This window comes from Halobacillus sp. 12SKB, assembly GCF_052941655.1.
The window spans coordinates 1,574,460-1,687,524 of sequence record NZ_JBRFWR010000001.1; the positions used below are offsets into that span (position 1 = coordinate 1,574,460).

Below are 113,065 nucleotides of genomic sequence, written 5' to 3' on the forward strand. Positions count from 1 at the left end.
AGATAACCCTGAAGACGATGATGGATTAAAATCTTATGAACACAAAGACGCTGTACATGAAGAAGTGGAAGAACTGAGCAGGAAAGCAGAAAAAACACCTGTTTCTATTCGATCATTTTTGCTGAATGAACGGACATTACTGATAGAACGGAATGGAATATTGGTAGCTATTGAGAAGGAAATGATCCAAGCAGGATACGAACAGCCTTTAAAAATTTCCAAACGGAGGCTGGAAAAACGTCTTTTGAATCATGCCTCTTTTGAAACGATTCTTGGCGCAAGCGTAGAAGATGCCTTTGTAGACTGGGATTTCAATAAGGACCGTAGTTATATGGTTCTAATATTGAAACCATAGAGAGGGGGATATAGAATGGTCGGCGAAAAGAACAGCAAGCTGCTGGAGAAAACGTTATTGCTTGAAGAATGCATGAATGCCTATAAGTACGCGGTAGAAACTGTACAGAAAAACAGCCCGCTTATGGATGAAATGGCTGCTTCATGTGCGGAAGTTTGCAAAATGGCGGCAGAAGAATGCTTGACGCTTGGGGTGATGGAAAACGATAAAATATACCTCATGTGTTTAGAGTATGTCCATTTGTGTGAGGAGCTTGAAGGGAATCAAAGGATTAGACAAGAAGACATGAAGAAATCCGTTTGATCCCGGCTGTTTTCATATCGTCTATTCTGTACTATAATAGAGATTGGGATGAAACGAAAACGTTTGATCCTTACTTGTGCTTAACCATTGAACGAAGATAACATTTTTATATATTATTCGGTAACATTGATCTGGACAATAGAGCTAGACAAAAGCCGAAAAGTATCTTTCTTTCTACAAGTGGATACTTTTCGGCTTTTTTGTGTTTTTGAGCTGATTATGCTCAACGAAAGGAGTATGCGCTCTGTATCGTATAGTTGGATTAGATAGCCACCGTATCGTTATTGAGTTTAGGAAAGATAACAAGGATTTGGTATTTGAAAATTATTCAGATGCTGAAAAGTACCTGAAAAAAATCAAAGAAGAAAACATTATTCCTAAAAAATATCAGTTACTCATCCAAGAGTAAGTCATCAAACCAAGCGGCCCCTCCCGCTTGGTTTTTTTACGCTTCATTCACTAATGTTCCCTTTACTTAAAGACTTATTGTCGAGACTTTTGTGAGAGTTTAGGGGCTCCGGGAAAAGGTTCGTCTTGCTCCATCGTCCAGACACTTGCGTCATAAGCTGATCGTGAAAGCTCGATATAGAGATCTTTTCAACTAGAGAGCAGGGGTTGTGGAAGACGAGCTTCCTCGGGCTAAGGCCGTGCGGGATCGCGCCTATCTCCTTCTCCCGCCCGCGGGAGTATCGCAGCTTCCCAACCACCATCGCATTAATATATATGATAAACGCACTCATTCACCAAAAAGGAATCCCTATGTTGTACGCAAGAATTGCTCTAAGGTTAGGAATCCAAATACCTGACTCGGGTGCATAATTAGACCACTTCCATCAAGTTGAGAATGAACTGTTTCTAGAAGTGGTTTCGAGCCACCAATATGGCAAAGGGGCGGAGGGGAATGGCGAGACTCCTGCGGGAAGAGAGTGCTTGGTGAGACCCCACAGGACGAAGTCCGAGGAGGCTCACCGCGCTTCCGCGGAAAGCGAGTTATTCCCTGCAGCCCCAACCCCCTCAACAAAAGCCTCGAAATCAAGTCCTCCACAGTCCTGCCATTATGTTAAATAACTAATGGGGCATAAGTGGAGTGGTTTCGGAGACAATAACGGTAAAAAGAGAAGAGGTGCTAGAGATGAAACGATTTTTACTTATGGCTGGAATGGCTGTTGTTTTGTTAAGTGCGTGCGGGTTGCAGGGAGACAAATATCAAGGCATGACAAGCCGTGATGATATAGAGAACATGGGCTACAATAATGAAGTGACTCGCGGACAGGAGAGTCCACGTTCCATGAACAAAGTCGGACATACGTGGGGACTGAAGCAGGATAGGGAGAATATGAAAGAAGCAGCCCAGCAACTTTCCGGGGTCGAAGTGAAAAGGATTGCGCTTGAAGCTAACCAAGCGTGGGTGACGGTACACATCAAAGGAGATGAGGATCTTTCCAAAGAGGAAAGAGCCGAATGGGAAGCTCAAATCCAGGAAGCTGTTTACCAGGCTGTCCCCCGTTATGACATTCATGTAAAGATTAAATAACTTACTTTATACGGGGAAATGACTAGAGGTCTGCGGGAGATCCGTGGGAGAAAGTTGTTTCCCTTTTTCAACTTAAAGAATAGCCTGTGGAGTGGAAGCGGATTTCGTGAGGTCATCTTCTTGAGGAATGGGTTGAGCGGTTGTATCCATGACCTCTCTATAATATAATTAGAATGTTATGGAGAAAGAGGTGCATACCATTGATCGAACGTTTACAAACATTAGAAGATCGTTATGAAAAGTTAAACGAATTACTTAGTGATCCTGAAATTATTTCTGATACGAATAAACTGCGTGAGTATTCCAAAGAACAATCCGGGCTGCAGGAAACAGTGATGGCTTATCGTGAGTATAAAGAAGTGGCAGAGCAACTGGATGATGCGAAGGCGATGCTTGACGACAAAATGGATGCGGATATGGTGGAAATGGTCAAAGAAGAAATTCATGAACTGTCCACCCGCAAACAAGATCTTGAAGAACGCTTGAAAGTTCTCATGCTGCCGAAAGACCCGAACGATGATAAGAACGTCATCATGGAAGTGCGTGGCGCAGCAGGTGGAGATGAAGCCGCTCTATTTGCAGGTGATCTTTACCGTATGTACGCACGTTATGCAGAGGCCCAAGGATGGAAAACGGAAGTCATTGAAGCGAATGCAAGTGACGTTGGTGGTTACAAGGAAATCATCTTTATGGTGTCTGGAAACATGGCTTATTCCAAGCTGAAGTTCGAAAACGGCGCTCACCGCGTCCAGCGTGTACCTGAAACGGAATCAGGTGGGCGTATTCATACTTCTACCGCGACTGTCGTTGTCATGCCTGAAGCGGAAGAAGTCGAAGTAGAGCTGCATGATAAGGATATTCGAGTTGATACCTTCGCTTCAAGTGGACCGGGAGGACAGAGTGTTAATACCACCATGTCTGCTGTACGTCTGACTCACGAACCTACGGGAACCGTTGTCTCTTGTCAGGATGAAAAATCTCAGATCAAAAACAAAGAGAAGGCGATGAAAGTTCTTCGTGCTCGTGTTTATGATAAGTTTCAACAGGAAGCCCAGGCAGAATACGATGAAAACCGTAAGTCAGCTGTAGGTACAGGAGACCGTTCTGAGCGAATCCGTACGTACAACTTCCCACAGACACGTGTGACGGATCACCGGATCGGTCTAACGTTACAGAAGCTTGATCAGATTCTCCAGGGGAACATGGACGAAATTATTGATGCTCTCTTAATTGAAGAGCAGACGAAAAAAATGGAGCAGATTGGTGAATAGTATGCAGCCTACTTTTACGTCGATTCGGGAAGCCCGCCGCTGGGCTTCTCTTTTTTTACAACAACATCAAAGGGAACCGAGGGTGGCTGATTTATTACTGGAACATTTTTTGAATTGGACACCATCCCAGCTTCTTGCCTTTGACGATGAATCGTTACCTGAGGAATTGGAAATCCGGTTCGTTCAAGCAGTCAGGCAGCATGCGGATACAGGGGTGCCTCTTCAGCACCTTACAGGCGTCGGTCATTTTTATGGACGGGAATTTCAAGTCAGTGAAAACGTTCTGATTCCAAGGCCTGAAACCGAAGAGCTGGTTCTTGGCGTTATGGATTATGTCCGTCAGAACAACATGAAAGCTCCAAGGATTGTTGACCTTGGTACAGGAAGCGGGGTCATTGCAATCACGCTTGCGACCGAACTTCCGGGCAGTGATGTAAGCGGTGTGGATCTATCAGGAGAAGCTCTTGAAATAGCCGAGAAGAATGCAGTACGTCACGGCGCTGATGTTCAATTTTACCAAGGGAACTTTCTGGAATCGCTGCTTGATCAGCCATTCGACATTATTGTGTCCAATCCTCCGTATATTGCTTTTTCTGAAAAAGAAAAAATGGAGGATACGGTGGTGGATTTCGATCCGGAGATGGCTTTATTTGCTGAAGAAGAAGGGCTGGCTGCTTATAAAACCATCCTTATCCAAACTTCTAATATGAAACAAAGGCCGAAATGCATCGCTTTTGAAATTGGTCATGAGCAAGGGGCATCGGTCTCAGCGCTTATCCACGAGATGATGCCGGAATTCCATACAGAGGTACGGCGGGATATAAATGGGAAGGATCGCATGGTCTTTGCCTTTACCAATAAAATAGAAGATTAATAGATTTATCGTTTAAAGTCTATGCTTCCTGTCCATACTAGCGACTAGTAGAGGGACAGGGAGGAAAAGAAAATGAAAAACAGTTTGCTCTTATTATTATCTTTATCTATTATTATTGCGGTCCTCCCGTGGGGACAACAAACGAAAGCACAGCCTGAATTTCAGATAATTCCGGATGAAGCCATTCGTCTTCGCATATTAGCGGATAGTAATGACCAGGCGGATCAAAAAGTCAAACGTATGGTTAGAGACGAGGTCAATGCTGAAATTACGGAATGGGTAGCTGAATTGACTTCGATCGAAGCAGCGCGGGAATTGATTCAAAGTCGTCTGCCTGAGCTTCAGGAAATTGTAGGGCAAACCCTTGATAAGGAAGGGATCCAACAGAATTATACGGTCGATTACGATTCTAGTGTTCAATTTCCGACGAAGCTATATGGTTCCTTTGTCTATCCGGCTGGAGAATATGAAGCGATTCTCATTACATTGGGAGAAGGAAAAGGGGATAACTGGTGGTGTGTCTTGTTCCCGCCTTTATGTTTCCTTGATTTCTCTAATGGTACGAGTGTAGCAGAAGCAGAAGAAGTGACGGAAGAAGAAGTAGAAAAAGAAGAGGAAGAAGAAGTGCAGTTCTTTGTCGTGAAAATATGGGAAAGCATCTTTTCCTAGCATAGAATCCACACCCCTTTTCATAGAGTAGAACAAAGGGGTGTGGATTCTATTATGTATATCGAACAAGTAGAGGATGAGCTGTATCAATTGAAGAAAGCCGACCAGCCGATCGGATCGTTCCGGCTGATCCAACTATCCAAGGGAGCCGGCAAGCTTGAACAGCTTCAAGTAAAAGATCATATTTCTCCCGGTAGGATCTTAGAGGTGTTTGAAGTGATCCAAACCTATGTGGGAAAAGTAGGGTTAAAAGAGCTGCATGTGGAAAGCCATTCCGATACACTCGACTTTCTTTTGCAACACCAACAGTTCAAGAAAAAGGATGTCGAAAAAAGATTGTGGATTTATGAAGTTAATCACAGTTAATTGTGCATAAGTCGCTTAGTTATTCACAAAAGGGGTATTGTTTGTTAATAACTTGTGAATAAAAAAATTCCATACTCAAATTTACTAACGGATTCTTTGGATATGTGGGTAAAATTGTGGATAACTTGAGGACATCTTGTGAATAATGTCTAAATTTGCGATATTTTGTAGAATTAATCATAATAGACAGTGACAGCAGATACGGAATAAAGGGGTACGTACGATGAGTATGGAAACAAAATGGTGGAAACAAAGGAAGAACTCAAAAGATATGGATGCTCATGTCCAAGAAGCTTCGGCTCTACTTAGGGAAAAACAGGTGGTCGCTTTTCCGACGGAAACAGTCTACGGTTTAGGTGCGGATGCAACGGAAAAAGAGGCGGTCCAACGGATTTTTGAGGCCAAAGGCCGACCAGCAGATAATCCTTTAATTGTTCATGTGGCAGATGAGGATCAAGTGAGTCAGTTAGTATCTGAGATTTCCCCTGTGGCACGGAAACTGATGGATGAATTCTGGCCTGGCCCGTTGACTCTTGTTCTCAAGAGTAATGGGACAGCCGCTGAAAATGTGACGGCGGGATTATCCACAATTGGAATTCGAATGCCGGATCACCCCCTTGCTCTTTCCTTACTCCGTAAAACGGAAAAACCATTAGCCGCGCCAAGCGCAAATCGATCTGGAAGACCAAGTCCTACCACGGCCGATCACGTCTATCAGGATTTGGATGGAAAAATTGCCGGCATTTTGGACGGGGGTCCGACAGGTGTCGGAGTGGAATCAACCGTTGTGGACTGCACGACTGAAATCCCTATCATTTTAAGGCCGGGCGGGGTAACAAAGGAAGATTTAGAAAAAATTCTGCCGCAAGTAATGATGGATCCCGCTCTGGCGGATGAAGAACAGAAACCTAAATCTCCGGGAATGAAATATACGCACTACGCACCGGAAGCACCGCTGTGGCTGGTGGATGGCAATGATGCTTTCTTTTCCGATCAACTTCATCAATTGAAGAAAGATGGAAACCGCGTCGGAGTGATTGCAAGTGATGAACTAGCTGAAAAACTCAGCCACAATTCTCTTATACGTTGTGGTTCAAGATCCCAGCTTAATCAAGTAGCAGAAAAACTTTATGGAGCCTTAAGAGAATTCAAAAAGTCTGATGTAGACCTGATTCTATGTGAAACTTTTCCTGAAGAAGGTGTAGGAGCGGCTATTATGAACCGATTGAATAAAGCCGCTGTCAAAAGAATACAAACCTACTGACATACGCCCCTTCTCTCATGCATACGATGATATAGCATGTCCGGGGAGGGGAAGTTTCAGTTGGAGCATATGACATCACTCATCTTGTTATCGATCGCTTTAGGTCTGGACGCATTCTCTGTTTCATTAGGAATGGGGTTGCAAGCGGTAAGGTTAAGGCACGCTTTTTTTACTGGGATTGTCATCGGAGTTTTTCATATGGTCATGCCTGGATTAGGAATCTTACTTGGAAAGTGGCTGTCAGATAGTGCAGCGGAATGGGCTGAATTAGCAGGGGGAGTTATGTTGTTTGGCTTAGGCGCTTATGCGGTCTTTGCTTCGTTCACTGAAAAACACTCCGTTTCATACCGAATGACTGGTATCGGGGTGTGGTTATTCGCATTAAGCGTAAGCATTGACAGCTTCCCGGTTGGATTTAGTTTAGGCTTAAGGGAAGCGGAAGTGTTTATCTCTGTCCTTTCCTTCGGTGTATTCAGTATGGTGCTGACATGGACAGGCTTCATTATCGGCCGTCGAGCCGGAGGTTTACTTGGAACATACAGTGAACTTCTTGGAGGAAGTATATTGTGTGCATTAGGGTTGAATGCCATTTTTTGACATATTTTTCGTCTGATCTGTACCTATGGTACTATAGAGAAAATGGACTATCGATGAGGGGAAGATTGGCTATGAATATATTATTTGTCTGTACTGGAAATACATGCCGAAGCCCAATGGCTGAAGCATTGCTTAAATCGAAGTTTGAAGAAGGAAATGTTCAATCCGCAGGAATTTTCGCGGGCAAAGGAGAACCTCTGGCAAAGAATTCGGAACTCGTTCTTCGGGAAATCGATTTAGAACTGAGCCACAAAACAAGACCTATCGATCGGGATCTTTTGGAATGGGCAGACCTTGTACTCACCATGACCGACCGTCATAAACAAACCCTCGCACTCCAATATCCAGACTATCAAGAAAAATACTATACGCTAAAAGAGTATGTCCTCATTGATGAAAATCAATGGCAGCACTTAAAGAACCTTTACGCAGCCTTTGAAGAGAAGCGTCTGTCTATTATAAATGAATACAAAGGCAAGATGGATGATCAGGAACTGGAACAAAAATTGTTCGCTGAACTTGAGAAAGAAATAAAAGAAATCGACCAGCGGGAGAAAGAGCTTCCAGATTTGAATATCATAGACCCTTTCGGGGGTAATATCACCATTTACCGGAATACCCGTGATGAATTAAATCACTACATTGAACGTCTCGTAGAGAAGCTTCACGACGAGGAATAAGACGGTTCTTTCACACATGCCATCCTCGTCCTCTCATTGTTTTATGACATCATCTATACATATCCCCAAAATCCCAGAGACTCCTCTGGGATTTTTTATATCCTCCTTTTCCAGAAAATCTCCCTATTTTTGAAGACTCAGTTTCGATACTTTTGTAGAGTGGATGGGGGCTGCGGGGAATAGCTCGCTTTCCGCGGGAGCGCGGTGAGCCTCCTCGGACTTCGTCCTGTGAGGTCTCACCCTGCACTTTTTTCCCGCAGGAGTCTCGCCATTCCCCTCCGCCCACTTTTCGTAAGACATTCCGGTGAGACTCCTGTGGGAAGTGCGTGGTAGATGAGACCCCGCAGAGCGTTAGCTCGAGGAGGCTCATCACTCGCCCACGGAAAGCGAACCTTTTCCCGGAGCCCCTAAACTCCAACGAAAGTCTCGAAATCAAGTCTTACACAATCCTGCCAAATACTTTAATAAAATAGAAGGGGTGGTAGATGGAAAGAGTGGGATGGAGAGCATTGACAGGGGAGAGGGAAACTGTCACGATAAGATTGATATTAGAAGACGGGAGTGTCTATAGATGAAAGTGATCCTTGCCTCCGACCATGGCGGAGTGAACTTACGAAAAGAAGTAGCAGACGTTTTGAATGAACTTGAAGTAGAATTCGAAGACATCGGGTGTGATTGTGAAGATTCCGTCGACTATCCAGACTACGCAATCCCAGCAGCAGAACGTGTAGCAAACGGAGAATTTGATAAAGCGATCCTCATCTGTGGAACCGGGATCGGTATGTCGATCTCCGCTAATAAAGTGAAAGGAATTCGTGCCGCGTTGGTACATGATCTTTTCACTGCTAAAGTCACTCGTGAACATAACGACTCGAACGTATTATGCATGGGCGAACGTGTCATCGGACCAGGTTTAGCTCGCGAAATTGCGAGAACATGGGTGTCAACAGACTTCGAAGCAGGTCGTCACAAAAGACGTGTTAGTAAGATTGCCGAATATGAAAATAAGTAATACAATGGGATATAGAAAAGCTGAAGCTTTTTTAATAGCTGATGCTGACAATTGAAGGAGGAGCCTGACGCTTCTCCTTTTTTTGTAAAATAAGCCGCTTATAGGGTGTTTACCCTATATGTGCTCACACATAGAGGGGGTAGAATAGTGACGGATGTCAAGAAGATTCAAACGGATGTTCGTTCTGTTGTTGATCAGCTTATGGAAACGGGCAGCCTTCAACCGGGTGTTTTTGTTATTGGTTGTTCAACAAGTGAGATTGCAGGGGAAAAAATCGGTACTTCAGGAAGTGAAGCCATTGCTGAAGTGGTTTTCAGTGAGCTGCAACATCTTTCAGAGCGCGCCGGCGTTCATCTCGCTTTTCAGTGCTGTGAACATTTGAATCGTTCGTTAGTTGTCGACCGTTCAGTGATGGAAAAGGAGCGTTTGACAGAAGTTTCTGCTGTTCCTGTTCCCACGGCGGGTGGATCAATGGCCTCCTTTGCTTATAAGCATATGAAAGATCCAGTACTTGTGGAGAGGATAGAAGCCAAGGGTGGACTGGATATCGGTGACACACTCATCGGGATGCACTTGAAGCGTATAGCCGTTCCACTTCGTGTGGCTCAAAAAAATATCGGCCACGCACACATTACGGCAGCGAAAACTCGACCTCCTCTCATAGGTGGGGCACGTGCGGTTTATGTAAGTCAAGAAGAAGCAGGTTCTTGTGATCATTAGGAATGGAAAGGGGAAGCTAGACCATGAATCATGTAAAATCAGCAGATGCAGAAATTTTTGCAGCCGTTCAAGATGAAAGACAACGCCAACAGGATAATATTGAATTGATTGCTTCAGAAAACTTCGTTTCAGAAGCAGTGATGGAAACGATGGGTTCTGTGCTTACGAATAAATATGCGGAAGGCTATCCGGGCCGTCGTTACTACGGGGGTTGTGAACACGTAGACGTTGTTGAAAACTTAGCCCGTGACCGCGCGAAAGAACTGTTTGGTGCCGATCATGCAAACGTTCAGCCGCACTCTGGTGCGCAAGCGAATATGGCTGTTTATTTCACCGTGCTTGAACATGGTGATACGGTGCTCGGTATGAATTTGAATCACGGCGGTCACTTGACCCATGGTAGCCCCGTTAACTTCAGTGGTAAGTTGTACAATTTTGAAGAGTACGGTGTGGACGAGAAAGATGAAACGATTGATTATAATGCTGTGCTTCAAAAAGCCAAAGAAGTACAACCTAAATTAATCGTTGCAGGGGCCAGCGCTTACCCGAGAGAAATTGATTTTGCTAGATTCCGTGAAATCGCTGATGAGGTCGGAGCTTATCTTATGGTCGACATGGCACATATCGCAGGGCTGGTGGCTACAGGGCTACACCCGAATCCTGTACCTCACGCTCATTTCGTCACGACAACGACCCATAAAACATTGCGTGGTCCTCGTGGTGGAATGATTCTTTGTGAAGAGTCTTTCGCTAAGAAGATCGACAAGACTGTTTTCCCAGGAATGCAAGGTGGTCCTTTAATGCACATCATTGCAGCTAAAGCTGTGTCCTTTAAGGAAGCCTTGCAACCAGAATTCAAAACATATTCCCGACAAATCATCGCCAATGCGAAGCAATTGGGCGAATCCCTTGTTGAAAAAGGGGTAGATCTTGTTTCTGGTGGCACAGACAACCACTTACTCTTACTTGACTTACGCAGCAAAGGCTTGACCGGCAAAGTAGTAGAAAAAGCTTTAGACGATATTGGTATTACGACAAATAAAAACGCCATCCCGTTCGACCCTGAAAGCCCGTTCGTAACAAGCGGTATCCGTATTGGTACAGCGGCTGTTACGAGCCGTGGCTTCAAGGAAGCGGAAATGGAGGAAATTGCAGATCTGATCGCCTTCACTCTAGATCATCATGAAGATGAAGCGAAAATGAAAGAAGCGGAAAAACGTGTACGCGAATTAACGTCCCGCTTCCCGTTATATCAGACACTCAACTTTTCTTCCATTTAATAAATGGAATTCACCAAGAGCCACTAGATTGATCTAGTGGCTCTTATTAAAGAATCTGGCAGGATTATTGAAGAATTGAATTCAAGACTTTTGTTGAGTGGATGGGGCCTGCGGGGAATGACTCGCTTTCCGCGGGAACGCGGTGAGCCTCCTCGGACTGCGTCCTGTGGGGTCTCACCAAGCACATTTTTCCCGCAGGAGTCTCGCCATTCCCAGCCACCCCTGACGCTCACCATAGGCAACGAACCCCGAAACATCTCGAAATTGAGTTTTCAACTAAAGGGAGCATTTTTGTAATAATTCGTAATACGATCATAGGTTGCGGAGAGGTTTCTTTTTCTGTACAATTTAAAGGATGTAAATTTTCAGAAGGAGTGAATGGCAATGGCAAACGTTTATGTACTGGATCACCCATTGATTCAACATAAGTTGACGTACATACGTAAAAAAGAGACAGGGACAAAAGACTTCCGTGAATTAGTAGATGAAGTAGCAGCACTTATGGCCTTTGAGATCACCCGAGATCTTCCACTAGAAGAAGTGTCTATCGATACACCAGTTGTACAGGATGCGAAGGCAAAAGTACTGACAGGTAAGAAGATTGGACTTGTTCCTATTCTAAGAGCCGGGCTTGGTATGGTGGATGGAATTATCCAATTGATTCCAGCTGCGAAAATCGGACATGTCGGACTTTACCGCGATCCAGAAACATTGCAGCCCGTCGAATATTATGTGAAGCTTCCAAGTGATATTGAAGAACGTGAACTGATTGTCATCGATCCGATGCTTGCGACAGGCGGATCAGCCAATGAAGCAATCCACTCCTTGAAGAAACGTGGAGCAAAACAAATTCGTTTAATGTGTCTAGTAGCTGCGCCTGAAGGTGTAGAAGCTGTGCAGGAAGAGCATCCGGACGTGGACATTTACCTTGCAGCTCTTGATGAAAAATTGAACGAAAAAGGATACATTGTACCAGGATTAGGAGATGCGGGAGACCGTTTGTACGGAACTAAATAAAACCACTTCCTCATTAAAGGAGGAGCACTCATGACAGAACGCATTAAAGTAATGACGATATTCGGGACAAGACCGGAAGCTATAAAAATGGCGCCGCTCGTCCTTGAGTTGAAAAAACGTTCGGAACAGTTTGAACCAATCGTTGCAGTAACCGCTCAGCATAGAGAGATGCTGGACCAGGTGTTGAGTATTTTTGATATTGAACCAGATTTTGATCTTGATATCATGAAAGCCCGCCAGTCACTTGCTCAAGTAACCACTCGTGCTTTGGAAGGTTTGGATGAAGTGATGAAAGAAACAAAACCGGATGTGGTCCTTGTCCATGGTGACACGACGACAACATTCGCTGCTTCTCTGGCTGCCTACTACAACCAAATTCCTGTGGGCCATGTGGAAGCAGGATTGCGTACATGGAACAAGTACTCCCCGTTCCCTGAAGAAATGAATCGTCAGCTGACAGGTGTCATGGCAGACCTTCATTTTGCACCGACCAATAAATCAAGAGACAATCTTCTTGCTGAAAATAAGTCGGAAGACAATATCTTTGTTACCGGGAATACAGCTATTGATGCTTTACAGACCACGGTAGCGGAAGACTATGCGTCTGAAGTGCTTGATGAAGTAGGGGATAAACGCCTTGTTCTGATGACAGCACACCGTCGTGAAAACCTCGGAAACAACATGAAGCAAATGTTCCGTGCGATTAAGCGTCTTGTTCAGGAGCATGACGATATTCAAGTTGTCTATCCGGTTCACTTAAATCCGGTGGTCAAAGAGACAGCTGATGAAATTTTAGGAAATGACGATCGAATCAAGCTGATTGATCCTCTTGATGTCATTGATTTCCACAATTTCGCATCAAGAGCGCATCTCATCTTGACCGATTCAGGCGGCGTCCAGGAAGAAGCTCCTTCTTTAGGGGTGCCTGTCCTTGTCCTTCGTGACACGACAGAACGTCCGGAGGGAATTGAGGCAGGAACTTTGAAGCTTGCAGGAACGGAAGAGGATCACATTTTCCATCTTGCACATGAATTGTTATCGGATGACAAAAATCATGAAGCGATGGCCAAAGCCTCCAACCCGTATGGAGACGGTCAAGCTTCTGCCCGCATTGCAGAGGCGATTCGTTACTTCTTCAAACATCGTGAAGACAAACCTGCACCATTTGAAATCGAATAAGAATTAATTAAAAGGACGAGGTCACCAAGACCTCGTCCTTTTCCTTTATCATCCAACGAACTTTCTTTTATAATAGCTCCCGTTTCTTGAAGACTCAGTTTCTAGACGATTGTGTGGTTCTGGGGGCTGCGGGGAATAGCTCGCTTTCCGCGGGAGCGCGGTGAGCCTCCTCGGACTGCGTCCTGTGGGGTCTCACCCTGCACTTTTTTCCTCTACGATATCCGGTTCCGGCGCCTAGCGGCTAGTGAGACTTCCCTCGCTTCTGTACGATAAGTCAACATCGAATCACTCCGTTCTTCGTGTTTCCTTTATCTCCGCCAGCTCCGTCCAGTCCATACGCCGCTGATCAAGGCGCCTGCACACTTAAGTTAGGAGTCTCGCCATTCCCCTCCGCCCACTTGCTGGAATAAATTCTCGAAACTACCTTCCAGCAATAGGAGCTTTTATGGTTGAGAATCCTATATCAACGCGGTTTACAGGATTTATAGCAGTTTTAGGCAAGGTAATATAAGAGGGATTTCGAGAACCTCATATGGCAAAGGGGCGGAGGGAAACGGTGAGACTCCTGTGGGAAGTGCGTGGTAGATGAGACCCCGCAGAGCGTTAGCTCGAGGAGGCTCATCACTCGCCCACGGAAAGCGAACCTTTTCCCGTAGCCCCTAAATCTACACAAACATCTCGAAATCGAGTCTTCCACAATCCTGCCATTTTGTTTAAAATCCTTAAACGCTTTCGCATAAACGTTCAGCTATAACAAATGCTATGGAAAAAAGGAGCACATGCTTATGCGATATGGGATTATCTTTTTCACCTGCCTATTTATATTGACCGGATTCAGTGCTCCTGACCCGAACGATGAAGTAACCATCATTGTCGAATTAGACGAATCACCCGACAAATTCTTAAAAGAACTTGAAAGAAGACTTCCAAGGCTTGAAGTGGTGACGAGTTACGATACGATTTTTTATGGAGTAGCGATTAAAGGGACGGCAGGAGAACTGGAAAAAGTGGCCAGGATGAAATCGGTAAAAAACCAACATCCCGTTCACACCTATGAGGCATTAGATACGGAGGAAGAGCTGTCTTTTTCTACTGAATTCATTAGAAATCAAATGCGCCATCCGCAAACAGGCAAGGGTGTTAAGGTCGGAATTATAGATACAGGGATTGACTACAACCACCCAGATCTAAAAGAGAATTTCAAAGGTGGCTATGACACCGTTGATTTTGACGATGATCCTATGGAAACAGAGGGCGAGGGCGCGACAATTCATGGCACACACGTTGCGGGAGTTGTAGGGGCTAATGGGGAAATGAAAGGAATGGCTCCAGATGCTGATCTTTATGCATACCGGGCTTTAGGACCTGGAGGGGTAGGTTCGTCTGTACAAGTGATAGCAGCAATAGAAGAAGCTGTCAAAGACGGAATGGATGTCATCAATCTATCTTTGGGGAATGACGTGAATGGTCCAGACTGGCCAACAACCCATGCGGTCAATAAAGCTGTAGAATTAGGCACGGTTGTTGTTGTAGCAGCAGGCAATTCAGGGCCAAATGGCTGGACGATTGGATCACCGGCTACTTCTTCAGACGCCATCACGGTTGGTGCTTCGGCATTATCTATGAAGGCTCCTGTTCTGAAGGTCCCGGGGGAAAGGGAAATGATAGCCATTCAAACAATGTCTGGATCCGTTCCCTGGAAATTAGCGAAAAAGTATCCCCTCACTTATTCAGGGACGGGGGAAGCAGAGTTTGGGGATGTACGTGGGAAAATCGTCCTTTTTGAAAGAGGTGGGATTCCTTTTAGTCATAAAGCTTTAAAGGCCTACCAAAAAGGTGCGGTTGCTGTACTCATCTTCAATAACGAAGAAGGGAATTTCCAAGGAGGGTTGGATGGTGTGAAGCTGCCAATTCCTGTAGCTTCTTTATCAAATGAAGCAGGAAACTGGTTGAAAGAAAATGTCATACAACAAAATCAATGGGTCGAAACAATGAATGTTTCTTTAGGTGACCAGGTTGCTCCCTTTAGCTCGAGAGGGCCAGTCACAACAAATTGGGAGATCAAACCGGATATTCTGGCACCTGGGGTGGATATCTACAGTACAGTGCCAGGAGGGTATCAATCGCTGCAAGGCACGAGTATGGCCGCCCCTCATGTGGCTGGTATGGCAGCATTGATTAAAGAGGCGCATCCAAATTGGACTCCTGAGGAAGTGAAGCAAGCGCTGACAAGTACAGCGGACTTAATGCGTGCAGGTAAGCAGCCTTTTCCACCTACTGAGCAAGGCGCTGGAAATGTAGATCTTAACGAAGCACTGGACCCCGAACTGCTCATTGAACAAAGCTCAATGTCTTTCGGTAAAATTGAAGACCGGATTTATCGCAAACAATTGCCTCTGACCGTAAAGAACTTAAAAGACGAACCTGTTAGCATTTCGATTGAAAAGCCAAAAATGGAACCCGGAGTTTCGTGGACGATGCCGATGTCTGTAAAAATAGATTCCGGCCAAACGGAGAAACTGTCTGTTGAACTTCGTGTATCTGCAGCTTTTTTAGAGGATGGGGTTCATGAAGGTTTTTTTAAAGTCAAAGAAGGCGAAAAAGTTTATACCATTCCTTATGTGTATGTGAAAGAAACATCTAGTTATGAGATTGTATCTGGGTTTGAACTGGAGGCGTCCTGGCAAAACGATCGGGTGGCCGGCTATCGCTTTCACTTAGCTGAAGATGTGAACGAATTAAGAGTGGATCTATACCGGGCAGGTACGATGTTAACCGCGGGTACTCTATTAGATGTGAAAGATTTGCAATCAGGATTGATTGAAGGTGAAGTGGATATAGATGACCTGAACTTAGAGGGAAGTTATCTTGCCATCATAACCGCTGTTACAGATGAAAAAGAGTCGATCTACCCATTCCCTATTTATATAGAAGGAAACCGGTAAAAAAACGCTGCGCTTATTTGCGCAGCGTTTTATATTGAGGGGGAGAAGTCATATAAAAAGGATGGTCCCATTATATAATTTTTGGATTGTGTTCCAGATATTTGAATGGTGTGTAAATTCGACGTAAATGTGACGAAAATGTGATCGAATTTTGTCTGTCATTTGTACTTTTACTCACAAACTCATTGACATCAAACCACCCCTATTGTATTCTTACATAGTGTGGAATGATAAGGTTTTCATAGGTGACATACAAGGTTTTCAGCCACTAGAAAATTGTGGAGGAAGAGCGGATGAAACAAACCGAACCACCCTTCAAAGCAATGGCTTTAACCAGCATGATCACATCCCAACTCGCAGGCGGCCCTTTAGCCGGCGTTTTCCTCGGGAAATGGATCGATGGTCACTATTCCACGGAACCCATTTTCTTAATCATAGGTTTACTCCTCGGGTTAGGTACAGGTACATATGGGACCATTCATTTAGTACGGAAGTACACGGGAGACGATTGACATGCAAGGATATCAACAGATGATGACCCGTCAGCGAAAATGGATGTTCTATCTTCTGGCATTATTTGTACTTGGTTGGGGCATCACCCCTTGGCAACCGATTTTCCTCGGACTTCTGTTAGGAAGTGCATTGAGCTTCTACAACCTCTGGCTCATGCAAAGAAAGATCCGCAAGCTTGGCGAAGCTTCCGCAGATAACCGCTCCGTAAGAGGAATTGGTACGTTTACGCGATTGGCTTCCGGCGCATTAGCCGTAGTCATTGCCCTTCAGTTTGAAGAATATTTCCATTTGATTGCAGTAGTATTGGGCTTAATGGCAGCCTATATTGTCATTTTAATAGATTATCTGTTCAATAAATCAACAGTTTAGCATGATGGAAGGTAGGTGAACAGTTTGAATCACGAAGCACCGATGTGGGAGGATGCGTTTGGACTCTCTTGGTTGGATTTCAACTTGTCAAACGTATTGATGATGTTTGTCGCGTCATTGATCGTATTCATCCTCGGCGTAGCGGCGACAAGAAACATGCAGCGATATCCGACAGGTTTTCAAAATTTCATGGAATGGCTGATCGATTTCATTAAAGGAATTATCGGTTCCAACATGGATTGGAGAACAGGTAGGCTCTTTTTACCGCTGGGACTGACATTATTCGCCTACATTTTCGTAGCGAACATGCTCGGGGTTGTCACCAACGGTGTGGTTGGACACACACTATGGTGGAAATCACCGACAGCTGATCCGGGAATCACTTTGACACTCGCGACACTTGTCGTCGTCTTGTCTCATTATTATGGAGTGAAACTGCGGGGCGGTAGAGAATATGCAAAAGGATTTGTACGTCCATTGCCATTCTTGCTACCATTCAAGATTATTGAAGAGTTCTCAAATACGTTGACTCTTGGTCTGCGTCTTTACGGGAACATTTATGCTGGTGAAATCCTATTAAGCTTGCTCGTTGGACTTGCAGCGACTGGCGTAGGAGGATTTATCGGAGCGACCGTTCCGATGATTGCATGGATGGGCTTTAGTACTTTCATTGGTTTCATCCAGGCGTTTATTTTCGTTATGTTAACGATGGTTTACTTGTCTCACAAGGTGAGCGAAGACCATTAATATAAAGCATTATATTAACTTTTTTAAAAATATTGAGGAGGATTTTCATTATGGGTCTTTTAGCAGCTGCAATTGCAGTAGGTTTAGCGGCACTAGGTGCTGGTATTGGTAACGGTTTGATTGTTAGTCGTACAGTAGAAGGGATTGCGCGTCAACCAGAATTGCGCAGTGCACTTCAAACAACAATGTTCATCGGTGTTGCCCTAGTAGAGGCGATTCCTATCATCGGCGTTGTTATTGCATTCATCGTAATGGGTCAATAATAAGGACGAGCATATACGCTTATGGCGAAGTTCAACTCCATCGATCTTCGCCTTTCCTTTATACCTTACGAAAACTTTATACCCGAAAGTCACGGTAAGAAAACTTCGACGGAAGCTGTGTTTACAGCGGAAGCCGGGTTTTTCGCTTGTCTAGCCCTAGCACCAATGAAAGGGCTGCGGAATTTATTAAAGTGTAAACCTGTTACGAGATGGTGTGGAGAGGAGTGAAAACTGTGCAAGGATTCACAGAGAGTCTGGTCCTCGGAGCTGGAGGGCTTAACATAGGTGACATGATCATTCAGCTTGTTTTCTTCCTTGGTCTACTTGCTCTTTTAGGTAAGTTCGCATGGGGACCATTGATGAACATGATGAAAGAACGTGAAGATTATGTAGCAAATGAAATCAACACGGCCGAAAAGAGTCGTGAAGAAGCACAGCGCATGCAGCGTGAAGCTTCAGAAGAGTTGAAAGCGACACGCCAGGATGCACAGAATATTATTGAGGATGCTCGTAAAACAGCAGGCCAGCAAGAAAGAGATATTCTTGAGTCAGCACGTGCTGAGGCTGAACGCATCAAGGAATCTGCTCGTCAAGAAATCGAGCAGGAGAAAGAAAAAGCTGTCCAGGCCCTTAAAGATCAAGTGGCAACCATGTCTGTCATGATTGCATCGAAAGTCATTGAGAAAGAACTTTCACAAAAAGATCAAGAGGCGCTGATCAACCAATATATCGATGAGGCAGGCGAAGAGCGATGAGTCAATCTATCATTGCCAAACGCTATGCAGACGCACTTTTTCAATTTGGAAAAGAACAGTCGAAACTAGAACAATTTGAATCCGAATTGGTAACTATACGTGATGTTTTTCGCGGCAATAAGGAAATCATCTCATTCCTGAACCACCCACGGTTCTCCATGGAACAGAAGAAAAAGTTTGTTGGCAGTTCTTTTCAGTCTTTTTCTACTGAAATTGTCAACACTTTAAAGCTGTTGGTGGAAAGGCATCGTGAGGAAATCATTGTTGATATGATTGGATTTTATATCGAAATGATGAACGATTCAAAAGGCATTGCAGATGCGGATGTTTACTCTGTAAGGGAACTTTCTGAAGCTGAAAAACAGCGCATTTCAGAAACATTTGCACCGAAAGTAGGTAAACAATCCTTGAACCTTACGAATATCGTTGACCCTTCCATCCTCGGCGGCATTCGCCTGAGAGTCGGTAATCGCATATTTGATGGTTCTGTCAGTGGAAAACTTCGCCGCATAGAGCGCAAGTTAGTTTCTGCGAACAATAGATGATAGGGGTGAAATGGCATGAGCATCAAAGCTGAAGAAATCAGTGCGCTGATTAAGCAGCAAATTGAAAACTATGAATCAGATATAGAAGTCAATGATGTGGGAACCGTAATCGAAGTTGGTGACGGTATTGCCCGTGCTCATGGTCTTGATAATGTCATGGCTGGTGAGCTCGTTGAATTCTCTAATGGTGTCATGGGATTGGCACAAAACTTGGAAGAAAGTAACGTTGGTCTTGTCATTCTAGGACCATATACAGATATTAAAGAAGGCGACGAAGTACGTCGTACAGGACGAATCATGCAAGTACCCGTCGGGGAAGAAATGCTTGGTCGTGTCGTAAACCCTCTCGGACAACCGGTCGATGGACGCGGACCGATTGAAACGACGAAAACACGCCCGATCGAATCTCCGGCACCAGGGGTTATGGATCGTAAATCCGTTGATGAGCCACTTCAAACGGGTATCAAAGCCATCGATGCTTTAGTACCAATCGGACGTGGACAACGTGAATTGATCATCGGTGACCGTCAGACAGGTAAAACATCGGTTGCCATTGATGCGATTATTAACCAGCACGATCAGGATATGGTTTGTATTTATGTAGCGATCGGTCAAAAAGAATCAACCGTCCGTGGAACAGTAGAAACTTTACGTCGCCATGGTGCGCTGGATTACACGATCGTAGTAACGGCAAGTGCTTCTCAGCCTGCTCCATTATTATACCTTGCACCATATGCAGGTGTATCTATGGGTGAAGACTTCATGTACAACGGCAAGCACGTTTTGGTCGTTTATGATGACCTTTCCAAACAGGCGGCTGCCTACCGTGAACTTTCTCTACTACTACGTCGTCCTCCAGGCCGTGAAGCCTTCCCGGGAGACGTATTCTACCTACACTCTCGTTTGCTAGAGCGTGCAGCGAAGCTTAGTGATGCTAAAGGCGGCGGTTCTTTGACTGCTCTTCCTTTCGTAGAAACTCAAGCAGGAGATATCTCTGCATATATTCCGACAAACGTAATTTCCATTACCGATGGTCAGATATTCCTGCAGTCTGATTTATTCTTCTCTGGTGTACGTCCCGCGATCAACGCAGGTCTTTCTGTATCTCGTGTTGGTGGTTCCGCACAAATCAAAGCGATGAAGAAGGTTGCCGGTACGCTGAGACTTGACTTGGCTTCTTATCGTGAATTGGAAGCATTCGCTCAGTTCGGTTCTGATCTGGATAAATCCACTCAGGCCAAATTGAACCGCGGTGCTCGTACGGTTGAAGTCTTGAAACAAGGTCTTCACCAACCACTAGCCGTCGAAAAGCAAGTCATGATCATTTACGCACTGACAAAAGGATTCTTAGATGAAATTCCAGTCGAAGATATCACTCGCTTCGAATCTGAGTTCCATAACTGGTTGGATAACAACCGTAAAGAGCTTCTGACTCAAATCCGTGAGACAGGCAAGCTTGCAGAAGATGAAGATATGAGTGGTGCTGTGAAAGAATTCAAGAAAACGTTTGTCGTTTCTGAATAAATGAATCATAGCTAGAAAGGGTGGTGAAACAGCGTGGCATCCCTTAGAGATATTAAAGGTCGGATTACGTCAACGAAAAAGACGAAGCAAATCACGAAAGCGATGGAGATGGTATCGGCCTCCAAGCTGAACCGTGCCGAGCAGAATGCGAAGAAGTTTGTTCCTTATAGTGAGAAAATCCAGGAAGTTGTGGCAAGCATCGCCCAAGGTGGCGGAGATGCAAGTCACCCGATGCTTGAGGCCCGTGATGTCAAAAAGACAGGGTATCTCGTCATCACTTCCGATCGTGGACTTGCTGGAGCATTCAACAGCAGCATTCTTCGTAAGGTGTACCAGCAAATCCGAAGCAATCATACGTCAGCGGATGAATATACCCTGATTACAATTGGACGTATCGGGCGTGACTTTTTCCGTAAGCGGAACATGCCTGTCGATATGGATATCACCGGAATATCTGATCAACCAGATTTCACTGATATCAAAGATATTGCTTCAGATACCGTACAGCTGTACACAGATGAAAGAATCGATCAGCTGTTTATCTATTACAACCATTATGTCAGTGCCATCACTCAGGAAGTGACGGAGAAGAAAATCCTTCCACTGACAGACTTGAATAAAGAGGGTAAAGCAAACCAAAGTTCGTATGAGTATGAGCCGAACCAAGAAGAGATTTTGGAAGTCTTGCTTCCTCAATACGCTGAGAGCTTGATTTATGGTGCTTTACTCGACAGTAAGGCCAGTGAGCATGCAGCGCGTATGACGGCAATGAAGAGTGCGACAGATAATGCTGATGATTTGATCGGAGATCTTACTCTTTCTTACAACCGTGCCCGTCAAGCTGCTATTACCCAGGAGATCACTGAAATTGTCGGCGGTGCAGCTGCCCTCGAATAGGATCTCTCGGATTTTTGAACAGTAAGTTAGGAGGGAAATCGATGAGTAATGGACGCGTGACCCAAATCATGGGACCCGTTGTTGACGTAACGTTCGATGATGGACATCTCCCTGATCTTAATAACGCATTACACGTAAGTTACGAAGCGAAAAACGAAAACGAAAAGAGCGTCGATCTTACATTGGAAGTTGCCCTTCACCTGGGTGACAATACCGTTCGTACCGTTGCCATGTCATCTACGGATGGTGTCATGCGTGGTACGACAGTTACGGATACAGGTAAGCCGATTTCTGTACCTGTAGGTGAAGTAACTCTTGGACGTGTATTTAACGTAGAAGGCGACACGATCGACCTTGATGAGCCACTTGGTGATGTCCGTCGTGACCCAATTCACCGCGAAGCTCCTAAATTTGAAAACCTGGCTACAGAAACTGAAATTCTTGAAACAGGAATTAAAGTAGTAGACCTTCTGGCCCCTTATGTAAAAGGTGGTAAGATCGGTTTGTTCGGTGGTGCCGGTGTAGGTAAAACCGTTCTGATCCAGGAATTGATCAACAACATCGCACAAGAGCACGGCGGTATTTCCGTATTCGCAGGTGTTGGTGAACGTACACGTGAAGGAAACGACCTTTACTATGAAATGACTGACTCCGGAGTTATCAAGAAGACAGCCATGGTATTCGGACAGATGAACGAGCCACCTGGTGCACGTATGCGTGTGGCCCTATCTGGACTAACGATGGCCGAATACTTCCGTGATGAAGAAGGACAGGATGTTCTATTCTTTATCGATAACATTTTCCGTTTCACTCAAGGTGGTCTTGAAGTTTCTGCCCTGCTTGGACGTATGCCATCAGCCGTTGGTTATCAGCCGACGCTTGCTACAGAGATGGGGCAGCTTCAGGAACGAATCACATCGACAGACAAAGGATCCGTTACATCCATCCAGGCGATTTATGTCCCTGCCGATGACTACACGGACCCAGCGCCTGCGACGACCTTCGCCCACTTGGATGCAACGACAAACCTTGAGCGTAAGCTATCTGAACAAGGGATCTATCCTGCCGTGGACCCGCTTGCTTCCACATCTCGTGCTCTGGATCCTGAAATCGTCGGCGATGAGCACTATGAAATTGCCCGCGAAGTTCAGCGTACGCTTCAGCGTTATAAAGAACTTCAGGATATCATTGCAATCCTAGGTATGGATGAGCTTTCTGATGAGGATAAATTGACGGTTTCCCGTGCACGTCGTGTACAATTCTTCCTTTCTCAGAACTTCCACGTTGCTGAACAGTTCACAGGCCAGCCTGGTTCTTATGTGCCTGTTTCAGAAACAGTTAAAGGCTTCAAGGAAATCCTTGACGGCAAATACGACGATATTCCGGAAGATGCGTTCCGTCTAGTGGGACGAATCGAAGAGGTCGTTGAAAAATCAAAACAAATGCAATAAACAGGTCTGGTGGATAGAGGGGCTTGAGTAAAGTTCCTCTTCCTCTTCATGATCAGCCAAGGAGGAATACGAATGAGCACACTGACGGTGAGTGTAGTCACTCCTGATGGCCCGGTGTTGGAAGATGCATTTGAAATGGTCAGCTGTAAGGCGGAAAGCGGTGAACTTGGAATTCTTCCAGGTCACATTCCGATGGTCGCGCCTTTGACGATCAGCGCTGTTCGTCTAAAAGGGGAAGGCAGATCAGATCGTATCGCGGTGAGTGGCGGTTTCTTGGAAGTTCGTCCAGATAAAGTCACGATTCTTGCTCAATCTGCTGAAAAACCAGCGGATATTGATATCGATCGTGCCCGTATGGCCAAAGAACGTGCCGAACGTCGCCTTCAGGACAAACAAGCCGACATTGATTTCCAACGGGCTGAAATGGCACTCAAGCGTGCCTTGAATCGCTTGAATGTTTATGAGAACAACTTCTAAACTGCTTTCTTTACGAGAGCAGTTTTTTTGTGAAAAATACATCTTTTTTCGCCGGCGAATTTTAGATAGTCCCGTCAAAAAGATGTGAAATGTCTATTATTGCCCGGGAAATGGAGTGGAATATTCCCTCTTTTGTCAGTTTATCTTGAACAATTGATGAAGAGGCGGGAGATATCGACATTCCTTAGGGAAGGAGCAGCACCTATGGAACAATACTTTGCAGAAGAAGCGATCCTAAGCATGACCTCGCATTTGATTTTCATCATCATTACATGGAGGGTTTTGCAGTCGATTAATTTTGATGCATTCTTCAGGAAAAATAAAGTCTTTGAGGCAAGAGCTTTACTCATCATCATAACCATCGCTCTAGGTACAACCGTAAGCAACTTCTTTCTTGATTTTATTAAGTGGTCAAACAGCCTTATATACTTATTTTAATGACGATAGACAAATGTCTAAAGTTGTTAGGAAATGTATCGTATGAATGTTCTCTTCTCAGGTCAAACTTATAGTAAGAAAATGCTTGGGGAGGCATTCAAAATGAAAAGTGTTTTGGCTGGAATAATTGCTCTATTTATTATAGGAACAGGTGCTTATCCACAGGAAATGACAGGCGCTCAAAGAACTCTCTTGGAGTTTTCGTCATTTGCTGCGGATAAGCAGCTTGAAGTAAGTGGCTGGACGATAACGATGAAAGAAAAGGTGTCTAGAAAAAAGGCAGACGGAATGAAAAAGGATGTTACAGAGTTCTGGTCCGATCCTGTCGTTACGGAAGAAATTACGATGAATGCCGTAAAGTACACCGTCAAAAACAGTCATAAAAACGGACAAATCATCGAAACTTTTAGTATGATTGTTCCAAAAAATTCTTGGAGCGATGTGGAAGTGGTTTATACCACAGAAGGACAGGGAACACCTTCATTAACAAACATCAATCAAACGAACATGAATGAGTTATCTCGTCGATTTTTCTCAAAAAATGTCACTAATTTCTCTTGTATTAAGACCAAATTTAGTGGTATTATTGATGATGTTTTAGTGTATAAAAAATTCAAACAAGCTTTCGACATAGCAACAATAGATGAAATCGACGAAAACGGTTGGACGAGCAGGACCGGATACACCCAAAAGTGGGATCAGGCCATTGATGCTGGGGATCGAATGATGAACGTTCAATTCGCAACCCGAACTTTGGGCGGGGAGACAAACATCACGATTGGCACACCCATAATAACTGCTGAATATTAATAATAGTGAATATGGACGCGGAGGAGAATGAACCTTGGAAAAAATCATCGTCCGTGGTGGGAGGCAGCTGAATGGTACCGTTAAAGCAGAAGGTGCCAAGAATGCCGTACTGCCTGTCATCGCAGCAAGTATTATTGCAAGTGAAGGAAAAAGCGTACTGCACGAAGTACCCGCTTTAGCTGATGTATATACGATCAATGAAGTGATCCGACATATGAATGCAGATGTAAATATGGTGGGGAACACAGTCACGGTAGATGCTTCTAATGAATTGGAAACAGAAGCACCAATAGAATATGTAAGAAAAATGCGCGCCTCTGTTCTTGTATTGGGACCACTTTTGGCCCGGTATGGCCATGCTAAGGTTGCTATGCCAGGAGGATGTGCTATTGGTTCACGGCCAATTGATCAACACTTAAAAGGCTTCGAGGCAATGGGAGCTGAAGTAACTGTTGGAAACGGTTATGTGGAAGCTGAAGTAAACGGCCGCTTAAAAGGTGCGAAAATTTACTTCGACGTACCTAGTGTTGGTGCCACAGAAAACGTCATGATGGCTGCAGCTCTTGCAGAGGGAAGGACGATTCTTGAAAATTGTGCGAAAGAACCGGAAATCGTCGACCTGGCGAACTATTTGAATAAAATGGGCGCAGACATCGTCGGTGCAGGAACAGAAACCATCCGCATCGAGGGTGTAGAGAAACTTGTTGGTACGACTCATACCATTATCCCGGACCGTATTGAAGCAGGTACATTCATGGTAGCTGCAGCGATTACGGGAGGGAATGTTCTTGTACAAGGTGCGATGCACGAACATTTACGTCCCCTTGTATCCAAAATGGAAGAAATGGGCGTAATCATTCAAGAAGAAGAAAGTGGCCTGCGTGTAATCGGACCTGATATTTTACAAGCAACAGATATCAAAACAATGCCACACCCTGGCTTCCCGACAGATATGCAATCTCAAATGATGGCTCTGATGTTGAATGCAGCAGGCACGAGCGTCATTACAGAAACGGTTTTTGAAAATCGCTTCATGCATGTCGAAGAATTCCGTCGTATGAACGCGAATTTGAAAATCGAGGGCCGCAGTGTCATCGTAGAAGGACCATCTTCCTTACAAGGCGCAGAAGTCGCTGCAACCGATCTAAGAGCCGGAGCAGCTTTGATCCTGGCCGGTTTAGTTGCCGATGGATATACAAGGGTAACAGAACTTAAGCATTTGGATCGCGGATATGTGGATTTTGCTGAGAAATTAGCTACACTCGGCGCTGATATTGAGCGTGTCAGAGAAGAAGAAGTTTATTCAGAAGATCACGAACCAAGCGAATCAGTATCGACATTATAATATATACATCTTTATGGCTTGCCTGTTTCAATATTTTTGAAATAGGTAAGCTTTTTTAGTTCTATCATCTTCTATTTCTGGATACATTTTTAGTAGAGGGATTTACTATGTAACCAGGAGGATGCGGATGAAAAAAAACAATGGAGTCGGAATACTTGCTGTATGTGGTTTATTCACAATAATACTTATCCTACCAACGATGATCGTCGTCCCATTTACGAATTCCGGGGGTACAGAAGAAGTGAAGGAAACTCCGCAAACAGAAGAAGTAGCGAGCGTGGAGGACTCTCCGTTTGCGGTCAAAGTATTACGCAGCACGACAAAAGAGATCGAAGAAGTTCCCTTGGAAAGTTATGTTGCTCGAGTCGTAGCTTCTGAAATGCCCGTAAACTTCGAAATGGAAGCACTGAAAGCTCAAGCCCTTGCTGCAAGGACTTATATTACCCGTCACTTGGTCCAGGGTGAGAAAGTGTCTTCAGAAGCAGATGTTACCGATACGGTCAGCCACCAAGTTTATAAAGATGAAGATCAATTGCGAAGCCAATGGAAAGACAATTATGAAGAGAACATGAAAAAAATCACAGAAGCTGTCCACGCAACCAAAGGAGAAATTATTACGTACGATCAACAGCCTATCACGGCAGCTTTCTTTTCAACGAGCAATGGCTACACTGAAAATGCAGGAGATTATTGGGAGCATGACATCCCCTACCTTCAAAGTGTGGAAAGTCCATGGGATCAGGAATCACCGAAATTCGCTGATCAAAAAATCATCACAGTTGCAGAGCTTGAACAGACCTTAGGTGTAAGCATAGGGGCAGGAATAGAGCAGACAACGATGACGAAGACAGAAGGAAACCGTGTAGATGAAGTCCACTTTGGCGACCATACGTTTTCCGGAAGAGAAATCCGTGAAAAGATCGGACTCCCATCCAGTGACTTCAGCATCAAGCGAAAAGGGGAACATGTCATCTTCACAACGAAAGGCTATGGCCACGGTGTTGGAATGAGCCAGTACGGTGCCAATGGCATGGCGAAATCAGGCAAGGATTACAAGGAAATCATCCATCACTATTACCAAGATACAGAAATCGCTCCACTAAGCACACAAACGGCTTCGTTAACCATTGAAAAAGAAGACCCAGTAAACTAAAGAGCTGCCCAAAGCAGCTCTTTTTTCTTTGTTCAAACTTATTGTCTTCAACAATATGGCAGGATTGTGGAAAACATGATTTCGAGACTTACCGGGTTCGTTGTCCAGGTTGAGCGCCAGGGGTGGCTGGGAAGCTACTCGCTTTCCTGTGGGGGAGTGCCGAGCTTCCTCGGACTTCGTCCTGCGGGATCTCGCCTATCTCCTTTCTCCCACGGGAGTCTCGCAGCTTCCCAACCACCCCTATCAGAAGGAGAAACGAACCCCTTCACTGTGGGAGAGTATGCTTTTCACTATCCTGGTGTTTGTAAGCATAAAACGCTCTATAATAAGCTTTCCACATACAGAATGGCTTCATTGGGAGTTGATTTCCTTTTAATTACAAAGTGAATGAGAGTAGCTTATCCCAGAAGTGGTTTCGAGAATATTATATGGTAAAGGGGCGGAGGGGGATGGCGAGACTCCTAACTTAAGTGTGCAGGCGCCTCGATCAGCGGCGTATGGACTGGACTGAGCTGGCGGAGATAAAGGAAACACGAAGAACGGAGTGATTCGATGTTGACTTATCGTACAGAAGCGAGGGAAGTCTCACTAGCCGCTAGGCGCCGGAACCGGATATCGAAGAGGAAGAAAGTGCATGGTGAGACCCCACAGGACGCAGTCCGAGGAGGTCACCGCGCTCCCGCGGAAAGCGAGTTATTCCCCGCAGCCCCCATCCACTCAAAAAAAGTTTCGAAACTGAGTAATAAACAAACGGGAGCGATTCTTGTACAAATACTCTATGATTTATAAATTTTTTCCTGCGAATGTATATAATCCCAAATAAGTGTTCAGAATGGTTTTTGAGGTGATGAACATGAAAGAAGAAGGTAAGAAAAGCGTGACTAAATTAAAGTTCAAACGCTTGATGCGCAAGAAGTGGTTGTACCCAGCATTGTATTTGTCAGTGGCTGCATTGGTGCTTGTCGGAGTGTTCTGGTATCAGCAGGGAGCTAGTGATTTGGAAGACCAAATCGCAGAGCAACCAGATTCCAAAGTCCAAGATGAGTTTTTGACGGCAGATAATGAGAAAGATACTGTACCAGTCATGGAACATCAGGAAAACCTGGAAATGCCTGTAGCTGACGAAAAGGCAGCATCCATTGTCACTAAATTCTATGATTACGACGCTTCCGAGCAAGATCAAGAAAGTGCACTGGTCCTATACAACAATAAGTATTACCAAAGTGAAGGCGTAGACATTACTAGAGAAGATGGAGAAGCTTTTGAAGTGACAGCAGCTCTATCAGGAACAGTTACAGAAGTTAAAGAAGATCCGCTATACGGCAATGTTATTGAAATCACACACGATGAGAACATCTCAACTGTGTATGCTAGTTTAGAAGATGTCGATGTATTAGCAGGATCTGATGTAGCACAAGGTGAAGTTCTTGGTTCTGCAGGTAAGAACTCCTTCGGTCAAGCGAGTGGAGTCCACGTACACTTTGAAGTACGCAGTGACGGCCAGCCTGTAAACCCTGAAGAGTTTTTCGGTCAGCCAATGAGTAAGATCATTGAAAATGCCGGAGAAGAAGTTAAGAAAGAAGAAGAAGCTCCGGCTGAAGAGCCACAAGAAGATGGCGAAGAGCCTTCTGAAGGTACAGAGCAGTCTTCTGACGATGCAGAGCAGTCTACGGACGAAGAATTGAATACGGATGAAGATCCAGCTGGTTCTGAAGATGAAGAGCAAACACCAGATGAAGATAGTGCCTCTTCCATCTCTACCACACAGACTTAAAAAATGAGGGTTCTGCCCTCATTTTTTTTATTTACAGCGCGGTATCAGTTTGATTGAGCAATGCGTTTAAGTATATATGAAGCCCTTTGTGATACATAAGATGAAGAAATGGTTTTAAATAGTGTGCAGGAAGCATGAATTTACAAGAAATCACCTCAGCCCTTGCATCATCTGGCATATCTTAGAACTTTTATTAATACAATGAGGATAACCGAGCACTCGGTAACATCCAGGGTGATCCAGCATGATTTAACTTCCAGAGTAAACACCCACACAACATAATTGAACCGCTTTCCTAAGAATCCCACCCCCTTGGATAGTCAATCACAGGAGGCGAGTGGAGTGCATGATTACATCAAAGAGAGGACCATCAAGATCGGAGAGCACATTATCGAAACGAAAAAAACGGTGAGAGTGATTGCGAAAGAGTTTGGAGTTTCTAAAAGTACGGTTCATAAAGACTTGACCGAAAGACTTCCGGAAGTGAATCCCGAACTTGCCAAGGAAGTGAAAAAGATACTCGATCACCATAAAGAAATACGCCACCTCAGGGGTGGAGAAGCCACCCGTAGAAAGTACAAATCGCAATTTGTGGACGATCAACCTGTTCAACCTCTCGCATGAACACTGTTTTCCTCCCTTTGTCACATTTCCTCGATATTTGGTAACTTTTTTCATATCTCAAGAGACGGATGTCGTAATTTTGTGATAGAATAAAGAACTAGATGTGCATGATTTAAATCGAAAATAGAACTTGAAACAATAGGGAAATATAAGTTGAAGGAGATTGATCTCCATTGCCGGTGTAACGTAACGGATTACGAGGGTCCTGTACGTTACTTGGATTATGTTTTTTACAATAGGGAGGATCTACAGAACATGTTTGCGAGAGATATAGGAATTGACCTGGGTACTGCGAACGTACTCATCCACGTAAAAGGTAAAGGAATTGTATTGAATGAACCGTCGGTGGTTGCCATGGACCGTAATACTGGGAAAGTGCTTGAGGTAGGTGAAGAGGCCCGCCGGATGGTCGGACGTACGCCAGGCAATATTGAAGCCATCCGACCGCTGAAGGACGGTGTCATTGCAGATTTTGACGTTACTGAGGCGATGCTGAAGCACTTTATCCAAAAGACGAACGTGAGAGGATTCTTATCAAAACCGCGCATGTTGATCTGTTGCCCAACGAACATTACGAAAGTGGAGCAAAAAGCGATCAAAGAAGCGGCTGAGAAATCCGGTGGTAAAAAAGTATATTTAGAAGAAGAGCCTAAGGTAGCAGCGATTGGTGCCGGTATGGATATCTTCCAACCAAGCGGGAACATGGTTGTCGATATCGGAGGTGGCACAACGGATGTCGCTGTTTTATCCATGGGTGATATTGTCACGGCTTCTTCCATTAAAATGGCCGGTGATAAGTTTGACCATGAGATTCTACAATACATTAAGAAAGAGTATAAACTGTTGATCGGGGAGCGGACAGCTGAAGATATTAAGATCAGTGTAGCCACGGTTTTCCCTGGTTCAAGAAACGAGGAAATTGAAATTCGTGGTCGAGACATGGTGTCTGGATTACCACGAACAATCTCCGTCAATTCTGAAGAAATTGAAAGATCTTTACGTGAATCTGTACAGGTGATTATTCAAGCAGCGAAACAAGTGCTGGAACGTACACCACCTGAATTGTCTGCGGATATCATAGACCGTGGAGTCATTATGACGGGCGGCGGGGCTCTTTTGCATGGCATTGACCAACTGCTCGCGGAAGAGCTGAAGGTTCCTGTGCTCGTAGCTGAATCTCCGATGGATTGTGTCGCTACAGGTACAGGCATCATGCTTGAAAATATCGATAAGCGTATTTCTACGAAGCTATAGTTTATTTGGGACGGAAGGAGTGAAGACACCTTGTTAAGGGGATTTTACACAGCAGCAGCAGGTATGATGGCCAACCAGAGGATGCAGGAAACGTTGTCGAATAACATGGCGAACGCGTACACACCAGGGTACAAAGCAGACCAGGGGACGATGCGTGCTTTTCCAGAGCTATTGATCGAGCGGATGGGAAGCAAGACGATCCCGACGAAGAATGGATTCAAAGTACCTGATGCCGGACATGTAGGATCCCTTAATACAGGTGTGTATATGCAGGAAGCCGTTCCTTCTTTTATACAAGGAGACTTGAAAGAAACAGGGGTGGGGACAGACCTTGCCCTTGTACAAAATGAGGGGCCTGACGAATCCGGTTCCCTTTTCTTTCGTGTCCAAAATGAGGATGGGGAAGAAAGATACACACGTAATGGGAACCTCACCGTGGATGGCGAAGGTTTCTTGACGACAAACCACGGGTATTATGTTTTGGATAGAAACGGTGATCCGATCGATGCGGGTGGCATGGAATTTAAAGTTTCAAAAAATGGTGAACTTACCGTAGGTGGACAGGCTTTCACCCTTGGAGTGTCCTACACAACGGATGCTTCTCAAATGGTCAAAGAAGGGAACGATCTGTTTCGTCTTTCTGAAGAGGGCAGCATCATTGTGAATCCTGGAGCGGAAGAGGGCGTGGGTTACTCCATCCATCAATCTCATCTGGAACGTTCTAATGTCGATCCGAACAGAACAATGACAGAAATGATGAATACATACCGTTCATTCGAAATGAACCAGCGTGTCTTAAAAGCTTATGATCAAAGCATGCAAAAGGCTGTAACGGAAATCGGAAGAATCAGTTAAGGAGTGTGGCAACGTACATGAATCGTTCAATGATCCAATCGGCTGTGACGATGGGACAACTGCAGAAGAAGCTGGATCTTGTCGGAAACAACTTGTCCAACAGTGAAACGACGGGATACAAAAGCCGCAACGCCGATTTTTCTTCATTATTGTATCAACAAATCAATAACCAGTCTCATTCTGATGCAGAGGTCGGCCGGGTCACACCAGAAGGCATCCGTATTGGTTCAGGTGCCATGCTTGGGCACACAAACCTTGACCTGACTCAGGGAAGCTTGAACAACACTGGCCGGGAACTCGATTTGGCTTTATTGGAAGATCGTCATATGTTCGGCCTCCGAGTCACAACAGAACAAGGGGAGGAAATTCACTACACCCGTGCTGGAAACTTCTATTTGAACCCGGTTGATGATGGTCAGTTGCTGCTGACAGATGCGAATGGCTATCCTGTCATCGGAGCGGACGGTGAAAATATTATACTTGAAGATAACTTTCAAGCAATCAATATCGATCCAAATGGAAGAATTCTCATCACAAGAGACCAAAACCAATTGGTTGAAGGCACGTTGAATGTAAGTGAAGCTGTCCGGCCACGTATGTTAGAATCGGTAGGGGCGAATCGTTTCCGTATTCCTGCCAATGTAGAAGAGGATGGAATTATGGGAGATGTGCTTTCTGGAGATGTGAAAATGCAGTCCCAGACGCTCGAAACATCGAATGTGGATGTAGCGAAGCAAATGACAGAAATGCTGATGGCTCAGCGTGCATATCAATTCAACGCCAAATCCATATCCACAGGCGATCAAATGATGGGGCTTGTGAGTCAACTGAGATCATAAACGTAAGGAGTTTGACGGACCATGGCAACAGATCCTAAATCAACAGGCAAAAAGCTAAATAAAGATCAGGAAAAAGCAAAAAAGCGTCAAGCTTTAGATGAAGCCACGAAGCAGAAGCCAGCAAAAGCATCGTCCAAAAAGCAGAAATCGGAAGCAAAAGAGAAAGCTCCGAAAAAAGGACGGCGGCGGGTCCTGCCGATCTGGCTGCGTATCATCCTTGTCCTTCTTTTCAGTGCGGCTGCCTTACTGATTGGATTGATGGTCGGATATGGAGTCATTGGTGATGGAAACCCGGCAGACGCGCTTGAAATGGATACATGGCGCCATATTTGGGATATCGTTACGAAAACAGAATAATCTCTAGCTTGTACTTCATTCTATGATATGAGCCTATTCAATATGCAGAACACGAGTCGTTACGGCTCGTGTTCTTTTTAGTTGCATTTGTACTTTTCTGATCACATATTCCGGCACCATCACCGTGTTTCCCTTACCTGACTTTTTTCGGCCCGCACACGTCAAGGGGCGCATCAAATGTTTTCAAGCTATGGATTAGGGAATTACATCCGTACAGAGGACAAAGCAGCGGGGAGGGATCATAATCATGAAGACGGATGTATTCATTGCAGGCGGTGGAGTAGGAGGGCTTGCTCTTGCTGCGAAGCTGGCCAGCCGTGGTGTCCATGTGGTCATAGCGGAGCAGCTCAAAAGAGAATCTCCTGTTTATAAAGGCGAACTTCTGCAACCGAAGACATTGGCTATTCTAGAAAGATTGAATGTACTGGACGAAGTGGAAGAGAACGGGCATGTCATCGACCAGCTGCGCTTTCAGGAAGTTCATCGCAACCGTGGCAGTACCCCCGAAGAGATCAACCTCACAGAGCTGAGCTACAGCCGTGTGGCAAGCATCTACGATCATGCTCTGATGGTACCGCATGAAAAAACAAAAGAGATTCTCAGGAATAAGGGGAAGGAGTTCGATGAATTTTTCCATTACCTTCCCGGAGCAAGGTTTATGGGTTTTGAAAAAGGGATGGCAAAAGTGAAGCGGAAGAAGGAGACATTCTACGTCCAGGCTCAAGTGTACATAGGAGCAGAGGGACGAAGCTCACCGACGCGTGATGCGATGAATGTCCACGTTAAAAGAAAAGACTACAATCATCACTTTCTCACTGTGACCATTCCCCGGCCGGAATCATTTACAAAGGGGAAGATCATTACGACATCCAGCTGTTTTCTAGGGTTATTCCCTCTGCCTGACAACGAAGTGCGAACGGTGTTTTTAATCAAAGCGGGAGAATATAAAAGAATCCAGGAAAAAGGGTTGGAATCCCTCTACCAAGCCTACAGTGAACTCGAGCCTGAGCTTGCAGAAGGAGTGCGGACCATTGAAGAATGGAAAACGGTCCAACTGATGATTCCGTTTACGTATCATGTTGATCGGTATTATTCAGGAAACTTAGCCATCATAGGGGACGCGGCGCATACCGTTCACCCTATGGCGGGAGAAGGGATGAATCTTGCCATACAGGATGCCGATGTTTTAGGTGAACTTCTGGCTTGGTGTAAGGAAGAGGGAAAAAAATACACCGACTACCTTCATTATTACGAAGATGTTCGCAGACCCCGTGTAGAATTTTTACTCAACTTGAGTCACTTATCCGCTCTTGTGTATTCGTTCCAATACGAATGGTGGAGAAAATTCCGAATGAAAGCTGTCCAGAGAATCTATGATGATGACCAGCTTCACGTCAAACAAATGCTGAACATTTCAGGGCTCGGAAAATGGGATTTCAGTTTGGTGGACAGAGCCGTCCAAGGCAGTATGCTTCCACCGCGACGAAAAAGGGTATCAGATCAAAAACAGCGTCAGTATCTCTTTTCTGAAGCAGAAGATTATCCTTGGAAAAGAAACGAGAAAGGAAGGATATCATGAATGAATGGGTAACGGCGATGCAGGCAAGGAAATGGATGAAAAAGAATGAATCGTTCCTGCCAAGCTGGCATGCTTACGTGGGCTCAGAACTTGGTCTTTTTGATGAATTCAGGACAGCAAGAACGGTTGAAGCAATCAGTGAGAAAACAGGCTATCCGTATGACCTTCTTGCCTCGTGGGTTAAGGTGGGAGTGGCGGTCAAGCATTTGAAGAAACGCCCGAACAACCGCTATCGTACATCAAAGAGAAAATGTGCAAGCTTGATGGGAGATGACCAGTCACCCGGTGTCAAAGCCTTATTGAAAGAAATGATGGAATTACATCTGCCGACATTGTTGAAGTATCCAGACATCATGAAGTCCCATGAACGGGCGGAATTCAATCATGAACGCCATGGAGAAGTGGTAGCCGAAACATCTGCCCTGCTTGAGCATTTTGCCATTAAGAAAATCAAGCGGATGATCAAAGATAAAAAAGTGGCTTCTGTCGTAGACTTAGGTTGTGGGCATGGGGGTTACTTAAGGAAGCTTGCTATGGAATATCCCCACCTTGAAATGATCGGGGTGGATATCAATCAGAAGGTCATTGAGAAAGCACGTAGTTTATCAGAAGGTTATCCGAACATCAGTTTCGAAGTTGGGGATATCAACGAGTGGACACCTCGGGATGGCGAGAAAGTGGACGTGGTTCTCCTGCATAACATCTTCCACTATATCCATCCGGAAGACCGCAGGGGTTTATTGAACCACCTCCATACCTATGTGAGGAAACAAGGACTGATATCTGTCATTACTCCAATCAATGAAACGGAACACGGAGAAGCGTTTTCTTCAGCATTTAACAGCTTTTTTGTCGCTCACTCCAACCTTTTTGCCCTGCCAAACAAAGGAGAGTTGAAAGAGCTCTCTCAAAACTGCAAATATGAACTTTTCGATCTTGATCCGATCATTAAAGAAGGATCGTGGTACACGTTCTGGTTGAGCCCGACCAGTCCAGTAAGGGAAATGAAGCATACGCAAATGGCAGGAAGTAGTGAACAAACCCTCTCTACCAGCACTACCACTACAAATGAACTGACGCGCAGCTCATAAATAAAACCGCTATGGAAACGTCCATAGCGGTTTCGTTTGTTTAACTATAATCGTCCACGGCCTTGCACTAGTCTGACAATGAGAACGACGAGGGCTACCACAAGCAAAATGTGAATTAAGTTTCCAGCGATCCCTCCAAGTAAGCCTAGCAGCCATAGGACGAGGATAATAATTAATATCGTCCAAAGCATCTTAGTGGCCTCCTCCTTGTAATAGGTGAACTTACTTGTATATTTTCCCTAAAGCGCTTATTTAAAACGAGCCCTTAGAAAAAACTTTGTTCCTGGCTTGTGCTTCTTTTATAATGAAAGCATGGAATAGGAAAGGAGTCTGATTATGCTAGATATACAACAAATTAAAGAAATCATCCCACACCGTTATCCATTTCTACTGATTGACCAAGTAGAAGAGATTGTAGAAGGTGAGCGCGCAGTCGGATACAAGAATGTAACAATGAACGAACCCTTCTTCCAGGGACACTTCCCTGACTACCCTGTAATGCCGGGGGTGCTGATCACGGAAGCGATGGCGCAAATGGGTGCTGTAGCGATGCTGAAAAAAGAAGAAAATCAGGGCAAGCTTGCCTTTTTCACAGGAATCGACAAATGCCGTTTCAAGCGTCAGGTCAAGCCTGGTGACCGTTTGAAATTGGAAGTGGAAATTGTCCGTTTGAAAGGTCCTGTAGGAAAAGGAAAAGCAACAGCCTCCGTCGATGGAGAAGTCGCATGTGAAGCTGAAATCATGTTTGCACTGAAATAACCATAAAAAAGAACGCAGCCGCCGCTGTGTTCTTTTTTAGTTTATGGCAGGATTGTGTAAGACTCGATTTCGAGATGTTTGTGTGGATTTAGGGGCTCCGGGAAAAGGTTCGCTTTCCGTGGGCGAGTGATGAGCCTCCTCGAGCTAACGCTCTGCGGGGTCTCATCTACCACGCACTTCCCACAGGAGTCTCACCGTTTCCCTCCGCCCCTTTGCCATATGAGGTTCTCGAAATCCCTCTTATAGTACCCTGCCTAAAACTCTTTTAAATCTTGCTTAAACCGCGTTGATATAGGCTTCTCAACCATAAAAGCTCCTATTGCTGGAAGATAGTTTCGAGAATTTCTTCCCGCAGCCCCACCCACTCAAAAAAAAGTCTCGAAACGGAGTCTTCCACAATCGGGAGCTTGACTTGAATAAGGAGGTAGAAAAAAATTTAGTATATATGGATGAACTTACAGGATATGGACATAATAGTTTGGGAAATCATTAAAAGGAGGAAACAACGATGAAAGCATTACTATTGAAACTTTTGGTCGCGTTTTTTGCCGTATCCCTACTAGGTGCTTGTGCTTCTGAAGAGGAGCCACAAGAAGAAGAAAACAACATGGAAGAAGAAGAAAATATGGAAGAAGAAAACAACAATGAAGAGGGCAACATGGAAGAAGACGGTATGGATGAAGAAGGCGATATGGGTGAAGAAGAAGAAGAAAAAGAACAAGATGATATGACAGACGGTGAAAACGGCGAAGACGGCATGACTGATGACGGTGCAACAACTGACGAAGAAAATAATAACGAATAAAAAAAAGCCGCATTCTCAGCGGCTTTTTTTCATGGAAAGAAAAGTGGAAATGGCGATCATACAGACTCCTCCAATAGTGAAGACAGGAGTGAAAAACCTCCATACATTTAAGGGCTGGAGGAGGTAGATACCTATTCCAATCATAAATAAGGCGAAACCGCTCAGAGCCAGGCGTTGTCCGATGTAAACCACCCCTTGAAGGGGAGACAGTAAGAAGCCCTTGTCTCTCCCTTTTTTATCCTCTCAAATCAATTCTGTTGCCGAGATCAGGGTGAGGAACGGATTGTTTAAGCATTTCAACCATTTGGTTCCCCTTTTCTTCTGCATCCCCTTTTACTTTATCCATCAACGCTAAACTGGATTGTTGTTTCAGGCTTGTCGTACTCATAGCCATGGATAGTGCTGCGATGTCCATCTTATCCCTCCTTCTCTTATACCATCGGTTGGTTCCTAATAAACGATAAGCAAGATTCCGCACCAACTATATCTTAGTCCGGATCTTTGAAAACCTTTGGAAATCGTTAGAATCTTATGTAGAATGGAAGTAGAAATATTCATAAAAACTTTACAATCAGGAGTTTTCAGGTTTCTCATGTGTGGAATAAGCGAATAGAGGTGATTATTGATGAAATACAGAACGGCAAGCGACCTGAAAGATTTAATTTTGGAGGACTATGAAAAAGTGGTGAACCGCATTCCATTGGAAAAACTGGATGTGTATCTCTATCTTCATACTGTCTTTCAAGATACTTATGTGCCTGACGATACGCTCTATCAATTCATCTTTCGGCATTTCTTCCGCCTGGACAATCCAAGTCTGACGAAGGAGTTTGAAACGTACTATTTCAAACTGATGGAAGAACAACGTGGATATGAACGCCCTAACATCGTCCACATTACGAAAAGTCTTTACGAGGTAAAAAATCACAAAGGAAACCCGACGATGCAATTTCCATTAGCTGCTTCTATGCTGCATACCATTAATCCGAGTTTCCCAACCTACGATAGTGATATTGTCAAAGCCTTCGATTACTCATCCACGTATCATTTATCAGGTTTTGATAAAAAGATGAAGCGCTATATCGGACAGTACCAACATACATTCCGAACGTATGAGGAACTCCTGGAAGATGAAGCTCTGGAACCTGTTTTTGCGCACTTTGATGAACGTTTCCCGGGCTATGAACTCCCGAAAGTCAAAAAGCTGGACTTGATCGTCGCCCAACTCGGTAACAACCTTCAATAGTAAAGGAAAAGCTGAACCTGATCTAAAAGGTTCAGCTTTTTTTGTGCCCCCTCCTTATCTGAACCAGATTCAGAGTAGAAAGAGTTGGAATATCTGGTCCTGAAAAAGGCCATTCAGGGTTCAGGTAACAGAAAAGATCGCTTCCAAAATAAGTCACAATTTTGTCATTTTCGTAGGAATACTACAAGTTGCATTACAAATCGCTATTTAGTAACATTAATCGTAATTATGACTACTTGGTCAGTGCGTTTGAAAGGGTATCCTCTTGAAGCCGAAGGGGAAAAATAATAAAGGTTATAGATAAAAGTCCGGGAGATTTACGAGAGTCTGATATGGAGAGGAAGTCTTAGATGAAACGGTTGATTTTCATGTTCATGGTGCTCTTCTTTGTAACCGCTTGTAATCAGGAAGAAGCCAATGAAGAAATAGAGGAGCGGATCACGCCGGTCAAAGTGGAGACCGTGAAAAAAGAGGATTTTGTTGTGGAGCGCAAACTGGTGGCCCGTGCGACCGCTGCGGATACTTCACCTGTCCTGCCTGAAACCCCTGGAGAACTGGCGACCTTGAATGTTGCCAAAGGGGACAGAGTAGAAAAAGGAGAAACCGTAGCCGTCGTTCGTCCGGGAGGCAATGTAGATAATCAGGTGGAATTACAGCAAATCTCCCTCCGCCAAGCACAAACGCAGCTTGAAAATGCGCAAGTATCAAAAGAGCAGGCGGCCGAAGGTGTTGAAAATGCGAAGGAGCAGGTCGACCTTGCCAAGCAAGCCTCGCAATCGGAGGCAAGTCAAACGGCTCAGGCAGCGGAAGCAGCGAAGCAGCAATACGAACAGGCCAAGCAATTAGCTGATGAAACGAAAAAATTGGCCCATGAAGGGACTATTCCCGATGCGCTCTATCAACAAGCGAAGAACCGAGCGGATCAAGCGTATGCTCAATACCAGCAGTTAAATGGGCAAAAGCCCCAGTCTTCGTCTGCAGTAGCACAAGCAGAGGCGCAGGTCGATCAAGCGGAACAACAATTGGAGCAGGCCCGAGTAGCCGTTGAGCAGGCGGAGCTTCAGGTAGAGCAAGCCAATCTACAGTTGAACCAAGCTCAGGAGCAAGCCGAGAATGAAGCCATTACTGCTCCTACTTCCGGCGAAGTATCGACATTGAACGCAAGTGAAGGGGATATGGTAAGCAATCAACAGCCACTTGCCACCATCGTCAGCCTGGATCCCATGACGATCACAGCTTCAGTCACTGCCGATCAACTATCCCTTTTTGAAAAAGAAGCGGAGCTGACCGTCGATCTACCTTCCCTGGAAGAACAGGTCACCTCAACCGTCAGTTATGTCTCTTCTGTTCCAGATGATACAGGACTCTATCCAGTCGAAGCTACGGTGAATAATGGGGACGAAAAGATTAAACCAGGGATGATGGCCACTTTCTTACTTCCTGAAAACGTTGTAGAAGATACGCTCATTGTCCCAACAGACAGTCTAGTAGAACAGAATGATGAAACATTCGTCTATCAAGTGGTGGATGAAAAAGCTGTCCAGGTTCTCGTATCAGTTTTAGAATCTCAGACGGACTTCTCAGCGGTGTCCGGAAACCTTACTGAAAATGCGAGGGTCATTACGACAGGACAGCTGACTCTGTCAGACGGGGATCAAGTCACCATCATGGAGGAGGATTCCTGATGAAGCTTGTGAACCTTTCCGTTAAAAGACCTGTCGGAGTTATTATGATTGTTGCTGCCATTCTTGGCCTCGGGTTTGTATCATTAAGAAGTTTAACCATTGATTTGTACCCGGAGATTGATTTACCAATCGCCGTTGTATCGACATCCTATGAAGGAGCAGCACCTCAAGAGGTCGAAAAACTCGTCAGCAGGCCTGTGGAATCTTCCGTCAGCAGTATTGAAGGACTTGAAGTGCTCCAGTCTCAATCACAGGCTGGGGCCTCGCTCGTTCTTATGCAGTTCAATACAGGGGTGAATCTGGACAGTACCCTCTTACAAGTGAGGGAAAACGTCGATCAGGTGACAGGACTTTTACCAGAAGGTGCCTCTGATCCAAGCGTCCTCCGTTTTGACCCGCAACAGCTGCCGATCATGACGGTCGGCTTGTCCGGAGATACGCCGGATGAGCTCCAGAAAATAGCAGAAAACCGGCTGGTTCCTTTTCTTGAACGGCAGGAAGGAGTCGCCTCGGTCAGTATAGAAGGCGGACAGACAAAAGAAGTGCAAGTCCTCGTCGATCGCGCTCAGATGGCTACATACGGATTGGATTCTCAAACGTTGATCCAGGCCCTTAATGCAGCCAACCAGTCAGCTTCAGCAGGAACCATCGAGAAAGGACAGAAGGATCTGCAAATCCGGATCGATGGGGAATTCAGCTCTGTGGAAGATGTGAGAGATACTAGGATTCAATCTCCTACAGGAGCGCAGGTGACGCTTGGTCAAATTGCTGAAGTGAACGAAACGCTTACCAATTCCAACACCATCAGCAAGGTGAACGGTTCGTCTTCTGTCGTACTTTCCATCTTGAAGAAGACGGATGCGAACACCGTTGAAACCGCCGATAACGTGCGGGAGGCGATGGATGAGCTGGAAGCCGATCTCCCCGAAGGTGTCGGCACAAGTATTGTTTTAGATACATCAGAGTTTATTAAAATATCAATCAACAGCGTCGTCTTGAACATCATTCTCGGCGGTATATTTTCCGTCTTGATCCTGCTTCTGTTTTTGAAAAGTGTACGCGCGACGCTCGTCATCGGGTTGTCGATACCGATTGCCATCATATCGACATTTACTTTAATGTATTTCACCGGTGAAACATTGAACGTCCTTACGATGGGTGGACTTGCTCTCGGGATTGGGATGATGGTCGACAGTTCCATCGTCATTCTGGAAAACATCGTCAGCTACCGCCAGCGGGGGTATTCGATGGTCGAAGCGGCTAAACAGGGGGCTTCGGAGCTTGCCCCAGCAGTTGTAGCCTCTGCGACAACGACACTCGTCGTTTTTCTACCGATCATATTCGTAGAAGGCATCGCATCTGAATTGTTCACACCGCTTGCGTTGACGATCATGTTCGCGCTCATTGCTTCCTTAGCGGTTTCTGTCACTTTAATTCCGATGCTGTCTTCGAAATTGTTAACAAAATCCTTGAAAGAAGAAGGACGCAGGTACTGGTTTAACCGCTTTTTAGATAAAGTGAATGATGGCTACCGCTCGATGTTAAGGTGGGTATTGAAATTCAGGAAGACAACCATCGCCATTACCTTCGCCCTCATTGCGGGGAGTGTAGCTCTCATTCCTTTAATTGGAACAGAGTTCATCCCCCCTTCCGATCAAGGACAGGTGGAAGTTCGAGTGAACATGCCTGAAGGGACTTCGATTGAGGAAACGGAAGCTCTCACAGAAGAAATTGATGCCGAGATTGAAAACTATAGCGAAATCATAGATGTCAGCTACCTTTCCATTGGTGGAGGTTCAATGGGAAGCATAGGAAACGGATCGTCTGACTTTGCTTCCTATACCATTCAGCTTGTCGAACCTTCGCAGCGGGAAAAAACGACTCAAACTGTCATGGAGGAATTGAGTGATTCCCTCTCGGGCATTCCAGGTGCTGAAATAGAAGTGAGTGAGTTGGATGCAGGTCTCGGAACGGGCGCACCATTGCAAGTACAAATCAATGGTGGAGAATATGAAGTTTTGGACGAGCTTGCCGGCCAAGTCGCTTACTTGATGAATGAGATCGATGGGGTGCAGAATGCTACATCATCGACGGATGAAGGACGTCCTGAAATGCAGATTGAAGTGGATCAGGATAAAGCATCGCAATACGGCCTGACAGAGCAACAAGTCATCAGCCAGGTACAGCTCGGCTTTAATGGTCAAATTGCGACGCGTTACCGGAATGGAACAGATGAAATTGATGTACGCTTTATTCTTCCGGAAGACGAGCGTCAGACGATTGCAGATCTAGAAGGCATGTCGGTCCAGGCACCGAATGGCACCCTTATTCCACTCGCTACTATTGCGGAGTTGAACCAAGTTCAGGGACCCGTGTCTCTGCTCCGTCAAAATCAACAGCCGCAAGTAAATGTGGAAGCGGAGATATCCGATATTGATTTGGGGACGGCAACAGAAGAAGTGCGGGCAGAGCTCGAGCGTCTGAATTTTCCTGACGGCTACTCCTACACCATAGGTGGACAGGCGCAGGATATGCAGGAGGCTTTTGGTGACTTGTCACTTGCCTTGATCTTCTCCATTTTCCTTGTCTATGCCGTTATGGCGATTCAATTTGAGAACTTCTTGTTCCCATTTATCATCATGTTCTCGTTACCGGCAACCATTATCGGTATCTCAGGCGGTTTATTTGTAACCGGTCTGCCATTCAGCTTGCCGGCCTTTGTTGGGATCATTATGTTGGCGGGGATCGTGGTGAATAATGCCATTGTGTTGGTCGATTACATCAACATTCTTAGACGAAAATCGTACGATCGTTATGAAGCCATTTTAGAGGCAGGACCTAACCGTCTTCGTCCCATCCTGATGACTACCCTGACGACAGTACTCGGCATGGTCCCATTAGCGATTGGAATTGGACGAGGTGCTGAAGCGCAGCAACCTCTGGCGGTCACCATCATCTTCGGTCTGACCGTATCGAGCTTTTTCACGCTTGTACTCATCCCTGTCGTCTACACCTACTTTGACGACCTATCCAACAAAATCACAGGCTTCTTCCGTAAAAGAGCCCAAAAAGAATAACTTACATTTTTTGGTGTACCAGGTCATCCAAATATTGGATGACCTGGTACACCATTATTTTACAAAAAACTTAATGCCAGTCGCCCGAACCATGACACCCGGAACTGGAAACTGAATTGGTGCGGAAAACTAAAAAAGCCTCCATTAAGGAGACTTCGTTTCCATTGGATCACTTTGAACAGACTCCAGGGAACCCCCGAGGCTTTCAATGATCTCTTTTAATTGATCTGGAAATTCAAAGACGTGTACACCGCACGTCATCTGCTGCTCTTCCGTTTTCATCCAAATGAGTCGTCCCTCAGCTGTAAAAGTCTTATTTTCATAAATGAAGGTGAGAAACAACTCATCTTTCATAGACAATCCAGGTTGTGAATTACAGGAAAAGCGTAATCCGTTCATACTGATGTCTTTCACTTCCATAGGACCTGACACATGGCTGCTGAACTTCTTGTTGAAAAAACCTGGGAGAGGTGTTTGGAATGGGTACCGGAAGGGTTCATGTCTGCGATCATTCATGCTTACATCCCTCTTCCTTAACTAGGATGGTTTAATCATATCTTCTCAAACGTGAACGTTCAATCATTTAGCCTTTGAACTTCGAAAGAATTAATCGTCCTCACTTTCACGTCTGTCCACTTTAATCAAATCCCATGTAGTCACAATTCCCATCGGCAAGTCATCGGGACTTCCCGTTTCAGTCAAAATGACGGCTTTCAGTTTCCGATTTTCATTTAAACTTCTCTCAAAACGTTCTTCTAAGTCAAATACAGTAGCACCCGCTTTTAAAAATTCTACACTACGATCCTTTTCAACGGGGAGGACGTCGACAGCGCAAATATTTTCGAGGACGATCCGTTCATTTGTATGATTTTGAGATAACCAGCGGACGATGCCATCATTGGTAAGTAACCCTGAGAAAGCACGGTCTTTTGTATAGATCGGGAATTGAGAGATCCCGTGCTGGTCGAAAGCCTCCATAACATGACTGAGCGCTGTATCTTCTTTGAAAAAGAGGACAGGACGAGTGGCGAATTCCAGGGCTTGTGGCGGTTGGTCAAGCGTTCGTTTAATCCGTTTCAATGCCCTTACAACATCTTCATGAGGGGTGGCGATAAAATAATCTCCACTGATCCGTTCGTGTACGATGGCATTTCTGAGTTTTGCATACTGCTTTAACTGATCAAAATGGATACGGATGACGCTATGCTTCAGTTTGGATCGCTGAAGAAGCTCCACGAAATTATCATTTTTCGGAAAGCCGTTCAGTTCTTTTAAATGTTGATGGATCTGGTTGAATGTAATTTCAAACTGCTCCACAATGTCATTCATCTTGGTCACCTTTTCCTAAGAAATCTCACTCGTTTTTACAGTTAGTGTGTGAATCCTACACAAAACTGATTCATCGTAAACTCAATTAGATATGGAATTTAATAAAGAAGGTTTATTGAAGGATAGCTCCCGATAGTGAAAGACTCAGTTTCTAGGTGCTTGGAGGCTTCGTTTGCCATAATGAGAGTCAGGGGGTGGTTGGGAAGCTACTCGCTTTCCTGTGGGGGAGCGCCGAGCTTCCTCGGACTGCGTCCTGCGGGATCTCGCCTATCTCCTTCTCCCACGGGAGTCTCGCAGCTTCCCAACCACCCCATTCGATGTATGAGTGAAACGAATCCCTGTACCAGGTTTGGCAGGTCTTCCACTATCCTGTTGTGATTAGTATAAAATGCTCTAGAACAAACTTTTCGCGTGCAAAATAGCGTCCTTAGAAGTGTTCTTTCCGTTCGAATTACAACGTGAAATAAGAAGCATAGTGGCTTTGAGATACTTATATGGCAAAGGGGCGGAGGGGAAGGGCGAGACTCCTGCGGGAAAAAAGTGCAGGGTGAGACCCCACAGGACGAAGTCCGAGGAGGCTCACCGCGCTCCCGCGGAAAGCGAGCTATTCCCCGCAGCCCCACCCACTCAATAAAAGTCTCGAAACTGAGTCTTCCACAATCCTGCCATATACTTGAACAAAAGCTAAAAAAACGTTCGTTAAAGTAAAACTTTCACTAAATAATTTGTATGATTGTACGATAATAAAAGATAGGGAATACGAAGTATACACATTGTAGAAACGAAACCATACATAGGACTCCGTATTGATTTTTCGTGCTTTAAATAGAACGGTTGTTCAATGTGTGCTATACTCATACCAACAGGAAAGAAGGTGAGATCATGATCGGTGAGCGCATTCAAAAAATTCGTAAAGACCGACATATGTCGCTATCTGAATTAGCCGAAAGGGCGGGCGTCGCGAAATCTTACTTGAGTTCGATTGAGCGAAATATCCAGACCAACCCATCCATTCAGTTCTTGACTAAAATATCTCAGGAACTAGACGTTTCGATCAACTTTTTACTCCACGGAGAAAATGAACCTCAGGATGAAACGTTGGACAAGGATTGGATGAATTTGGTTCAAGAAGCGATGAATTCAGGGATCTCTAAAGAACAATTCCGTGAGTATCTGGAGTTTAATAAATGGAGAATCCACCAGAATAAATAAAAGCCTGACTCTTTTTTTAAGAGGTCAGGCTTTTCTCTTTTTCCAATGATAAATGCTGCATGGTGTTGGATAATTTATAGATGGTGATGAAAAGGAACCCACCTAAACCAGCCCCGATCAGCACATCTGAAACATAATGATGACCAAGATATACTCGTGAAACAAGGATAATCAATCCAGGGAGAATTCCGATCCATCTAAATCTACTTCCGATCCTCCACACCAAGGTGATAAAAATGCCGACAAATAATGCCTGCTCACTTGGAAAAGAAGCAGTTGCTTCTTTTTCGATCAGTGGGGTGACTTCTTCAAGGGCTACGAAAGGTCTTTCCCTCGGTGCGATCCAGCGAACGGCCCTGCTAATGAATAATCCCATCACAGATGCCGCCATGACTGTAATTCCGAGCTTTCGTGTCTTTTTAGACAAAACCAACAAGAAGAATAAAGCAATCATTGCTTTGTATCCCCATGATGAAAAGAAGACCATGAGGTTATCCACCCATTCGGCTTCAGAAAAATCATACATCCATAATACAAGTGCGTTGTCCATTTGTGTCTCCTTGCATAAAGAAGGAGCGTGAAGAAATCACGCCCTTCCGTTTATTTATTCAGTTGAGGAAACTTCTCTTTTAAGTAATTCATACTGATCTCCAAGCTTTCTAAAGGGGTGCGTCTGCTTTCATCCTGCTCGACGATCCAATACTTTACTCCGGCTTTCTCTCCAAGAACAAACACCGTATCCAAATCAACGCCGCCTGTCCCGAGCTCCGCGAAGTATTGTTCTTCATCAAGAGTCATGTCCTTCAAATGAATTAATGGCGTACGTCCCTGGTAGCGGTCAATCCATGCAGAAGGTTGGTCGCCTGCCTTTTGAAGCCAGTAGATATCAAACTCCGCCTGGACTTGGTTCTCATCCGTTTCCTCAAGGATCGCGTCCAGTGGCTTTCTTCCGTCCGGCAGCGGATCCAGTTCGAAGTCATGATTATGATAGCACAAAGTAAGCCCATGTTGACGGCATTCTTCACCGATTTTTTTCAAATCCTCAATTAAATTCATATAATCCGATTCGCTTCGTTCCTCGATGTAAGGACAAACGACATACTCGCTTCCAATCGTTTTTTGATCCTCGATGACCTGTGGGAGATTGTTCTTCAGTTCATCCAAAGGCACGTGGCTGGAAGCGGCTTTAAGGCCTAGTTCGTCTAATAAACGTTTCACTTCGGAAGCTGTTAGATCACCAAAACCGGCAAACTCCACGGCCTCAAAGCCTAAATCGGCTACTTTTCTCAGCGTGCCGGCGAAGTCTTGCGCTGTTTCATTTCGTAAAGTATAAAGCTGTACTGCGATAGGTATAGGTGTATTCATATCGATCCCTTTCCTTTCATCTTCATTTTCTACGCCTCTTATCAAAATTAGATTTCCATTGTCGAATTCCCTTCCGAAAATGAAAAATAACCCACAGAAAGTAGAAATATGTCAATCAAAGGGTGAGGAAAAGTGCCATTTTGCTGATTTTGCAAGTGCTTAGGTACCGCGTAAGATAACGCTATAACCAAACAATTAAAGGTGGGATACGAATGAATTGGAAAGAGACGATGCAGGAAATGAATGACGTTCACAGCGTTTGCTGGATGTGTAAAAAAGAGCTTCGTGAATTTGAAGTGTGTACGGTTACAGATGGATCGACCCTTGAGATTGATTTGTGCTTTGAGTGCTACGGGAAGTATGGAGGAGAAGTAGGTTTGTCCGAAAAAGACACATTCCAAATGTTCTAGAATAGAATATCAGAAGAAAAGGTGAGGTGAATAGGAATGCCCGTATCCGTCGTCTTCAATCAAATTGCTGTCAACTCGATTACTGAGAATGGAATCATATCTACAGGGCAGAACAATCAGCCTGATTGGTCCTGGCAAGGAAAGAACAATAATGCTGCAGGAATTCCCGTCGGTTTTTTCATTGCGACCAACAATGTGAACACCATTATTGATAATGATGTCACTGATACACCGATCGTTAACCCTACTGTCAATAATCCTCAACCAAACGTCCAGGTATAGGGGGGATTAGAATCGATATTCGGTTTGATTCCATCTATGTTAACCATATGACGAATAACTCGGGCATATTTGTTGGTCCGAATACCCAAACCCATTGGGAAACGCAGGAAAAGCAGAATGCTGCTCTTGGTACAGTCGTAGGGGATGGGAACATCATTTCTTATAATGTCAATGTGATTCATGATAATGATGAAATCGATATGCCGATTACGAAAATGGCACGTCCTTCAAAAAAGGAGAATGGAGCCGATCATTCGACAGGATGATCCTCCATTTTCTTTTCCATTAGTTTTTGCACCCATTCTGGAATTTCCTGGTCGTTATCCTGTGACATCAGGTCAAGGATAGCAGAATCACTTAAAATAGAACGTAATCCTTCGAGAGTATTGCCATCGCCAAATACGTTTCCGAATCCCTGGTTATGCTTTTGGTGACTCTCAAAACCTGTCGGGATATTGTTTCCCATGTTTAGACAAGAAGCGTTTTCAATGGTTCCAATCCTTATGTTTCCTATGAAAAAGTAAGGAGATAAACCGGCCATATCAGGAATCCTCCTTTGATTTGAAGTTGAACTTTAAACCATTGTCTGTTCGGCTCAATTCTGGACGGGAAGAATGTTTCGGTTTGACATTCACACCGAAATTGTTCCCCATGTTCAGGGCCCCGCTCAATTCATCGATATCTAAATGATCCAACTGGAACGTCAGCTGCTCAAGGTTGGGATCATGGATATCCACTTGGTCAAAATGAATATGGTATTCCACATGCTTCCCCTGCATCCCCTGGATCACTTGTTTCAATTCATGTATTTCTTTGACAAGATCATCGATATCCGCTCGCTTTTGACGACGTTTTTTAAAGAACATGACGTCTACACTCTTTGAGAAGGCCGTTTGATGACTAAATGTTTATTATGTTGGAGGGTGTTTTTATGACCAATGATTCTTCCGTTTCCTTCCCAACTCTGTTGTACAGCTTTAAAACCCGACTGGAGGTTTGTTCCTGAAAAAATCCCCGATGTGGCACTGATTTGGTCAACGGACAAATTCTTAAATTGAATCTGACTCATATCATCACCTCCTATGACTAATGTATGAAAGGAAAAGATAAGCATGAAAGACATTATGAATTGGTTCAATCCTTTGGGAAAAGACAGCTCATTTCTCCCTGATGATCTAATGGATATGGGGAAAATGAATGATTTCGTACAAAAGTCGATCCAGGATGCTCTGACACCAAAAGATCAACAGAAACCAAAACAATCGCACAGTGATTTTAAAGTGATGGAGCTGATGAAGGAAGTTGTTGTCATCATCCCCGTTCCTTACGAAGTGGATGTAGAAGGGATCAGGTTAAGTGTTGGAAGCGGGAAGCTTTTCGTAAGCGGCATATGGGCTGAAAGGATGGAGATTGCGCTTCCGGCACAGACGAGCAGAAGAAACGGGTATGCACAGTACCATGACGGGGCCATTGAAGTTCGTTTACAAAAAAAGAGCTCCGATGAAAAAGAGATCTTTCTGCATTATTGAGGGTCCTCTAGTTCAATGGGAATATCCCTGTTTTTCTGACGTTTGAAAATGGTGACCGTCAATAGACCATCTTTGTAGGCAGTCACGATATCTTCCGCAGTAAAGTGGAAGGGGACAGGGATCACACGTTTGAAGCTTCCTTTCAATCGTTCGTTATGGATTAGGTCTTCTTCTGCTACGGGGTAATGGGGAGTAATCTCTCCTCTGATAATCATCGAAGTGCCCTCCTGGGTCAGATAGACGGGATCGCTCTTTGTTAATCCTGGCAGTTCAATGACAAGGACAGCCTGATCTTCCGTTTCGAAAAAGTCGTAAGAAGGACCGCGCTTCGGAATCACATGATGCATGTCGTTCCAGAAATCCTCTCCTAACACCTTCTCCACATTTTCTGAAAAAGCCTCCCAGTTGATCGGGCCATTTTTTTTCTTCATTTCTTTCACCTCACTCTTACAAAGTATGTAGATACGGGGATGTTCATGACACGACACATAAAGGCGGGAATAATCGAATCTATGTAAACGCTGTCTATTTGGAGAATTATTTGAAAAATGCTGTTGTATTTGTATGACCCCCGTGTTATGATTTACTCAACTTCATTAATCAATGAATTTTGTGCAAACGTATTCACATCTTAATCAATAGGACTTTTTATACTCATTGTGGACAAGCTGATGAGTTTTTTAACTACCATTTGCGCAAACGTATGCGCGGAGGGTTTCACAAGTTAAAAAACTCTTTTCTTAGATGTGGTTTGTAAGCGGATTCAAAGATTAATAAAAAATAGGGGTGGATGAGATGAAAAGAAACAAATTTTACTCTGGGATTGCGACAGCATTGTTGGCGTCCACTGTAGCTCTTACCGGTTGTTCCTTTGGTTCAGACGACAGCAGCAGTTCAGATGACAATGCTTCAGGCGATGCCGTTACCGTCGATGTCTTTCAGTTTAAAGTAGAGTTCAAGGACCAGTTTGAAGAGCTTGTCTCCATGTACGAAGAAGAAAACCCGGACGTGAACATCAACGTTAAAACCGTTGGTGGAGGAAACGACTACGGAGCTTCCTTGAAGACATCTTTCTCTTCTGGAGAAGAGCCTGACATCTTCAACGTCGGTGGACCGACAGATGTCGATGAATATGAAAAATACTTAGCGGACCTTTCCGATACAGATGCAGCAAATGCTGCTCTTGAAGGCACACTATCCGGCGTATCTCGTAACGATCAAGTGTTGGGTCTTCCTTTCAACCAGGAAGGATATGGACTTCTTTACAACAAGAAAGTTTTTGAAGAAGCAGGAATCAATGCTGAAGAAATCACAACATTTGAAGCTCTAGAAGAAGCTGTTCAAACGTTGGAGGATCAAAAAGGTGAGCTTGGAATCGATGCACCATTTGCCTTCCCGGCTAAAGAGAAATGGGTCATCGGTAACCACTTAGCCAATGCGTATATTGCAGATGAATTCAACAATGACATCATGGAAGCTTATGAAGCGGACACGATTGAATTCCAAATGGGTGACCAGATGAAGCGTTTCGTCGACCTTCAAAATGAGTACTCTGTGCAGCCGACACTCAGCCTAGACTACTCTCAACAGGTTGAAGAAAACTTCTCTCTAGGAAAAGTTGCGATGATTCAGCAGGGAAACTGGGTGTATAACACAGTTGAATCCATGGATCCTGAATTTGCTGAGAATAACGTCGGACTTCTTCCAATCCCTGTAGAGGGTTATGAAGGAAGCATTCCTGTTGGAGTACCAAACTACTGGGTTGTGAACAAAGAGTCTGAAGAGGAAGTCGTACAAGCTAGTAAAGATTTCTTGGATTGGATGTACACGTCTGATCAAGGTAAGAAATTCGTAACGGAAGAATTCAAGTTCATTCCTGCGTACGAAGGGTATGAAGATCAGGAAATTGCAGATCCGATTTCTCAGGAAATCTATGAGTATGCAAACGAAGGCAACACACTTGGATGGGTCTTCCTGGGAGCTCCTACCGGTTGGACTGAAGACGCATTCGGAGTAGCTGTACAAGAATACCTTGCTGGAGACATCAGCTGGGAAGAAGTAGAACAAAGAGCAACAAAAGCTTGGGAAGATGCTCGTCAATAAGCAGTAGAATTGGAACCAGTAAGGGCTTGCTGCCCTTACTGGTACTATAAAAGATCCCCTCTATTAGGATATTTAAATAGGTAAGTATGTTAATAGATGGGATGTTTTATCCAATCATATGAAATCGATATCATAACGCGCGGTTCGCACCGCTTAAAGTATTGGAGGAGTAAATACATGCAGAATCGAAGTTTATCTTTCTGGTTGTTCCTGACGCCGGTAATCATGGGTCTTGGTATAGTCGTCGTCATTCCATTCTTATATGGTCTCTTCTATTCCTTCACGGATTGGAACGGGATTACAGCAAATGCATTCATAGGTTTTGAGAATTACATCAACCTTTTCCAGGAAAGTGAATTCATGGATTCGATTTGGTTTACGGTTAAATTTGCCGTGGTAACCGTCATCCTTTTGAACGTCATGGGACTTGGGCTGGCTCTTCTTGTTACTCGTAACATCAAGTCAGGCAACCTGCTGCGTACCGTATTCTTTATGCCGAACTTGATCGGTGGTCTGATTTTAGGATTTATCTGGCAGTTTATTTTCATCAGCGTATTTGGGGATATTGCCGGTCTTACTGGAATCGAAGGATTGAACGGCTGGCTGTCTACGACGAACACAGGTTTCTGGGGCCTCGTCATCCTGACCGCGTGGCAGATGGCTGGATATATCATGATTATTTACATTGCTTACCTTGAAAACATTCCAAAAGAATTGATTGAAGCAGCGAAAATTGACGGAGCAAGCAGCTTCCAACGCTTCAAAAACATCACGTTCCCGCTCGTTGCACCGGCATTCACGGTCAGTATGTTTTTGACGCTTTCCATGGCTTTCAAGATCTATGATCAGAACTTGTCCCTGACAAACGGCGGACCATTCAACTCGACGCAGATGGTAGCGATGGAAATTGTACGTACCGCGTTCTCTGATAATCAAATGGCTTACGCTCAGGCCAAAGCTGTTATCTTCTTCTTGATCGTTGCTGTCATAGCATTGACGCAAGTGTATTACAACAAGAAACGGGAGGTTGAGATGTAATGAAAAAGAATAAAGAAAAACGGAATTTAATTTCCATTGAAATTCTCGGCCTTCTGCTTGGTCTCATCTGGATTGCGCCTTTCTATTTGATGATTGTCAATGCATTCAAAACAAAGCGGGATATCTTTTCTGGCGTTCTTGGATTCCCTGAAGAAGTTGTATTCTCAAACTTTGTAGAAGCATTCATTGATTTGGCCTTCTTGAAATCACTTTTCAACTCGGTCCTGATTACAGGTTTGAGTATCGCCATCATCATCCTGTTCTCTTCCATGGCGGGATATGCATTAGCCAGGAACAAAAGTAAACTCAGCGGCATCATCTTCTTCATCTTTGTTGCTGCGATGTTGATTCCATTCCAGTCGGTTATGATTCCGCTCGTCTCTATTTTCGGGCAGGCAGACATGTTGAACGCTGGTGGATTGATCTTCATGTACCTTGGTTTCGGCTGTAGTTTGTCCATCTTCCTTTATCACGGTGCGATGACAGGGATTTCTAAGTCCATGGACGAAGCGGCCATCATCGATGGAGCGAACCGTTTCCAAACGTTCTGGTACATCATTTTCCCTTTGTTGAAGCCGATTTCCGTAACCGTAGCGATCTTGAACGTCATTTGGATCTGGAACGATTATCTATTGCCTTCCCTTGTGTTGAGTGAATCCAATGCGACAATTCCATTGAAGATGTTCTACTTCTTCGGTCAATACACGAAACAATGGCACCTGGCACTTGCTGGTCTGACGATCGCAATCCTGCCGGTCATCGTCGGCTACTTCTTCGCCCAAAAACAAATCATCAATGGCGTATCCGAAGGTGCTGTCAAATAAGGTTTTCATACCTTCTAAAAGAGGGATGAGTGATCGGTCATTCCGATCCATGGAATGGGTTTGAATTAAAAAATGAAAGATGAAGAGAGGAAAGGAGGCGATGGGCGTGTCTGTCACGATTAAAGATGTGGCGAGAGTTGCGAATGTCGCTCCTTCTACGGTGTCCAGAGTCATATCCGATAGTCCGCGGATCAGCGAACGGACGAAGCGGAAAGTGAGAAAAGTGATGGAGGAACTGGGGTATCACATCAATTACAACGGCCGTGTCCTCGTTAGTCAGTCGACGCAGACCATCGGCATTGTAACCAAAGTTTCTACCGTCCACTCTTTCGATAACCCCTTTTTCTCAGAATTGTTGAGAGGAATCAGTGATGCCTGTCATGAAGAGGATTACAGCATTTATTTGACGACAGGCAACACGGAAGAAGCGATTTTTAAAGAAGTTGTCAAAATGGTGCAGGGCAAGCGCGTCGATGGTGTCATCGTCTTGTACTCCCGTGAAGATGATCAGGTCGTCCCATACTTGCGGGATTGCAATTTTCCTTTCGTGATGGTCGGTAAACCTGTGAATCGGGCAGGTGAAACGATGTTTGTAGATAATGACAACATCCTCGCAAGTAAAGAAGTGACGGACCATTTGATTCAACTGGGTCATGAGAGGATCGGCTTTATCGGAGGCGACTACCATTTTGAAGTAGCCCGGGACCGTTTAGAAGGATTTCGACAAGCTTTGGCGAATGGTCATTTAGAGGAAGACAAGAATTTACAAAAAAATATCCAATCGGGACTGGCGGATGCCGATCAAGTGGTAGAGGAACTGCTGCAGGAAAAGGATCCACCAACGGGCCTTGTCATCACCGATGATTATAATGCTTTGACAGTTATGAGAGCTTTGACCTCTAAAGGTTTGAAGCTGCCGGAGGATATGAGCATCGTCGGCTTCAACAACACGATGATTGCCCGTTTATCAAATCCCGCACTAACTACAGTAGATACACAGTCGTTTCAATTGGGCCATGAATCAGCCAGAAGCTTGATCGATTTATTGAACCGGCCGGACATGATCAAAAAAAGTGTGATCATCCCGACGGTCATCGTCGAACGAGATTCCTGTCACCCCAGGGAAGCGATCAAACAAACAGATTAATTTTTTCACAGAAAGAAAGCGCTTATTTTTATAGAAAAGGGGAATGAACATGAACGTACTAGTATGGAATGAAAACCGTCACGAGAAAGAGAACCAGGTCGTTGCTGATATTTATCCGGAGGGCATTCATAGTTCGATCGCGGATTTCCTTGGGGAAGACCATGAAAATGTAAAAACAGCGACATTGGATGAGGAAGAACATGGTTTGACAGATGAAGTGCTTGCAGAAACAGATGTACTCGTTTGGTGGGGACACAAAGCCCATGATGAAGTGCAGGATGAAATTGCGGAAAAAGTTAAGCAGCGCGTACTCGAAGGCATGGGACTTGTCGTTCTTCACTCCGCGCATTTTTCCAAGCCGTTCAAAAAATTGATGGGTACCTCCTGTGACTTGAAGTGGCGCGAGGCAGATGAGAAAGAACGCATCTGGGTCGTTGATCCAAGCCATCCGATCACCGAAGGCATCGGCGAGTTCATCGAAATTGAAAAAGAAGAAATGTACGGCGAACATTTTGATATCCCGACACCTGAAGAATTGATTTTCGTCAGCTGGTTTGAAGGTGGAGAAGTGTTCCGTAGTGGGGCCACTTTCCGTCGTGGAAGAGGGAAGGTCTTTTATTTCCGTCCGGGACATGAAACGTATCCGACCTATTACAACAAAGAAGTACAAACCGTCATCCGTAATGGTGTGAAATGGGCGAAGAACACAGAAACGCCGACACCTGTTTACGGAAATGCTCAACCTTTAGAAGAAATTTCAACTAAATCATAAAGGAGCTTTTACTATGACACAATTGAAAATTGCTGTAATTGGATGCGGAAGTATTGCTCAAAACCGTCACCTTCCGGAATACGTAGCGAATGAAAATGTAGAGGTCACTGCCGTATGTGACATTGTTGAAGAACGTGCAAGAGAAGTAGCGCAAGTGCACGGTGCGACTCTTTACACCGATTATGAAGAGCTTTTGAAGAAAGAAGAAGTGGACGCGGTGAGCGTCTGCCTGCCGAACTATTTGCATGCACCCGTTTCGATTACTGCTTTGAATGCCGGTGCTCATGTTCTTTGTGAAAAGCCGATGGCGACATCCAAAGAAGAAGCAGAGGAAATGATTCAGGCAGCTGAAAAGAACGGAAAGAAATTGATGATTGCTCACAACCAACGTTTTGTACCGTCTCACGTGAAGGCGAAAGAACTAATAGAATCAGGGGCAATCGGAAAAGTGTACAGCTTCCGTACGGCTTTCGGTCACGGTGGACCGGAAGGATGGAGTGCAGAAGGAGAAGACAGCTGGTTCTTCAAGAAAGATCAGGCGTTCATCGGTGCCATGGGTGATTTAGGAGTACATAAAGCAGACTTGCTCCGCTACATCCTTGGCGAAGAATTCGTCGATGTGGCAGGTTTTATCGAGAACAATGCCAAGAAAGACATCACTGTCGATGATAACGCCGTCTGCATTCTACGTTCTCAATCCGGTGTTGTCGGAACAATGGCAGCGAGCTGGGCTTACAACCCGAACGAAGACAATTCTACTGTGATCTACGGGGAAAAAGGAACGCTTCGCCTTGAAGACGATCCAGAATACTCCTTGATCGCTCAATATACGAATGGCGATATCGTCAATTACCAGCTTGGTAAAATCCAATCCAACGAAGAAGGCGGACAATCGAATTCACACGTCATCGACCATTTCGTTGACAGCATTGTGAATGATACCGAGCCGCTCATCACTGGAGAAGAAGGTATGAAATCACTGGAAGTCATCCTCGGCGCCCTCCGCTCAGGCGAAACGAGACAGATCAGCAGCCTGGAGAAAGTCACGAAATGACACGCTTGAAAATGGGAATGATCGGAGTAGGGGGAATTGCCCAAGGGCGGCATATTCCCTCTTTCCTTGATTTAAAAGACAAAGTGGAGCTGACGGCTGTTCAGGATGTGAATGAACAACGAGCGGAAGAAGTAGCCGAAGCCCATCAGATTCCCTATGTTTTCAAAGATTATAAGGATCTATTTGCGAAGGTCGATGCAGTCACGATCTGTACGCCGAACAAGTTTCATGCGGAAATTTCCATTGCCGCCCTTGAAGCTGGCGTGCACGTGTTATGTGAAAAGCCGATGGCAATTACGACAGAGGAATGCGAAGCGATGATGAAAGCGGCCGAGAAAAATGACCGCCTTTTATCGATTGCCTACCACTACCGCTATACACCGGAAGCGCAGCTGGCTAAAAAAGCGATCCTCAATAACGAAATTGGAGATCCTCTCGTAACGAGGGTCCAGGCAATGCGACGCCGGAAAGTTCCAGGTTGGGGTGTGTTCACCAACAAAGATTTGCAAGGCGGCGGCAGTTTGATCGATTTCGGCTGTCATTTGCTCGACCTTGCGCTTTGGCTTCTGGATGATCCGAAACCTGTCGAGGTGATGGGACGTACCTATGACCGTCTAAGTAAAACGCCGGGACAGGTCAATGACTGGGGAGCATTCGATCATGAATCGTTCAACGTTGATGACCATGTGACCAGTTACATTACTTTCGAAAACGGAGAGTCCATGCAGTTCGAATGCTCCTGGGCGGCCAACATTAAGGAAGACCACACGTCGCTTTCGATCTCTGGGGTCGACGGGGGCCTCAGTGTCTATCCGTTTGAACTCTACCAAGCCAAATATGGCGCTTTGCTCGATAGTACAGCGAAGATCCGTGAAGGCGATCCGACCCCTGGTCTCGCTCAGGCAGAGAACTTTATCGACAGTTGTTTAGGGAATGACGAATTAGTTGTGAAGCCGGAGCAGGCGTTGAAAGTGACGAAGCTGATGGAAGCGATCTATCAGAGCAGTGAAACAGGTACGAGTGTGAAACTATAAACCTAGCAGGAGGAGATTGTTCATGAAATTAGGCGTTTTTACTGTATTATTTTCCGATAAATCCTTTGAAGAAATGCTGGACCACGCAAAAGAAGCAGGTTTGAAAGCGGTCGAAATCGGAACTGGCGGCTATCCTGGAAATGCTCACTGTAACGTTGATGAGCTCTTGGAAAGTGAAGAGAAGAGAAACGAGTACTTAAAGAAAGTCCATGACCGTGGACTTACAATCAGTGCTTTTAGCTGCCACGGAAACCCGGTTTCACCGGATAAAACCTTCGCAGAAGAGTCTCATGAAGCGTTTGTAAAATCGGTAAGACTGGCAAGCTTGATGGATGTCCCTGTTGTGAACACCTTCTCAGGTACACCAGGCGGTCACGAAAACGATACGGCTCCAAACTGGCCGGTCACTCCATGGCCACCGGAATATTCAGATGTGTTAGAATGGCAGTGGAACGAAAAACTGATCCCTTATTGGAAAGAACAAGGGAAGTTTGCCGAAGAACATAACGTAAAAGTCGGTCTTGAACTGCATGCAGGGTTCCTTGTCCACACCCCTTACACGATGTTGAAGCTTCGTGAAGCGACAAGTGATGCAATCGGAGCGAACCTTGATCCAAGCCACTTATGGTGGCAGGGCATCAATCCTGTAGCGGCTATCAAGATTTTGGGTAAAGAAAATGCCATCCACCACTTCCATGCGAAAGACACGTACATCGATCAGGATAACGTCAACATGTACGGTCTGACAGACATGCAGAATTACGGAAACGTACAGACGCGTGCATGGAGTTTCCGCTCCGTCGGTTACGGTCACGGAATTGAAGAATGGTCCAATATCATCAGTGCTCTTCGTACGTATGGTTACGATCATGTCGTAAGTATCGAGCACGAAGATCCGATTATGTCGATCAATGAAGGATTCAATCAAGCCGTGAAAAACTTGAAGTCCGTGCTGATTGAAGAACCGGCGACGGAGATGTGGTGGGCTTAATTTGGAAACAGCAAAACCCCTCTGACTTTTGAGGGGTTTTTCTTTTAGAATTGTTGATTACATATAAGCTCCCGATTGTGGAAGACTCAGTTTCGAGACTTTTGTTGAGTGGATGGGGCTGCGGGGAATAACTCGCTTTCCGCGGGAGCGCGGTGAGCCTCCTCGGACTGCGTCCTGTGGGGTCTCACCCTGCACTTTTTTCCCGCAGGAGTCTCGCCATTCCCCTCCGCCCACTTGCTGGAAGAAATTCTCGAAACACCCTTCCATCAATAGGAGCTTTTATGGTTGAGAATCCTATATCAAAGCGGTTTAAGCAGGATTTATAACAGTTTTAGGCAAGGTAATATAACAAGGGTTTCGAGAACCTCATATGGTAAAGGGCGGAGGGAAACGGTGAGCCTCCTGTGGGAAGTGCGTGGTAGATGAGACCCCGCAGAGCGTTAGCTCGAGGAGGCTCATCACTCGCCCACGGAAAGCGAACCTTTTCCCGGAGCCCCTAAATCCACACAAACATCTCGAAATCAAGTCTTCCACAATCCTGCCATATACTTTAATAACTATTTTCTGTGAGCTAGCGTTTTTTATAAAAGGAAGGGGAAGATTATGAAACAGTCATCAGGAATCAGAGGAGGATTATACGCGGTCAGCGAATGGATCAGTAAGTTTGCATTGACCAACTTGCAGTGGGCCGTGTTCAATCTGCCTGTCGCACTATTATTATTGAGCTTATTGAACGTGGGAGACATACAGCAATTGTGGTATTTGCTGCCGCCGCTTGTCCTTTTGCTGCCTTTCATCTTTTTCCCCGCCACAACCGCCATGTTTGCAAAGGCGCGCGACTGGGTGAGGAAAGATCATAAAGAAACCGCTGATCGGTCCTACCTCAGCTATTACAAAGAGAATTACAAAAACAGCATGAAAGCTGGAATCGTTCTTACCATTCTGTGGAGTGTGCTCGCCGCCGATCTTTATTATTTTTCTACGACAAGTTCTCTGCTCATGAATCTGTTTCTGATCTTGGGAATCCTGCTGTTTGTTTACACGATTAACACATTCAGTACGCTTGTCCATTTTGATTTGAAAGTAGGAGCGGCGCTGAAAAAAGCGTTTATGCTTACGTTTGTCAGTCCGGTATTGTTTTTGACAGTCGCCATCAGTTCAGGATTCATTCTGGCTGTCAGTCTGTACATCTTCCCGCTGATCATCCCGATTTTCACCGGATCCATCATCGCCTTTCTCGCATTCTCCGCGTACTACAGGCTATATTTAAAACTGAATAATATGGAAAATGCTGTATGACCTGGTCCATTTGGATGAGGTCATCTTTTTTGTATTGCGGACAATTAAGAAAGCGGTTACAATTTAAGTAGTTATTAGTGATAAGTAGGGTGGAGATGGTATGACCCAGACGGTGAAAATAGGAAAGCTTGCGATGCTGCTCGCTTCGCTGGATGAGAATGAGAGAGAGCTTTTTGCTCCTGCGTTCGAACAGGTGGATTACTGCCAGGGGAAAGCGGGTTCGATGGAAGTCCAAAAAGTCATTGCGGCAGTCGAAACCGCCGCCAAACGGAATGGCATCATCGCAGAGAACGTCTACAGGGAGACGCATGCCCTTTATCATGCGATCTTAGAATCCTTGCAGGGCGTGACGCGGGGGCAAATCGGAGTCGGTAACATGATGAGGACCGTTGGACTTCGCTTTGCCGTCGTTCGTGGAAAGGCTTATGACAGATCCGAAGAAGGCGAGTGGATCGCCGTCGCTTTTTACGGAACGATCGGGGCACCGGTAAAAGGTTTGGAACATGAGACATTTGGACTCGGTATCAATCATATATAAAGAATAGGTGGCCTATAGTCATGAGCGATGAGGGGGCGACAATGGTATTTCCTATGCCATTGTCGCCTCTTTTTGTAGAAAATCCACCAGAATCTTTTCGTGTGAAAGGGGGATTGTGGATGATCGAACTGAATGGAAGAGACTTATCGATTGGGCAAATGAAAAAGATCTGTTTCGAGAATGCCAAAATTGGCTTATCCAAAACCAGCCTGATCGATGTCCGGGCAAGCAGAGAAACCGTAGAGGAAATCGTGACGAGAGGACACTCGGTGTACGGCATCAATACTGGTTTTGGCAAATTGAGTGATGTCCGAATTGCTGCGGAGGACGTCGACAGCCTGCAGCACCATCTGATTCGTTCGCATGCGTGCGGAGTGGGCGAACCTTTTTCTGAAAAAGTGAGTCGTGCCATGATGGTACTACGGTTAAATGCCCTCATGAAGGGCTATTCGGGAGTCCGGGAAGTGCTTGTTCAGCGGTTATGCGATCTCGTTAACCTGAACGTCCATCCGGTCATTCCTTCGCAAGGATCACTCGGGGCTTCCGGGGACTTGGCTCCGCTCGCCCATTTGGCGCTTGTCCTGATGGGGGAAGGAGAAGTTTTTTTCGAAGGTGATCGGTACCAAACGAAGGATATATTGCAAAGGCTGTCATTAAAGCCACTAGCGTTAAAGGCAAAAGAAGGCCTTGCGCTCATTAACGGGACGCAGGCGATGACGGCTGTCGGAGTCATCAGTTACATCGAAGCAGAACGCCTGGCCTTGCAGTGTGACTGGGTGGCAAGCCTTACGCTGCAGGCACTGGAAGGCATTCGGGATGCTTTTCATCCGAGCATCCATGAAGCGCGCGGCTATCCGGAACAAATGGCGGTGGCTGAGCGGATGCGTCACCTAATTAACGGCAGCCACCTCGTCACTTTTCAAGGAGAAAAAAGGGTGCAGGACGCTTATTCCTTGCGATGCATTCCACAAGTGCACGGCGCCACGTGGCAGACACTTCATTACGTACGGGAGAAATTGACGATTGAAATGAATGCGGCGACGGACAATCCACTGCTTTTAGAAGGTGGAAAAGTGGTGGTATCCGGTGGGAACTTCCACGGCCAGCCGGTCGCTTTTGCGATGGACTTTTTGAAAATAGCCATGAGTGAACTGGCCAATATTTCGGAACGCAGGATCGAACGGCTCGTCAATCCGCAGTTGAATGATTTTCCGCCGTTCCTAAGTGCGAATCCGGGTTTGGAGTCAGGCTTGATGATTGTACAGTATGTGGCTGCATCGTTAGTTTCTGAAAATAAAACACTCGCCCATCCGGCTAGCGTCGACTCGATTCCATCGTCTGCGAATCAGGAAGATCATGTGAGCATGGGTACCACCGCAGCCCGGCATGCGGCCATGGTCATCGACAACGTGGCAAAAGTTGTAGCGATCGAATTAATCTGTAGTCTGCAGGCGCTTGAGCTCAGGGGCATTGAGCGGGCATCGTTACTTGCCCAGGAACTCTGGAAATCTGCAAGAAGTGTGGTGCCGAAAGTGACGCAGGATCGGGTGTTTTCTAAGGATATTGAAAACGCAGAGAAATGGTTGAAGGAGAGTGCTTTTGATTGGAACAAATGGCGATCCGTCCATGAAGGAGGAGAAACATATGTCGACAACTCGTAAAGTGAAAGCCAAAACTGGCTTGCAGTTGGAATGTAAAGGATGGGAGCAGGAGGCGGTCTTAAGGATGCTCTGCAACAACCTTGATCCGGAAGTCGCAGAAATCCCTGAAGAACTCGTCGTCTATGGCGGCATCGGTAAAGCGGCACGGGACTGGGAAGCGTTTGATGCGATCGTTGCAACGTTGAAGCGTCTGGAAAAGGACGAAACAATGCTCGTCCAGTCCGGGAAGCCAGTGGGTGTTTTTAAAACGCATGAAAACGCGCCGAGGGTACTGCTTTCAAATTCCGTGCTGGTCCCAAAGTGGGCGAATTGGCAGCATTTCCATGAGCTCGATCAAAAAGGGCTGATGATGTACGGCCAAATGACCGCAGGCAGCTGGATCTACATTGGGTCACAGGGCATTTTGCAAGGAACGTATGAAACGTTCGCGTCCCTTGCTGAAGAACATTTCGGAGGCTCTTTGAAAGGAACGATTACACTGACGGCAGGCCTTGGCGGTATGGGAGGGGCCCAACCGCTGGCGGTTACGATGAACGGTGGAGTCGTCATCGCTGTCGAAGTGGACCCTGTCCGGATTTCGAAGCGCCTTCAGTCCGGCTACTGTGATGTGAGTACAGACTCTATGGAAGAGGCGGTTTTATGGGCAAAAGAAGCGAAGGCAAATAGGGAGGCTCTTTCAATCGCTCTCTTAGGAAACGCGGCAGAAATGCATGAACGACTTTTACAAAATGGGTTGGAGATCGATATTGTCACAGACCAAACATCAGCTCATGACCCTCTGAATGGTTATGTGCCTGTGGGATATTCGCTAGAAGAAGCAGCCGTTTTAAGGAAAAAGAATCCTGACGAATATGTGCGTCTTTCATCGAAGTCCATGGCTAAACATGTAGAACTCATGCTTCAGTTCCAAAGGAAAGGCAGCATCGTTTTCGATTACGGGAACAATATCCGCCAGGTCGCACTCGAAGAAGGTGTTGAGGATGCCTTCGACTTTCCTGGATTCGTTCCCGCTTATATACGTCCATTGTTTTGTGAAGGGAAAGGACCATTCCGCTGGGCCGCTTTGTCCGGTGATCCGAAAGATATCTACCGCACTGACCAGCTCATCAAAGAACTTTTTCCTGAAAATGAGAAGCTTTTGAGGTGGATTGACATGGCACAGGAAAAAGTCCAGTTTCAAGGCCTTCCTTCAAGGATTTGCTGGCTCGGATATGGGGAGCGGAAGAAGATGGGCATGGCAATCAATGAGCTTGTGAGAAAAGGAGAATTGAGTGCGCCCGTGGTGATCGGAAGGGATCATCTGGATTGTGGATCGGTCGCCTCACCAAACAGAGAAACGGAATCGATGCTGGATGGCAGTGATGCGGTTGGTGACTGGGCGGTGCTGAACGCGCTCATTAATACAGCGGCCGGTGGCTCGTGGATTTCTTTCCACCATGGCGGTGGTGTCGGAATGGGCTACTCCCTTCATGCAGGAATGGTCGTTGTAGCTGATGGTACTGACCTCGCCAAAGAAAGACTGGAACGTGTCCTCACGACAGATCCTGGCATGGGTATACTCCGACACGCTGACGCCGGTTATGAGAAGGCAGTCGAAGAAGCGGATAAGCATGAGATTGATATTCCGATGAAAAGGAGGGGGCAGTGATGTACGATACGCTCATTGAAAATATTGGACAATTGATTTTACCTGCTGAGGGTCCATTAAAAGGGGAAGCGATGAAGCAGCTGGAAGTAAAAGAAGACATGGCCATAGCTTTTCAAGATGGCAAAGTCGCCTGGATCGGCACAAACGAAGAAGGACAAAAACTAAAAGCCAGCGAGCGGGTCGATGCTTTGGGAAAAACTGTAACACCTGGTCTCGTTGATCCGCACACGCATCTCGTTTTCGGAGGGTCGCGGGAAAATGAGATGGCATTGAAGCAGGCGGGGGTCCCTTATTTGGAGATTTTGCAGCAAGGGGGCGGGATTTTATCAACGGTCGAAGCGACGAGGGCGGAGAGTGAGACGGAGCTTTATGAAAAAGCAAAACAGACGTTAGAGCAGATGGCAGCACATGGGGTGACGACGCTTGAAGCGAAGAGCGGCTATGGACTTGAGCGTGAGGCAGAGTTGAAACAGCTGCGTGTCGTCAAACGGTTGAACGAAGAAAGCATACTCGATTTAGTTTCGACATTTCTAGGTCCTCATGCGATTCCGCCGGAGTACAAGGGGAAGGAAGAAGCATTTCTTGATGAAATGATCCGTCTGCTTCCTGAAATCAGTGAGGATGGGCTGGCGGAGTTTACGGATATTTTTTGTGAAACAGGTGTCTTTACCATTGAGCAGTCCCGTCGTTTCATGAAAGCTTCCCAGGAACTCGGCTTCCAAACGAAGATACATGCCGATGAAATCGATCCGCTTGGAGGAACAGAACTTGCTGTTTCTATGGGCGCGGCATCGGCGGACCATCTAGTTGCAGCTTCTGATGAGGGAATCGACAGCCTTGCTGAAGGGGAGACGGTCGCTGTGCTGCTTCCGGGAACAACCTTTTACTTAGGAAAAGAACATTACGCGAATGCTAGAAAAATGATCGACCGTGGAGCTGCCGTCGCCCTCGCCACTGATTTCAATCCTGGCAGTTGTGTGACCTACAATCTGCAGATGATTATGTCGCTTGCCGCATTAAAAATGAAGATGACCCCGGAGGAGATATGGAATAGTGTCACGGTGAATGCCGCACATGCGATTGGAAGAGGGGATGTGGCCGGGTGTTTGAGTGTGGGGAGAAAAGCGGATGTTGTCCTGTGGGACGTTCCGAACTATAAGTACATCCCCTATCACTATGCCGCTAATCATGCGAAGGCTGTATGGAAGAGTGGAAGAAAGGTGTGGGAGAGGAGGGGCGCTCGTGTCTTTTCAGTACCTCAACCGGGGCAGGGATGCTAGATTCAAAGATCGTCATACGACGAAAGTTGATGAGACGGTTTCTTATTACGAGCCTGGGAAAACCGGGGATATAGGGCTTATCGGTCTGCCTTTATCTAAAACTTCTATTTCATTGTCAGGCGCATCGGAAGCACCTGGGTCGATTAGAAAGGCGCTGGGGTCTTACAGTACGTATTCAGGGGAGAAAGATAAAAGTTATGAAGGTGTGCAGTTGTTGGACTTTGGGGACGTCCTGGTGCATCCGACGGATAACGAGGAAACACGGAAGCGGCTGAAGACGAGTGTGAAAGAAATGATAGACACCGAAGCTTGTTCCAAGTATGTCATGCTTGGCGGGGATCATGGAGTGAGTTTCCCTAGTATTTCAGCCTTTCATGAGAAATACGGGAGAATCGGAGTCATCCAATGGGATGCTCATCATGATCTGCGAAATGTTGAGGATGGCGGCCGGACAAACGGAACCCCCTTTCGTAGTTTAATTGAAGAAGGAATCATCCGCGGCGAAGATCTCGTCCAAGTCGGCATTCGCGATTTCTCAAACGCTAAAGCCTACGCCGACTATGCCAAAGAACACCACATCCACACCTACACCATGGCCGACGTGGAAGAGGAAGGCATCCATAATCTAACAGACCAGGTCATACAGATATTGGAAGATAAATGCGACTGCATTTATCTGTCTGTCGACATGGATGCGGTTGATCAGGCGTATGCACCTGGTTGTCCTGCTATTGGGCCGGGAGGATTGACGGCAAGAGAGCTCCTAAACAGTGTATCAATTGCTTCTCGTCATCCTATGGTCAAAGGGATGGACATCGTAGAAGTCGACCCTACTAAAGACTTCAGAGATATGACGAGCAGGCTTGCTGCTCACGTTATGATGAGGTATATGTATGTGTGATATGGAAATAACTGTTAGACCTGGTCATCCATGAAATGGATGACCAGGTCTAACAGTATTTGTAAGAAAACATATACAACCGTTTCTCCTTATGGTATTTTTAGTTTAATCTTGTGATTTGTTTTAGCTTTTGAGATGGGAGAATGAGGGACTAGCAATGAGAGAAGTTATTTTATTGTTGGCTGATGTAGTCAATGTTTGGCATGATGTGATTTTGAAATTCACGCGATTGATGGGGTGGAATCTTACAGATAAGGACCTCCATTTCTGGGTCATTGGTATCCTTGGAATCATCGGCCTTATTTTCGTGGATATCCTTTTCCATGCCATAGCAAAATGGAGCATTACGGCCATTTCGTTCTTATTTACGTTTGCGATGGTACTTGTCTTTGTTTTTGCAGTTGAGATTCAGCAGAAAATCACCGGCAGTGGAAATATGGAGTTTGCAGATGCCTTTGTCAGCGTGCTGGGTTTCTTCCTGTTTTGCGGCATTTATTTTGTTTTTATTGGGATCATTCGCGCTATAAAAAAATATACAGCAAAAAAGGAAGACCAGGATGCGGCCTAAGCAGGGCTTCCTGTCTTCAAATGAAAAGCCCCCTTCTCGTTATGAGAAGGGGGCTTAGTGTTATTCAGAACCGAAATTGACGATCATGTCATGCGTTTTTTGAATTTCCTCTTCAGACATGTAAATCAAATACATGCCGTTAGCCCGGAAGTTTTCTCCCTCCATCTGATAGGTAGTCGAATTTTTGCGGGCACTGCTGTATTTGGTTACGAGTCTGCGCATATCCGCGAACTGCATGTTTGTGCTTACATTGTCACCCAACACATCCATGACGTCACCGACTTTGTTCACAGCGTCAAGACGCGCTCCTTTATCAATGATTCCCTGGATGACCTGACGTTGTCTTTCATTACGACCCAAGTCTCCGTTAGGGTCATTTTTGCGCATGCGGACGAAAGCGAGCGCTTCACGACCGTCCAATTTTATTTCGCCTTCTTTGAAATCAAATGGACCTGAGCTGAAAGCACGGTCGTTATTGACAGTGATTCCATTCACAGCATCGACCACTTGAGATAGTCCTTCCATATTGACTCTGATGTAGTAATCCAATTCAATATCAAGGAAGTTTTCCACTGTATTTACGGCCATGTCACTACCCCCGTAGGCGTAGGCATGATTGATTCGTGTCTTTCGTCCGTCCCCGGCAATCTCTGCATACGTATCCCGCGGGATACTGACCATCTGCATTTGGTCATTGCTCGGATCAAGCGTCATGACAATCATTGTATCGGAACGACCAACATCATTCTCCCGTTCATCGACACCGAGAAGGAGGATGTTTAACGGTTCCTTGTTATCTACTTTTTCTTTGGTTTGATCTGTATCGATGGACGTTACATCTTCGTGTAAATCCTGGTTCACCGTCGTACGAACTTCATTATAGATGGTATATAAATAAACGCCTCCGATTAAAAATATAAGTGCAACTACAAATAGGAGGACTTTCCAACGTCTGCGTTTACGCCTTTTCTTTTTCTTCAATTCCCTGCGTTCCATTCACCCACCTCTTTCTATAAACTACTATCCTATTATACGATTTTTGTAGATACATGTAAAAATTCTCCCATAAATAAGAGAGAAGTATAAGATATAAATGGTAAATATTGGTGTACCAGGTCATCCAGAATATGGATGACCTGGTACGTTATTTTCTGGAAGGTGTGGTACGAGGGAGGGGTGCGGCATATAGTGGTATAAGTTATTCTTTTGGAGGAATGTAAATTGAGAAAGTGGTTGGGGCTGTTGCTCGTTTTGGGTCTTTTAGTAGGGTGTGCACAGAATGCGACAGAGAGATCGATCCAACAGTTTACATCTTCTATGGAGAATGAACTGCATTTTGTTTATTTTTATGATGAAGAGCCGCCGGACAAAAAAATCCGATCGCAATTGAACGGAATGAAGGTGTATCTGGCTCGGAAAAACGTCATCGCGACCATCAGTTATCAAAAAATCGTGGCCGAAAAAAATTATGAGGAACTCCTCGATGTGAAAGATAGCCAGATTCTTGTTTTTGATTTCAAAGGAATCCGGTATAACGCAAGGAATATCCATGTGTTAGAAGGAATGGTCCTGCAAATGCAGGCCAATCCATAAAAAAGAGCCTGCCGACAGTAGTAAACTGCTGGCAGGCTCTTTTTCTTATCTCGAGAAAAATTCTTCTAATATCAGTACGCAAGCCCCGATCGCTGATGCGTGCTCTTCTAATTTGGATAGGACGATATGCGTTTCCTTCGCTTTACTTGTCAGGCCCCGGGAGTGGATCGTTTCTTTAATTCCATCCATCAGAAAGTCCCCAGCCTTCGAAACGCCCCCGCCGATAATAATCCGTTTAGGGTTCAATGTATGGATTAAGTTGGTCAAGCCGATGCCGAGAAACCTTCCTGTCTGATTCAATAGTTCAATACTGAACTCGTCACCCTCACAGGCCGCTTCATAGACAAGCTTTCCGTCCACTTTTTCAAAATCGTGATCCACAAGGTCACGGATCATAGATGGCTTCCCAGTTTTCAATTCCTTGCGGGCTCTTTCTGCAATGGCTGGACCGGCAGCAAGCGTCTGCAGACAGCCGTAATTGCCGCACGTACATTTCGGGCCGGAAAGGTCGATCGTGATGTGACCGATCTCTCCTGCGATATTGTTTTCTCCATGGAAAAGTTGGCCCTTGATCATCATCCCGGCGCCGATTCCGTTCCCGACGTTGACACCGACCATGTTATCCGCATCGTTTCCGTTGCCGAACCAATATTCACCAAGCGTCATGGCCTTTGCATCATTCTCTACTTTGACGATCATATCAAACTCATGTTCAAGCTCCGCTTTTATCGGGATATCGTAGAGCTGGAAGGATGGAGCGAAACGAGAGACTCCTTCAATCGGATCCACAATTCCGTGCATACCGATTCCGATGCCCAGGAATTTCTTCGGATCACATTTCCCTGATGTGAAAAATTCGCGAATGCCGCTTTTCATCGTTTCAAGAATATCCTCTTTTGACGGATAAGCAGGGATTTCTTTTTTCGCAACATCCTTCAGTTCTCCATATAAGTTCGTTACGACAAAGTTCATATGGAAGGTCCCTACATCGACGCCGATGATGTAAAAATGATCGGCGTTAATTTCAAGTAGTGTTGGTTTACGCCCACCTTTGGACTGCCCCTGTGTCGTTTCAATAACAAATTGGGTCTGGATCAGTTCTTTGACAATATTACTGACTGTGGGTGGAGTCAATCTCGATTGCTTCGCGATATCCGCCCGGGAGATTGGCCCATGCTCGCGAATCATATTCAATATAATCGAGCGGTTCATCGATTTCATCAACTGAAAACTGCCTCTAGTATAGTGCGTGCTCATACGATTCCTCCAACTATGTTGTACTACTTCCATTTTACCACAAAAAGTAACTTATTAAATTTATTTTACTAAGTTACTAGGTTAAGTGCTCTACGTAGCGCATCTATTATAGAACAGCTCTCTTTTTAAAAGAGTTAATTTTGAAAAAACTCTTTTCATTTGTAAGGTTCTGTGCTACCTTATAACTAGTTAGTTAATTTATTTTATTAAGTTTTGAAAACGCTATCAAATAAGGGGGAGGAAGACAGAATGAAAAATTGGTTGAAGAGTTTTCTTTTGGTTGGCCTTGTGGCAGGTGGACTTGCTGCTTGTTCCGGTGAAACAGGAGGAGAATCCTCTGGTGAGAGTGAAGAAGGTGGAGAACCAGCCGGCGAAATTACCGTTTGGGGCTGGAATGTAGCTGCTGAATCAATGGAACTTGCGGTGGACGGGTTTAAAGAGCAATACCCTGATGTTGAAGTGAATGTGGAAGATATCGGCCGTTTGGATGTTTATGAAAAGTTAACCGTAGGACTAGCTTCCGGCGGAAATGGACTTCCAGATGTAGTGATGGTCGAGTCCGATCGTCTAGCCAACTATCATGATCAATTCCCGGATGCGATCGCTAACCTTTCTGAACTTGGTTATGATGAGCACGCAGATAAATTTGGCGAATATAAAAAGTCCGTTACACAAAATGAAGACGGAGAATTTTTTGCAGCTCCTTGGGATGTAGGACCTGCAGGTGTCTTCTATCGTACAGATATTTTTGAAGAAGCGGGCGTAAACCCGGATGATATCAAAACGTGGGACGACTACATTGAAGCAGGTAAAACCATTCAAGAAGCAACAGGAACAAAAATGGTTCCAATTGATGTTGCAGCGGACGATGCGCTTTACCGTATGATGATGAACCAACAAGGTGCGTTTTACTTCGATGAGGAAGGGAACATTGATGTCGCTTCCGAAGAGTCACAAAAAGCCTTTGACGTGATCCAGCGTCTGCATGATGAAGATCTTGTCCTGAACAACAACGGTTGGGATGGCGTCGTTTCTGCAACAGTTAACGGCGAAGTGGCAACCGTTCCATTTGGTGTATGGTATTCCGGTACGATCATGGACCAGGCTCCTGATCAAAGCGGCAACTGGGATGTTTTCTACTTGCCGGCATTTGAGGAAGGCGGCAACCGCGCAGCCAACCTTGGTGGATCTGATCTAATGATTCCATCTTCAACAGATAACCAAAGCACAGCGTATGCATTTGTTGAGTACTTCACTACAGAAATAGAGCCACAGATGACGGCACTTAAAGAAAAAGGAATCTTCCCATCTTTGGAAACAACGTATGAAGAAGATTACTTCAGTCAGGAATCCGAATTCTTTAACAACCAACCTGTTTTCCAACTGTTCGCGGATGAAGTATCTGATATTCCTGTAGCGAATTACACAGCTGATTATGCACGTGCGTTCGATACGATGTCTGATACGCAAGCATCCATTCTGCTTGATGGCACGCCGATTGAAGAAGCGCTTCAAAATGCTGCTGACAAGCTTGAAAGTGAAACAGGGCGCAGCGCCAATTAATTTACTCCCTATAAAAAATAGAACGATAAAAGGTCGATCTCCCAAAGCGGGGATCGACCTTTTTTTCGTGCCTTTATTAAAGTATATGGCCGGATTGCAGAAGACTTGATATCGAGATGTTTTTAGGTTTCGTTTCTTTGTTGCGCGTCAGGGATGGTCGGGAAGCTACTCGCTTTCCTGTGGGGATGACGGCAAGCCTCCTCGGACTTCGTCCTGTGGGGTCTCGCCAGCCAATCCATTCCCACGGGAGTCTCGCAGCTTCCCGACCACCCCTTTCGATGTATGCGTGAAACGAACCCTTCTTGGCTCAAAGGGACTGCCTTCCACTATTCCGATTTTATAATCATAAAGCGTTCGCTAATAAGCTTTCAGAATCCAAATACACATAGGGTAAAGGTTTAACGCCCACACTTCCATAAAGCTTGAAAGCTTCTTATTCCAGAATTGGTTTCGAGACACTTATTAATAAAGGGCGGAGGGAAACGGTGAGACTCCTATGGGACGTGTGGGACAGGTGAGACCCCGGAAGGCGCAGCCTGAGGAGGCTCACCGCCCGCCCCATGGAAAGCGAACCTTTTCCCGGAGCCCTATCCACTCATCAAACATCTCGAATTAGAGTCTTTCACAATCGGGGGCATTTATTGAAATGAAAATGAATGCAATTTTTCTGAAAATGGAGCAGACAAACGAAGGATGCTATGTTACTATTAAGTAAATTAAATTAATTAACAAAGTCTAAACGCAATATTTTGAAAGCGCTTTTAGAACCAGCGAATATCTTTGAGGGGGTAGAACATTGTGAGTCAAACGAATGCTGAACAGATGGCAAACGACAACCACGAATCGAACAAGCAGCCATCTAAGAAACCAGGTCCGTCCAGTCAAAAACCAAAATCCCGTAAGAAATGGATTACACCAAAAACGGTGCCGTACTTATTTATTCTTCCAGCCGTTACTTTCTTCTTGATCTTTACCGTTTATCCAGTCATTTCGTCATTATTATTGAGTTTTCAAACGCGTGCAGGATCAGGGTATGAATTTGTCGGACTGGATAACTACATTCGATTGTTCCAGGACACGTTATTTTACAAAGCGCTCGGGAATACGTTCCTCATCTTACTCATTCAAGTTCCGATCCAGTTGTTCTTAGCCGTCGTCATTGCGGTGGCTCTTAATTCTCAACTGGTCAAAATGAAGAGCTTTTTCAGGGTAGCCTTCTTCATGCCGGCCATTACGGCATTAGTCGCTTCCTCCATCATCTTCATGATCATTCTTGATGAAAACTACGGCCTTGCGAACTATGTGCTTTCCCTTTTTGGTATCGAGGCGATTGCCTGGTTGTCCGATCCATTCTGGGCTAAAGTCGCTTTGATGGCGGCAATCACATGGCGCTGGACCGGGTACAACATGGTCATTTTCCTTGCCGGTCTCCAAAACATTCCCGGCTCTCTTTATGAAGCGGCTGAGATGGACGGGGCAGGAAAAGTTCGTCAATTCTTTTATATTACCGTACCTCAGTTGAAACCGATCTTCTTGTTCACATTCGTATTATCAACGATCGGAACGCTGCAGTTGTTCGATGAACCTTACATTCTAACGCAGGGTGGCCCGAACAATGCCACACTGACGATCACTCTCTACTTGTATCAGAATGGTTTCCGTTACTTTGATTTCGGTTACGCATCCGCGATTGCATACGTTCTTGTATTAATCATCGGGGTCCTTTCCTGGGCACAAATGAAATGGGCAGGTGAAGATAAATGAACCAACAGGTCAGTCCGCTTAAAAAAACACTCTTATACGCTTTCTTATTCATTGGAGTCATCATCTCCGTCTTCCCGTTCTATTGGATGTTTGTCGGGGCGACGAACCCGTCCGGGGAAATCTTCAAGGTTCCACCGAACTTTCTGCCAGGTGACTATGGATGGGAAAACTTTAAAAATCTGAATGAAAACGTGGGCATCATCCGCGTCATGGGGAACTCCTTGTTCATTACGCTGACGTTTACTGCGATTTCCGCCATCGTTTGTACAGCGGCGGGCTACGCGTTTGCAAAGTTCAAATTCAAAGGACGTAACGCGATTTTCTTCATGTTGCTTGTCGCGATCATGATTCCATATCACGTGACGTTGATTCCTTTGTTTGAAATCTTCGGAAATGTCGGTTGGTTGAACACGTTCCAGGCGGTCATCCTTCCACAAGTCGCTTATCCATTTGCCATTTTCCTTATGAGACAGAACATGCAGTCGATTCCAGATTCCCTGCTTGAAGCTGCGCGTGTTGATGGGGCCGGAGAGTTTCATATCTTTTTCCGCATCGTCCTTCCAGTCATGCGCCCGGCGCTTGCTGCAGTTGCGATTTTCTTGTTCATGTTCCAGTGGAACAACTTCATTTGGCCGCTCGTCGTCCTGCAATCCCAGGAAATGTACACCTTGCCGGTCGCGCTCTCCAGTCTTGTCGGGATGTCACGAATTGACTACGGCCAGGTCATGATGGGGACGACGTTGTCTACCCTGCCGATCATGATTTTCTTCTTGTTGCTGCAAAAGCAGTTCATCTCCGGCATTCTCGGCGGATCTGTCAAAGAGTAGAAGGAGGGGCAGCCGTTGATCTTTATTAATGAAGAAACACAGCAATTTCATTTAACCAATGGACAAATCAGTTACATTTTCCATGTCATGAAAAACGGGCAGCTCGGTCATCTCTACTATGGCAAAGCCCTGCGTGACCGGGACTTCCGTCATTTTCAAGACTATGCAAATACCAACCCTTCGACGACTCATGCGTTTGAGGGGGATCCTGGTTTTTCCTTAGAAACGGTCAGGCAGGAAGCGCCGGTTTATGGAAAAGGAGACTTCCGTACGCCAGCACTCATTTTGGAAGAACACAAGGGCGCGTCTGTTGCTGATTTTCGTTACAAAAATCACCAGTTCATAAAAGGAAAGCCAAAGTTAGAAGGCCTTCCGGCAACTTTTGCGGGAACTTCAGAAGCAGAAACGCTTGTAGTTAAGCTCGTAGACGACCGGGCGCAGGTAGAGTGGGATCTCATGTACACGATTTTCCGTGACCTGCCTGTGATCACAAGAAGTAATCGGATTACTAATAAAGGCGAAAGTTCTGTTACGTTGAAGCATTCCATGGCTGCATCTATCGACCTCCCTGACGCTGATTATGAAATGGTTCATCTTTCAGGTGCATGGGCTAGAGAACGCCATATCGAAACGAGAACCCTCACTCCCGGCCTTTCGTCGATCGGAAGTGTGCGCGGAGCGAGCTCGCATCAGCATAATCCTTTTCTCGCTTTGAAAAGGGAGGAGACGACCGAAGACAGCGGGGAAGCGATTGCGATGCAGTTCGTCTACAGTGGGAATTTCCTCGCTCAGGCTGAAGTCGATCATTACGATACAACACGCTTGTCGATGGGTATTCATCCTCAAGCTTTTCAATGGAAATTAGCACAGGATGAGAGCTTTCAAAATCCGGAAGTGATCATGACTTACACGGAAAATGGCTTGAACGAAATGAGTCAGACGTTCCACGACCTGCACCGCAAGCATTTGATTGCCCCAAGGTGGATGGAAAAAGAACGTCCGATTCTGATCAACAACTGGGAAGCGACGTATTTTGACTTCAATGAAGAGAAATTGGATCGTTTTACAGATGAAGCGCGAGATTTAGGCGTCGAACTGTTCGTCCTTGATGACGGCTGGTTTGGAAAACGCAATGATGATACCACTTCGCTTGGCGACTGGTTTGTTGACCACAAGAAACTGCCAAACGGAATCGGAACGTTAGCGAAAAAGGTGAAAGACAAAGGACTTCAGTTCGGCCTCTGGTTTGAACCGGAAATGATCAGTCCTGAAAGTGAACTGATGCAGCATCATCCGGAATGGGTCGTCGGTCCACCGCACAGACATCAGACGCTGGAACGGAATCAAAAGGTGCTCGATTTCGCCAACCCTCAGGTAGTCGACTATCTGTTCGTACGGATGAGTTCACTTATAGAAGAAACTGAACTCGACTACATCAAATGGGATATGAACCGCAACATCACAGAACCCTATTCCCAATATCTGTATGACCAGGTCAACTTTTTTCACCAGTACATCCTCGGAGTCTATGAGTTGTATGAGCGTTTGACTACGAAATATCCGGATGTCTTGTTCGAATCTTGTGCGGGCGGAGGCGGACGGTTTGATGCCGGGCTTCTTTATTATGCGCCACAGGCTTGGACGAGTGATGATACGGATGCGGTTGAACGGTTGAAGATTCAATACGGAACTTCAATTGCCTACCCATTATGCAGCATGGGATCGCATGTCTCCGCGGTGCCGAACCACCAGACCTATCGGAACACGCCTTTGAAGTTCCGTGCTGATGTCGCCTATTTCGGGACATTCGGCTATGAATTTGATCCCAGCCAATTGTCAGAGGAAGAAAAGGCGGTCGTAAAAGAACAAATCACTGAATTTCAATCGCTGCGTCGTTTGATTCACTCGGGGACGTTTTACCGCCTCTCCCATCCATTCGAAAATCAAGATACGGCCTGGATGGTTGTGTCAGAAGAGAAAACAGAAGCCGTCATCGGCTGGTACCGTGCTCATTATTTTCCGAATCCGAAGAACGACCAGGTTTTAAAACTAAGCGGTCTGGATCCTGAGAAACGGTATGAAATAGAAGGAACAGACCGGACGTTTTATGGTGATGAACTGATGTATCACGGACTCCCGCTTGGGGTTGAGTTCAATGGAGCGAACCATGAAAAAGCAGAACGCAGCGGAGACCACCAGTCTCAGCTTTTCGTTATAAAAGAGAAAAAATGAAGAAGGAGGGAATAGAAATGGAAGATTTACTTTCCGTTTTTTATGAGAAATTCAACGGAGAACCGACAGCCCAGACGTTCTTTGCGCCGGGTCGTGTGAATTTGATCGGGGAGCACACCGACTACAACGGAGGCCATGTGTTTCCATGTGCACTGAGTGTAGGAACGTATGTCGCTGCGAGAAAAAGAGACGATGAAAAGCTCCGTTTTTACTCTATGAATTTTCCAGACAAAGGAATTGTCGAATCTCATCTAGAAGGACTTGTATATGAGGAAGATCACGACTGGGCCAATTACCCTAAAGGTGTCCTTGATGTTTTTCGAAAAGCAGGCTACGACGTGGATACAGGACTTGATCTTGCTTTTTACGGCAACATCCCGAATGGTGCGGGACTCTCGTCTTCCGCCTCCATTGAACTTGTCACAAGTGTCGTTCTGGAAGAGCTGTTTGATTTATCAATTGACCGCGTCAAAATGATCCAGCTTGCTCAACAAGCAGAAAACGAATTCGTCGGCGTCAACTGCGGCATTATGGATCAGTTTGCTATCGGGTTGGGGAAAAGGGATCACGCCCTGCTTTTGAACTGCGACACCTTGGACTATCAGTACACGCCTCTCCAACTCAATAACCATGCTTTAATTATCGCGAATACGAATAAGCGTCGTGGTCTTGCGGATTCCAAATATAACGAGCGGAGAGAGGAATGCGAACAGGCGCTGAAGCAGCTGAAACAAGTCCTATCGATTCATAGTTTAGGAGATTTGAGTGTCGAAGAGTTTGGAACACATCAATCAGTGATTAAAGATGAAACTGTATTAAAGCGCGCGAAACATGCCGTCTATGAAAACGAGCGCACGATTGAAGCGGTCCACCAGTTGAATGCCGGCGATATTGAAGGGTTCGGGAAGCTGATGAACGCCTCGCACAGATCACTGAGAGATGATTATGAGGTCACAGGAAAAGAGCTGGATGCCCTCGTCGAAGCGGCCTGGAACGAAGGGGCTGTCGGCTCCCGCATGACAGGGGCCGGATTCGGCGGATGTACAATAAGCATCGTCAAACGAACGCACGTGGACGGTTTCATCGAAGCAGTCGGACGACGGTATAAAGAACAAACAGGCTTAGAAGCTGATTTTTATGTTGTAGAAATCGGAGATGGAGCGAAACGTTTGGAGGAGGAGAAGATATGACCGTACTTGTGTGTGGAGGAGCGGGATACATCGGAAGTCATGCCGTAGCACAGCTCCTGGACCAGGGCGAAAATGTCATCGTCGTCGATAACCTTCAGACGGGGCATCATCCCGCGGTGTTGAATGGAGCGAAACTCTACGATGGAGATTTGCGTGATGAGGCGTTCTTGAACTCTGTATTCCAAGAAAACCCCATCGACTCCGTGCTCCATTTTGCTGCCGATTCTCTTGTTGGAGAAAGTGTGGAGAAACCTCTACAATACTACGATAACAATGTCGGGGGAGCAATCTCTCTTTTGAAAACGATGGCTGACCATGACGTGAAACGAATCGTCTTTTCTTCCACGGCCGCCGTTTATGGAGAGCCGGAACAGGTTCCGATTCAGGAAAACGATCCAACGCAGCCGACGAATCCTTACGGAGAGACGAAGCTTGCGATTGAAAAAATGTTGAAGTGGGCCGAAGAGGCGCACGGGATCCAGTACACGGTCCTTCGTTATTTCAATGTGGCGGGAGCAGATGTGAAAGGACGCATTGGGGAAGATCACCGTCCGGAAACACACCTCATTCCAATCGTTTTACAAGTAGCCCTCGGTAAAAGGGAGAAGATCATGATTTTCGGTGACGATTATCCGACTGTGGATGGCACTTGTATCCGGGATTACATTCACGTCGAAGATTTGGTAGCTGCTCATCTGCAGGCGATTGACCGCTTGAAAAAAGGAGGCGCAAGCGCAATCTACAACCTCGGCAACGGGCAGGGTTTCAGTGTGAAAGAAATCATTGAAGCGGTTCGTAAAGTGACTGGGCACCCGGTCCCGGCAGAAGTTGCACCGAAACGTCCCGGCGACCCGGCGCAGCTCGTCGCCTCCTCTGAAAAAGCGAGGAAAGAGCTCGGCTGGGATCCTCAATATCCAGAGGTCGAAAAGATGATAGAATCCGCATGGAAGTGGTTTCAAGAACATCCACATGGGTACGAAGATTAAAAGGGTGGTGAGGATATGACGATTTATCAAGACATTGAACATCTCATTCACTATGGGCTGCACAAAAGCATGATTACGGTATGGGATGTCGATTACATCCGCAACCGTTTCTTTCATTTGTTCGAACTTGAAGGCGCTTCCGTGGAAGTATCATTTGAAGAGGAAGACTACTCTACCCCTGTCGCCATCTTGAACCGCATGCTCTCCTATGCGGTTGAAAAAAAGATCATCGAAGAAGATACGGTCACAGACCGGGACCTCTTTGATGCAAAAATCATGGATATCCTCGTCCCGCGCCCATCGGAGGTGAACAGGGACTTCTACTTCAAATTTGAAAAAGAAGGACCGGTAGCAGCAACGGACTATTTTTATCAACTATCCAAGGACTCCCATTACATCCGCACAGACCGCATCGCTAAAAACAAGCACTGGTACAGCCCGACGGAATATGGAGATTTGGAGATCACCATCAATCTATCAAAACCGGAAAAAGACCCTAAAGCCATCGCAGCAGCGAAAGCGAAAAAGCAAACCTCTTATCCGGATTGTCTGCTTTGTAAAGAGAATGTCGGATACGCCGGCAGGCTCGACCATCCGGCAAGAGACAACCACCGCATCATCCCGGTCGATCTCGAAGGCGAGCACTGGTTCCTGCAATATTCTCCGTATGTGTACTACAACGAGCATGCGATCGTTTTATCAAGGGAACACCGTCCGATGAACATTTCAAAGGAAGGTTTTGATCGTCTCCTCGATTTCACAGATCAGATGCCTCACTATTTTGTCGGATCGAATGCCGACTTACCCATCGTTGGCGGATCAATCTTAAGTCATGATCATTTTCAGGGCGGCCATCATGAATTCCCGATGGCGAAAGCATCCGTGGAAGAAACATTCGTTATTCCAAGATTCAAAGATGTCCAGGCAGGAATTGTCCGCTGGCCGATGTCTGTCATTCGTTTGAGAGGCGGCGACCGTCACCGGGTATCTGAACTCGGAGATATCATTTTACAGTCCTGGCGCAGCTATTCGGATGAAAAAGTGGAAGTTTTCGCAGAAACAGAGGACGAACCTCATAATACGGTGACCCCGATCGCCCGTTACAGAGATGGGCAGTATGAGCTCGACCTCGTCCTCAGAAACAACCGGACGAACGAGGCGCATCCGATGGGAATTTTCCATCCACATGAAGAAGTCCATCATATTAAAAAAGAAAATATCGGTCTGATCGAAGTCATGGGTCTTGCTGTGCTTCCAGGACGATTGGTCGATGAAATGGAACAGTTGAGCCGTTACATCAAAGAAGAAAAGTTAGATGCGGCTGTGAATGATGGGGCTGTCGCCAAACACGTGCCGTGGGCGGAGCAGATCCATTGGAACACAACATCAGAACAAGCCGTCTGGGAACAGATGCAAGAAGAAATCGGCAAACGATTTTCCGAAGTTTTGGAACATGCAGGGGTGTTCAAACGTACAGAAGTAGGGAAGGAAGCGTTCCAGCGTTTCATGAAACAATTAGGTTAAGGAGGCGGTGACCAATGGTCGATGTTTGTACGTACCAGAAGACGAAATTCAAGAGTCTGGATGCCGTTGTACTGGAAAATGAAAGTGTAAGAGCGGTAATTCTGCCGGGATATGGAGGCAAGATGGTCAGCTTTTTTGATAAAGAAGCCGACTACGAATGGCTGTATCAGACCGACCGTCCAAAACTCGAGATTCCACCGTACGGAGCGGATTTTTCCAAATACGATTCCAGTGGTTTTGACGAAATGTTTCCTGGGATCGACAAGGGCCCTCATCCGATAGACTGGAAGGAGATCCCCGATCACGGAGAAGTGTGGACGCTGCCGTGGGAATATAAAGCGACCCATGATGGGGTTTCGCTTGAAGTTCACAGTCCTGAATTTCCTTACGCATTGAAAAAGAAAATCTGCCTGCACGGCGATGGTGTGACGATTAAATATGAAGCGATCAACAAAAGTGATGAGCCGTTTCCATTCATTTGGACACCACATGCCCTGCTCAATCTTAATCAACACACAGCCATCGAAGTACCTGAAGATTTGAATCAAGTAATGAATGTGGAAAAAGGATCACAGCATCTCGGTGACTGGGGAACGACACACGTTTATCCGGAAACGAAGTCAGCGAAAACAGGCAGTACGATCGACCTCAGGGAGCTTGAGCCGATGGAAGAAGGAACGGCGGAGAAATTTTATTTCACAGAGCCGCTCTCTAAAGGATGGTGCTCGCTCGTTCAACCGGATTTGAACAGGAAACTGACGTATCGTTTTCCAGAAAACAAAGTGCCGTATCTCGGCGTTTGGAAAACTCGTGGAGGCTATCGGGGAGAACATAACATCGCATTGGAACCCTGCACAGGCGTATATGATGATGTGTATCTTGCTGAAAAAATCGGCAAAGTTTCCTATATCCCAGCACACGGCTCGTACACGTGGACATTGAACATCGAGACAGGAGGCTTATAAATGACGTATTTAGGTGTCGATTACTATCCGGAACACTGGCCGGAAGAAATGATAGAGGAAGACATTCAAGGCATCAAAGACATGGGGGCGAACATCGTCCGCATCGGAGAATTTGCGTGGCATCTCATGGAGAAAGAGGAAGGAGCGTTCGACTTTTCCTACTTCGACCGTGTGATTGAAAAAGTAAAACAGCAGGGCATGAGTGTCATGTTCGGAACACCGACTGCGACATTCCCAGCCTGGCTCGCCCAGAAACACCCATCCATTTTATCCGAAGATGAAAACGGTAACAAGAGGGTCTTCGGCGGCCGCCGCCAATACTGCTTCAACTCGGACAAGTACCGTCAGTACGCAGCAGGGATCACGGAAAAACTCGTTCAGCACTATAAAGACGAAGAAGCCATCGTCTCCTGGCAGATTGACAACGAATTCGGTCATGAAGGAAGCGACATGTGTTTCTGTCACCAGTGTCATGCCGCGTTTCATCAGTATTTGGAAAACAAATACGACAGTGTCGAGCAGTTAAATGACGAGTGGGGAACGATTTTCTGGGGGCAGACGTACAATGATTTTTCTGAAATCCCGATTCCGAAGCCGACGGTAACCACTCACAATCCGACATTAAAACTGGAGTGGGCGCGCTTCCGTTCTGCTTCCGTCAACGGATTCACTCACGAAATGACGGCGATTGTGAAAGAGCACAAAGGCAGCCATCAAACCGTTACGACCAACGTGTCCGGCGGATTTTTCGATAAATGGTTCGACCATGAAGAAAATGTGAAGCCAATGGATTTCGTTTCCTATGATAACTATCCGGTGTGGGGCGGACTTGAAAAGCCGATTCCACCAGAGGCGATCGCCATGACGCATGATTTCAATCGTGGCTTGCTCGATCAGAACTATTGGATCGTAGAAGAATTGATGGGAGCCCAGGGCCATGATGTCATCGGCTACCTGCCACGACCAAATCAGGCGAAAATGTGGTCCTATCAAGCTTTCGCACACGGCTGTTCCAACATGCTTTATTTCCGCTGGCGCGGCATGACGAAAGGCGCCGAACAGTTTTGTTACGGTGTCGTCGATCATGACAACGTATATGGCCGTAAATATAAAGAGGTTCAATCTTTGTTCAGCGAGATTAAAGAACATGAAGAGCTGTTGAATGCGGAAATCAAGTCTGATGTTGCGGTTCTCTATGACTATGACAACATCTGGTCCTGGCGTTCACAAATCCAGAGCAAAGACTTCGACTTCAACGAAGAATTGCTGCGTTTGTACCGCCCGTTTTACCGTAAGAATACGAACATGGACGTCATTCCGGCAAGCCGTGACCTCAGTACATACAAAGTCGTACTGGTCCCTGTCATGCAGTTGATGGATGATGTACTTGCCAGTCGTCTCCGGACCTTTGCAGACGAAGGCGGCACCGTCATCTTTTCCTACCGTGCCGGATTGAAAGGCAAGGACAACAACATCCGACTCGGGGAAGTCCTTCCGGGTCCTGTCCGCGATTTGATTGGTGCGCGTGTCGAAGAAATCGAATCTTTAACAGCCGCGCATCAGCTTGAATTGCAAGGAGAAGGAGCGTTTGCTGATGTTCCGGCATCTATTTCCGTCTGGCGCGACCTCCTTGTCCCTGAGCAAGCAGAGACACTTTATTCTTATCAGGATCAATTTTACGAAGAATATGCAGCCGTGACGAAGAACACGTTTGGAAAAGGAAATGTCTATTACGTCGGCGGAGGTTTGAGTGAAGAGGCTCTGGAGAAAATTGCTTCTGATGTGACGAGTGACTGCGGCATTCAAACGATCGAGTCCGAACGTGATGTGGAAGTGTATTGCCGTAAAGTCGGAGGATCTTCTTATCTGTTCCTGATGAATCATAGTGCTTCAGAAAAGTCATTCGGTCAGGAGAAACTCGGACCATTTGAAAGCAGAATCGTGAAGGAATAAGCAAAGTGCAGGAGGCAGCTCCTGCACTTTTTTTGTTCAAATAGGATTTACATAAACTGGTGTACCAGGTCATCCAGATTCTGGATGACCTGGTACACCAAAAAAAGGAAACTAAAGCAGCAGTAAGGCGACGATGGTGGAGGCGATCAGTCCGAGGATGACGGGGATGAAGTTTTTTCGGACGAGTTCCATGATGGGTACGCCGCAGAATCCTGCGATCGCGATCAAGGACGACCAGGCGATGATGGTACCGCCACCGGTCCAGATTGATCCCATCTGCCCGATTGCTGCGAGGGTGGAAGCGTCAATCGTTCCGTTGGCGAGCGAGGCTGATAACGCCCCGGTAAGCGGAAGTCCTGAGAAACCAGAACCGTCCAATCCTGTAATGATTCCTATAATCAAAATACTAAAAGCGGTCAAAAAAGCGCTCTGCGGCAAATAATCCTGGCTCGATTGAACGAGGTCAAACAGGAAGGAAGGCGTCGCTTCAGCAGGCAGGACAAGAATGTCTTTGGCAAACTCCCCACTACCGAGAAAAAAGAAACCGGCAATCGGAATCACAGGCCCCATCGCTTTGAAGGCAAAGACGAACCCTTCGGTAATGTGTTCGCTCACATCATCGAGCGCTTTCTGCTTTCCGAAGGCTACACTGGAAAGTAACAGTAAAACGACAGCGACGCCTCCGATAAAAGCCGCTCCGCTTCCTCCTTCAAATCCACCCATCCGTCCTGAACCGAGCTTGGTGGAAACCATGTAGATCATTACGGCAAGCATGGAGAGCGGGACGAGGACGGCGAATACTTTGCTCCATACATGGACGCGTGCGGTTGTCGTCTCTTCTGTTGTTTTGAGTCCCTGCATCTGAACAATTTCCTGCTGGTTCTGAGGATCATCTTTAGAACGGAAACTTTTCCTGTTAAAGAAATAAGCAAGGCCGATGGCGACAACACCTGTCACTACTGATAAAAGCAGCGCCTGATCCATCACGCTTCCTGTATCAATTCCTGCAGATTTCGCTGAGAGCTCAGGTGCTACCTGAATAATATAGTCCGAAGATAACGCCATCCCCTGTCCGGCAAGCGCCACAGCCATCGCCGCCACCATCGCTGGCAATCCTGTCCGGATAGCTGCAGGAACAAGGAGGGCACAAATGAGCGGAACAGCTGGAGTCGGCCAGAAGAAAAGGGAGACGACATAGGTGACGCCGACGAGAATAAAAAACGAGACATGACTGTTGATCATCACTTTTTGAATCGGCTGGATCATTCTGGTGTCGGCCCCGAGATCTTTTAAGGAACGCAACAACGCGACCATAAAAGTAATGATCAAAAAGATATTGAACAACTCTTTAGCGGCCACAAGGTTGGCATTGAAGACACCGACAAAACCACTGATCAAACTCCCATTAAACATCCATGCGACTAAAAAGGTCCCGAGTAAAGTGGGGAGAACGACCCCTTTACGGAAAATCATCGTCACGATGATGAGAAGGGTGAACAGCCCATAAATCCAATGAGACATTGTTAATTCCATCAAAATGCCTCCTTTTTTATATAGGCTATTCACCAGGGGAGGGAGAGGTGAGGAAGAGGATTTTTGTTAAGGGAAAGTATAGCGTCCTAACACCATTAACCCCTATAAAAAAAGCCGTGGGATATCCCACGGCTTTCATCCTATTTATCTTCTTGTCCTGGTACTTCACAGCCATCTTCCGTACAAGCCGCTCCGCTCTCACTAGATAAATCTTCAAAAGCAGGCGTCTGTTCTTCTTCAGCAAAAGCTTTTTCAAGCCCCTGTACGAAAACCTCCGTCGGCTGTGCGCCGGAAACGGCATATTTCCGGTTGATGACGAAAAACGGCACGCCCTGCACACCGATTTGCTGTGCCTCTGCTTCTTCACGGCGGACCGCTTCCGTATAATCCGATCCTTCAAGCACAGAAACCACCGCATCGCGATCAAGACCGATCTCAACGGCTAGCGATGTGATTGTTTCATGATCCCCGACATCTTTGCCATCCGTCAAAACTGCCTTGAAAAAGCGTTCAGCAAAAGCTTTGCCTAACCCTTTTTCATTGGCCAATTGAGACACGCGATGGGCATCAAACGTATTCGTAGGAACGACCGAATCAAAGCGGAAATCGAGACCGACTATCTTCGCCTGCTCGGTCATGTTCTGTGTCATCTCACGCGCCTCTTCCAGAGACCGCCCGTATTTGGCGGCAAGCTTCTCATGCATGTTTCTTCCTGTATTGCGCTCAGCATTCGGGTCGAGCTCGAAGCTTTTATAGACAACGTCCACCTGTTTTCCAGGAAAATGTTCCAGCGCTTCTTCTAATCTGCGTTTTCCGATATAACAAAAAGGACAGACGAAATCTGACCAAATTTCTATTTTCATTGCGTTCACCTCTTCATTAGATTCCCCTTCATTTTACGATGCTTATCGACGGAATTCCATGATTCTGTTTCAAAGCGATTCAACGTATATATGGGAAAAAAGGAGGTTGGACTTTATGGGGATTACGTTGATTAAAATTTCAGCCGTCTATTTTGCCATTGGAGTCGCGATCGGTTACTACATGTCGAGTGCCCACGACTATGCGCTCACAACGGTTCACGTCCACATCAATTTGCTCGGGTGGACCGCCCTCACGCTTGCAGGTATTTTATATCATCTTTTCCCATCACTAGCGGAATCGTTATCAGGAAAAATTCACTTCTGGCTCCACAACACCGGTCTGCCGTTAATGATGATCGGCTTATTTTTCGTCGTTCTTTTTGAAAATGAAGCGTTGCTCCCTCTTGTAGCCACAGGGGCAACGGTGACCTCCCTCGGCATTTTTTCATTTGTATTCAATGTGTTGAAAAATTTAAAAGCTTCGTGACACCAAATCCCTCTCCGCTTCGATTATAGAAGCAGGGAGGGATTGATATGCTGACTGTGGAAACGTTGAAACAACGCAGCTTGAACAAAATGGGGAACGTCCAAACGATTGTGAAAGAACAGGTGTGGAAAATGATTGAGCAGGCTTATTCCGATGGGATATTCGTGCAAATCTCCTCCGGGCATCGAACATATGAAGAGCAGGCTCACTTGTATGGACAAGGCCGCCCGGACTATTATTGGAACGGAAAAAGATACGGGCACAGCGGAAACATCGTCACCTATGCCAAACCTGGGAAAAGCAATCACCACAGCGGCCGGGCCGTTGATTTTTTTCTCGTCAGTTCAGATGGGAAAAAAGCACTATGGACGGTAGATCAGGATTGGCGCCACGTAGTGGATATCGCTAAGTCTCTCGGTTTTCAGTGGGGAGGAGACTGGTCAAGCTTCAAAGATTACGCCCATCTCGAATGGCCGGAAAAGTCCAAGGATGTCCGTGACCTTCAAACAAAGCTTCAGAAGTTAGGCTACGAACCTGGACCATTGGATGGCATTTATGGACCGCAAACAAAGAATGCGGTTGTCGCATTTCAACATCAGGAAGGATTAGAAGTAGACGGAAGCGCAGGTCCAATAACGACAAACAGGCTCAACGCGCGTACCTATCCCGGCTATCCCATTCACTTCGGTGCTGAAGGATCCGTGGTCAAACGAATCCAAAGAGCAGTCGGAACCACTGACGACGGTCACTTTGGCCCCATAACAGAAGCAGCCGTGTGTGCATTCCAGCAACAGCATCGTCTTGAAATTGATGGTGTCGTCGGGCCAATGACTTGGCGGCAGATGTTTGGTAACCAGCATCCCTCGTAGGGTGCTGGTTTTTCAATAGAATCGCTCAGAGTAGCTTAGAATTCGCTCAAAGTAGCTTGAAAATCACTCAAACTCACGGAAGCATCCCACAAGGGAGTTGAAAAATCACACAAATCCACGAAACTTGTCTAGTCATATCGTACCTATTGACAAATTATGAGAATTTTAGAATAATACAAGTTGTAATATTCAGTTAAATCTAAATATTCTCAAAAATTTTTACGTGCCTATGTTAACGCTTACAAAAAAGGAGGGTAGAGTCGTTGCTGATTCCGATTATTCTTTCTGTCATCACCGTACTTTCTGTTGTTTTGGCACTGAAAAAGAAGCGGCCGTTCTTGCTGGCGGTGCCGTTCATAGCACTCTTTGGTGTCGCTCTTGCCAAAATCATTATGGTTCCGATGCCGTTCTGGGAAACCGTACAGTTCATTTTTAACTTAAGGGGATAATGCGAAGGGAGGTGAATCGTTGTGAAAAAAATGGATCCAGAGAAGGCGAAAGCGTATTTTCGTTTGCGTACGACTTTAATTATTATCTATCTCGCCATTGGCGCAATCGTATCTTTCGGTGTTGTTCTTTTTGCCGAAAGCCTTCAGTCCTTTACAGTGATGGGGATACCTCTTCCATACTACATGGGAGCTCAGGGAGCTATTATTACTTTTATTGCACTCCTTTTCTTCAATGCCATCATAAGTGATGTCGTCGATAAAAAATTCGGGCTGGTTCCCAAAGAAGATTCCGATCAAAATCAAGTGGTTAACCAATAAGATAGGGGGAGAAATATGGACGCACAGTTTATAGTCTCCCTTGCTTTAATTGTCGCTACTTTTGCTCTGTACATAGGTATCGCTGTCTACAATAAAGCAAGGGCTACATCAGATTTCTACGTTGCCGGCCGCGGGGTGCCGCCTGTTTACAATGGGATGGCCATTGGAGCGGATTGGATGAGTGCAGCTTCATTCATCGGACTCGCCGGTACGGTCATGATTCTTGGATACGATGGACTCGCATACATTATGGGTTGGACAGGCGGGTATTTGCTGCTTACGTTCCTTTTGGCTCCACAGTTAAGAAAATATGGCCGCTACACCGTGCCGGAATTCATCGGAGACCGCTATCGCAGCAATACGGCCAGGTTAATTGCGGCTGTAGCAACCATCATTATCAGCTTCACCTACTCGGTCGGACAATTATCTGGGTCAGGGGTTGTTATTGGACGTCTGTTTGAAATAAACACGGTAACTGGGACGTTGATCGGTGTTGTGTTGATTGCTTTTTACTCCGCCATGGGTGGAATGAAAGGGATCACATGGACACAGGTCGCCCAATACTTGGTATTGATCATCGCATATTTGATTCCGGTCATTTTTATGTCACTGCAGCTGACGCAGAACCCTGTCCCTTGGATTTCCTACGGGGACGTCATTTCGGAAATGCGTACGATCGATCAGGAGTTGGGTATTTCTGAATATATCATTCCATTTACAGAAGGTTCGAAATGGCAGTTCATCGCTCTGATGTTCACACTGACGGCGGGAACAGCGGGTCTGCCCCACGTCATCGTCCGTTTCTATACGGTAGCGACGATGAAAGCCGCTCGCTGGAGTGGCGCCTGGGCATTGCTATTCATAGGGTTACTCTATTTGTCTGCACCTGCTTACGCCGCCTTTTCCCGTTTCATCCTGATGACGGAAGTGGCTGGTTCACAATTGAACAATCTTCCCGCATGGACACAAGCCTGGGTCGATACCGGTCGCCTTTCCCTTGCCGACAATAATAGTGACGGCGTGCTTCAGTGGTCGGAACTTGTCATCAGTAATGATATCGTCGTTATGGCGACGCCAGAGATTGCAAACCTTGGTATCTTCGTCATCGGGCTGATGGCTGCCGGTGCAATGGCGGCTGCCTTATCGACGGCCGGTGGATTGATGATCGCGATTTCCGCAGCCTTGTCCCACGACATTTATTTCCGCTCCATCAATCCGAATGCGAGTGAGAAGAAACGTCTGGCTGTCGGACGTTGGTCGATCGTCCTTGCTACCGTAGCGGCAGGTTTGATCGCCTTAAATCCACCAGGTGCCATCACGCAAATCGTTGCCTGGGCCTTCGCTTTAGCATCCGGTTCGTTCTTCCCGGCCCTGCTTCTCGGCGTATGGTGGAAGCGGGCAAATGGACCTGGGGTGATTGCCGGTTTGCTTGTCGGACTTTCCGTAACGCTCGGGTACATTTTCGCAGCGAAATACGGCGGATTCACGATTCTTGGAATCATCGATACCGGTGCTGGAGTCTTCGGAGCGAGCGCTGCTATTATAGCGAACGTTGCTGTCTCTCTCATGACCGCACCACCATCAAAACAAACCCAGGACGAAGTTACAGACCTCCGCTACCCAGAACAAATCGAATACAAAGACGGAGAATACTGGCTAAAAGAAAACGTCAAATAAAAATGGAAAAAATAGGTGTACCAGGTCATCCAAATATTGGATGACCTGGTACACCATTTATTTACATCTTACATACGATGAAGTTTTTCGAAGTCGGTTTGCAGTTTGCCTGACACGGACTCGTACACTTCAAAGAGGGCTTTGTATTTCTCATGATTCTGAGCATTTGGTTCATAATGTTCCTTCATGGGAATGGAAGACTTAATGGATGCTAAACTGTCGACATGGCCGAGGCTGTACAACGCAACCCAGGCGGCTCCCCAGGCGGAACTTTGGTGGCTTACCGGAATATCTATACGCTTGTTGAAAATGTCAGCAAGCATTTGAACCCATGCCTCTGATCGTGCAAATCCGCCGCTCGCATAAATTTTGTCATGATTGTTGCCAAGACGCTCCAGGGCACTTCCAATATGTAAAATGGAAAACAGCACGCCTTCCATCGCGGCTCTCGTCATATGTCCTTTGCCGTGAGCAGGAGTCAGTCCGATGAACGATCCTTTCGCTTCCGCGTTCCAGAACGGCGCACGCTCCCCGTTTAAATAGGGAAGGAAAATTAAATTCCCTGCACCAGCTTCCACTTCACCCGCAAGCTTCGTCAGCTCTTCAACCGGAAGATGATCCTCATTTGAAAATAGCTCCTGGATCCACTTCAGCACCAGACCACCATTATTAGACGGTCCGCCGGTAATCCACAAGTCATGAGTAAAGCTGTAGGAGAACACTTCCTGATGGGCGTCGAGAAGCGGTTCACTGGAAAATTGACGGATCGCTCCACTCGTGCCAATGGTAATGGCTGTCTCACCAGGCTGGATCGCACCAATTCCAAGGTTCGCAAGCGGACCATCACTTCCACCGATGACAAAGGCCGTTCCCGCATCGAGACCAGACTTTTCAGCGGCCTCTGCACTCATGCCTCTCATTGCATACGTAGGCTCCACCGGTTGGAAAAGCTGTTCCCGACCAATGCCTGCAATGGCGAGCGTTTCTTCATCCCAAGTGTGTTCGTGAATGTTGAAAAGCCCGGTGGCTGCAGCAATCGAATAGTCAACCACTTTTTCCCCGAACCAGCGATATAATAAAAATTCTTTCACAGATACAAAGTAGTCTGCCTCTTTCCAGGGTTCATAATGGTTGTTTTTCATCCATATTAGTTTTGACAGCGGGGACATCGGATGAAGCGGTGTCCCTGTGCGCTGATATACATCGGGGTGGCTTTCCTTCAATGAGGATGCTTCACCAGCACTGCGAGCGTCCGCCCAAATCATAGACGGAGAAAGAGGTTCACCTTTTTGATCCATGCAAATAAGAGAATGCATGGCAGCGGAGATTCCGACACCCACAATCTCCTCCCGTTCAATAGATTGTGTACTTGAATGTAATGCTTCAAGTGCGGCCTGCTCCATTTGAAGCGGGTCCTGTTCGGCATGACCGACGACGGGGTGGGAGAGGGGGTAAGCCACTTCATATTCAGCAGCGACCTCTCCATTTTTATGAAAAACGACGGATTTCGCACTCGTCGTTCCAAGATCTAATCCAATCACATAACTCATGTAAAACTTCCTTTCTACACACGCTTCCTTGAAATCGCATCACGCATACGTTGGGTAGCGGTTTGCGCTTGTTCTTTCTTTTTCACACTATAATTGACAAAAAGAGAATCGATCAGCGAGAGACCAGCGATCCTTGAAGCGAGTGCTTCTGACCGGAATTCCGTTTCCTCTGCGACTGTATATAAGGACAAATCGACCACTTTTGTCAGTGGAGATTTAGCGAAGTTCGTAATGGCGATAATCTTCACATTGTTTTCTTTTGCAACATCCACGATATCAAGAATATCCTGATTCGATCCAGTATGGGAAATGACAACTGCTACATCCGTTTCTCTCATTTGAGAGGCAGACATCAGCTGCAAGTGCGTATCCGGATATGCATACGCTTCCATTCCTGTCCGCATAAACTTGTGCTGAGCATCCATAGCAAGGATGTTCGATCCGCCACTTCCGAAAAAGAATACACGATCGGCTTCAACCAGATATTCCATCGCTTTTTTTAATGAAAGCGGGTTTTGGACATCCCGGGAAGTTTCCAGTGCACGGATATTGGCTTGAAAAACTTTTTCCGTAATTTCAAAGTCGGTGTCGTCTTCAGTAATTTTTTCATGAATGTCCTGAATCGGATTGACGATTTCTGAAGCTAAAGCAATTTTCATTGCCTGATAGCCTTTAAAACCTAAGCGCTTACAAAATCTGAAAACGGTTGCATCAGCGACCATAAGATCATCCGCGACCTGGTTAATGGTAGAGTGAACAATTTCTTCTGTATTTTCTAAAATGTAATCAGCGATCAGCTTTTCTTTTTCACTGAATTGTGTATAAGAAGAACGGATTCTACTGATGACGTGTTTCGTGGGAGCTTCAATCATAGGGATTCCTCCTTCGAATTTTCACTTTCTCTTATTGTATATGAAATTTATTTCAAAAGAAAGATTCGGGTCGGTGAAATTTTTTTCTGAAAAACTATTGAACTAAAAAAGATTTATTGTATAATCGAAATTACAGAAAATAATTTTCACATTTTTCAACCCGCTTTTTTTAGAGGTTCTTTGAAAGCGCTTCTAAAACAGGCGGTGGCGAAGAGGATGAACATAAGAAAACTATTTTCTATGGAATCGATTCCTGTTTTGTTGGCCCTTCATTGAAAGCGGTTACCGATTCAGGGAGAGTCCGTAAGCTTTGTGAAAAAAATTTTACATACAAGGAGAGAGGTTGAACATGAAGAAATTATTTGGTTTATTGTCGATGGTTCTATTGATTACGGTTCTGGCCGCTTGTGGTAACGGCGATGCAGAGTCCAGCAGTGGCGATGGTGAAAGCGCTTCAGGTGATAGCGGCGAAGCAAAAACGATTAAAGCCGGTATCGGCCTGAACAGTGATCACCCTCAGTACAAAGGTCTATTGAAGTTTAAGGAAATTGTGGAAGAGAAAACAGACGGCGCGATCAAAGTGGATACATATCACAGTGGTCAGCTAGGTGACGACCGTTCCATGACGGAAGCGCTTCAGCTTGGTACACAGGAAGTGGTTGTTCCTTCTACAGCACCACTAGCGAACTTCGTACCTGAATTCAGCGTCTTCGACATTCCGTTCCTTTTCCCTAACGAACAAGTAGCGGACGAAGTACTCGACGGGGAAGTTGGACAAGAATTGCTTGGAAAACTGGAAGAACAGAACCTTGTAGGCCTTGCTTATTGGGAAAATGGTTTCCGTGACCTTACAAACAGTGAGCGTGCGGTAGCATCTGTTGATGACTTTGATGGTCTTAAAATCCGTACCATGGAAAACGACCTTCACCTGGATGCCTTCAAGGCACTAGGAGCAAACCCTACACCAATGGCATTCACAGAATTGTTTACAGCGATGCAGCAAGGTACAGTGGACGGTCAGGAAAACCCTTATGCAACAATCTATCTTCAAAAGTTCTATGAAGTACAGGATCACGTTTCTAACACGCACCACATCTACAGCCCATTCGTATTCTTGATGAGCAAATCTTTCTATGATGGTTTGACAGAAGATCAGCAGAAGATCGTTAAAGATGCAGCTGTTGAAGCAGGGAAGCACGAGCGTAAGTTGAACCGTGAAGCGAACGAGAAGTACTTGAAGCAGCTTCAGGAAGAAGGCATGGAGTACACGGAAATCACAGATGAAGCTCGCCAGGAAATGGTCGACGCCGTAGCTCCTGTCATTGAAGATTACAAGAGCAAGATCGGTGAAGAAACCGTAGACAAAGTGTACAAAGCGATTGAAGACGCGCAAAAATAATAGAATGCAAAAGGGTACGCTGTAGCGGGTCTGCAGCGTATTCTTCTCCATTCAGGGTCAGTTGAGGTGAAGGAAATGAACATCATTCGAGCGATCGACCGCAGATTTGAAGAAGTATTGCTCGTCATTTTCTCGACCATCATGGTCAGTGTCATTTTCCTGCAAGTCGCGATGCGAGTGTCGGGAAATTCATTGTCCTGGTCAGAGGAACTCGGACGGTACTGCTTCATTTGGTTAGTGTATATCGGAATCAGTTACGGAGTGAAGAAGCAGCGCCACATCAAAGTAGATGTCATGCTGCTTTTACTTAAAGGAAAAGCCAAATTGATGCTCGCCATCATTGCAAATCTACTATTCTTAGTTTTCAGTTTGTATGTCGTCGTCAATGGTTACAGCATCGCTTCCCAGTTACTATCGTTCGGCCAGCAGTCACCGGCCTTACATATACCGATGGGACTCGTTTACATGGCGACACCAGTCGGATTTGCTTTGACAGCCATCCGTCTTGTACAAAACTTGATTGTTCAGATCAAGATGTTGATCGGTAAAAAAGAACTCGATGTCGACGATGAACGCGATCGTATGCAGCAGCAGGAAGGAGAGGATGAATCATGACAACAATCGTATTATTTGGGACATTCGCCCTCTTCCTATTGCTTAGTGTACCGATTGGAATCGCTCTCGGATTATCGACACTTGCGACAATCTTCTATACTGGTGCCATTCCGGTCCAGTTTTTAATGAAGGAACTCGTCACTTCTGTCGACTCATTCCCATTGATGGCCGTTCCCTTTTTCATCCTGGCCGGTGAAATCATGGGGAAAGGCGGCATATCCGAAAGACTATTCAACTTCGCAAACGCTCTTGTTGGTAACAAAACGGGTGGATTTGCGATGGCGACCATCGTGACATGTATGTTCTTTGCAGCGATTTCCGGTTCAGGACCAGCAACCGTTGCAGCGATCGGTGGCATTATGATTCCTGCCATGGTGAGACAAGGATATGACAAAAAATTCGCCACAGCGACAGTAGCTGCAGCGGGTTCCATTGGTGTCATCATCCCTCCAAGTATTCCGATGGTCATCTACGGAGTCGTGGGTGGAGCTTCGATCGGTGACATGTTCATCGCGGGGATCATCCCAGGATTCATCGTCGGTGGAGCACTGCTTGCTTGGGCGTACATTTATTCAAGACAACAAGGGTATAAAGGTCTGGCAGAAAAAACGTCCCTCGCAAACATCGGAAAAACATTCTGGGAAGCCAAATGGGCGCTTGTCATTCCAGTCATCATCCTGGGAGGAATTTACGGCGGGATTTTCACCCCGACAGAAGCAGCGGTTATTGCTGTGGTGTACGGTATGATCGCCGGCTTGTTCCTTTATGGTGAACTCAGCATCAAAGACATGCCGAAAATTTTCGCAGATTCTGCTTTGACGACTGCGACGGTCCTGATCATCGTAGGTTCGGCAACAGCCTTCGGTCGGCTGCTTACGATTGAGCAGATCCCGACACAAGTGGCCAATTTCATGTTGTCCATTTCAGAAAATGAGATCATTTTGATTCTATTGATCACATTGCTTTTGCTCATTGTCGGATGTTTCATGGATACATTGGCAGCGATCATCATTTTGACACCGATCCTGCTTCCAATTGCCGTAAACCTTGGTTACGATCCGATCCACTTCGGAATCATCATGGTTGTGAACCTGGCGATTGGTTTCATTACACCACCACTCGGCGTAAACTTGTTCGTCGGATCCGGAATATCCGGGCTCTCGATCGAGCAGCTGTCCCGAGCGATCATCCCATACTTTTTCGCGATGATCTTCTCGTTACTAATGATTACGTTTATTCCAGAATTATCACTATGGTTGATCAGCTTCGCTGAATGATGAAAAGAGGACTGACCCTCCTTGTACGTCACCCGGAATCCCTTGCTTTTAGGCAAGGGGTTTTTCGGTTTTAGAGTAGTTGTTTTGAAGGAGCGATTTCGGTGAGTGGAGGCGGAAGAAAAATGGATCTCCTTCTCAAGCGGAAGGCTCAAAGCTTAGATGTAAAGGTTATAGAACATAAAACCCCTTAGTTAAATAGGAAAGGCGGTGCGGGCGCTGTCTATTCGATGGCGGCACGCAGCCGAACGGTAATTTTGTTATGAGTGTATTCATCCAAGTCGTATTGCCGGTCATTCTCATATTCGGAGCTGGCTATACGATCCAAAAAATCGCTAAATTAGATGTGAAATCTGTATCGACGATCGCTCTGTATGTGATGCTGCCCTGTTTAGTTTTCCAGACATTTTACGAAGCGGACTTGAATGGAGAATATTTAATGATGCTTCTCTTCTCCGGATTGTTGCTTTTCAGCATTCTTGGAATCAACAAGATTGTCAGTAAAGTGAAAAACTACGATCAGAGCATGGAGAGCGGGTTGATTTTATCGACGGCGTTCATGAATTCCGGGAACTATGGTGTGCCCATCATTCTTTTCGCTTTCGGGGAAGAGGGGTTTGTGTACTCTGTTTCCTTCATGGTCCTGCAGGCAATCATTATGAACTTTTTCGGCGTGTACTATGCAGCTAAAGGAACCTCAGGCCTGAAAATGGCGCTGCTTTCTGTTTTGAAAATGCCGCCGACGTATGCGGTGCTTGTGGCACTTCCAATGAACCTGGGGGGCGTACCGGTTCCTGAGAATCTGATGAACAGCATCGACTTACTAGCGGCCGCAACGGTTCCGATGGTGATGGTCGTACTCGGCATGCAGCTCGCAGGAATCCCGTTAAGGAACCTGGAATGGCCGAAAGTTTCCTATGCCACGACCCTTCGTCTGGTCGGTTCACCACTGATCGCCTTCGTATTGACATTAGTTCTGCCAATGAGTGATATGATGGCTGCCGTGTTGATTGTTTCCGCAGCCATGCCTTCAGCTGCAACGACGACGATCTATGCGGTCCAGTTCAATTCGAAGCCGGATCTTGTTTCTAGCATCACCTTAGTGACGACGCTATTTAGTATCGTCACAATCCCTATTTTATTGAACCTATTCATATAAAGGAGGAATAATAAATGAGTGAAAAAGTATCCAAAGATGTAACGGTACACATGAAAGAAACGCAGACGATTATGGAGCTGTCCCAAATCATCCAGCGTTATGAATCAGAAATCATACTGAAGAAAGTGGTCCAGGGAAGCGTCCACGAAGCCAACCTGAAAAGCTTCCTCGGCCTCATCAACTTGAGACTACAAGAAGGCGACAAAATCGAAGTCACCTGCATCGGCCCAGACGCCCCCCAAGCCTTAGAGGAAGTAGAGACCTTTCTTCAGCCTTGATTGGGATTTTATGTAAGACCTGGTCACCCATTACTTGGGTGACCAGGTCTTACTTTATTTGCCAGTTGAACAAAAAACTCATACTGCTTCACGTCTTTGAAGTAACCGAGAATGGTAGATGTGGTCACGAACTCGGAGTAATAAGGGGTGGGGGATAAGTAATGAGCGTAACTGCTCCACTTGTAATCTTCAGGCTGGAAGGTAATGAGGGCCCGGCAAGGGTTCAGGTGAATGTAGCGACTAACTTGAAGTACAGCATTTACATCATCCTCAAGCTTTGCCTTATAGGGTCCTTCAAAAAGATGACCGACATATCCATATTTCTTGTTGAAGTACATCGCGTATTGGGAGTGAAGATCTTTCATGAAGGTACCTGGTGGAAGTTCGATCGTTTCAATAAGAAGGTGAACGTGGTTAGACATGAGGCAAAAAGAGTGGAGGTGGAACGGATGGGAAAGCATAGCTTCCTGCAAGAGTGTTAAATACTTATACCTGTCTTTGTCATCATAAAAAATATCTGTTTTTCGATTTCCTCTAGCCGTTATATGATACCAGGCCTTCGGAAACCATCGACGTTTCCGCATTACATCAATCCTTCCTTAATCAATTATCACACCTACCCTTTATTCGACATAAACGCCCAAACTCCTGCACCACTTCCAAATATTGTTGTACCAGGTCTTACAATTTTTGTTGTACCAGGTCATACAAATAATTCCAATCCCACGCCCGAATTCTAACATCATGTCACATAAAAGCCACACAAAAAAGATCCGCCTTTTGAGACGGATCTTTTTTATGTGGAGCTTTGTTTTTTCTTTTCTTTCCAGAACATGTAGAGGTTCAGGCATAAAAACGCGACACTGAAGACAGCGCTGAATGTCGACATTTCGATGACATTCGTGAACCATCCCAGAATTAAATAAATGAGAAAAAATCCGGCAAAAGCGAGATAGAGCATCGTCTCTTCCTTTCCATAAAACGTCACGTCTATTATAACATTCTAAGGAACGTAGAGGAAAATCACGGTTACTCCGGCGGATACATGTGAAACCGATAGACGTTGAATTCATTGCCTGCTTCGATGCTGTAGGACTGAATGGGGAGGTGGGCAAATAGTGTGCCGTCGGTTTGTTCGATGGAGATGTCGAGTACAAGTTCTCGATCTTCTAACAGTGGCAGAGGGAAAGGATTGACGATTTCAACCATCCATTCGTAAGCCAGACGCTCGAGGAATGCATGGGTGAACGTTGTTGGTGCGTCATCGAGCCAAATATTCGCAAGAGGGAACAAGGATCGGGACGTTTGCTCCAAAGAGGATTCCTCCGTTTTTTATTGGGATATCAATATTTTCCCTATTTATTCTGTTGATAAACAGCCGGCTACTTTTCTCTTGATCTGTTTTCGGGCTCTTTTAATAGTAGAAGGACTCTTTCCAGTCAATAAAGCGATTTGATTCACGGTGTAACCGGTATAGATTTGCTCAAAAATGAATAGTTCCATAGGGGTAAGAGAAGAGAAATGGTAGATGTCAAAAAGGAGAAGGTCTTCTTGCAGAGGATCTTTTTCCTGCGGTCTTTGATGTACGGAGAAAAAATGAGCAGCTTCCTTGCCTCGATGATTCTTCCGGTGCATCGTTTGAAAGTGTCTGTACAAGGATTGAATGAAAAAGGTGGAGAACTTGCTACGTTCGGGTTCGTACCTTTCTGCACAGCGTAAGTATATGAGATAGCTTTCCTGCAGGCAGTCTTCATAAGGTTCGGGGAGGTTCCAATGACGGAGGGAGGAATGGATGAAACGTTGATACGCGTGGAATTCGAGAATAGGATCTTTCATGGCACACACCTTTCTATGTCACTATTATCCTTTATTTCCCAACAGAAGGGAAGCAAAATTCAATTTTTCTCTAGATAAAATTGAAAAATATGCTAAATCATGACACCAAAATCCCTTTTTCTATCGATTATAGTATGAAGGAACATTTAGGGAGGGTGTCTGATGAACACGGATGAAATGTTTGAAAGACTAGTAGCAGAAAGTGAAGAGTTGATTCATTATCACATTCATAAACTGAACATTAAAGATAGAAATGGGGACTTCTATGCTGAAGGTCTTTTCGCCCTGTGGAACGCCTACCGTACATATGACCCTGAGGCAGGAACCTTGAAGTCGTACATGCACTGGAAAGTCCGCAATGCCTTGATTGATAAAATCCGTAAAGATTCAAGAACCTATCAACAGGAGGAAGGGATCGCCGAGCGGATGGTGCAGGAAGGACTTGACCAATGGGAAGACGAAATTACGGATGAACTCCTATGGAAACAGGTGAAGGAGATTCTCACTCCGAATCAATGGAAGTGGGTCTATCATTACATTATTATGGACCGTTCCATTGCGCAGATCGCTGGTTTGGAAAAAGTAACCCATGATGCTGTGAAAAACTGGGGCAGACATGCGAGGAAGAAACTGAAGGAACTTGGTAGGACCATGTAAAAAGCCTCGGAGAATCCCCCGAGACTGTGCGCTTACTTATTAATGGTTATGTTTATTTTGCTCAATCCCAGGGCACGTGCTGCCTTAATCATTTTAGCAGCTTCTTGTTCTGCATCCTGGATTTGGACGTCATTTCTGGAAATGCTCAACGTCGTCCCGCCAGACAACATCGTCGCTTCCTCTGATGTATGTTGATCCTCTTTAATCGATAAAAACGATTGTGGTTGTTCTTCCATCATATCTTCCTGACGCATACGATTGACGCGTCCGCGAATCTTACGACCGTGATACACGACGCTCGCATACGGGCATCCTGTCTCAGCAGCAATTTCTCGGTAGTTTTTATCTGTCTCGCCGATCAGACGCTTCACTTCGCTGAGGTCATAGTCGTATTGTTTACTCTTCTTCGCCATTTCGAATCCCCCTTTTCATTTTCTAATAATATTGTATACAAATTTCCTCCATAATAATAGTAGGAGTTAGTAATTCTTTAAATCTTTTAAATCCCCTGACAGTTGTTGTAGACTATTAGATATGCCAAATGAAAAGATAATAGGAAAGTGTGACTTGTGTTGTATAAAAGAACTATTTATTTTTTATTACCCCTGGGTGTAATGGGATTAATATTCTTCTTTTCTTCCCAACCCTATGAACAACAGGACCTTCGTCCTACAATGAACCTTTATATCAATTTAGACTTACTAAAACCAGTCTTATCTGCGATCGAATTTACTTACCACGGGGAGACAATCAATATAGAAAACCGTGGGGTCGACGGGATGCTGGAGTTTCTCATCCGGAAAGCCGCTCATCTGACCGTATTTTTCCTCCTCATGGTCACGACGTTTCTTGCTTTCCATCACAACACGGGCTGGGGGTTAAAAGGAAAGCTGATTGCATCTTATATCACTACCGTCCTCTATGCCTGCTTTGATGAGTATCATCAGTCGCTCACACCAAATCGCACACCCTATGCAGGGGATGTCGTCCTAGACAGCGTCGGAGGTATGATAGGGCTCTTGGTGATTCTTCTCATTTATTTTAGAAAAAGGAAGGTTAAACGTTAGTTCTGGATTAATTGTTTTGTAGGAAGTGCGGTCTTGTAAAATCCAGCAAAAAATCAACCATTGATGAAAAAAAAAGAGAACCAGTACGCCATGTACTGGTTCTCTCGTCATTTTTCAGGAGCTAAAACAAGCGTTTCCGCCCCATTCAAGTCTACTTCAAGCGGTTCGACCTGGTAATCTTCCAGAGTCTCTTCGAGTCGTTCTCGTTTACGATCATCCCATTTATCAAAAAGGGCGACCGTGGTAGGCCCTGCCCCGCTGATGTAGTGGCCAAGCGAATGTTCTTTCTCCAGGATCTCTTTGAAAGAGGAAAAGCCGGGAATAAGAATCTGCCGGTAAGGCTGATGCCAGCGGTCGCTCTGCATCATTTTTCCGGCAAGCGGCCAATTTTTCGTTGCTAAGGCGGCGACGAGGACATTGGCGCTCCCGCTATTGTTGACCGCCTGTTTATAGTCCATCTCCACAGGCAGCAGCCCACGTGCTTTTTCTGTTTCCAAATGGTAGTCCGGAATGATCGCGAGCCAGGTCAAATCATCCATTCCTTCTGTAAAATGGACATAATCCAAATGCTCCCCATCGTAATTGGAAACCATAATGCCGCCGAAAATAGCGGGGCCTACATTGTCAGGATGCCCTTCGATTTCACAGGCGATTTTAAACTTCTCATAACGGCTCAAACCAAGATCGAGAAGGTGATCGGCCAGTTCAATTCCACCCACTACGGCGGTTGATGAGCTGCCAAGTCCCCGGGCGATCGGCACATCATTCGTCAACTCTACGTGGGTCGCCGGAAGCTCTTCATGACCCATGGCTTCGGCTGTGAATAGCGCCGTTTTGTAAATCAGGTTGCTTTTGCCCGAAGGAATATAGGGCTGGTCTTCTTCAGGAACGGAAAAAAACCACTCCTCCGCCGGCTGACAGTCAAACGTCACGTATTTCGATAGCGCAATGCCGACGGAATCAAATCCCGGCCCCAGGTTCGCTGATGTCGCAGGCACTCGGATTTGAAACCGGCTCATGATTGGACACCTGTGACAGCAGAAGCGAAAATGTTGTAATCATTCTCGATCCTTGTAGGCTTGACCGGGCTCTTATCAATGGCAGTGTTCGGGTCTTTCAAGCCATTCCCTGTTAACACATGAACGATTTTCGAGCCTTGCGGGATTGTGCCGTCTTTGACTTTTTTGATCATGCCTGCGATAGAAGCACAGGACGCCGGTTCAGCGAACACGCCTTCTTTTTCAGCTAAATATTGATAAGCTTCAACGATTTCTTCATCGGTTACTTCATCAATCAGACCATTGGATTCATCACGCGCGCTCAACGCTTTATCCCAGCTTGCCGGGTTGCCAATCCGAATCGCTGTCGCCAGCGTTTCCGGATCCTCGATGATTTGATTGCGGACGATCGCAGCAGAGCCACTCGCTTCAAAGCCCATCATCTGAGGCAGACCGGAACCATGGCGCTCGTTGTATTCCTTGAATCCCTTCCAGTACGCCGTAATGTTTCCGGCATTTCCGACGGGGATGCTTAAAATATCCGGTGCAGAGCCAAGAGCATCACAAACTTCAAATGCCGCCGTTTTCTGACCTTCGATGCGGTAAGGGTTCACAGAGTTCACAAGTGTGACCGGCTCATTCTCCGCCATTTTCCGGACCATACGAAGAGCGTCATCAAAGTTTCCTTTGATTGCAAAAATTTCCGCGCCGTACATGACGGCCTGCGCCAATTTTCCTTCCGCAATTTTTCCATCTGGAATAACGACGATGCAGCGAAGTCCTGCTCGTGCAGCAAATGCAGCCGCTGAAGCGGAAGTGTTTCCTGTAGAGGCACAAATGACAGCCTCTGAGCCTTCTTCGATCGCTTTTGCCATCGCCATCACCATGCCGCGGTCCTTGAAGGAGCCCGTCGGGTTTGCTCCTTCAATTTTTACATAACCTTCGATACCCAGGTCCTGTGAGATGGACGGGATGGGAAGGAGCGGGGTATTCCCCTCATGCAACGTCAGCTTTGGTGTTTTTTCGGAAACGGGTAAAAACTCTCCATATTCATGAATTAATCCACGCCACATGTCAGTTTCCTCCTTCTACACGGAATATACTGTCGATACTTCTTACGGAAGCAAGTGACTCAATGTCCTGGATTGCTTTTTCAAAATCTTCCTCACTGACTTGATGGGTTACCATCATCAATTCACGTTCGCCATCCTGATCGGTGGAACGTTGAGTGAACTGATCAAAGGAGAGATCGTATTGGGCGAAAATGTTCGTCAGGTCGTTCAACATCCCGGCCTTATCATCGACGTGAAGACGAATGTACTTCTTCGTTAGTTGATCTTTCTTCGCTTTCACCTGCTTAGGGAATTGCGGCTGTACATACGCCGTTCCTGTCGTGCCAAGGCGGATGTTTTTCAACACAGCGATCAGGTCAGCAACAACCGCAGTGGCAGTCGGAAGCTTCCCGGCTCCTGGGCCATAAAACATCGTTTCACCGACGGCATCCCCATACACGTAGACCGCATTGAATTCATCGTTAACAGAAGAAAGCGGGTGTTGGATCGGAAGCAATGTCGGCTCGACACTGACAGAAACTCCATTGTGGTTGTTTTCCGCAATCCCGATCAGCTTGATGCGGTACCCGAGCTCTTCTGCGTAGGTGATGTCATCAGACGAGATACCACGGATCCCTTTAATATCAACATCTTCTAAACGATAGGGCATAGAGAAACCTAAGATTGATAGAATCGTCATCTTCCTGGCCGCATCGAGACCATCCACATCAGCAGTTGGGTCCGCTTCTGCGAAGCCAAGATCCTGCGCTTCCTTCAAGACACTGTCAAAATCAACACCGTCCTGCGCCATTTTCGTCATAATATAGTTGGTCGTTCCGTTCACGATCCCCATCATTTTCGTAATGCGATCGGAGGACAAGCCATCCATGATCGAGCGGATGATCGGAATCCCTCCGGCCACACTCGCTTCATAATACAAATCACACTTATGTTTCTGGCAAGCTTCGAAAAGCTGCTCTCCGTGCTGGGCGACAAGATCCTTGTTCGCCGTTACGATGTGTTTTCCGTGTTCAATCGCTTCTAATAATATAGTAAGCGTGTGATCGATCCCACCCATCACCTCTACGATGACATCAATCTCCGGATCTCTCGTAATATCCTGGTACTGATCCGTCAACTGGGTTTCAGCCGGAACCTCGCGGGGTTTGGACATGTCACTGACAAGCACAGACTTAATCGTGACGTCACACCCTGTCTTATGTTCAATGCGTTCTTTATGATCGCGGAGGATCTCAATCACTCCACTTCCGACCGTTCCAAGTCCTAGTAGTCCTACGGTAATGGCTTTATTCATCGTTCACACTCCTTGTCTACTTGAAATAAACATTATTCTTTGTATAAAGGACATTGTAACGGAAAGGAAATTGAATCACAAGAGCGAATTATCCGACTATTTGATTATCCAGAATTTGTATGACCTGGTACACCAGTAAATGGAAAATAGATTGTAGGTTTCTCCCTTGCCCCCTGGTCTAAATGGATTCAATGGTGGATGCTATAGATAAGGCAGTGCTTTTTAGTAGATTGAATATCTTTACATTAAATTAACAAAACCAAAAATTTTCATTTTAGAAGTCATATTCTTATTAAAATGGGCTTTTTTATATAATTTCAATGATGAAAATCGTTTTCTTTGTATCGTTTATTGTAAAAATTACAAATGGAGATATTTTGAAAAATATAGGATATATTGACTAATAATGGAAGGTACATTATAACTAAATGGAACAGATGAGGAGGTGAAACCATAAATGACACAGTCGGGGATACAAGGCGTCCTACAATTACCCAAGAATTTCGAAGTCTATGATGAATTCGTAAGAAGACTCATTAAAGAATGGGGAATATATGGACGTGAGGATGAATTTATAAGAGAAGGAAGAGCAACCGTGTATCGCGTCCATAGAGAGAAGAAAGAGACGATGGATATAGAAATATGTATAGAGATAAAAAACGATCTACTGAAATTTTTCCCCTCAGACTAAACTCATAATAAGGAAGCAAAAGAAAAGGAGGCCGCTAGCTACATCCACAGCGGCCTTTTTTTCTTTTGGAAATAATAGTGTGACCAGGTCATACAAATATTCCCATCCTTAATCTGCATAATCAAACAGCATAAATAAAAGAAATCTATCGATGGGAATAAATGGTGTACCAGGTCATACAGATATTTCCACATCAACCCCCTCCTAGATAAATGTTACAATTAAAGTAAGCCGTTACATAGTTTATTAGCTTTCGGTGTAAAAGGATAAGAAAAGTAAAAGATTTCTATCTAAATGCGCCGAAAAAACAGGAATTCGACCAAATAATGGCGAATGAAAAGAACTAGAGAAGAACGAGTAGGATTTCTATGTCGGGCTCATTCACCCGTCACTAGTCGAATTTCCGCTCTTAGAAAAGAACTTCCCTATCTAACTAAAGAAAAAATAATCACGAAGGAGTGTTGTGCATGTGGAAAAATGATTACAACCGTTGGAAAGAATTTACCGAACTTGATGCCGATCTTGCATCAAAGCTAGAAGAACTAACATCAGATGAACAATCTTTGGAAGATGCTTTCTACAAGAACCTGGAATTCGGGACAGGTGGAATGCGCGGAAAGCTCGGACCAGGAACAAACCGCATGAACATCTATACCGTGAGAAAAGCGGCTGAAGGTCTGGCAACGTATGTCAACGACCAGGGCTTGTCCAACAGGGGCGTAGCGATCGCTTATGATTCCCGTTATATGTCCAAGGAGTTCGCGGTAGAGACCGCTCGTGTCCTTGGTCACCACGGCATTCCTTCTTACGTCTTCACGTCCTTAAGACCGACACCGGAATTATCCTTTGCTGTCCGTCATTTGAACGCAGCAGCTGGCGTTGTCGTAACGGCGAGCCACAACCCGCCGGAATACAATGGTTTCAAAGCCTACAATGAAGACGGGGGACAACTGCCTCCGGAGCAGGCTGAAATCATGATCGATTTTGTGAACAAAGTGGAAAACGAATTGAAAGTCGAAGCGGCTGATCAACAAGAGCTTGAAGAACAAGGGCTGCTTCGCTGGATTGACGATGAAGTCGATGCTGCCTATTTGGAAGCATTGAAAGGCGTTACTGTCCAACCGGATATCAAAAAGGACCTTTCCCTTGTATTCACACCTCTGCACGGTACCGCTCGTGACCTTGTCGAAAAAGGGCTGCAGCAGAGTGGGTTCACTTCCATTCACATTGTGGAGGAGCAAGCGAAACCGGACCCTGAATTTTCTACTGTCGCATCACCGAACCCTGAAGAACATCAGGCCTTTGAGATGGCGATTGATCAAGGAAAAGCCATTGGAGCTGACTTGCTGATGGCGACAGATCCAGATGCCGACCGCCTCGGAATTGCTGTCCCTAATGAAAAAGGAGAATATGTCGTCCTCACAGGGAACCAGACAGGTGCCCTTTTACTGGATTACATTCTTGGTCAATCCGAACAACTGCCGAAAAACGGACTGTTGATCAAAACAATTGTAACCTCTGAATTCGGTCGGGTCATCGCAAACGCTTACGGCATTCGTTCCCTCGATACGCTGACTGGCTTCAAATTCATCGGAGAAAAAATACGTGAATATGAACAAAGTGGGGAGCACACGTTCATGTTCGGCTATGAAGAAAGCTATGGATATCTCGTTAAAGACTTTGCCCGTGACAAAGACGCTGTTCAGGCTGCTGTCCTTGCAGCAGAAGTCGGGGCGCATTGGAAGAATCAAGGAAAAACGTTACTGGATGCTCTGGATGAGTTATATGAAAAACACGGCTACTTCCTTGAAGACCTGCAGTCGATGAAGCTTGAAGGTAAATCAGGCACAGAACAAATCAAGGCGATTATGGACGACTTCCGTAACGCAGAAATCAAAGAAGCGGGTGGAAAGAAAGTCGTTGCCATCGAAGATTATGCGACGACCATCCGTAAACATGTGCAGGACGGAACCGAAGAGGAAATCGATCTTCCTACGTCCAACGTGGTCAAGTTCATCCTTGAAGATGACTGCTGGTTCTGCCTGCGTCCATCAGGGACAGAACCGAAAATCAAGTTTTATTACGGTGTGAAATCCAGCACAAGAAAAGAAAGTGAAGAACTACTGGCCTCAGTAAAAGCAACCGTTAACGAACGCTTGCATGCGCTCATCTAAATCATAAAACCTCGATTCCGTTTTCCACGGAATCGAGGTTTTTTTATTGTCGATTAGGTGTTAAGTCACTGCACGACTCACTCTGGTCGTTATACACCCATGTTCAACATTTTTCTCCTAAACACAAACTTAAAAACACTCCAAATCCACCGCCCATTCCGGATTAATCGCTTTCTTTTTGTTGACAAATGCGCGATAATAGAATAAAATACTGAAAATTCAGATTTAATGAAAAAGGGGTGGGCCTATGCTGAACATAAAAATGCTTAAGCCATACTATGTTAAAGAAGACAAACGCTTCATTCGAGTCGTTCTAGCCTACCAGTACTTTTCGCTGCTCATCGATAACGAGTTGTATCAGTTCATCCCAATGGAATCAAGAGAAATTATAATCGACCGCAATCGTCAACGGGTGCATAACGTTTTCGATATATTCGTCTTCCAACGGGGCAAGAAAATGGTGTATGTTTCTGTCTCCGATTTACTGCAACTGCCTGAGTTTATCAAGCACCTTCATTCGATTGTGTCGCCGTATTATGAAGAGGGGATCGAAATCAGTCAGCAATCATCTAAAGAAGTGAAGGAAATCATCCGTGAATTAGAAAAAAACAACCTTCGACGCCTCATCGACAAGGCGATCGATCAAAATGATGAAGACGCCTTCCGTCTTCTCACTGAAAAATGGAATCACATGTACAATTGAAGGGATCCAGGTATGAATCAACTCATGCCTGGGTATTTTATCCCAATACTCTATTCTACAAAAAAATACAATAAATTTGTGAAAAATCTGAAAAATTAAGTGAAAAATGTGAAAAAATAGTGAGTATTTTTCAATTTCCATCTATATCCATCCATTATAATAGTACATAGAAGATATAGGTTTAGGAGCATGAGAGCTCATAGAATCGGGGGACAACCGATCGTGGAGCTCACCTCATCGATTTAACCATTTTAGGGAGGGTGACCGGATGAAAACGCTGCCTGGAAAGCAAAAGTTGGATGATGAATGGGTTTCTCTCATAAAGGAAGCAAAAGCATTGGGGTTAAGCACGGAAGAGGTTAAAAGCTTTTTTCAGGAAAATCAAAAACAAAAGAAATCAGTTTAACATCCTTTACTTGAAAGGGTGTTCTTTTTTTGACATGATAGAATTAATGAGTAAAAAGATGCAGTGAGGGGTCTATCATGACGAAATATGAAATTATTAATTTATTAAAGGATTGTTCTATTGCCCTGCAAACCCCGGTTTTATTAATTAACGATCGTAACAAACTGTCATACCATTTTCCTGATAGCTTTCAAAAACCACCGTATATATTGAGAGACTTACATAGAAGTTATATCAATGAGAGTAGAAAACGTCCGTACACCATCCAGATGTTTACAGATCCGTATGATCAACACCTTTTTCTATATCCCATAGAGTTGGAAGGAAAAGAATATGTATTAGGTGTAGGTCCATTTTTGGAAAAGGATGTATCAAGGAAGCATGTAAAGCTGACGCTTATTATGAATGATCTTGATGATACATTAGAAGAACAGTTCGTTCAATACTACCAGCAGCTTCCTGTATTGAATCAGGTTCAAATCCAGTCGGTTAAACGGTTGCTTAACCAACTATTTCCGAAAAAAGAAAAGAAAGTAACATATGCACTTGAGGATGAAAAGATCCGTAACCAGTATCAAGCGTTTACACAGTCGCTTCATTCCTATCCTGAAATCACCGCTTCCAAACAGAATTTTATTGATCTCTTTAAAAAAGGGGATGCCCGTGCTTTGGAAGAATATCAGGCGCACAGAGAAAAAGCTCTCATTAACCCTGATGTGCGAATGATGAAGAATCATATGATCCGTCTGGTGTCGGAGCTAGGTTACATATGCACGGAAGAAGGAGCTCAACAGGATGAAGTCAATTCCCTTTGTGACTTCTATATCAATTTCTTAGAATCCAAGGTGTTGGTGGAGGATTTGAAATCTCTCGAGATGAACATCCTGCAATCCTTTTTGGATCGGATAAAAAAAATAGACGACCAATCATTTTATTCACCACTTGTCGAACGAGCACAGAAATACATTTTTCAGAATTTGACGCAGGAGCTCACATTAAAAGGCATCGCAGGAACTCTGAAAGTGAACCCCAATTACTTGTCAGGGGTGTTTACCAAAGAGAAAGGGGTCTCCATCACTCACTTCATAAACCAGCAGCGAATTAAGGAAGCGAAGGAGCTTCTTTGTATCACGCAACATTCCTTGTTGGATATTAGTTTGCTGCTCGGATACAACAGTCAAAGCTATTTCACGAGAGTTTTCAAAAGTATGGAAGGCATCGGTCCAAAAGAGTTCAGACGAAAATATCAGATGGAAAAAGGATAACAGTCAGGAAATGTTCCTGGCTGTTTTTTGTTCTCAAAAAAGAAATGAAAATAAAGGAAATTCGTGTTATCGGTAGTATTTTGTATATAAAACGGACATAGTAAACAAATTCAAGCGTTTTCTTTAAAGAACCGAAGCGTTATAATATTCTTTATAAAGAACATGCGTAAGAAAGGTCAATTCCTAAGAAGGTGAGGGAAAGTGGATGTTGTCTATCGGGGAAAAAATCCGTGTGCTGCGAGTAGGAAAAGGGATGTCTGTCAATGAATTTGCGAAAAAGTCCGGAGTTTCTAAGTCGTACATTAGTAATATTGAAAGAGACGTACAAAAAAATCCTTCATTGATCATAATGGGGAAGCTGGCAAAGACACTTGATGTCCCATTAGAAGAATTACTGACACATAAATACAGGGAAGACGATAAAAAAGATGTGAAATGAGCTTTGTAAGAAAGGAGAAAAAGCTTGGGTAATTACGAGAGTCAAACCGATAGTGAATGGATCGATCTGATCAAAGAAGCAAAAGAAATAGGGCTTTCACTTAATGACATTAAAGGCTTTCTCCAAAACAATAAAGACTAAGAGTTTTTTTAAAAGGAACAGGAGGAGCAGGTGTGAAAAATAAAACGATATTTAAGCGCGAGGCTACCTTTAAAAATAGGGTCAACCCTCCTATTCCTCCCATCCCATTACAAACGGGTGAAAGGATACGTTTAGATGGAGTAGTCGATCAGTATTCGCAACTATATTTGAAACATGGATGGTCTTTATTATGTTCGGATAATGATGTTTTTGCGAATCACTATGAACAAGGACTCGAAGATGAATTCATGTTGAGTATTGCAGGAGACGAGTCCCCCTTATCTTATGTACAAGCAGCGATTTGTTATCATCACCTGCTGGAGTATAGTCATAATAAAACGGATGTCATATCGCAGGCGATCATTGATGATGATTATGTCCGGCAATTGGATTTACTAGGCAAGTGGAAGCTGAAAAAAGTAAACCGAAGTTTCAATCCCATCTTCTTTTATGATTCATTCATGCACCCCGCGGTCATCTTTTTCACGTACCATGTAGAAGGATTGGAAGTGATCCAAAAACATGTACACAGATTTGATGTAGGGGGGAGTTACAAGCTGAGGACCCTCCGGAGAACATGGGCTACCGTCTCTTAGAATAGAGAATGAACCAAAAAGTGACGTGAAGCTTAGTTCAACCAGGTGTTTTGGGCTAGGCTTTTTAATCGTTTTATTCACGGAAGGCTATAATTTTCATAAATTACTAATAATAAAACGCTTTTAATTATCTAACAATTAAGCTATGATTATATGAGCGTTTGTTATTTAGACATATTTCCCAGGAAATAACTAGATTTTTGAAACCTTTTAGGAGATGGAATCGTCTAATGCAGTAATTACATAGGCAGCCGTCAGAAAAAGTCGTTTAAGGACGAAGGTTTAAGTAAATATAAAAGATTAAGAGAATAGAAAAGGTGGGTGGCATGGAAAATTTACAGGAAGTGTTGCAGAACATTATTCAAAGAACAGAAAATGCTGAATTGCTATCGTCCCGCGAAGTTATTGATCAATTAATAGAGCAGCTGCAAGAATAGAAAAAAGACGCCCTCCAAGGACGTCTTTTTTTTATCGCGGCTTTAATGAAATAACTTTCTTCATTATCAATGGAAGCAATGTGGTCAAAAAACCTGCAATGAATAAGAATACTATGAACATGAACGGTTGGTTGTACCGATCATAGGAAAAGAAAATATTGTTTAAGATGGTCGTGTAGAGAATGAGCAATAGCAAAAACATGTATTCCCTTTTCCCTTCCCGCAGCATAAAGAAAACCGTTAAGGAAGCTAATCCTATATACATGATCCAAACTTGGATCTTATTAATCAGTTCCTTGCTTATGTTGAATATTTCAATCCAGTAGAATTGGGTTTCCCATTGATTGATGGTTTTAAATTCGATATAAGACTTTAAAAACAGCCTTGGGTCCTCTTCCCACCAGGTTTTTATTCTTTCAATGGCTGCTTCTTTTTGCAGGCTCAACCTTTCGTAGGCGTGAGCAGTGTCCATGTCTTTTATATCCTGCTTCACTTTTTCATAGGGTTCGCCAATATTATATCCATGTCCCTGGTACGTTCCTAATAAAAGAGGGTTACCGGATCCGCCCGTCAGTGGGATGAATTCGTCATAATGGATATAATTCCTCACCCACCACGGGCCGAGAGTGATGAGTAAAATACCAATCGCGATCAGTGCTTGTTTGAGAGCTAACTTTATCGGGTATCTTTTTGCGATGAAGTAGATGAGCAGTACAAATGGATATAAAGCGATCGTAGCCTTGAACATGATCGCACTTACGTAAAAAAGCATCAATAGAAAGAACTGAGACATTTTCTTCTCATTGGCTAATTTGATGGAAAAATAGACGAGACCGAGCAGGCATGTCATAAATGGTGTTTCCGTTAATAGTAAATTATCCGTCAAAACCTGGGGCACGAAAATTGCTAAGAAAAAGGCGGCTAGAAGGCCGACTTTGATATTGGCTATGTACTTGCCAAGGCAGTAAACGAGGTACACATTCAATGTACCTAACAGGATGAATAAGGTTTTGGCTGCATAAATGCCTACATCTCCATGGCCTAGGAAAAAGAAGATACTTGCCAGCAGGACGGTCTGTCCAGGCATGATGTGAACGGTCGGATGTGTAGGGTCATGGTAGGTAAGCATACCCGTTTCAAGAAACGTCACAGCACTTGAGATATACCCGGCATCGTCACTATTTAGAAAGAGAGACAATCCATAACTGAACAGAGCGGTTAACCTTAGAGCAAGCGCTAGTCCCACAATGCCCCAGATGAAGTGGTTTTGATATCGTTTAAAAAAAGAAATCATAATGTTGTGCTCCTTACATGCTGTTACTGGAAAATCCGATCAATGAAACACCAACCATGATCAACAGGACACCTGCGATTTTAGTCGTAGAAAGGGGTTCATTAAAGATAAAGTAAGCGCCGAAGACAGCAAGGATATAGGCGATACTTTGAATCGGATAAGCGACACTGAGTGGGACTCTTGTTAAGATGAACAACCACAGGACGGTTGCGAAACCGTATAGAGTCAGTCCTCCAATAATAAAAGGTGATAAAAATAATGAAATGATGTCCCCGATATTTTGAAAGTTGACTTCTTTCTGCATGAGTCCATACTTCCATAAAAATTGTCCGGAAACTAATACCAGGGTGTTTAAAAAGATTAAACCAAAGTTCACGATTCCCATGTCAAACATCTATCCTTTGAGTTGATTTTTCTTTATTTCTCGTATCTCTTTGTTTAAATAAGCTAATTCTTGAGTTAAATTTTTTACTTTGTTTTGCTGCTTCGTAAGGCTGATCGTATGAAAGATTAATAGGTTCAGGATGATTAAAAACGCGATGACGAAAATAAGGGATGGCATATAGGCGATCCCTATGGAACTTGCGAGCTGGTTGATTTTATTTAAGAACAAGGCCAGCAAGACACCGATGCTTGCAAACATCAACCATATAAAGGCTTGTTGATCCTGTAATTTATTTTTGGAAGTGAAATACATCACCTGTCCGAAGAAAAATAAAGCTGAGACAATAACGATGATTTGTACGATGCTCATAGGTCCTCCTTAAAAAATCGACCTGATTAAAGAGAAGTAGGTGACTTTTGTCATGTAATAAATAGACTTGATGGGCGTGATGGAAGATTGCCCTCCCTGCCGGTTGTTCATTTCGACTTTAATCTCTTTGATTTTGAATTTCTTCTTCGTCAAATGAACCAGGACTTCCACTTCTGGATAATCAATAGGGTAATGGTTGGCAAATTCCTGGATGACTTTTCGGTTGGCTACCCGATAACCAGAGGTAGGATCGGTAATTCTAATTCTAGCAAGTAGTTTAAGCATGGCATAAAAGTAATAGATTCCAATTCTTCTTGTGACGCTGCCTTTATAACCACTGCGCTCTACAAATCGGGAGCCTATGATCATGTCATATCCGGTACTTTCAATTTCATCAATCAAGTTTCTCAAATCTACTGGATTATGCTGGCCGTCGGCATCCAGTTGAATGGCATAATCATAACCGTTCCTTAAAGCATATTTGTACCCGGTCTGCATGGCTCCCCCGATCCCTAAATTGTTAGGAAGGGTCAGGTGGTGGATGCCATTTTCTTCGAGAATATATGGGGTGCGGTCTTTGGAACCGTCATTAATAACGATATAGTCGTAATCCGTCGATGCTTTTACACTTTGGACAGTATCATAAATCGAATCTTCTTCATTATAAGCTGGTATAATGATAAGAACCTTCATACGTTCTTTTTTCTCCCTTCCATAATGGAAAATAATGTTTCAAATATTTCTGCACAAAGAATATTGTAACATAGAGTAGGAAGAGGTACATGCTCAAATTCTACTGTGAAATTGGAAATCAGATGATTTTTTACAATAAACGACATCATGGTTGCATCCGTATGATATAATGTAACCGCCAAAATCACGTAAATATCAAAAATAAGTGAGGATTTTTATGAACATATATGTAGAAATGACAATAGCGATATTACTTTCGATGACCGTCAGTTATGTCCTCGTCTTCCCGGTTATGAAGTTAGCAGTGAAATGGAAGATGATGGACTATCCAGAGCTACGGAAAATACATAAAGAAGTGACTCCCCGGATGGGAGGACTTGCTATATTTGGCGGGGCGGCAGCGGGGATTCTCTTCATACGTCCTGAGCTTCCGTATATCATCCCTATCTGTATCGGTGCCATCATCATCGTGTTGACAGGACTTTTCGATGATCGTTTTCAAATACGTCCGATCATGAAACTGGGAGGGCAGGTATTAGCTGCGGCTATTCTCATCTTCTCCGGTCTGAAAATTGATGTCTTGAGCATCCCTTTTATCGGAATGGTGACATTAAATGAGCCGATCAGTATCCTGTTCACATTCTTCTGGATCATTGGAATTACGAATGCCATCAACTTAATTGATGGACTCGATGGCTTGGCAGCCGGAGTGTCGACCATTTCTTTAATCAGCATTGCGGTCATGGCACTGGCCATTGAACCTCAAGTGGCGATCGTATACCTTTGTGTCGTCTTGATAGGGAGTAATATCGGCTTCCTTTTCCATAACTTTTATCCAGCACGCATTTATATGGGGGATACCGGATCCCTTTTCTTAGGGTACTCGATGTCTGTCATCTCAATGGTTGGCTTATTTAAAAACGTGACCCTATTCAGTTTTGTGATTCCGATTATCGTCCTGGCCATCCCGGTCTTTGATACACTCTTCTCCATATTGAGAAGGCTTATTAATAAACAGAAGATCATGATGCCGGATAATAAACACATTCATTATCAGATCTTGGCCG

Annotated in this window: 122 protein-coding genes (2 of these 122 only partly in view); 94 read left to right on the forward strand and 28 right to left on the reverse strand. The window is 45.2% G+C overall.

Going from position 1 to position 113,065, the window contains the following annotated elements; translation table 11 throughout:
- The 38 genes from ACQ4XT_RS07650 to ACQ4XT_RS07835 all read left to right on the forward strand — a co-directional run.
- Positions 1 to 355 carry the 3' portion of a Na-translocating system protein MpsC family protein gene (locus ACQ4XT_RS07650; RefSeq protein WP_446853161.1) on the forward strand. 332 nt of this gene lie to the left of the window's left edge, so the window shows 355 of its 687 coding nt (coding positions 333-687); the start codon falls outside the window, past its left edge; its stop codon occupies positions 353 to 355.
- 15 nt (positions 356 to 370) lie between these two features.
- Positions 371 to 658 carry a four-helix bundle copper-binding protein gene (locus ACQ4XT_RS07655; protein WP_446853162.1) on the forward strand — a complete coding sequence of 96 codons (288 nt, stop codon included), beginning with the start codon at positions 371 to 373 and terminating at the stop codon, positions 656 to 658.
- A 1,132-nt stretch (positions 659 to 1,790) separates the two neighbouring features.
- Positions 1,791 to 2,192, forward strand: a complete 402-nt coding sequence (locus ACQ4XT_RS07660; protein ID WP_446853163.1) for an LptM family lipoprotein — start codon at positions 1,791 to 1,793, stop codon at positions 2,190 to 2,192.
- Positions 2,193 to 2,392: 200 nt separating this feature from the next.
- Positions 2,393 to 3,463 (forward strand): peptide chain release factor 1, encoded by a 1,071-nt coding sequence (gene prfA, locus ACQ4XT_RS07665; protein WP_446853164.1) that lies wholly within the window; start codon positions 2,393 to 2,395, stop codon positions 3,461 to 3,463.
- A 1-nt stretch (position 3,464) separates the two neighbouring features.
- Positions 3,465 to 4,337: a peptide chain release factor N(5)-glutamine methyltransferase gene (gene prmC / locus ACQ4XT_RS07670; RefSeq protein WP_446853165.1), complete on the forward strand. Its 873-nt coding sequence runs from the start codon at positions 3,465 to 3,467 to the stop codon at positions 4,335 to 4,337.
- A 72-nt stretch (positions 4,338 to 4,409) separates the two neighbouring features.
- On the forward strand, positions 4,410 to 5,006 hold the full coding sequence (gene spoIIR, locus ACQ4XT_RS07675) for a stage II sporulation protein R (RefSeq protein ID WP_446853166.1): 597 nt from the start codon (positions 4,410 to 4,412) through the stop codon (positions 5,004 to 5,006).
- Between the two features lie 54 nt (positions 5,007 to 5,060).
- Positions 5,061 to 5,372 carry a hypothetical protein gene (locus ACQ4XT_RS07680; protein WP_226592730.1) on the forward strand — a complete coding sequence of 104 codons (312 nt, stop codon included), beginning with the start codon at positions 5,061 to 5,063 and terminating at the stop codon, positions 5,370 to 5,372.
- A gap of 229 nt (positions 5,373 to 5,601) precedes the next feature.
- On the forward strand, positions 5,602 to 6,636 hold the full coding sequence (locus ACQ4XT_RS07685; RefSeq protein ID WP_446855620.1) for an L-threonylcarbamoyladenylate synthase: 1,035 nt from the start codon (positions 5,602 to 5,604) through the stop codon (positions 6,634 to 6,636).
- 69 nt (positions 6,637 to 6,705) lie between these two features.
- Positions 6,706 to 7,233 (forward strand): manganese efflux pump MntP, encoded by a 528-nt coding sequence (locus ACQ4XT_RS07690; RefSeq protein WP_446853167.1) that lies wholly within the window; start codon positions 6,706 to 6,708, stop codon positions 7,231 to 7,233.
- 71 nt (positions 7,234 to 7,304) lie between these two features.
- Complete coding sequence (locus ACQ4XT_RS07695; RefSeq protein WP_446853168.1) at positions 7,305 to 7,913, forward strand: low molecular weight protein arginine phosphatase; 609 nt, start codon at positions 7,305 to 7,307, stop codon at positions 7,911 to 7,913.
- A gap of 571 nt (positions 7,914 to 8,484) precedes the next feature.
- On the forward strand, positions 8,485 to 8,925 hold the full coding sequence (gene rpiB / locus ACQ4XT_RS07700; protein WP_206947519.1) for a ribose 5-phosphate isomerase B: 441 nt from the start codon (positions 8,485 to 8,487) through the stop codon (positions 8,923 to 8,925).
- A gap of 147 nt (positions 8,926 to 9,072) precedes the next feature.
- A complete protein-coding gene (locus tag ACQ4XT_RS07705) occupies positions 9,073 to 9,645 on the forward strand; it encodes a TIGR01440 family protein (protein ID WP_446853169.1) in 573 nt (190 codons plus the stop codon).
- A 23-nt stretch (positions 9,646 to 9,668) separates the two neighbouring features.
- A complete protein-coding gene (gene glyA / locus ACQ4XT_RS07710; protein ID WP_446853170.1) occupies positions 9,669 to 10,925 on the forward strand; it encodes a serine hydroxymethyltransferase in 1,257 nt (418 codons plus the stop codon).
- A 384-nt stretch (positions 10,926 to 11,309) separates the two neighbouring features.
- Positions 11,310 to 11,942 carry a uracil phosphoribosyltransferase gene (gene upp, locus ACQ4XT_RS07715; protein ID WP_160910913.1) on the forward strand — a complete coding sequence of 211 codons (633 nt, stop codon included), beginning with the start codon at positions 11,310 to 11,312 and terminating at the stop codon, positions 11,940 to 11,942.
- Positions 11,943 to 11,972: 30 nt separating this feature from the next.
- Positions 11,973 to 13,121: a non-hydrolyzing UDP-N-acetylglucosamine 2-epimerase gene (wecB, locus tag ACQ4XT_RS07720; protein WP_446853171.1), complete on the forward strand. Its 1,149-nt coding sequence runs from the start codon at positions 11,973 to 11,975 to the stop codon at positions 13,119 to 13,121.
- Positions 13,122 to 13,906: 785 nt separating this feature from the next.
- Positions 13,907 to 16,066, forward strand: coding sequence for a S8 family serine peptidase (locus ACQ4XT_RS07725; RefSeq protein WP_446853172.1), 2,160 nt, complete (start codon positions 13,907 to 13,909; stop codon positions 16,064 to 16,066).
- A 293-nt stretch (positions 16,067 to 16,359) separates the two neighbouring features.
- Positions 16,360 to 16,578, forward strand: coding sequence for an AtpZ/AtpI family protein (locus ACQ4XT_RS07730; RefSeq protein WP_446853173.1), 219 nt, complete (start codon positions 16,360 to 16,362; stop codon positions 16,576 to 16,578).
- 1 nt (position 16,579) lies between these two features.
- Complete coding sequence (locus ACQ4XT_RS07735; RefSeq protein WP_160910917.1) at positions 16,580 to 16,948, forward strand: ATP synthase subunit I; 369 nt, start codon at positions 16,580 to 16,582, stop codon at positions 16,946 to 16,948.
- 24 nt (positions 16,949 to 16,972) lie between these two features.
- A complete protein-coding gene (gene atpB / locus ACQ4XT_RS07740) occupies positions 16,973 to 17,695 on the forward strand; it encodes a F0F1 ATP synthase subunit A (protein ID WP_160910918.1) in 723 nt (240 codons plus the stop codon).
- A gap of 50 nt (positions 17,696 to 17,745) precedes the next feature.
- On the forward strand, positions 17,746 to 17,958 hold the full coding sequence (atpE, locus tag ACQ4XT_RS07745; protein WP_014644824.1) for a F0F1 ATP synthase subunit C: 213 nt from the start codon (positions 17,746 to 17,748) through the stop codon (positions 17,956 to 17,958).
- Between the two features lie 233 nt (positions 17,959 to 18,191).
- Positions 18,192 to 18,713 (forward strand): F0F1 ATP synthase subunit B, encoded by a 522-nt coding sequence (atpF, locus tag ACQ4XT_RS07750; protein WP_089652062.1) that lies wholly within the window; start codon positions 18,192 to 18,194, stop codon positions 18,711 to 18,713.
- The gene (locus ACQ4XT_RS07755) at positions 18,710 to 19,258 is read left to right on the forward strand and encodes a F0F1 ATP synthase subunit delta (RefSeq protein WP_446853174.1); all 549 of its coding nucleotides are present in this window, start codon (positions 18,710 to 18,712) and stop codon (positions 19,256 to 19,258) included. Before atpF ends, ACQ4XT_RS07755 begins: the two co-directional genes overlap by 4 nt.
- A gap of 15 nt (positions 19,259 to 19,273) precedes the next feature.
- A complete protein-coding gene (atpA, locus tag ACQ4XT_RS07760) occupies positions 19,274 to 20,782 on the forward strand; it encodes a F0F1 ATP synthase subunit alpha (RefSeq protein ID WP_160910923.1) in 1,509 nt (502 codons plus the stop codon).
- A 33-nt stretch (positions 20,783 to 20,815) separates the two neighbouring features.
- The gene (locus tag ACQ4XT_RS07765) at positions 20,816 to 21,679 is read left to right on the forward strand and encodes a F0F1 ATP synthase subunit gamma (protein WP_446853175.1); all 864 of its coding nucleotides are present in this window, start codon (positions 20,816 to 20,818) and stop codon (positions 21,677 to 21,679) included.
- Positions 21,680 to 21,720: 41 nt separating this feature from the next.
- Entirely contained in the window at positions 21,721 to 23,130 is a 1,410-nt protein-coding gene (gene atpD, locus ACQ4XT_RS07770; RefSeq protein WP_089652058.1) for a F0F1 ATP synthase subunit beta, read from the forward strand.
- 72 nt (positions 23,131 to 23,202) lie between these two features.
- Entirely contained in the window at positions 23,203 to 23,607 is a 405-nt protein-coding gene (locus ACQ4XT_RS07775) for a F0F1 ATP synthase subunit epsilon (protein ID WP_146817591.1), read from the forward strand.
- Positions 23,608 to 23,811: 204 nt separating this feature from the next.
- Positions 23,812 to 24,045 (forward strand): DUF1146 family protein, encoded by a 234-nt coding sequence (locus tag ACQ4XT_RS07780; protein WP_220584468.1) that lies wholly within the window; start codon positions 23,812 to 23,814, stop codon positions 24,043 to 24,045.
- 102 nt (positions 24,046 to 24,147) lie between these two features.
- Positions 24,148 to 24,855, forward strand: a complete 708-nt coding sequence (locus ACQ4XT_RS07785; protein WP_446853176.1) for a YwmB family TATA-box binding protein — start codon at positions 24,148 to 24,150, stop codon at positions 24,853 to 24,855.
- Positions 24,856 to 24,889: 34 nt separating this feature from the next.
- Positions 24,890 to 26,200, forward strand: a complete 1,311-nt coding sequence (murA, locus tag ACQ4XT_RS07790; protein WP_446853177.1) for a UDP-N-acetylglucosamine 1-carboxyvinyltransferase — start codon at positions 24,890 to 24,892, stop codon at positions 26,198 to 26,200.
- 127 nt (positions 26,201 to 26,327) lie between these two features.
- Entirely contained in the window at positions 26,328 to 27,353 is a 1,026-nt protein-coding gene (spoIID, locus tag ACQ4XT_RS07795) for a stage II sporulation protein D (protein ID WP_446853178.1), read from the forward strand.
- A gap of 853 nt (positions 27,354 to 28,206) precedes the next feature.
- Positions 28,207 to 29,127 (forward strand): stage II sporulation protein SpoIIQ, encoded by a 921-nt coding sequence (spoIIQ, locus tag ACQ4XT_RS07800; RefSeq protein WP_446853179.1) that lies wholly within the window; start codon positions 28,207 to 28,209, stop codon positions 29,125 to 29,127.
- Positions 29,128 to 29,469: 342 nt separating this feature from the next.
- On the forward strand, positions 29,470 to 29,751 hold the full coding sequence (spoIIID, locus tag ACQ4XT_RS07805) for a sporulation transcriptional regulator SpoIIID (protein WP_160910936.1): 282 nt from the start codon (positions 29,470 to 29,472) through the stop codon (positions 29,749 to 29,751).
- A gap of 255 nt (positions 29,752 to 30,006) precedes the next feature.
- Complete coding sequence (locus ACQ4XT_RS07810; RefSeq protein ID WP_446853180.1) at positions 30,007 to 31,005, forward strand: rod shape-determining protein; 999 nt, start codon at positions 30,007 to 30,009, stop codon at positions 31,003 to 31,005.
- Positions 31,006 to 31,035: 30 nt separating this feature from the next.
- Positions 31,036 to 31,860 (forward strand): flagellar hook-basal body protein, encoded by an 825-nt coding sequence (locus ACQ4XT_RS07815; protein WP_446853181.1) that lies wholly within the window; start codon positions 31,036 to 31,038, stop codon positions 31,858 to 31,860.
- Between the two features lie 17 nt (positions 31,861 to 31,877).
- Positions 31,878 to 32,699, forward strand: a complete 822-nt coding sequence (locus tag ACQ4XT_RS07820; RefSeq protein ID WP_446853182.1) for a flagellar hook-basal body protein — start codon at positions 31,878 to 31,880, stop codon at positions 32,697 to 32,699.
- A 21-nt stretch (positions 32,700 to 32,720) separates the two neighbouring features.
- Positions 32,721 to 33,056: a DNA-directed RNA polymerase subunit beta gene (locus ACQ4XT_RS07825; protein WP_446853183.1), complete on the forward strand. Its 336-nt coding sequence runs from the start codon at positions 32,721 to 32,723 to the stop codon at positions 33,054 to 33,056.
- Between the two features lie 247 nt (positions 33,057 to 33,303).
- Positions 33,304 to 34,635, forward strand: a complete 1,332-nt coding sequence (locus ACQ4XT_RS07830; RefSeq protein ID WP_446853184.1) for an FAD-dependent oxidoreductase — start codon at positions 33,304 to 33,306, stop codon at positions 34,633 to 34,635.
- Complete coding sequence (locus ACQ4XT_RS07835) at positions 34,632 to 35,726, forward strand: class I SAM-dependent methyltransferase (protein ID WP_446853185.1); 1,095 nt, start codon at positions 34,632 to 34,634, stop codon at positions 35,724 to 35,726. The genes ACQ4XT_RS07830 and ACQ4XT_RS07835 overlap by 4 nt, the downstream gene beginning before the upstream one ends.
- Positions 35,727 to 35,770: 44 nt before the next feature.
- On the opposite strand, the gene ACQ4XT_RS07840 is transcribed toward ACQ4XT_RS07835, so the two are convergent.
- The gene (locus tag ACQ4XT_RS07840) at positions 35,771 to 35,917 is read right to left on the reverse strand and encodes a lmo0937 family membrane protein (RefSeq protein WP_115823967.1); all 147 of its coding nucleotides are present in this window, start codon (positions 35,915 to 35,917) and stop codon (positions 35,771 to 35,773) included.
- A gap of 145 nt (positions 35,918 to 36,062) precedes the next feature.
- Here ACQ4XT_RS07840 and fabZ point away from each other — a divergent pair, with 145 nt between their 5' ends.
- Together fabZ and ACQ4XT_RS07850 are read left to right on the forward strand one after the other, a co-directional pair.
- Positions 36,063 to 36,485 carry a 3-hydroxyacyl-ACP dehydratase FabZ gene (fabZ, locus tag ACQ4XT_RS07845; RefSeq protein ID WP_226592680.1) on the forward strand — a complete coding sequence of 141 codons (423 nt, stop codon included), beginning with the start codon at positions 36,063 to 36,065 and terminating at the stop codon, positions 36,483 to 36,485.
- A 508-nt stretch (positions 36,486 to 36,993) separates the two neighbouring features.
- Positions 36,994 to 37,290 (forward strand): hypothetical protein, encoded by a 297-nt coding sequence (locus tag ACQ4XT_RS07850; RefSeq protein WP_446853186.1) that lies wholly within the window; start codon positions 36,994 to 36,996, stop codon positions 37,288 to 37,290.
- A gap of 235 nt (positions 37,291 to 37,525) precedes the next feature.
- On the opposite strand, the gene ACQ4XT_RS07855 is transcribed toward ACQ4XT_RS07850, so the two are convergent.
- Entirely contained in the window at positions 37,526 to 37,705 is a 180-nt protein-coding gene (locus ACQ4XT_RS07855; protein WP_146817560.1) for a YjfB family protein, read from the reverse strand.
- Positions 37,706 to 37,915: 210 nt separating this feature from the next.
- On the opposite strand from ACQ4XT_RS07855, the gene ACQ4XT_RS07860 reads away from it, so the two are divergent.
- The 3 genes from ACQ4XT_RS07860 to ACQ4XT_RS07870 all read left to right on the forward strand — a co-directional run bounded on the left by ACQ4XT_RS07860 (position 37,916) and on the right by ACQ4XT_RS07870 (position 43,298).
- Positions 37,916 to 38,536, forward strand: a complete 621-nt coding sequence (locus ACQ4XT_RS07860; RefSeq protein WP_089652041.1) for a hypothetical protein — start codon at positions 37,916 to 37,918, stop codon at positions 38,534 to 38,536.
- 350 nt (positions 38,537 to 38,886) lie between these two features.
- The gene (locus ACQ4XT_RS07865) at positions 38,887 to 40,221 is read left to right on the forward strand and encodes an efflux RND transporter periplasmic adaptor subunit (protein ID WP_446853187.1); all 1,335 of its coding nucleotides are present in this window, start codon (positions 38,887 to 38,889) and stop codon (positions 40,219 to 40,221) included.
- Complete coding sequence (locus tag ACQ4XT_RS07870; protein ID WP_446853188.1) at positions 40,221 to 43,298, forward strand: efflux RND transporter permease subunit; 3,078 nt, start codon at positions 40,221 to 40,223, stop codon at positions 43,296 to 43,298. Before ACQ4XT_RS07865 ends, ACQ4XT_RS07870 begins: the two co-directional genes overlap by 1 nt.
- Before the next feature lie 144 nt (positions 43,299 to 43,442).
- Here ACQ4XT_RS07870 and ACQ4XT_RS07875 read toward each other — a convergent pair whose 3' ends face one another.
- Both ACQ4XT_RS07875 and ACQ4XT_RS07880 read right to left on the reverse strand, forming a co-directional pair.
- On the reverse strand, positions 43,443 to 43,814 hold the full coding sequence (locus ACQ4XT_RS07875) for a PilZ domain-containing protein (protein WP_446853189.1): 372 nt from the start codon (positions 43,812 to 43,814) through the stop codon (positions 43,443 to 43,445).
- Positions 43,815 to 43,904: 90 nt separating this feature from the next.
- Complete coding sequence (locus ACQ4XT_RS07880) at positions 43,905 to 44,627, reverse strand: CBS domain-containing protein (RefSeq protein WP_446853190.1); 723 nt, start codon at positions 44,625 to 44,627, stop codon at positions 43,905 to 43,907.
- A gap of 882 nt (positions 44,628 to 45,509) precedes the next feature.
- On the opposite strand from ACQ4XT_RS07880, the gene ACQ4XT_RS07885 reads away from it, so the two are divergent.
- Positions 45,510 to 45,839: a helix-turn-helix domain-containing protein gene (locus ACQ4XT_RS07885; protein WP_089652036.1), complete on the forward strand. Its 330-nt coding sequence runs from the start codon at positions 45,510 to 45,512 to the stop codon at positions 45,837 to 45,839.
- Between the two features lie 16 nt (positions 45,840 to 45,855).
- Here the strand turns inward: ACQ4XT_RS07885 and ACQ4XT_RS07890 are convergent, their stop codons facing one another.
- Both ACQ4XT_RS07890 and ACQ4XT_RS07895 read right to left on the reverse strand, forming a co-directional pair.
- The gene (locus tag ACQ4XT_RS07890) at positions 45,856 to 46,389 is read right to left on the reverse strand and encodes a phosphatase PAP2 family protein (protein ID WP_446853191.1); all 534 of its coding nucleotides are present in this window, start codon (positions 46,387 to 46,389) and stop codon (positions 45,856 to 45,858) included.
- A gap of 50 nt (positions 46,390 to 46,439) precedes the next feature.
- On the reverse strand, positions 46,440 to 47,204 hold the full coding sequence (locus ACQ4XT_RS07895; protein WP_446853192.1) for a sugar phosphate isomerase/epimerase family protein: 765 nt from the start codon (positions 47,202 to 47,204) through the stop codon (positions 46,440 to 46,442).
- Positions 47,205 to 47,416: 212 nt separating this feature from the next.
- On the opposite strand from ACQ4XT_RS07895, the gene ACQ4XT_RS07900 reads away from it, so the two are divergent.
- Genes ACQ4XT_RS07900 through ACQ4XT_RS07910 form a run of 3 tightly spaced genes read left to right on the forward strand, consistent with a single transcriptional unit; the run spans position 47,417 to position 48,162 of the window.
- On the forward strand, positions 47,417 to 47,614 hold the full coding sequence (locus ACQ4XT_RS07900) for a hypothetical protein (protein WP_446853193.1): 198 nt from the start codon (positions 47,417 to 47,419) through the stop codon (positions 47,612 to 47,614).
- Between the two features lie 36 nt (positions 47,615 to 47,650).
- Entirely contained in the window at positions 47,651 to 47,896 is a 246-nt protein-coding gene (locus ACQ4XT_RS07905) for a hypothetical protein (protein WP_446853194.1), read from the forward strand.
- Positions 47,897 to 47,943: 47 nt separating this feature from the next.
- Entirely contained in the window at positions 47,944 to 48,162 is a 219-nt protein-coding gene (locus ACQ4XT_RS07910; protein ID WP_446853195.1) for a hypothetical protein, read from the forward strand.
- Here the strand turns inward: ACQ4XT_RS07910 and ACQ4XT_RS07915 are convergent.
- The 3 genes from ACQ4XT_RS07915 to ACQ4XT_RS07925 are packed head-to-tail and all read right to left on the reverse strand — an operon-like array spanning position 48,147 to position 48,965.
- Positions 48,147 to 48,437 (reverse strand): hypothetical protein, encoded by a 291-nt coding sequence (locus ACQ4XT_RS07915; protein ID WP_446853196.1) that lies wholly within the window; start codon positions 48,435 to 48,437, stop codon positions 48,147 to 48,149. The genes ACQ4XT_RS07910 and ACQ4XT_RS07915 overlap by 16 nt on opposite strands.
- 1 nt (position 48,438) lies before the next feature.
- Positions 48,439 to 48,762 carry a hypothetical protein gene (locus tag ACQ4XT_RS07920; protein ID WP_446853197.1) on the reverse strand — a complete coding sequence of 108 codons (324 nt, stop codon included), beginning with the start codon at positions 48,760 to 48,762 and terminating at the stop codon, positions 48,439 to 48,441.
- A 5-nt stretch (positions 48,763 to 48,767) separates the two neighbouring features.
- Positions 48,768 to 48,965, reverse strand: a complete 198-nt coding sequence (locus tag ACQ4XT_RS07925) for a hypothetical protein (RefSeq protein ID WP_446853198.1) — start codon at positions 48,963 to 48,965, stop codon at positions 48,768 to 48,770.
- Positions 48,966 to 49,008: 43 nt separating this feature from the next.
- Here ACQ4XT_RS07925 and ACQ4XT_RS07930 point away from each other — a divergent pair, with 43 nt between their 5' ends.
- The gene (locus ACQ4XT_RS07930; protein WP_446853199.1) at positions 49,009 to 49,425 is read left to right on the forward strand and encodes a hypothetical protein; all 417 of its coding nucleotides are present in this window, start codon (positions 49,009 to 49,011) and stop codon (positions 49,423 to 49,425) included.
- On the opposite strand, the gene ACQ4XT_RS07935 is transcribed toward ACQ4XT_RS07930, so the two are convergent.
- Positions 49,419 to 49,856 carry an Hsp20/alpha crystallin family protein gene (locus tag ACQ4XT_RS07935; RefSeq protein WP_446853200.1) on the reverse strand — a complete coding sequence of 146 codons (438 nt, stop codon included), beginning with the start codon at positions 49,854 to 49,856 and terminating at the stop codon, positions 49,419 to 49,421. The two genes, ACQ4XT_RS07930 and ACQ4XT_RS07935, sit on opposite strands and share 7 nt — an antisense overlap.
- A gap of 364 nt (positions 49,857 to 50,220) precedes the next feature.
- Between ACQ4XT_RS07935 and ACQ4XT_RS07940 the strand changes: the two genes are divergently transcribed.
- From ACQ4XT_RS07940 to ACQ4XT_RS08010, 15 genes are all read left to right on the forward strand, one after another.
- Positions 50,221 to 51,528 (forward strand): ABC transporter substrate-binding protein, encoded by a 1,308-nt coding sequence (locus tag ACQ4XT_RS07940; RefSeq protein WP_446853201.1) that lies wholly within the window; start codon positions 50,221 to 50,223, stop codon positions 51,526 to 51,528.
- Between the two features lie 177 nt (positions 51,529 to 51,705).
- On the forward strand, positions 51,706 to 52,566 hold the full coding sequence (locus ACQ4XT_RS07945) for a carbohydrate ABC transporter permease (protein ID WP_446853202.1): 861 nt from the start codon (positions 51,706 to 51,708) through the stop codon (positions 52,564 to 52,566).
- Positions 52,566 to 53,390 carry a carbohydrate ABC transporter permease gene (locus ACQ4XT_RS07950; protein WP_089652023.1) on the forward strand — a complete coding sequence of 275 codons (825 nt, stop codon included), beginning with the start codon at positions 52,566 to 52,568 and terminating at the stop codon, positions 53,388 to 53,390. The genes ACQ4XT_RS07945 and ACQ4XT_RS07950 overlap by 1 nt, the downstream gene beginning before the upstream one ends.
- Positions 53,391 to 53,469: 79 nt before the next feature.
- Positions 53,470 to 54,537: a LacI family DNA-binding transcriptional regulator gene (locus ACQ4XT_RS07955; RefSeq protein WP_446853203.1), complete on the forward strand. Its 1,068-nt coding sequence runs from the start codon at positions 53,470 to 53,472 to the stop codon at positions 54,535 to 54,537.
- 49 nt (positions 54,538 to 54,586) lie between these two features.
- Positions 54,587 to 55,309 carry a ThuA domain-containing protein gene (locus tag ACQ4XT_RS07960; protein ID WP_446853204.1) on the forward strand — a complete coding sequence of 241 codons (723 nt, stop codon included), beginning with the start codon at positions 54,587 to 54,589 and terminating at the stop codon, positions 55,307 to 55,309.
- A gap of 13 nt (positions 55,310 to 55,322) precedes the next feature.
- Positions 55,323 to 56,363, forward strand: a complete 1,041-nt coding sequence (locus tag ACQ4XT_RS07965) for a Gfo/Idh/MocA family protein (RefSeq protein WP_446853205.1) — start codon at positions 55,323 to 55,325, stop codon at positions 56,361 to 56,363.
- Positions 56,360 to 57,397, forward strand: coding sequence for a Gfo/Idh/MocA family protein (locus ACQ4XT_RS07970; RefSeq protein ID WP_446853206.1), 1,038 nt, complete (start codon positions 56,360 to 56,362; stop codon positions 57,395 to 57,397). The genes ACQ4XT_RS07965 and ACQ4XT_RS07970 overlap by 4 nt, the downstream gene beginning before the upstream one ends.
- A gap of 22 nt (positions 57,398 to 57,419) precedes the next feature.
- On the forward strand, positions 57,420 to 58,388 hold the full coding sequence (locus ACQ4XT_RS07975; protein ID WP_446853207.1) for a sugar phosphate isomerase/epimerase family protein: 969 nt from the start codon (positions 57,420 to 57,422) through the stop codon (positions 58,386 to 58,388).
- Between the two features lie 603 nt (positions 58,389 to 58,991).
- A complete protein-coding gene (locus ACQ4XT_RS07980) occupies positions 58,992 to 59,687 on the forward strand; it encodes a YesL family protein (protein WP_446853208.1) in 696 nt (231 codons plus the stop codon).
- Positions 59,688 to 59,787: 100 nt separating this feature from the next.
- Complete coding sequence (hutP, locus tag ACQ4XT_RS07985) at positions 59,788 to 60,225, forward strand: histidine utilization transcription antiterminator HutP (RefSeq protein ID WP_446853209.1); 438 nt, start codon at positions 59,788 to 59,790, stop codon at positions 60,223 to 60,225.
- A 119-nt stretch (positions 60,226 to 60,344) separates the two neighbouring features.
- On the forward strand, positions 60,345 to 61,886 hold the full coding sequence (gene hutH / locus ACQ4XT_RS07990; RefSeq protein ID WP_446855621.1) for a histidine ammonia-lyase: 1,542 nt from the start codon (positions 60,345 to 60,347) through the stop codon (positions 61,884 to 61,886).
- On the forward strand, positions 61,870 to 63,534 hold the full coding sequence (gene hutU, locus ACQ4XT_RS07995; RefSeq protein ID WP_446853210.1) for a urocanate hydratase: 1,665 nt from the start codon (positions 61,870 to 61,872) through the stop codon (positions 63,532 to 63,534). Before hutH ends, hutU begins: the two co-directional genes overlap by 17 nt.
- Positions 63,534 to 64,814 (forward strand): imidazolonepropionase, encoded by a 1,281-nt coding sequence (hutI, locus tag ACQ4XT_RS08000; RefSeq protein WP_446853211.1) that lies wholly within the window; start codon positions 63,534 to 63,536, stop codon positions 64,812 to 64,814. The genes hutU and hutI overlap by 1 nt, the downstream gene beginning before the upstream one ends.
- A complete protein-coding gene (gene hutG, locus ACQ4XT_RS08005) occupies positions 64,777 to 65,715 on the forward strand; it encodes a formimidoylglutamase (RefSeq protein ID WP_446853212.1) in 939 nt (312 codons plus the stop codon). Before hutI ends, hutG begins: the two co-directional genes overlap by 38 nt.
- A 157-nt stretch (positions 65,716 to 65,872) precedes the next feature.
- A complete protein-coding gene (locus ACQ4XT_RS08010) occupies positions 65,873 to 66,283 on the forward strand; it encodes a hypothetical protein (RefSeq protein ID WP_446853213.1) in 411 nt (136 codons plus the stop codon).
- A gap of 60 nt (positions 66,284 to 66,343) precedes the next feature.
- On the opposite strand, the gene ACQ4XT_RS08015 is transcribed toward ACQ4XT_RS08010, so the two are convergent.
- Positions 66,344 to 67,279, reverse strand: a complete 936-nt coding sequence (locus ACQ4XT_RS08015) for an LCP family glycopolymer transferase (RefSeq protein WP_446853214.1) — start codon at positions 67,277 to 67,279, stop codon at positions 66,344 to 66,346.
- 225 nt (positions 67,280 to 67,504) lie between these two features.
- Here ACQ4XT_RS08015 and ACQ4XT_RS08020 point away from each other — a divergent pair, with 225 nt between their 5' ends.
- Positions 67,505 to 67,876, forward strand: a complete 372-nt coding sequence (locus ACQ4XT_RS08020) for a hypothetical protein (protein WP_446853215.1) — start codon at positions 67,505 to 67,507, stop codon at positions 67,874 to 67,876.
- Between the two features lie 45 nt (positions 67,877 to 67,921).
- Here the strand turns inward: ACQ4XT_RS08020 and ACQ4XT_RS08025 are convergent, their stop codons facing one another.
- Complete coding sequence (locus tag ACQ4XT_RS08025) at positions 67,922 to 69,133, reverse strand: ROK family transcriptional regulator (RefSeq protein ID WP_446853216.1); 1,212 nt, start codon at positions 69,131 to 69,133, stop codon at positions 67,922 to 67,924.
- Positions 69,134 to 69,382: 249 nt separating this feature from the next.
- Between ACQ4XT_RS08025 and ACQ4XT_RS08030 the strand changes: the two genes are divergently transcribed.
- The 9 genes from ACQ4XT_RS08030 to ACQ4XT_RS08070 all read left to right on the forward strand — a co-directional run bounded on the left by ACQ4XT_RS08030 (position 69,383) and on the right by ACQ4XT_RS08070 (position 82,137).
- Positions 69,383 to 70,696, forward strand: a complete 1,314-nt coding sequence (locus ACQ4XT_RS08030; protein ID WP_446853217.1) for an ABC transporter substrate-binding protein — start codon at positions 69,383 to 69,385, stop codon at positions 70,694 to 70,696.
- A 798-nt stretch (positions 70,697 to 71,494) separates the two neighbouring features.
- Positions 71,495 to 72,460 carry a carbohydrate ABC transporter permease gene (locus tag ACQ4XT_RS08035; RefSeq protein WP_446853218.1) on the forward strand — a complete coding sequence of 322 codons (966 nt, stop codon included), beginning with the start codon at positions 71,495 to 71,497 and terminating at the stop codon, positions 72,458 to 72,460.
- Positions 72,457 to 73,287 (forward strand): carbohydrate ABC transporter permease, encoded by an 831-nt coding sequence (locus tag ACQ4XT_RS08040; RefSeq protein WP_160911015.1) that lies wholly within the window; start codon positions 72,457 to 72,459, stop codon positions 73,285 to 73,287. Before ACQ4XT_RS08035 ends, ACQ4XT_RS08040 begins: the two co-directional genes overlap by 4 nt.
- Positions 73,288 to 73,302: 15 nt before the next feature.
- The gene (locus ACQ4XT_RS08045; protein WP_446853219.1) at positions 73,303 to 75,519 is read left to right on the forward strand and encodes an alpha-galactosidase; all 2,217 of its coding nucleotides are present in this window, start codon (positions 73,303 to 73,305) and stop codon (positions 75,517 to 75,519) included.
- A gap of 17 nt (positions 75,520 to 75,536) precedes the next feature.
- Positions 75,537 to 76,709, forward strand: coding sequence for a galactokinase (locus tag ACQ4XT_RS08050; protein ID WP_446853220.1), 1,173 nt, complete (start codon positions 75,537 to 75,539; stop codon positions 76,707 to 76,709).
- Entirely contained in the window at positions 76,706 to 77,695 is a 990-nt protein-coding gene (gene galE, locus ACQ4XT_RS08055; RefSeq protein ID WP_446853221.1) for a UDP-glucose 4-epimerase GalE, read from the forward strand. The genes ACQ4XT_RS08050 and galE overlap by 4 nt, the downstream gene beginning before the upstream one ends.
- A 15-nt stretch (positions 77,696 to 77,710) precedes the next feature.
- The gene (gene galT / locus ACQ4XT_RS08060; RefSeq protein WP_446853222.1) at positions 77,711 to 79,219 is read left to right on the forward strand and encodes a UDP-glucose--hexose-1-phosphate uridylyltransferase; all 1,509 of its coding nucleotides are present in this window, start codon (positions 77,711 to 77,713) and stop codon (positions 79,217 to 79,219) included.
- Between the two features lie 14 nt (positions 79,220 to 79,233).
- Positions 79,234 to 80,184 (forward strand): aldose epimerase family protein, encoded by a 951-nt coding sequence (locus tag ACQ4XT_RS08065; RefSeq protein WP_446853223.1) that lies wholly within the window; start codon positions 79,234 to 79,236, stop codon positions 80,182 to 80,184.
- Positions 80,185 to 82,137, forward strand: coding sequence for a beta-galactosidase (locus ACQ4XT_RS08070; protein WP_446853224.1), 1,953 nt, complete (start codon positions 80,185 to 80,187; stop codon positions 82,135 to 82,137).
- A 111-nt stretch (positions 82,138 to 82,248) separates the two neighbouring features.
- Here the strand turns inward: ACQ4XT_RS08070 and ACQ4XT_RS08075 are convergent, their stop codons facing one another.
- Together ACQ4XT_RS08075 and ACQ4XT_RS08080 are read right to left on the reverse strand one after the other, a co-directional pair.
- Complete coding sequence (locus ACQ4XT_RS08075) at positions 82,249 to 83,670, reverse strand: hypothetical protein (RefSeq protein ID WP_446853225.1); 1,422 nt, start codon at positions 83,668 to 83,670, stop codon at positions 82,249 to 82,251.
- Positions 83,671 to 83,810: 140 nt separating this feature from the next.
- Entirely contained in the window at positions 83,811 to 84,533 is a 723-nt protein-coding gene (locus tag ACQ4XT_RS08080) for a DsbA family oxidoreductase (protein WP_446853226.1), read from the reverse strand.
- 115 nt (positions 84,534 to 84,648) lie between these two features.
- Between ACQ4XT_RS08080 and ACQ4XT_RS08085 the strand changes: the two genes are divergently transcribed.
- The 5 genes from ACQ4XT_RS08085 (at position 84,649) to ACQ4XT_RS08105 (ending at position 88,333) form a co-directional block, all read left to right on the forward strand.
- Positions 84,649 to 85,020 carry a cytochrome-c oxidase gene (locus ACQ4XT_RS08085; protein WP_446853227.1) on the forward strand — a complete coding sequence of 124 codons (372 nt, stop codon included), beginning with the start codon at positions 84,649 to 84,651 and terminating at the stop codon, positions 85,018 to 85,020.
- 47 nt (positions 85,021 to 85,067) lie between these two features.
- Entirely contained in the window at positions 85,068 to 85,889 is an 822-nt protein-coding gene (locus ACQ4XT_RS08090; RefSeq protein ID WP_446853228.1) for a peptidoglycan-binding protein, read from the forward strand.
- A 263-nt stretch (positions 85,890 to 86,152) separates the two neighbouring features.
- On the forward strand, positions 86,153 to 86,338 hold the full coding sequence (locus ACQ4XT_RS08095; protein ID WP_446853229.1) for a hypothetical protein: 186 nt from the start codon (positions 86,153 to 86,155) through the stop codon (positions 86,336 to 86,338).
- 21 nt (positions 86,339 to 86,359) lie between these two features.
- On the forward strand, positions 86,360 to 86,656 hold the full coding sequence (locus ACQ4XT_RS08100; RefSeq protein WP_446853230.1) for a DUF4212 domain-containing protein: 297 nt from the start codon (positions 86,360 to 86,362) through the stop codon (positions 86,654 to 86,656).
- Positions 86,657 to 86,671: 15 nt separating this feature from the next.
- Positions 86,672 to 88,333: a sodium:solute symporter family protein gene (locus ACQ4XT_RS08105; RefSeq protein WP_446853231.1), complete on the forward strand. Its 1,662-nt coding sequence runs from the start codon at positions 86,672 to 86,674 to the stop codon at positions 88,331 to 88,333.
- A gap of 68 nt (positions 88,334 to 88,401) precedes the next feature.
- Here the strand turns inward: ACQ4XT_RS08105 and ACQ4XT_RS08110 are convergent, their stop codons facing one another.
- Together ACQ4XT_RS08110 and ACQ4XT_RS08115 are read right to left on the reverse strand one after the other, a co-directional pair.
- Entirely contained in the window at positions 88,402 to 89,883 is a 1,482-nt protein-coding gene (locus ACQ4XT_RS08110) for a gluconokinase (RefSeq protein WP_446853232.1), read from the reverse strand.
- 14 nt (positions 89,884 to 89,897) lie between these two features.
- Entirely contained in the window at positions 89,898 to 90,755 is an 858-nt protein-coding gene (locus tag ACQ4XT_RS08115) for a MurR/RpiR family transcriptional regulator (protein WP_446853233.1), read from the reverse strand.
- Positions 90,756 to 91,104: 349 nt separating this feature from the next.
- On the opposite strand from ACQ4XT_RS08115, the gene ACQ4XT_RS08120 reads away from it, so the two are divergent.
- From ACQ4XT_RS08120 to ACQ4XT_RS08140, 5 genes are all read left to right on the forward strand, one after another.
- Positions 91,105 to 92,154: a TRAP transporter substrate-binding protein gene (locus ACQ4XT_RS08120; RefSeq protein WP_446853234.1), complete on the forward strand. Its 1,050-nt coding sequence runs from the start codon at positions 91,105 to 91,107 to the stop codon at positions 92,152 to 92,154.
- Positions 92,155 to 92,229: 75 nt separating this feature from the next.
- Positions 92,230 to 92,769: a TRAP transporter small permease gene (locus ACQ4XT_RS08125; RefSeq protein ID WP_160911046.1), complete on the forward strand. Its 540-nt coding sequence runs from the start codon at positions 92,230 to 92,232 to the stop codon at positions 92,767 to 92,769.
- Positions 92,766 to 94,046 (forward strand): TRAP transporter large permease, encoded by a 1,281-nt coding sequence (locus tag ACQ4XT_RS08130; protein WP_115823919.1) that lies wholly within the window; start codon positions 92,766 to 92,768, stop codon positions 94,044 to 94,046. Before ACQ4XT_RS08125 ends, ACQ4XT_RS08130 begins: the two co-directional genes overlap by 4 nt.
- A gap of 259 nt (positions 94,047 to 94,305) precedes the next feature.
- Positions 94,306 to 95,202 carry an AEC family transporter gene (locus ACQ4XT_RS08135; protein ID WP_446853235.1) on the forward strand — a complete coding sequence of 299 codons (897 nt, stop codon included), beginning with the start codon at positions 94,306 to 94,308 and terminating at the stop codon, positions 95,200 to 95,202.
- 14 nt (positions 95,203 to 95,216) lie between these two features.
- On the forward strand, positions 95,217 to 95,480 hold the full coding sequence (locus ACQ4XT_RS08140) for an HPr family phosphocarrier protein (RefSeq protein ID WP_446853236.1): 264 nt from the start codon (positions 95,217 to 95,219) through the stop codon (positions 95,478 to 95,480).
- Positions 95,481 to 95,503: 23 nt separating this feature from the next.
- Here the strand turns inward: ACQ4XT_RS08140 and ACQ4XT_RS08145 are convergent, their stop codons facing one another.
- The 4 genes from ACQ4XT_RS08145 to ACQ4XT_RS08160 all read right to left on the reverse strand — a co-directional run bounded on the left by ACQ4XT_RS08145 (position 95,504) and on the right by ACQ4XT_RS08160 (position 97,316).
- Positions 95,504 to 96,064: a transposase gene (locus tag ACQ4XT_RS08145; protein WP_446853237.1), complete on the reverse strand. Its 561-nt coding sequence runs from the start codon at positions 96,062 to 96,064 to the stop codon at positions 95,504 to 95,506.
- A 212-nt stretch (positions 96,065 to 96,276) separates the two neighbouring features.
- Positions 96,277 to 96,441: a hypothetical protein gene (locus ACQ4XT_RS08150; protein WP_446853238.1), complete on the reverse strand. Its 165-nt coding sequence runs from the start codon at positions 96,439 to 96,441 to the stop codon at positions 96,277 to 96,279.
- A gap of 68 nt (positions 96,442 to 96,509) precedes the next feature.
- Entirely contained in the window at positions 96,510 to 96,794 is a 285-nt protein-coding gene (locus tag ACQ4XT_RS08155) for a hypothetical protein (RefSeq protein ID WP_226592579.1), read from the reverse strand.
- Between the two features lie 45 nt (positions 96,795 to 96,839).
- Entirely contained in the window at positions 96,840 to 97,316 is a 477-nt protein-coding gene (locus ACQ4XT_RS08160; protein WP_446853239.1) for an RNA polymerase sigma factor, read from the reverse strand.
- A gap of 162 nt (positions 97,317 to 97,478) precedes the next feature.
- Here ACQ4XT_RS08160 and ACQ4XT_RS08165 point away from each other — a divergent pair, with 162 nt between their 5' ends.
- A complete protein-coding gene (locus ACQ4XT_RS08165; RefSeq protein WP_446853240.1) occupies positions 97,479 to 97,973 on the forward strand; it encodes a sigma-70 family RNA polymerase sigma factor in 495 nt (164 codons plus the stop codon).
- A gap of 32 nt (positions 97,974 to 98,005) precedes the next feature.
- On the opposite strand, the gene ACQ4XT_RS08170 is transcribed toward ACQ4XT_RS08165, so the two are convergent.
- Complete coding sequence (locus ACQ4XT_RS08170) at positions 98,006 to 98,386, reverse strand: hypothetical protein (RefSeq protein ID WP_446853241.1); 381 nt, start codon at positions 98,384 to 98,386, stop codon at positions 98,006 to 98,008.
- Positions 98,387 to 98,542: 156 nt separating this feature from the next.
- Here ACQ4XT_RS08170 and ACQ4XT_RS08175 point away from each other — a divergent pair, with 156 nt between their 5' ends.
- Entirely contained in the window at positions 98,543 to 99,040 is a 498-nt protein-coding gene (locus ACQ4XT_RS08175; protein ID WP_446853242.1) for a VanZ family protein, read from the forward strand.
- Between the two features lie 107 nt (positions 99,041 to 99,147).
- Here ACQ4XT_RS08175 and thrB read toward each other — a convergent pair whose 3' ends face one another.
- The 3 genes from thrB to ACQ4XT_RS08190 are packed head-to-tail and all read right to left on the reverse strand — an operon-like array spanning position 99,148 to position 102,405.
- Positions 99,148 to 100,059, reverse strand: a complete 912-nt coding sequence (thrB, locus tag ACQ4XT_RS08180; RefSeq protein ID WP_446853243.1) for a homoserine kinase — start codon at positions 100,057 to 100,059, stop codon at positions 99,148 to 99,150.
- Complete coding sequence (gene thrC / locus ACQ4XT_RS08185) at positions 100,056 to 101,111, reverse strand: threonine synthase (RefSeq protein ID WP_446853244.1); 1,056 nt, start codon at positions 101,109 to 101,111, stop codon at positions 100,056 to 100,058. Before thrC ends, thrB begins: the two co-directional genes overlap by 4 nt.
- A 1-nt stretch (position 101,112) precedes the next feature.
- Positions 101,113 to 102,405, reverse strand: a complete 1,293-nt coding sequence (locus ACQ4XT_RS08190) for a homoserine dehydrogenase (RefSeq protein WP_446853245.1) — start codon at positions 102,403 to 102,405, stop codon at positions 101,113 to 101,115.
- A gap of 457 nt (positions 102,406 to 102,862) precedes the next feature.
- Here ACQ4XT_RS08190 and ACQ4XT_RS08195 point away from each other — a divergent pair, with 457 nt between their 5' ends.
- From ACQ4XT_RS08195 to ACQ4XT_RS08230, 8 genes are all read left to right on the forward strand, one after another.
- Positions 102,863 to 103,096 (forward strand): hypothetical protein, encoded by a 234-nt coding sequence (locus ACQ4XT_RS08195; protein ID WP_446853246.1) that lies wholly within the window; start codon positions 102,863 to 102,865, stop codon positions 103,094 to 103,096.
- 467 nt (positions 103,097 to 103,563) lie between these two features.
- The gene (locus ACQ4XT_RS08200; RefSeq protein WP_446853247.1) at positions 103,564 to 105,270 is read left to right on the forward strand and encodes a phospho-sugar mutase; all 1,707 of its coding nucleotides are present in this window, start codon (positions 103,564 to 103,566) and stop codon (positions 105,268 to 105,270) included.
- Between the two features lie 262 nt (positions 105,271 to 105,532).
- Positions 105,533 to 105,973 carry an IDEAL domain-containing protein gene (locus tag ACQ4XT_RS08205; protein WP_446853248.1) on the forward strand — a complete coding sequence of 147 codons (441 nt, stop codon included), beginning with the start codon at positions 105,533 to 105,535 and terminating at the stop codon, positions 105,971 to 105,973.
- A gap of 268 nt (positions 105,974 to 106,241) precedes the next feature.
- Entirely contained in the window at positions 106,242 to 106,379 is a 138-nt protein-coding gene (locus ACQ4XT_RS08210; RefSeq protein ID WP_446853249.1) for an anti-repressor SinI family protein, read from the forward strand.
- Positions 106,380 to 106,456: 77 nt separating this feature from the next.
- Positions 106,457 to 107,644: a helix-turn-helix domain-containing protein gene (locus tag ACQ4XT_RS08215; RefSeq protein ID WP_446853250.1), complete on the forward strand. Its 1,188-nt coding sequence runs from the start codon at positions 106,457 to 106,459 to the stop codon at positions 107,642 to 107,644.
- 205 nt (positions 107,645 to 107,849) lie between these two features.
- The gene (locus ACQ4XT_RS08220) at positions 107,850 to 108,083 is read left to right on the forward strand and encodes a helix-turn-helix domain-containing protein (RefSeq protein WP_446853251.1); all 234 of its coding nucleotides are present in this window, start codon (positions 107,850 to 107,852) and stop codon (positions 108,081 to 108,083) included.
- 24 nt (positions 108,084 to 108,107) lie between these two features.
- Entirely contained in the window at positions 108,108 to 108,224 is a 117-nt protein-coding gene (locus ACQ4XT_RS08225; RefSeq protein ID WP_446853252.1) for an anti-repressor SinI family protein, read from the forward strand.
- A gap of 32 nt (positions 108,225 to 108,256) precedes the next feature.
- A complete protein-coding gene (locus ACQ4XT_RS08230; protein WP_446853253.1) occupies positions 108,257 to 108,820 on the forward strand; it encodes a hypothetical protein in 564 nt (187 codons plus the stop codon).
- A gap of 468 nt (positions 108,821 to 109,288) precedes the next feature.
- Here the strand turns inward: ACQ4XT_RS08230 and ACQ4XT_RS08235 are convergent, their stop codons facing one another.
- The 4 genes from ACQ4XT_RS08235 to ACQ4XT_RS08250 are packed head-to-tail and all read right to left on the reverse strand — an operon-like array spanning position 109,289 to position 111,998.
- The gene (locus ACQ4XT_RS08235; protein ID WP_446853254.1) at positions 109,289 to 110,551 is read right to left on the reverse strand and encodes an ArnT family glycosyltransferase; all 1,263 of its coding nucleotides are present in this window, start codon (positions 110,549 to 110,551) and stop codon (positions 109,289 to 109,291) included.
- Between the two features lie 13 nt (positions 110,552 to 110,564).
- On the reverse strand, positions 110,565 to 110,936 hold the full coding sequence (locus ACQ4XT_RS08240; protein ID WP_446853255.1) for an EamA family transporter: 372 nt from the start codon (positions 110,934 to 110,936) through the stop codon (positions 110,565 to 110,567).
- Between the two features lie 9 nt (positions 110,937 to 110,945).
- The gene (locus ACQ4XT_RS08245; protein ID WP_446853256.1) at positions 110,946 to 111,305 is read right to left on the reverse strand and encodes a DUF2304 domain-containing protein; all 360 of its coding nucleotides are present in this window, start codon (positions 111,303 to 111,305) and stop codon (positions 110,946 to 110,948) included.
- A 9-nt stretch (positions 111,306 to 111,314) separates the two neighbouring features.
- A complete protein-coding gene (locus ACQ4XT_RS08250) occupies positions 111,315 to 111,998 on the reverse strand; it encodes a glycosyltransferase family 2 protein (RefSeq protein WP_446853257.1) in 684 nt (227 codons plus the stop codon).
- A gap of 217 nt (positions 111,999 to 112,215) precedes the next feature.
- Here ACQ4XT_RS08250 and ACQ4XT_RS08255 point away from each other — a divergent pair, with 217 nt between their 5' ends.
- Positions 112,216 to 113,065: the 5' portion of a glycosyltransferase family 4 protein gene (locus tag ACQ4XT_RS08255; protein ID WP_446853258.1), read on the forward strand. Its footprint extends 233 nt past the window's final position; the window shows 850 of its 1,083 coding nt (coding positions 1-850); it begins with the start codon at positions 112,216 to 112,218; the stop codon falls past the right edge of the window.

Excerpts from the sequence above, each read along its gene's own strand:
- ACQ4XT_RS07655 (WP_446853162.1), top strand. The coding sequence starts at position 371 with ATGGTCGGCGAAAAGAACAGCAAGCTGCTGGAGAAAACGTTATTGCTT.
- ACQ4XT_RS07660 (WP_446853163.1), top strand. The coding sequence starts at position 1,791 with ATGAAACGATTTTTACTTATGGCTGGAATGGCTGTTGTTTTGTTAAGT.
- prmC (WP_446853165.1), top strand. The coding sequence starts at position 3,465 with ATGCAGCCTACTTTTACGTCGATTCGGGAAGCCCGCCGCTGGGCTTCT.
- spoIIR (WP_446853166.1), top strand. The coding sequence starts at position 4,410 with ATGAAAAACAGTTTGCTCTTATTATTATCTTTATCTATTATTATTGCG.
- ACQ4XT_RS07680 (WP_226592730.1), top strand. The coding sequence starts at position 5,061 with ATGTATATCGAACAAGTAGAGGATGAGCTGTATCAATTGAAGAAAGCC.
- ACQ4XT_RS07685 (WP_446855620.1), top strand. The coding sequence starts at position 5,602 with ATGGAAACAAAATGGTGGAAACAAAGGAAGAACTCAAAAGATATGGAT.
- ACQ4XT_RS07690 (WP_446853167.1), top strand. The coding sequence starts at position 6,706 with ATGACATCACTCATCTTGTTATCGATCGCTTTAGGTCTGGACGCATTC.
- ACQ4XT_RS07695 (WP_446853168.1), top strand. The coding sequence starts at position 7,305 with ATGAATATATTATTTGTCTGTACTGGAAATACATGCCGAAGCCCAATG.
- rpiB (WP_206947519.1), top strand. The coding sequence starts at position 8,485 with ATGAAAGTGATCCTTGCCTCCGACCATGGCGGAGTGAACTTACGAAAA.
- glyA (WP_446853170.1), top strand. The coding sequence starts at position 9,669 with ATGAATCATGTAAAATCAGCAGATGCAGAAATTTTTGCAGCCGTTCAA.
- upp (WP_160910913.1), top strand. The coding sequence starts at position 11,310 with ATGGCAAACGTTTATGTACTGGATCACCCATTGATTCAACATAAGTTG.
- wecB (WP_446853171.1), top strand. The coding sequence starts at position 11,973 with ATGACAGAACGCATTAAAGTAATGACGATATTCGGGACAAGACCGGAA.
- ACQ4XT_RS07725 (WP_446853172.1), top strand. The coding sequence starts at position 13,907 with ATGCGATATGGGATTATCTTTTTCACCTGCCTATTTATATTGACCGGA.
- ACQ4XT_RS07730 (WP_446853173.1), top strand. The coding sequence starts at position 16,360 with ATGAAACAAACCGAACCACCCTTCAAAGCAATGGCTTTAACCAGCATG.
- ACQ4XT_RS07735 (WP_160910917.1), top strand. The coding sequence starts at position 16,580 with ATGCAAGGATATCAACAGATGATGACCCGTCAGCGAAAATGGATGTTC.
- atpE (WP_014644824.1), top strand. The coding sequence starts at position 17,746 with ATGGGTCTTTTAGCAGCTGCAATTGCAGTAGGTTTAGCGGCACTAGGT.
- ACQ4XT_RS07755 (WP_446853174.1), top strand. The coding sequence starts at position 18,710 with ATGAGTCAATCTATCATTGCCAAACGCTATGCAGACGCACTTTTTCAA.
- atpA (WP_160910923.1), top strand. The coding sequence starts at position 19,274 with ATGAGCATCAAAGCTGAAGAAATCAGTGCGCTGATTAAGCAGCAAATT.
- atpD (WP_089652058.1), top strand. The coding sequence starts at position 21,721 with ATGAGTAATGGACGCGTGACCCAAATCATGGGACCCGTTGTTGACGTA.
- ACQ4XT_RS07775 (WP_146817591.1), top strand. The coding sequence starts at position 23,203 with ATGAGCACACTGACGGTGAGTGTAGTCACTCCTGATGGCCCGGTGTTG.
- ACQ4XT_RS07780 (WP_220584468.1), top strand. The coding sequence starts at position 23,812 with ATGGAACAATACTTTGCAGAAGAAGCGATCCTAAGCATGACCTCGCAT.
- ACQ4XT_RS07785 (WP_446853176.1), top strand. The coding sequence starts at position 24,148 with ATGAAAAGTGTTTTGGCTGGAATAATTGCTCTATTTATTATAGGAACA.
- spoIID (WP_446853178.1), top strand. The coding sequence starts at position 26,328 with ATGAAAAAAAACAATGGAGTCGGAATACTTGCTGTATGTGGTTTATTC.
- spoIIQ (WP_446853179.1), top strand. The coding sequence starts at position 28,207 with ATGAAAGAAGAAGGTAAGAAAAGCGTGACTAAATTAAAGTTCAAACGC.
- ACQ4XT_RS07810 (WP_446853180.1), top strand. The coding sequence starts at position 30,007 with ATGTTTGCGAGAGATATAGGAATTGACCTGGGTACTGCGAACGTACTC.
- ACQ4XT_RS07820 (WP_446853182.1), top strand. The coding sequence starts at position 31,878 with ATGAATCGTTCAATGATCCAATCGGCTGTGACGATGGGACAACTGCAG.
- ACQ4XT_RS07825 (WP_446853183.1), top strand. The coding sequence starts at position 32,721 with ATGGCAACAGATCCTAAATCAACAGGCAAAAAGCTAAATAAAGATCAG.
- ACQ4XT_RS07830 (WP_446853184.1), top strand. The coding sequence starts at position 33,304 with ATGAAGACGGATGTATTCATTGCAGGCGGTGGAGTAGGAGGGCTTGCT.
- ACQ4XT_RS07835 (WP_446853185.1), top strand. The coding sequence starts at position 34,632 with ATGAATGAATGGGTAACGGCGATGCAGGCAAGGAAATGGATGAAAAAG.
- ACQ4XT_RS07840 (WP_115823967.1), bottom strand. The coding sequence starts at position 35,917 with ATGCTTTGGACGATATTAATTATTATCCTCGTCCTATGGCTGCTAGGC.
- fabZ (WP_226592680.1), top strand. The coding sequence starts at position 36,063 with ATGCTAGATATACAACAAATTAAAGAAATCATCCCACACCGTTATCCA.
- ACQ4XT_RS07850 (WP_446853186.1), top strand. The coding sequence starts at position 36,994 with ATGAAAGCATTACTATTGAAACTTTTGGTCGCGTTTTTTGCCGTATCC.
- ACQ4XT_RS07855 (WP_146817560.1), bottom strand. The coding sequence starts at position 37,705 with ATGGACATCGCAGCACTATCCATGGCTATGAGTACGACAAGCCTGAAA.
- ACQ4XT_RS07860 (WP_089652041.1), top strand. The coding sequence starts at position 37,916 with ATGAAATACAGAACGGCAAGCGACCTGAAAGATTTAATTTTGGAGGAC.
- ACQ4XT_RS07865 (WP_446853187.1), top strand. The coding sequence starts at position 38,887 with ATGAAACGGTTGATTTTCATGTTCATGGTGCTCTTCTTTGTAACCGCT.
- ACQ4XT_RS07870 (WP_446853188.1), top strand. The coding sequence starts at position 40,221 with ATGAAGCTTGTGAACCTTTCCGTTAAAAGACCTGTCGGAGTTATTATG.
- ACQ4XT_RS07875 (WP_446853189.1), bottom strand. The coding sequence starts at position 43,814 with ATGAATGATCGCAGACATGAACCCTTCCGGTACCCATTCCAAACACCT.
- ACQ4XT_RS07880 (WP_446853190.1), bottom strand. The coding sequence starts at position 44,627 with ATGAATGACATTGTGGAGCAGTTTGAAATTACATTCAACCAGATCCAT.
- ACQ4XT_RS07885 (WP_089652036.1), top strand. The coding sequence starts at position 45,510 with ATGATCGGTGAGCGCATTCAAAAAATTCGTAAAGACCGACATATGTCG.
- ACQ4XT_RS07890 (WP_446853191.1), bottom strand. The coding sequence starts at position 46,389 with ATGGACAACGCACTTGTATTATGGATGTATGATTTTTCTGAAGCCGAA.
- ACQ4XT_RS07895 (WP_446853192.1), bottom strand. The coding sequence starts at position 47,204 with ATGAATACACCTATACCTATCGCAGTACAGCTTTATACTTTACGAAAT.
- ACQ4XT_RS07900 (WP_446853193.1), top strand. The coding sequence starts at position 47,417 with ATGAATTGGAAAGAGACGATGCAGGAAATGAATGACGTTCACAGCGTT.
- ACQ4XT_RS07905 (WP_446853194.1), top strand. The coding sequence starts at position 47,651 with ATGCCCGTATCCGTCGTCTTCAATCAAATTGCTGTCAACTCGATTACT.
- ACQ4XT_RS07910 (WP_446853195.1), top strand. The coding sequence starts at position 47,944 with ATGACGAATAACTCGGGCATATTTGTTGGTCCGAATACCCAAACCCAT.
- ACQ4XT_RS07915 (WP_446853196.1), bottom strand. The coding sequence starts at position 48,437 with ATGGCCGGTTTATCTCCTTACTTTTTCATAGGAAACATAAGGATTGGA.
- ACQ4XT_RS07920 (WP_446853197.1), bottom strand. The coding sequence starts at position 48,762 with ATGTTCTTTAAAAAACGTCGTCAAAAGCGAGCGGATATCGATGATCTT.
- ACQ4XT_RS07925 (WP_446853198.1), bottom strand. The coding sequence starts at position 48,965 with ATGAGTCAGATTCAATTTAAGAATTTGTCCGTTGACCAAATCAGTGCC.
- ACQ4XT_RS07930 (WP_446853199.1), top strand. The coding sequence starts at position 49,009 with ATGAAAGACATTATGAATTGGTTCAATCCTTTGGGAAAAGACAGCTCA.
- ACQ4XT_RS07935 (WP_446853200.1), bottom strand. The coding sequence starts at position 49,856 with ATGAAGAAAAAAAATGGCCCGATCAACTGGGAGGCTTTTTCAGAAAAT.
- ACQ4XT_RS07940 (WP_446853201.1), top strand. The coding sequence starts at position 50,221 with ATGAAAAGAAACAAATTTTACTCTGGGATTGCGACAGCATTGTTGGCG.
- ACQ4XT_RS07945 (WP_446853202.1), top strand. The coding sequence starts at position 51,706 with ATGCAGAATCGAAGTTTATCTTTCTGGTTGTTCCTGACGCCGGTAATC.
- ACQ4XT_RS07950 (WP_089652023.1), top strand. The coding sequence starts at position 52,566 with ATGAAAAAGAATAAAGAAAAACGGAATTTAATTTCCATTGAAATTCTC.
- ACQ4XT_RS07955 (WP_446853203.1), top strand. The coding sequence starts at position 53,470 with ATGAAGAGAGGAAAGGAGGCGATGGGCGTGTCTGTCACGATTAAAGAT.
- ACQ4XT_RS07960 (WP_446853204.1), top strand. The coding sequence starts at position 54,587 with ATGAACGTACTAGTATGGAATGAAAACCGTCACGAGAAAGAGAACCAG.
- ACQ4XT_RS07965 (WP_446853205.1), top strand. The coding sequence starts at position 55,323 with ATGACACAATTGAAAATTGCTGTAATTGGATGCGGAAGTATTGCTCAA.
- ACQ4XT_RS07970 (WP_446853206.1), top strand. The coding sequence starts at position 56,360 with ATGACACGCTTGAAAATGGGAATGATCGGAGTAGGGGGAATTGCCCAA.
- ACQ4XT_RS07975 (WP_446853207.1), top strand. The coding sequence starts at position 57,420 with ATGAAATTAGGCGTTTTTACTGTATTATTTTCCGATAAATCCTTTGAA.
- ACQ4XT_RS07980 (WP_446853208.1), top strand. The coding sequence starts at position 58,992 with ATGAAACAGTCATCAGGAATCAGAGGAGGATTATACGCGGTCAGCGAA.
- hutP (WP_446853209.1), top strand. The coding sequence starts at position 59,788 with ATGACCCAGACGGTGAAAATAGGAAAGCTTGCGATGCTGCTCGCTTCG.
- hutH (WP_446855621.1), top strand. The coding sequence starts at position 60,345 with ATGATCGAACTGAATGGAAGAGACTTATCGATTGGGCAAATGAAAAAG.
- hutU (WP_446853210.1), top strand. The coding sequence starts at position 61,870 with ATGTCGACAACTCGTAAAGTGAAAGCCAAAACTGGCTTGCAGTTGGAA.
- hutI (WP_446853211.1), top strand. The coding sequence starts at position 63,534 with ATGTACGATACGCTCATTGAAAATATTGGACAATTGATTTTACCTGCT.
- ACQ4XT_RS08010 (WP_446853213.1), top strand. The coding sequence starts at position 65,873 with ATGAGAGAAGTTATTTTATTGTTGGCTGATGTAGTCAATGTTTGGCAT.
- ACQ4XT_RS08015 (WP_446853214.1), bottom strand. The coding sequence starts at position 67,279 with ATGGAACGCAGGGAATTGAAGAAAAAGAAAAGGCGTAAACGCAGACGT.
- ACQ4XT_RS08025 (WP_446853216.1), bottom strand. The coding sequence starts at position 69,133 with ATGAGCACGCACTATACTAGAGGCAGTTTTCAGTTGATGAAATCGATG.
- ACQ4XT_RS08030 (WP_446853217.1), top strand. The coding sequence starts at position 69,383 with ATGAAAAATTGGTTGAAGAGTTTTCTTTTGGTTGGCCTTGTGGCAGGT.
- ACQ4XT_RS08040 (WP_160911015.1), top strand. The coding sequence starts at position 72,457 with ATGAACCAACAGGTCAGTCCGCTTAAAAAAACACTCTTATACGCTTTC.
- ACQ4XT_RS08050 (WP_446853220.1), top strand. The coding sequence starts at position 75,537 with ATGGAAGATTTACTTTCCGTTTTTTATGAGAAATTCAACGGAGAACCG.
- galE (WP_446853221.1), top strand. The coding sequence starts at position 76,706 with ATGACCGTACTTGTGTGTGGAGGAGCGGGATACATCGGAAGTCATGCC.
- galT (WP_446853222.1), top strand. The coding sequence starts at position 77,711 with ATGACGATTTATCAAGACATTGAACATCTCATTCACTATGGGCTGCAC.
- ACQ4XT_RS08065 (WP_446853223.1), top strand. The coding sequence starts at position 79,234 with ATGGTCGATGTTTGTACGTACCAGAAGACGAAATTCAAGAGTCTGGAT.
- ACQ4XT_RS08070 (WP_446853224.1), top strand. The coding sequence starts at position 80,185 with ATGACGTATTTAGGTGTCGATTACTATCCGGAACACTGGCCGGAAGAA.
- ACQ4XT_RS08075 (WP_446853225.1), bottom strand. The coding sequence starts at position 83,670 with ATGGAATTAACAATGTCTCATTGGATTTATGGGCTGTTCACCCTTCTC.
- ACQ4XT_RS08080 (WP_446853226.1), bottom strand. The coding sequence starts at position 84,533 with ATGAAAATAGAAATTTGGTCAGATTTCGTCTGTCCTTTTTGTTATATC.
- ACQ4XT_RS08085 (WP_446853227.1), top strand. The coding sequence starts at position 84,649 with ATGGGGATTACGTTGATTAAAATTTCAGCCGTCTATTTTGCCATTGGA.
- ACQ4XT_RS08090 (WP_446853228.1), top strand. The coding sequence starts at position 85,068 with ATGCTGACTGTGGAAACGTTGAAACAACGCAGCTTGAACAAAATGGGG.
- ACQ4XT_RS08105 (WP_446853231.1), top strand. The coding sequence starts at position 86,672 with ATGGACGCACAGTTTATAGTCTCCCTTGCTTTAATTGTCGCTACTTTT.
- ACQ4XT_RS08110 (WP_446853232.1), bottom strand. The coding sequence starts at position 89,883 with ATGAGTTATGTGATTGGATTAGATCTTGGAACGACGAGTGCGAAATCC.
- ACQ4XT_RS08115 (WP_446853233.1), bottom strand. The coding sequence starts at position 90,755 with ATGATTGAAGCTCCCACGAAACACGTCATCAGTAGAATCCGTTCTTCT.
- ACQ4XT_RS08120 (WP_446853234.1), top strand. The coding sequence starts at position 91,105 with ATGAAGAAATTATTTGGTTTATTGTCGATGGTTCTATTGATTACGGTT.
- ACQ4XT_RS08125 (WP_160911046.1), top strand. The coding sequence starts at position 92,230 with ATGAACATCATTCGAGCGATCGACCGCAGATTTGAAGAAGTATTGCTC.
- ACQ4XT_RS08130 (WP_115823919.1), top strand. The coding sequence starts at position 92,766 with ATGACAACAATCGTATTATTTGGGACATTCGCCCTCTTCCTATTGCTT.
- ACQ4XT_RS08135 (WP_446853235.1), top strand. The coding sequence starts at position 94,306 with ATGAGTGTATTCATCCAAGTCGTATTGCCGGTCATTCTCATATTCGGA.
- ACQ4XT_RS08140 (WP_446853236.1), top strand. The coding sequence starts at position 95,217 with ATGAGTGAAAAAGTATCCAAAGATGTAACGGTACACATGAAAGAAACG.
- ACQ4XT_RS08145 (WP_446853237.1), bottom strand. The coding sequence starts at position 96,064 with ATGCGGAAACGTCGATGGTTTCCGAAGGCCTGGTATCATATAACGGCT.
- ACQ4XT_RS08150 (WP_446853238.1), bottom strand. The coding sequence starts at position 96,441 with ATGCTCTATCTCGCTTTTGCCGGATTTTTTCTCATTTATTTAATTCTG.
- ACQ4XT_RS08160 (WP_446853239.1), bottom strand. The coding sequence starts at position 97,316 with ATGAAAGATCCTATTCTCGAATTCCACGCGTATCAACGTTTCATCCAT.
- ACQ4XT_RS08165 (WP_446853240.1), top strand. The coding sequence starts at position 97,479 with ATGAACACGGATGAAATGTTTGAAAGACTAGTAGCAGAAAGTGAAGAG.
- ACQ4XT_RS08170 (WP_446853241.1), bottom strand. The coding sequence starts at position 98,386 with ATGGCGAAGAAGAGTAAACAATACGACTATGACCTCAGCGAAGTGAAG.
- thrB (WP_446853243.1), bottom strand. The coding sequence starts at position 100,059 with ATGAGCCGGTTTCAAATCCGAGTGCCTGCGACATCAGCGAACCTGGGG.
- thrC (WP_446853244.1), bottom strand. The coding sequence starts at position 101,111 with ATGTGGCGTGGATTAATTCATGAATATGGAGAGTTTTTACCCGTTTCC.
- ACQ4XT_RS08190 (WP_446853245.1), bottom strand. The coding sequence starts at position 102,405 with ATGAATAAAGCCATTACCGTAGGACTACTAGGACTTGGAACGGTCGGA.
- ACQ4XT_RS08195 (WP_446853246.1), top strand. The coding sequence starts at position 102,863 with ATGACACAGTCGGGGATACAAGGCGTCCTACAATTACCCAAGAATTTC.
- ACQ4XT_RS08200 (WP_446853247.1), top strand. The coding sequence starts at position 103,564 with ATGTGGAAAAATGATTACAACCGTTGGAAAGAATTTACCGAACTTGAT.
- ACQ4XT_RS08205 (WP_446853248.1), top strand. The coding sequence starts at position 105,533 with ATGCTTAAGCCATACTATGTTAAAGAAGACAAACGCTTCATTCGAGTC.
- ACQ4XT_RS08210 (WP_446853249.1), top strand. The coding sequence starts at position 106,242 with ATGAAAACGCTGCCTGGAAAGCAAAAGTTGGATGATGAATGGGTTTCT.
- ACQ4XT_RS08215 (WP_446853250.1), top strand. The coding sequence starts at position 106,457 with ATGACGAAATATGAAATTATTAATTTATTAAAGGATTGTTCTATTGCC.
- ACQ4XT_RS08220 (WP_446853251.1), top strand. The coding sequence starts at position 107,850 with ATGTTGTCTATCGGGGAAAAAATCCGTGTGCTGCGAGTAGGAAAAGGG.
- ACQ4XT_RS08235 (WP_446853254.1), bottom strand. The coding sequence starts at position 110,551 with ATGATTTCTTTTTTTAAACGATATCAAAACCACTTCATCTGGGGCATT.
- ACQ4XT_RS08240 (WP_446853255.1), bottom strand. The coding sequence starts at position 110,936 with ATGGGAATCGTGAACTTTGGTTTAATCTTTTTAAACACCCTGGTATTA.
- ACQ4XT_RS08245 (WP_446853256.1), bottom strand. The coding sequence starts at position 111,305 with ATGAGCATCGTACAAATCATCGTTATTGTCTCAGCTTTATTTTTCTTC.
- ACQ4XT_RS08250 (WP_446853257.1), bottom strand. The coding sequence starts at position 111,998 with ATGAAGGTTCTTATCATTATACCAGCTTATAATGAAGAAGATTCGATT.